The 115,343-nt window shown below is 54.3% G+C and carries 110 protein-coding genes and 1 pseudogene (2 of these 111 only partly in view); 58 read left to right on the forward strand and 53 right to left on the reverse strand.

The features are described from left to right. The 11 genes in view from paaK to paaA are tightly spaced (at most 26 nt apart) and all read right to left on the reverse strand, a layout consistent with a single transcriptional unit that may run on beyond the window. Positions 1-641, reverse strand: the beginning of a protein-coding gene (gene paaK / locus DSD31_RS14120; RefSeq protein WP_004861319.1) for a phenylacetate--CoA ligase PaaK. Its footprint begins 676 nt before the window's first position; only the first 641 of its 1,317 coding nucleotides appear in the window; the start codon lies at positions 639-641; the stop codon falls past the left edge of the window. A gap of 26 nt (positions 642-667) precedes the next feature. Next, positions 668-1,873 carry a 3-oxoadipyl-CoA thiolase gene (gene pcaF / locus DSD31_RS14125; RefSeq protein WP_064357113.1) on the reverse strand — a complete coding sequence of 402 codons (1,206 nt, stop codon included), beginning with the start codon at positions 1,871-1,873 and terminating at the stop codon, positions 668-670. Beyond that, complete coding sequence (gene paaI, locus DSD31_RS14130) at positions 1,873-2,295, reverse strand: hydroxyphenylacetyl-CoA thioesterase PaaI (RefSeq protein WP_004861316.1); 423 nt, start codon at positions 2,293-2,295, stop codon at positions 1,873-1,875. The genes pcaF and paaI overlap by 1 nt, the downstream gene beginning before the upstream one ends. Then, a complete protein-coding gene (gene paaH, locus DSD31_RS14135; RefSeq protein ID WP_015584466.1) occupies positions 2,285-3,727 on the reverse strand; it encodes a 3-hydroxyacyl-CoA dehydrogenase PaaH in 1,443 nt (480 codons plus the stop codon). Before paaH ends, paaI begins: the two co-directional genes overlap by 11 nt. Positions 3,728-3,730: 3 nt before the next feature. Next, on the reverse strand, positions 3,731-4,519 hold the full coding sequence (gene paaG, locus DSD31_RS14140) for a 2-(1,2-epoxy-1,2-dihydrophenyl)acetyl-CoA isomerase PaaG (RefSeq protein ID WP_004861311.1): 789 nt from the start codon (positions 4,517-4,519) through the stop codon (positions 3,731-3,733). 2 nt (positions 4,520-4,521) lie between these two features. After that, the gene (gene paaF, locus DSD31_RS14145) at positions 4,522-5,289 is read right to left on the reverse strand and encodes a 2,3-dehydroadipyl-CoA hydratase PaaF (protein ID WP_004861307.1); all 768 of its coding nucleotides are present in this window, start codon (positions 5,287-5,289) and stop codon (positions 4,522-4,524) included. Next, positions 5,286-6,356 (reverse strand): 1,2-phenylacetyl-CoA epoxidase subunit PaaE, encoded by a 1,071-nt coding sequence (gene paaE, locus DSD31_RS14150; protein ID WP_113991117.1) that lies wholly within the window; start codon positions 6,354-6,356, stop codon positions 5,286-5,288. The genes paaF and paaE overlap by 4 nt, the downstream gene beginning before the upstream one ends. A gap of 7 nt (positions 6,357-6,363) precedes the next feature. Next, positions 6,364-6,861 (reverse strand): 1,2-phenylacetyl-CoA epoxidase subunit PaaD, encoded by a 498-nt coding sequence (paaD, locus tag DSD31_RS14155; protein ID WP_004861301.1) that lies wholly within the window; start codon positions 6,859-6,861, stop codon positions 6,364-6,366. A gap of 12 nt (positions 6,862-6,873) precedes the next feature. Continuing rightward, positions 6,874-7,629 carry a 1,2-phenylacetyl-CoA epoxidase subunit PaaC gene (gene paaC / locus DSD31_RS14160; protein WP_032717349.1) on the reverse strand — a complete coding sequence of 252 codons (756 nt, stop codon included), beginning with the start codon at positions 7,627-7,629 and terminating at the stop codon, positions 6,874-6,876. Positions 7,630-7,636: 7 nt separating this feature from the next. Continuing rightward, entirely contained in the window at positions 7,637-7,924 is a 288-nt protein-coding gene (gene paaB, locus DSD31_RS14165; protein ID WP_004861295.1) for a 1,2-phenylacetyl-CoA epoxidase subunit PaaB, read from the reverse strand. Between the two features lie 11 nt (positions 7,925-7,935). After that, entirely contained in the window at positions 7,936-8,865 is a 930-nt protein-coding gene (gene paaA, locus DSD31_RS14170; protein ID WP_004861291.1) for a 1,2-phenylacetyl-CoA epoxidase subunit PaaA, read from the reverse strand. A gap of 286 nt (positions 8,866-9,151) precedes the next feature. Between paaA and paaZ the strand changes: the two genes are divergently transcribed. Both paaZ and tynA read left to right on the forward strand, forming a co-directional pair. Next, entirely contained in the window at positions 9,152-11,197 is a 2,046-nt protein-coding gene (gene paaZ, locus DSD31_RS14175) for a phenylacetic acid degradation bifunctional protein PaaZ (protein WP_113991118.1), read from the forward strand. A gap of 325 nt (positions 11,198-11,522) precedes the next feature. Continuing rightward, complete coding sequence (gene tynA, locus DSD31_RS14180) at positions 11,523-13,790, forward strand: primary-amine oxidase (protein ID WP_004861284.1); 2,268 nt, start codon at positions 11,523-11,525, stop codon at positions 13,788-13,790. Between the two features lie 48 nt (positions 13,791-13,838). Here tynA and DSD31_RS14185 read toward each other — a convergent pair whose 3' ends face one another. From DSD31_RS14185 to DSD31_RS14200, 4 genes are all read right to left on the reverse strand, one after another. Then, the gene (locus DSD31_RS14185; protein ID WP_113991119.1) at positions 13,839-14,792 is read right to left on the reverse strand and encodes a zinc-dependent alcohol dehydrogenase family protein; all 954 of its coding nucleotides are present in this window, start codon (positions 14,790-14,792) and stop codon (positions 13,839-13,841) included. A 61-nt stretch (positions 14,793-14,853) separates the two neighbouring features. Beyond that, positions 14,854-15,744 (reverse strand): oxidoreductase, encoded by an 891-nt coding sequence (locus DSD31_RS14190; protein ID WP_015584471.1) that lies wholly within the window; start codon positions 15,742-15,744, stop codon positions 14,854-14,856. 136 nt (positions 15,745-15,880) lie between these two features. After that, a complete protein-coding gene (locus DSD31_RS14195; protein WP_227538641.1) occupies positions 15,881-17,398 on the reverse strand; it encodes a DUF2235 domain-containing protein in 1,518 nt (505 codons plus the stop codon). Positions 17,399-17,722: 324 nt separating this feature from the next. Next, on the reverse strand, positions 17,723-19,222 hold the full coding sequence (locus DSD31_RS14200) for an aldehyde dehydrogenase family protein (RefSeq protein ID WP_004861276.1): 1,500 nt from the start codon (positions 19,220-19,222) through the stop codon (positions 17,723-17,725). A 234-nt stretch (positions 19,223-19,456) separates the two neighbouring features. Here DSD31_RS14200 and feaR point away from each other — a divergent pair, with 234 nt between their 5' ends. From feaR to DSD31_RS14215, 3 genes are all read left to right on the forward strand, one after another. Continuing rightward, positions 19,457-20,365 carry a transcriptional regulator FeaR gene (gene feaR, locus DSD31_RS14205; RefSeq protein WP_004861269.1) on the forward strand — a complete coding sequence of 303 codons (909 nt, stop codon included), beginning with the start codon at positions 19,457-19,459 and terminating at the stop codon, positions 20,363-20,365. 1,036 nt (positions 20,366-21,401) lie between these two features. Beyond that, positions 21,402-22,847 carry a sugar porter family MFS transporter gene (locus tag DSD31_RS14210; protein WP_032717562.1) on the forward strand — a complete coding sequence of 482 codons (1,446 nt, stop codon included), beginning with the start codon at positions 21,402-21,404 and terminating at the stop codon, positions 22,845-22,847. Beyond that, entirely contained in the window at positions 22,837-23,271 is a 435-nt protein-coding gene (locus DSD31_RS14215; RefSeq protein WP_113991120.1) for a PTS sugar transporter subunit IIA, read from the forward strand. Before DSD31_RS14210 ends, DSD31_RS14215 begins: the two co-directional genes overlap by 11 nt. 91 nt (positions 23,272-23,362) lie before the next feature. Here DSD31_RS14215 and DSD31_RS14220 read toward each other — a convergent pair whose 3' ends face one another. Genes DSD31_RS14220 through DSD31_RS14230 form a run of 3 tightly spaced genes read right to left on the reverse strand, consistent with a single transcriptional unit; the run spans position 23,363 to position 26,515 of the window. Beyond that, complete coding sequence (locus DSD31_RS14220; protein ID WP_004861259.1) at positions 23,363-23,686, reverse strand: YdbL family probable chaperone protein; 324 nt, start codon at positions 23,684-23,686, stop codon at positions 23,363-23,365. A 7-nt stretch (positions 23,687-23,693) separates the two neighbouring features. Continuing rightward, on the reverse strand, positions 23,694-23,879 hold the full coding sequence (locus tag DSD31_RS14225) for a YnbE family lipoprotein (RefSeq protein ID WP_113991121.1): 186 nt from the start codon (positions 23,877-23,879) through the stop codon (positions 23,694-23,696). Further along, positions 23,876-26,515, reverse strand: a complete 2,640-nt coding sequence (locus DSD31_RS14230; RefSeq protein WP_032724707.1) for a YdbH family protein — start codon at positions 26,513-26,515, stop codon at positions 23,876-23,878. The genes DSD31_RS14225 and DSD31_RS14230 overlap by 4 nt, the downstream gene beginning before the upstream one ends. 415 nt (positions 26,516-26,930) lie before the next feature. Here DSD31_RS14230 and DSD31_RS14235 point away from each other — a divergent pair, with 415 nt between their 5' ends. From DSD31_RS14235 to hslJ, 3 genes are all read left to right on the forward strand, one after another. Further along, a complete protein-coding gene (locus DSD31_RS14235; protein WP_004861248.1) occupies positions 26,931-27,431 on the forward strand; it encodes a DedA family protein in 501 nt (166 codons plus the stop codon). A gap of 145 nt (positions 27,432-27,576) precedes the next feature. Continuing rightward, positions 27,577-28,566 carry a 2-hydroxyacid dehydrogenase gene (locus DSD31_RS14240; protein ID WP_004861243.1) on the forward strand — a complete coding sequence of 330 codons (990 nt, stop codon included), beginning with the start codon at positions 27,577-27,579 and terminating at the stop codon, positions 28,564-28,566. A gap of 125 nt (positions 28,567-28,691) precedes the next feature. Beyond that, a complete protein-coding gene (gene hslJ / locus DSD31_RS14245; protein WP_004861241.1) occupies positions 28,692-29,114 on the forward strand; it encodes a heat shock protein HslJ in 423 nt (140 codons plus the stop codon). On the opposite strand, the gene DSD31_RS14250 is transcribed toward hslJ, so the two are convergent. Further along, a complete protein-coding gene (locus DSD31_RS14250) occupies positions 29,111-29,377 on the reverse strand; it encodes a putative hemolysin (protein ID WP_004861238.1) in 267 nt (88 codons plus the stop codon). The two genes, hslJ and DSD31_RS14250, sit on opposite strands and share 4 nt — an antisense overlap. 1,374 nt (positions 29,378-30,751) lie before the next feature. Here DSD31_RS14250 and nifJ point away from each other — a divergent pair. From nifJ to ttcA, 4 genes are all read left to right on the forward strand, one after another. Further along, positions 30,752-34,279: a pyruvate:ferredoxin (flavodoxin) oxidoreductase gene (gene nifJ / locus DSD31_RS14255; RefSeq protein WP_086816728.1), complete on the forward strand. Its 3,528-nt coding sequence runs from the start codon at positions 30,752-30,754 to the stop codon at positions 34,277-34,279. A gap of 794 nt (positions 34,280-35,073) precedes the next feature. After that, a complete protein-coding gene (locus tag DSD31_RS14260) occupies positions 35,074-35,292 on the forward strand; it encodes a KTSC domain-containing protein (RefSeq protein ID WP_004861230.1) in 219 nt (72 codons plus the stop codon). Between the two features lie 73 nt (positions 35,293-35,365). Continuing rightward, positions 35,366-35,800: a universal stress protein UspF gene (uspF, locus tag DSD31_RS14265; RefSeq protein ID WP_004861228.1), complete on the forward strand. Its 435-nt coding sequence runs from the start codon at positions 35,366-35,368 to the stop codon at positions 35,798-35,800. Between the two features lie 194 nt (positions 35,801-35,994). After that, positions 35,995-36,930 carry a tRNA 2-thiocytidine(32) synthetase TtcA gene (gene ttcA / locus DSD31_RS14270; protein ID WP_004861225.1) on the forward strand — a complete coding sequence of 312 codons (936 nt, stop codon included), beginning with the start codon at positions 35,995-35,997 and terminating at the stop codon, positions 36,928-36,930. 44 nt (positions 36,931-36,974) lie between these two features. Here the strand turns inward: ttcA and dbpA are convergent, their stop codons facing one another. From dbpA to zntB, 3 genes are all read right to left on the reverse strand, one after another. After that, positions 36,975-38,348: an ATP-dependent RNA helicase DbpA gene (gene dbpA, locus DSD31_RS14275; RefSeq protein ID WP_004861223.1), complete on the reverse strand. Its 1,374-nt coding sequence runs from the start codon at positions 38,346-38,348 to the stop codon at positions 36,975-36,977. A gap of 14 nt (positions 38,349-38,362) precedes the next feature. Continuing rightward, positions 38,363-38,548, reverse strand: coding sequence for a proline-rich small protein YnaL (ynaL, locus tag DSD31_RS26585; RefSeq protein WP_071824622.1), 186 nt, complete (start codon positions 38,546-38,548; stop codon positions 38,363-38,365). Positions 38,549-38,827: 279 nt separating this feature from the next. Next, the gene (gene zntB, locus DSD31_RS14285; protein WP_004861213.1) at positions 38,828-39,811 is read right to left on the reverse strand and encodes a zinc transporter ZntB; all 984 of its coding nucleotides are present in this window, start codon (positions 39,809-39,811) and stop codon (positions 38,828-38,830) included. Between the two features lie 612 nt (positions 39,812-40,423). Here zntB and DSD31_RS14290 point away from each other — a divergent pair. The 4 genes from DSD31_RS14290 (at position 40,424) to DSD31_RS14305 (ending at position 44,179) form a co-directional block, all read left to right on the forward strand. Continuing rightward, the gene (locus DSD31_RS14290; RefSeq protein WP_004861208.1) at positions 40,424-41,170 is read left to right on the forward strand and encodes a DeoR/GlpR family DNA-binding transcription regulator; all 747 of its coding nucleotides are present in this window, start codon (positions 40,424-40,426) and stop codon (positions 41,168-41,170) included. Positions 41,171-41,183: 13 nt separating this feature from the next. Next, the gene (locus DSD31_RS14295) at positions 41,184-42,266 is read left to right on the forward strand and encodes an oxidoreductase (RefSeq protein ID WP_113991122.1); all 1,083 of its coding nucleotides are present in this window, start codon (positions 41,184-41,186) and stop codon (positions 42,264-42,266) included. Positions 42,267-42,672: 406 nt separating this feature from the next. Then, positions 42,673-43,362: a helix-turn-helix transcriptional regulator gene (locus tag DSD31_RS14300; RefSeq protein WP_113991123.1), complete on the forward strand. Its 690-nt coding sequence runs from the start codon at positions 42,673-42,675 to the stop codon at positions 43,360-43,362. Between the two features lie 70 nt (positions 43,363-43,432). Then, entirely contained in the window at positions 43,433-44,179 is a 747-nt protein-coding gene (locus DSD31_RS14305) for an SDR family NAD(P)-dependent oxidoreductase (protein WP_004861200.1), read from the forward strand. Positions 44,180-44,548: 369 nt separating this feature from the next. On the opposite strand, the gene DSD31_RS14310 is transcribed toward DSD31_RS14305, so the two are convergent. Next, a complete protein-coding gene (locus DSD31_RS14310; protein WP_054828862.1) occupies positions 44,549-45,394 on the reverse strand; it encodes an oxidoreductase in 846 nt (281 codons plus the stop codon). Between the two features lie 106 nt (positions 45,395-45,500). Here DSD31_RS14310 and DSD31_RS14315 point away from each other — a divergent pair, with 106 nt between their 5' ends. Beyond that, on the forward strand, positions 45,501-46,421 hold the full coding sequence (locus tag DSD31_RS14315; protein ID WP_004861194.1) for an AraC family transcriptional regulator: 921 nt from the start codon (positions 45,501-45,503) through the stop codon (positions 46,419-46,421). A 6-nt stretch (positions 46,422-46,427) separates the two neighbouring features. Here the strand turns inward: DSD31_RS14315 and DSD31_RS14320 are convergent, their stop codons facing one another. Further along, entirely contained in the window at positions 46,428-46,805 is a 378-nt protein-coding gene (locus DSD31_RS14320; protein WP_048024344.1) for a RidA family protein, read from the reverse strand. A 476-nt stretch (positions 46,806-47,281) separates the two neighbouring features. Here DSD31_RS14320 and DSD31_RS14325 point away from each other — a divergent pair, with 476 nt between their 5' ends. From DSD31_RS14325 to DSD31_RS26640, 5 genes are all read left to right on the forward strand, one after another. Next, complete coding sequence (locus tag DSD31_RS14325; RefSeq protein WP_015584482.1) at positions 47,282-47,728, forward strand: DUF3290 domain-containing protein; 447 nt, start codon at positions 47,282-47,284, stop codon at positions 47,726-47,728. A gap of 9 nt (positions 47,729-47,737) precedes the next feature. Beyond that, positions 47,738-48,373, forward strand: a complete 636-nt coding sequence (locus tag DSD31_RS14330; RefSeq protein WP_113991124.1) for a DUF421 domain-containing protein — start codon at positions 47,738-47,740, stop codon at positions 48,371-48,373. Between the two features lie 190 nt (positions 48,374-48,563). Continuing rightward, positions 48,564-48,737: a dihydrofolate reductase family protein gene (locus DSD31_RS14335; RefSeq protein WP_227499896.1), complete on the forward strand. Its 174-nt coding sequence runs from the start codon at positions 48,564-48,566 to the stop codon at positions 48,735-48,737. 359 nt (positions 48,738-49,096) lie between these two features. Continuing rightward, positions 49,097-50,041 (forward strand): alpha/beta fold hydrolase, encoded by a 945-nt coding sequence (locus tag DSD31_RS14340; protein ID WP_015584484.1) that lies wholly within the window; start codon positions 49,097-49,099, stop codon positions 50,039-50,041. A 308-nt stretch (positions 50,042-50,349) separates the two neighbouring features. Next, positions 50,350-50,415, forward strand: a complete 66-nt coding sequence (locus tag DSD31_RS26640) for a hypothetical protein (protein ID WP_350340429.1) — start codon at positions 50,350-50,352, stop codon at positions 50,413-50,415. Between the two features lie 355 nt (positions 50,416-50,770). Here DSD31_RS26640 and DSD31_RS14350 read toward each other — a convergent pair whose 3' ends face one another. From DSD31_RS14350 to DSD31_RS14360, 3 genes are all read right to left on the reverse strand, one after another. Next, complete coding sequence (locus DSD31_RS14350; protein WP_054828860.1) at positions 50,771-51,310, reverse strand: ester cyclase; 540 nt, start codon at positions 51,308-51,310, stop codon at positions 50,771-50,773. Between the two features lie 76 nt (positions 51,311-51,386). After that, a complete protein-coding gene (locus DSD31_RS14355) occupies positions 51,387-52,106 on the reverse strand; it encodes an SDR family oxidoreductase (protein ID WP_113991125.1) in 720 nt (239 codons plus the stop codon). A 4-nt stretch (positions 52,107-52,110) separates the two neighbouring features. Further along, a complete protein-coding gene (locus DSD31_RS14360; protein WP_113991126.1) occupies positions 52,111-53,220 on the reverse strand; it encodes an alkene reductase in 1,110 nt (369 codons plus the stop codon). A 99-nt stretch (positions 53,221-53,319) separates the two neighbouring features. Here DSD31_RS14360 and DSD31_RS14365 point away from each other — a divergent pair, with 99 nt between their 5' ends. After that, positions 53,320-54,231 carry a LysR family transcriptional regulator gene (locus tag DSD31_RS14365; protein WP_015584488.1) on the forward strand — a complete coding sequence of 304 codons (912 nt, stop codon included), beginning with the start codon at positions 53,320-53,322 and terminating at the stop codon, positions 54,229-54,231. 166 nt (positions 54,232-54,397) lie between these two features. On the opposite strand, the gene DSD31_RS14370 is transcribed toward DSD31_RS14365, so the two are convergent. Next, positions 54,398-55,315, reverse strand: a complete 918-nt coding sequence (locus tag DSD31_RS14370; RefSeq protein ID WP_032717337.1) for a LysR family transcriptional regulator — start codon at positions 55,313-55,315, stop codon at positions 54,398-54,400. Positions 55,316-55,418: 103 nt separating this feature from the next. Here DSD31_RS14370 and DSD31_RS14375 point away from each other — a divergent pair, with 103 nt between their 5' ends. From DSD31_RS14375 to DSD31_RS14400, 6 genes are all read left to right on the forward strand, one after another. Further along, the gene (locus tag DSD31_RS14375) at positions 55,419-56,627 is read left to right on the forward strand and encodes an MFS transporter (protein WP_048757104.1); all 1,209 of its coding nucleotides are present in this window, start codon (positions 55,419-55,421) and stop codon (positions 56,625-56,627) included. Positions 56,628-56,871: 244 nt separating this feature from the next. Continuing rightward, on the forward strand, positions 56,872-57,429 hold the full coding sequence (locus DSD31_RS14380; RefSeq protein ID WP_032717335.1) for a winged helix-turn-helix transcriptional regulator: 558 nt from the start codon (positions 56,872-56,874) through the stop codon (positions 57,427-57,429). After that, positions 57,413-58,456 carry an HlyD family secretion protein gene (locus tag DSD31_RS14385; RefSeq protein WP_113991127.1) on the forward strand — a complete coding sequence of 348 codons (1,044 nt, stop codon included), beginning with the start codon at positions 57,413-57,415 and terminating at the stop codon, positions 58,454-58,456. Before DSD31_RS14380 ends, DSD31_RS14385 begins: the two co-directional genes overlap by 17 nt. Continuing rightward, on the forward strand, positions 58,453-60,015 hold the full coding sequence (locus DSD31_RS14390; RefSeq protein WP_015584493.1) for a DHA2 family efflux MFS transporter permease subunit: 1,563 nt from the start codon (positions 58,453-58,455) through the stop codon (positions 60,013-60,015). The genes DSD31_RS14385 and DSD31_RS14390 overlap by 4 nt, the downstream gene beginning before the upstream one ends. Positions 60,016-60,034: 19 nt before the next feature. Next, the gene (gene fabF, locus DSD31_RS14395) at positions 60,035-61,309 is read left to right on the forward strand and encodes a beta-ketoacyl-ACP synthase II (RefSeq protein ID WP_113991128.1); all 1,275 of its coding nucleotides are present in this window, start codon (positions 60,035-60,037) and stop codon (positions 61,307-61,309) included. A 371-nt stretch (positions 61,310-61,680) separates the two neighbouring features. Further along, positions 61,681-62,631, forward strand: coding sequence for an AraC family transcriptional regulator (locus tag DSD31_RS14400; protein ID WP_015584495.1), 951 nt, complete (start codon positions 61,681-61,683; stop codon positions 62,629-62,631). 46 nt (positions 62,632-62,677) lie between these two features. Here the strand turns inward: DSD31_RS14400 and DSD31_RS14405 are convergent, their stop codons facing one another. Together DSD31_RS14405 and DSD31_RS14410 are read right to left on the reverse strand one after the other, a co-directional pair. Further along, positions 62,678-63,733 carry an NAD(P)-dependent alcohol dehydrogenase gene (locus tag DSD31_RS14405; RefSeq protein WP_113991129.1) on the reverse strand — a complete coding sequence of 352 codons (1,056 nt, stop codon included), beginning with the start codon at positions 63,731-63,733 and terminating at the stop codon, positions 62,678-62,680. A 473-nt stretch (positions 63,734-64,206) separates the two neighbouring features. Next, on the reverse strand, positions 64,207-65,613 hold the full coding sequence (locus DSD31_RS14410; RefSeq protein WP_227538642.1) for an aminotransferase-like domain-containing protein: 1,407 nt from the start codon (positions 65,611-65,613) through the stop codon (positions 64,207-64,209). 25 nt (positions 65,614-65,638) lie between these two features. Between DSD31_RS14410 and DSD31_RS14415 the strand changes: the two genes are divergently transcribed. After that, positions 65,639-66,607: a threonine dehydratase gene (locus DSD31_RS14415; RefSeq protein ID WP_100662977.1), complete on the forward strand. Its 969-nt coding sequence runs from the start codon at positions 65,639-65,641 to the stop codon at positions 66,605-66,607. Positions 66,608-66,774: 167 nt separating this feature from the next. Here the strand turns inward: DSD31_RS14415 and tsaA are convergent, their stop codons facing one another. The 4 genes from tsaA to DSD31_RS14435 form a co-directional block, all read right to left on the reverse strand. Beyond that, the gene (gene tsaA, locus DSD31_RS14420) at positions 66,775-67,245 is read right to left on the reverse strand and encodes a tRNA (N6-threonylcarbamoyladenosine(37)-N6)-methyltransferase TrmO (RefSeq protein ID WP_113991130.1); all 471 of its coding nucleotides are present in this window, start codon (positions 67,243-67,245) and stop codon (positions 66,775-66,777) included. 345 nt (positions 67,246-67,590) lie between these two features. Further along, positions 67,591-68,466, reverse strand: a complete 876-nt coding sequence (locus DSD31_RS14425) for a DUF1932 domain-containing protein (RefSeq protein WP_015584500.1) — start codon at positions 68,464-68,466, stop codon at positions 67,591-67,593. Between the two features lie 4 nt (positions 68,467-68,470). Beyond that, positions 68,471-69,742, reverse strand: a complete 1,272-nt coding sequence (locus tag DSD31_RS14430; RefSeq protein WP_075808619.1) for an MFS transporter — start codon at positions 69,740-69,742, stop codon at positions 68,471-68,473. A gap of 432 nt (positions 69,743-70,174) precedes the next feature. Beyond that, positions 70,175-71,224 (reverse strand): alpha/beta hydrolase, encoded by a 1,050-nt coding sequence (locus tag DSD31_RS14435; protein WP_113991131.1) that lies wholly within the window; start codon positions 71,222-71,224, stop codon positions 70,175-70,177. A gap of 250 nt (positions 71,225-71,474) precedes the next feature. Between DSD31_RS14435 and DSD31_RS26470 the strand changes: the two genes are divergently transcribed. The 9 genes from DSD31_RS26470 to DSD31_RS14480 all read left to right on the forward strand — a co-directional run bounded on the left by DSD31_RS26470 (position 71,475) and on the right by DSD31_RS14480 (position 78,418). After that, complete coding sequence (locus DSD31_RS26470; protein WP_227538643.1) at positions 71,475-71,756, forward strand: hypothetical protein; 282 nt, start codon at positions 71,475-71,477, stop codon at positions 71,754-71,756. Continuing rightward, positions 71,741-72,421 (forward strand): heavy metal response regulator transcription factor, encoded by a 681-nt coding sequence (locus DSD31_RS14445; protein ID WP_015584504.1) that lies wholly within the window; start codon positions 71,741-71,743, stop codon positions 72,419-72,421. Before DSD31_RS26470 ends, DSD31_RS14445 begins: the two co-directional genes overlap by 16 nt. Positions 72,422-72,436: 15 nt before the next feature. Further along, positions 72,437-73,906, forward strand: a complete 1,470-nt coding sequence (locus DSD31_RS14450; RefSeq protein ID WP_015584505.1) for a heavy metal sensor histidine kinase — start codon at positions 72,437-72,439, stop codon at positions 73,904-73,906. Positions 73,907-73,970: 64 nt separating this feature from the next. Further along, positions 73,971-74,627 carry a flavodoxin gene (locus DSD31_RS14455; protein WP_015584506.1) on the forward strand — a complete coding sequence of 219 codons (657 nt, stop codon included), beginning with the start codon at positions 73,971-73,973 and terminating at the stop codon, positions 74,625-74,627. Positions 74,628-74,636: 9 nt separating this feature from the next. Then, a complete protein-coding gene (locus DSD31_RS14460; protein ID WP_015584507.1) occupies positions 74,637-75,326 on the forward strand; it encodes a DUF4405 domain-containing protein in 690 nt (229 codons plus the stop codon). Positions 75,327-75,433: 107 nt separating this feature from the next. Continuing rightward, a complete protein-coding gene (locus DSD31_RS14465; RefSeq protein WP_015584508.1) occupies positions 75,434-75,913 on the forward strand; it encodes a (R)-mandelonitrile lyase in 480 nt (159 codons plus the stop codon). After that, entirely contained in the window at positions 75,891-76,652 is a 762-nt protein-coding gene (locus DSD31_RS14470) for a carboxymuconolactone decarboxylase family protein (protein ID WP_048024368.1), read from the forward strand. The genes DSD31_RS14465 and DSD31_RS14470 overlap by 23 nt, the downstream gene beginning before the upstream one ends. Before the next feature lie 9 nt (positions 76,653-76,661). After that, a complete protein-coding gene (locus DSD31_RS14475) occupies positions 76,662-77,246 on the forward strand; it encodes a flavodoxin (RefSeq protein ID WP_113991132.1) in 585 nt (194 codons plus the stop codon). 107 nt (positions 77,247-77,353) lie between these two features. Further along, the gene (locus tag DSD31_RS14480; RefSeq protein WP_113991133.1) at positions 77,354-78,418 is read left to right on the forward strand and encodes an alpha/beta hydrolase; all 1,065 of its coding nucleotides are present in this window, start codon (positions 77,354-77,356) and stop codon (positions 78,416-78,418) included. Between the two features lie 188 nt (positions 78,419-78,606). Here the strand turns inward: DSD31_RS14480 and DSD31_RS14485 are convergent, their stop codons facing one another. The 4 genes from DSD31_RS14485 to DSD31_RS14500 all read right to left on the reverse strand — a co-directional run bounded on the left by DSD31_RS14485 (position 78,607) and on the right by DSD31_RS14500 (position 82,783). Further along, on the reverse strand, positions 78,607-79,434 hold the full coding sequence (locus tag DSD31_RS14485; protein ID WP_113991134.1) for an aminoglycoside phosphotransferase family protein: 828 nt from the start codon (positions 79,432-79,434) through the stop codon (positions 78,607-78,609). 244 nt (positions 79,435-79,678) lie between these two features. Continuing rightward, positions 79,679-80,542 carry an efflux RND transporter periplasmic adaptor subunit gene (locus DSD31_RS14490; protein ID WP_064357121.1) on the reverse strand — a complete coding sequence of 288 codons (864 nt, stop codon included), beginning with the start codon at positions 80,540-80,542 and terminating at the stop codon, positions 79,679-79,681. Beyond that, positions 80,539-80,754 (reverse strand): DUF1656 domain-containing protein, encoded by a 216-nt coding sequence (locus tag DSD31_RS14495; protein WP_113991135.1) that lies wholly within the window; start codon positions 80,752-80,754, stop codon positions 80,539-80,541. Before DSD31_RS14495 ends, DSD31_RS14490 begins: the two co-directional genes overlap by 4 nt. Continuing rightward, on the reverse strand, positions 80,744-82,783 hold the full coding sequence (locus tag DSD31_RS14500) for an FUSC family protein (RefSeq protein WP_044023537.1): 2,040 nt from the start codon (positions 82,781-82,783) through the stop codon (positions 80,744-80,746). The genes DSD31_RS14495 and DSD31_RS14500 overlap by 11 nt, the downstream gene beginning before the upstream one ends. A gap of 77 nt (positions 82,784-82,860) precedes the next feature. On the opposite strand from DSD31_RS14500, the gene DSD31_RS14505 reads away from it, so the two are divergent. Further along, positions 82,861-83,655, forward strand: coding sequence for an AraC family transcriptional regulator (locus DSD31_RS14505; protein ID WP_015584515.1), 795 nt, complete (start codon positions 82,861-82,863; stop codon positions 83,653-83,655). A 295-nt stretch (positions 83,656-83,950) separates the two neighbouring features. On the opposite strand, the gene DSD31_RS14510 is transcribed toward DSD31_RS14505, so the two are convergent. From DSD31_RS14510 to DSD31_RS14520, 3 genes are all read right to left on the reverse strand, one after another. After that, a complete protein-coding gene (locus tag DSD31_RS14510) occupies positions 83,951-84,487 on the reverse strand; it encodes a dihydrofolate reductase family protein (protein ID WP_015584516.1) in 537 nt (178 codons plus the stop codon). Positions 84,488-84,879: 392 nt separating this feature from the next. Further along, entirely contained in the window at positions 84,880-86,022 is a 1,143-nt protein-coding gene (locus DSD31_RS14515) for a phytanoyl-CoA dioxygenase family protein (protein WP_097357644.1), read from the reverse strand. A 7-nt stretch (positions 86,023-86,029) separates the two neighbouring features. Beyond that, positions 86,030-86,860, reverse strand: coding sequence for an SDR family oxidoreductase (locus DSD31_RS14520; protein WP_064357123.1), 831 nt, complete (start codon positions 86,858-86,860; stop codon positions 86,030-86,032). Positions 86,861-86,973: 113 nt separating this feature from the next. Here DSD31_RS14520 and DSD31_RS14525 point away from each other — a divergent pair, with 113 nt between their 5' ends. Next, positions 86,974-87,987 carry a LacI family DNA-binding transcriptional regulator gene (locus tag DSD31_RS14525; RefSeq protein ID WP_032717319.1) on the forward strand — a complete coding sequence of 338 codons (1,014 nt, stop codon included), beginning with the start codon at positions 86,974-86,976 and terminating at the stop codon, positions 87,985-87,987. A gap of 410 nt (positions 87,988-88,397) precedes the next feature. Further along, entirely contained in the window at positions 88,398-88,931 is a 534-nt protein-coding gene (locus tag DSD31_RS14530) for a glyoxalase superfamily protein (protein ID WP_032717318.1), read from the forward strand. 309 nt (positions 88,932-89,240) lie between these two features. On the opposite strand, the gene DSD31_RS14535 is transcribed toward DSD31_RS14530, so the two are convergent. Further along, a complete protein-coding gene (locus DSD31_RS14535) occupies positions 89,241-89,990 on the reverse strand; it encodes an SDR family NAD(P)-dependent oxidoreductase (protein WP_015584521.1) in 750 nt (249 codons plus the stop codon). A 147-nt stretch (positions 89,991-90,137) separates the two neighbouring features. On the opposite strand from DSD31_RS14535, the gene DSD31_RS14540 reads away from it, so the two are divergent. Then, the gene (locus DSD31_RS14540) at positions 90,138-91,049 is read left to right on the forward strand and encodes a LysR family transcriptional regulator (protein WP_015584522.1); all 912 of its coding nucleotides are present in this window, start codon (positions 90,138-90,140) and stop codon (positions 91,047-91,049) included. A gap of 240 nt (positions 91,050-91,289) precedes the next feature. Here the strand turns inward: DSD31_RS14540 and DSD31_RS14545 are convergent, their stop codons facing one another. After that, positions 91,290-92,183 (reverse strand): dihydrodipicolinate synthase family protein, encoded by an 894-nt coding sequence (locus DSD31_RS14545; protein ID WP_015584523.1) that lies wholly within the window; start codon positions 92,181-92,183, stop codon positions 91,290-91,292. A 20-nt stretch (positions 92,184-92,203) separates the two neighbouring features. Beyond that, on the reverse strand, positions 92,204-92,899 hold the full coding sequence (locus DSD31_RS14550; protein WP_113991136.1) for a B3/B4 domain-containing protein: 696 nt from the start codon (positions 92,897-92,899) through the stop codon (positions 92,204-92,206). 43 nt (positions 92,900-92,942) lie between these two features. Between DSD31_RS14550 and DSD31_RS14555 the strand changes: the two genes are divergently transcribed. The 4 genes from DSD31_RS14555 to DSD31_RS14570 all read left to right on the forward strand — a co-directional run bounded on the left by DSD31_RS14555 (position 92,943) and on the right by DSD31_RS14570 (position 96,118). After that, positions 92,943-93,545: a helix-turn-helix domain-containing protein gene (locus tag DSD31_RS14555; RefSeq protein ID WP_015584525.1), complete on the forward strand. Its 603-nt coding sequence runs from the start codon at positions 92,943-92,945 to the stop codon at positions 93,543-93,545. A gap of 62 nt (positions 93,546-93,607) precedes the next feature. Continuing rightward, entirely contained in the window at positions 93,608-94,069 is a 462-nt protein-coding gene (locus DSD31_RS14560; protein ID WP_032717317.1) for a GNAT family N-acetyltransferase, read from the forward strand. Between the two features lie 180 nt (positions 94,070-94,249). Continuing rightward, positions 94,250-95,101, forward strand: coding sequence for an aldo/keto reductase (locus DSD31_RS14565; RefSeq protein ID WP_015584527.1), 852 nt, complete (start codon positions 94,250-94,252; stop codon positions 95,099-95,101). 27 nt (positions 95,102-95,128) lie between these two features. Next, positions 95,129-96,118, forward strand: coding sequence for an aldo/keto reductase (locus DSD31_RS14570; RefSeq protein ID WP_064357125.1), 990 nt, complete (start codon positions 95,129-95,131; stop codon positions 96,116-96,118). A 39-nt stretch (positions 96,119-96,157) separates the two neighbouring features. Here DSD31_RS14570 and DSD31_RS14575 read toward each other — a convergent pair whose 3' ends face one another. After that, positions 96,158-97,051 carry a LysR family transcriptional regulator gene (locus tag DSD31_RS14575; protein ID WP_015584529.1) on the reverse strand — a complete coding sequence of 298 codons (894 nt, stop codon included), beginning with the start codon at positions 97,049-97,051 and terminating at the stop codon, positions 96,158-96,160. Positions 97,052-97,199: 148 nt separating this feature from the next. Between DSD31_RS14575 and DSD31_RS14580 the strand changes: the two genes are divergently transcribed. From DSD31_RS14580 to DSD31_RS14600, 5 genes and pseudogenes are all read left to right on the forward strand, one after another. After that, positions 97,200-97,982 carry an SDR family oxidoreductase gene (locus DSD31_RS14580; protein ID WP_032717314.1) on the forward strand — a complete coding sequence of 261 codons (783 nt, stop codon included), beginning with the start codon at positions 97,200-97,202 and terminating at the stop codon, positions 97,980-97,982. Between the two features lie 125 nt (positions 97,983-98,107). Beyond that, positions 98,108-98,359, forward strand: a complete 252-nt coding sequence (locus tag DSD31_RS14585) for a YdgH/BhsA/McbA family protein (RefSeq protein WP_015584531.1) — start codon at positions 98,108-98,110, stop codon at positions 98,357-98,359. A 56-nt stretch (positions 98,360-98,415) separates the two neighbouring features. Continuing rightward, on the forward strand, positions 98,416-98,751 hold the full coding sequence (locus DSD31_RS14590) for a helix-turn-helix domain-containing protein (protein ID WP_015584532.1): 336 nt from the start codon (positions 98,416-98,418) through the stop codon (positions 98,749-98,751). Between the two features lie 260 nt (positions 98,752-99,011). Further along, a pseudogene (locus DSD31_RS14595) lies at positions 99,012-99,230 on the forward strand (LysR family transcriptional regulator); the annotation flags it as partial. A 194-nt stretch (positions 99,231-99,424) separates the two neighbouring features. Further along, positions 99,425-99,736, forward strand: a complete 312-nt coding sequence (locus DSD31_RS14600; RefSeq protein WP_015584544.1) for a hypothetical protein — start codon at positions 99,425-99,427, stop codon at positions 99,734-99,736. Positions 99,737-99,849: 113 nt separating this feature from the next. On the opposite strand, the gene DSD31_RS14605 is transcribed toward DSD31_RS14600, so the two are convergent. Continuing rightward, the gene (locus DSD31_RS14605) at positions 99,850-101,115 is read right to left on the reverse strand and encodes a Y-family DNA polymerase (RefSeq protein ID WP_113991137.1); all 1,266 of its coding nucleotides are present in this window, start codon (positions 101,113-101,115) and stop codon (positions 99,850-99,852) included. A gap of 2 nt (positions 101,116-101,117) precedes the next feature. Beyond that, positions 101,118-101,537 carry a translesion error-prone DNA polymerase V autoproteolytic subunit gene (locus DSD31_RS14610; RefSeq protein ID WP_015584546.1) on the reverse strand — a complete coding sequence of 140 codons (420 nt, stop codon included), beginning with the start codon at positions 101,535-101,537 and terminating at the stop codon, positions 101,118-101,120. Positions 101,538-101,954: 417 nt separating this feature from the next. Between DSD31_RS14610 and DSD31_RS14615 the strand changes: the two genes are divergently transcribed. The 4 genes from DSD31_RS14615 (at position 101,955) to DSD31_RS14625 (ending at position 105,288) form a co-directional block, all read left to right on the forward strand. Continuing rightward, positions 101,955-102,149: a hypothetical protein gene (locus tag DSD31_RS14615; protein ID WP_015584548.1), complete on the forward strand. Its 195-nt coding sequence runs from the start codon at positions 101,955-101,957 to the stop codon at positions 102,147-102,149. A gap of 516 nt (positions 102,150-102,665) precedes the next feature. After that, positions 102,666-102,785: a small membrane protein gene (locus tag DSD31_RS26205; RefSeq protein WP_137056547.1), complete on the forward strand. Its 120-nt coding sequence runs from the start codon at positions 102,666-102,668 to the stop codon at positions 102,783-102,785. Positions 102,786-103,409: 624 nt separating this feature from the next. Then, the gene (locus tag DSD31_RS14620) at positions 103,410-103,814 is read left to right on the forward strand and encodes a DUF1398 domain-containing protein (protein ID WP_113991138.1); all 405 of its coding nucleotides are present in this window, start codon (positions 103,410-103,412) and stop codon (positions 103,812-103,814) included. A gap of 859 nt (positions 103,815-104,673) precedes the next feature. Continuing rightward, complete coding sequence (locus tag DSD31_RS14625) at positions 104,674-105,288, forward strand: helix-turn-helix transcriptional regulator (protein ID WP_048757143.1); 615 nt, start codon at positions 104,674-104,676, stop codon at positions 105,286-105,288. 564 nt (positions 105,289-105,852) lie between these two features. Here the strand turns inward: DSD31_RS14625 and DSD31_RS14630 are convergent. After that, the gene (locus tag DSD31_RS14630; protein WP_004861189.1) at positions 105,853-107,472 is read right to left on the reverse strand and encodes a peptide ABC transporter substrate-binding protein; all 1,620 of its coding nucleotides are present in this window, start codon (positions 107,470-107,472) and stop codon (positions 105,853-105,855) included. Positions 107,473-107,660: 188 nt separating this feature from the next. Between DSD31_RS14630 and mpaA the strand changes: the two genes are divergently transcribed. Next, positions 107,661-108,374, forward strand: a complete 714-nt coding sequence (gene mpaA / locus DSD31_RS14635) for a murein tripeptide amidase MpaA (RefSeq protein WP_015584551.1) — start codon at positions 107,661-107,663, stop codon at positions 108,372-108,374. Here mpaA and ycjG read toward each other — a convergent pair. Continuing rightward, positions 108,365-109,330 carry an L-Ala-D/L-Glu epimerase gene (ycjG, locus tag DSD31_RS14640; protein ID WP_004861183.1) on the reverse strand — a complete coding sequence of 322 codons (966 nt, stop codon included), beginning with the start codon at positions 109,328-109,330 and terminating at the stop codon, positions 108,365-108,367. The genes mpaA and ycjG overlap by 10 nt on opposite strands. A 103-nt stretch (positions 109,331-109,433) precedes the next feature. Between ycjG and tpx the strand changes: the two genes are divergently transcribed. Next, entirely contained in the window at positions 109,434-109,940 is a 507-nt protein-coding gene (gene tpx, locus DSD31_RS14645; RefSeq protein WP_004861181.1) for a thiol peroxidase, read from the forward strand. A 77-nt stretch (positions 109,941-110,017) separates the two neighbouring features. Here the strand turns inward: tpx and DSD31_RS14650 are convergent, their stop codons facing one another. The 4 genes from DSD31_RS14650 to DSD31_RS14665 all read right to left on the reverse strand — a co-directional run. Beyond that, complete coding sequence (locus DSD31_RS14650) at positions 110,018-111,073, reverse strand: AbrB family transcriptional regulator (protein ID WP_004861179.1); 1,056 nt, start codon at positions 111,071-111,073, stop codon at positions 110,018-110,020. Positions 111,074-111,186: 113 nt separating this feature from the next. Continuing rightward, complete coding sequence (gene tyrR, locus DSD31_RS14655) at positions 111,187-112,728, reverse strand: transcriptional regulator TyrR (protein WP_004861176.1); 1,542 nt, start codon at positions 112,726-112,728, stop codon at positions 111,187-111,189. 197 nt (positions 112,729-112,925) lie between these two features. Then, the gene (locus tag DSD31_RS14660) at positions 112,926-113,987 is read right to left on the reverse strand and encodes a YcjF family protein (RefSeq protein ID WP_004861173.1); all 1,062 of its coding nucleotides are present in this window, start codon (positions 113,985-113,987) and stop codon (positions 112,926-112,928) included. Next, positions 113,984-115,343: the 3' portion of a YcjX family GTP-binding protein gene (locus tag DSD31_RS14665; RefSeq protein WP_004861170.1), read on the reverse strand. The gene runs 38 nt beyond the window's last position; 1,360 of the gene's 1,398 nt are visible here — the last part of the coding sequence; its start codon lies beyond the right edge, outside the window — the gene reads right to left on this strand; its stop codon occupies positions 113,984-113,986. Before DSD31_RS14665 ends, DSD31_RS14660 begins: the two co-directional genes overlap by 4 nt.

Raw genomic sequence — 115,343 nt, forward strand, 5'->3', positions numbered from 1 at the left:
CCGAAGACGCCGACCCGCAGCGAGCAGCCGCTGGCGTCGCCGCCCATCTGGCGTTCCAGCTCTTCAATCAGATTCAGGCAGTAGGACGGTGTCACCATGATCATGTCCGGCTGAAAATCGCGGATCAGCTGCGCCTGCTTTTCCGTCTGGCCGCCGGACATCGGGATCACCGTGGCCCCCAGGCGCTCTGCGCCGTAGTGGGCGCCGAGACCGCCGGTGAACAGCCCGTAGCCGTAGGCGACATGAATTTTATCTTTTGCCGTACCGCCGGCGGCGCGCAGCGAACGGGCAACGATGTTGGCCCAGGTGTCGATATCATTTTGCGTATAGCCCACCACCGTCGGTTTGCCGGTGGTACCGGAAGAGGCATGAATACGCACAATTTGTTCCATCGGTACCGCAAAGGTATCAAACGGATAGTTATCGCGCAGATCCTGTTTGGTGGTACACGGGAACTTGCTCAGGTCGCTCAGTTCGCGAAAATCGTCAGGATGGACGCCCGCCGCATCAAATTTACGCCGGTACATCGGCACATTGTCATAGGCATGTTTCAGCGTCCATTTCAGGCGCTGGGTTTGCAAAGCGTGTAATTCGTCACGAGAAGCAGTTTCAATCGGATCTAATTTTGTATTAGTTATCATTTTAGGGTACTCGCAGGTAAAGTCGCTCACACTCGCTCAAGGATCATGGCAATGCCCTGACCCACGCCAATACACATCGTACACAGCGCATAGCGCCCGTTCCGTCGCTGCAGCTCCAGGCTGGCGCTCAATGCCAGCCGCGCGCCGCTCATGCCCAATGGATGACCTAAGGCGATAGCCCCGCCGTTGGGGTTAACATGCTCAGCATCGTCCGCCAGACCCAGCTGCCTGAGGACGCCCAGGGCCTGTGCAGCAAAGGCTTCGTTCAGTTCGATAACATCCATATCGTTAATATTCAGTCCGGCGCGCTCCAGCACTTTGCGTACCGCCGGCACCGGCCCCAGCCCCATAAACTTTGGCTCCACGCCCGCGGTCGCCATCGCCACAATTCGTGCGCGTGGGGTTAACCCCTGCGCCCGCGCCTGCTGTTCGCTGGCGATAATCAGCGCAGCGGCGCCATCGTTCACCCCGGAGGCGTTTCCGGCGGTGACCACGCCGCCTTTGCGAAAGGGCGTTTTTAATCCCGCCAGCTGTTCAAGGGTGGTCTCGGCACGCGGGTGTTCATCCTCGCGAACCGCGCTCACCGCCCCTTTCTTGCCAATAATCTGTACCGGCACGATTTCCTGCGCCAGAATCCCCGCCCGCTGCGCTTTCGCCGTCAGCTGCTGGCTGCGAAAAGCGAAGGCATCCTGATCGGCCCGGCTGATATTTAACAACTCAGCTACATTCTCTGCCGTTTCCGGCATACTGTCAGTGCCAAATTGCTGCTGCATGAGCGGGTTCACAAAACGCCAGCCGATGGTGGTATCAAACAGCTCGGCCTGACGCTGGAACGGCGCGCTGGCTTTGCCCATCACAAACGGCGCCCGCGACATCGATTCCACGCCGCCGGCAATCATCAGATCCGCATCCCCGGCTTTGATGGCGCGTGCGGCAAAGCCGACCGCATCCAGGCCGGAACCACACAGCCGGTTGATGGTGGTGCCGGAGACGCTCTGCGGGTAGCCCGCCAACAGCGTCGCCATATGCGCCACGTTGCGGTTATCTTCCCCGGCCTGGTTCGCGCAGCCGAAAATCACATCATCGATAGCCGATGGATCGAGACCCGGATTACGGCTCAGCAACTCTCGCAGCGGAATGGCGGCTAAATCATCGGCGCGGACGCTGGCCAGCGCCCCGCCGTAACGACCAATCGGCGTACGAATCCCATCACAGATAAAGGCGTCACGCATCAGACTTCTCCCGTAATTGTGCCGCCGATGCGGTGCGATTTGCCGCGAAACAGGGCCACAATCTTTTGTTGTTGATTAACGATTTCAATGTCGTAGACGCCGGTCAGTTTCCCCTGCTGCTTCACCCGTGCCGTGGCGACCAGCCGGTCGCCGGCAAAGGCCGGACGCAGGAAGTCGATACTGGCGGCAGAAGCCACCGCCGCCAGCCCCTGGCTGTTACAGGCATAGGCAAATGCGGTGTCGGCCAGCGAAAACAGTTGCCCGCCGTGACAGGTCTGATGGCCGTTAAGCATGGCTGACGAGACGGTCATGCTCATCTGCGCATAGCCGTCATCCATTTCAATAATCTCGATGCCCAGGGTTCTGGCGCAGGTATCTTTTTCGTACATCGCGCGCGCGTTGCGCCAGGCCTCATTGCTCATTACGCTTCTCCACAAGCGCCTTCTGGCGCAGTAAGGAACCGGGGCGATAACGCTCTTCGCCATAGTGCTGTTGCAGGTTCTCCAGCAGGCGCAGCACGCGCTGCCAGCCCAGAGATTCGCCCCACGCCAGCGGGCCATGCGGATAGTTGACGCCCAGGCGCATCGCGGTATCGATATCTTCCGGGCTGGCGACCCCTTTTTGCACCGCGTCGAGGGCTTCATTAATCAACATGGCGAGGGTACGCCAGACCAGCAGACCAGGATAATCGGCAATCAGCAGCACTTTCTTGCCCTGCTGCTGGAAATAGCGCACCGCTTTGTCGGTCGCCGACGCCGGGTTCGTCGCCGCCGTTGCCAGAACCACGGTGTCACCCGCGCAATAGTCATACACCACTACCGGACAGCCATACCGCACGCTCAGCGCCTGGGCGGTTTCACCTTCCGTTTCCAGCAGTCGCACATCGTCCAGCGCGATCGCCACCCTTCCGGTGACACTGTCACCTGTCGTGCAGACGGTTTTGGCCCCGCGAGTCTCAGCCACGGCGGCCAGCGCCGGCACCGATGCGCTCTCAATGGGCCAGCGATAGACGCCCTGTCCACTCTTCTTGCCTAAACGCCCGGCCAGCGCCAGCTCCTGCTGCACCAGCGACGGCAGAAAACGGCGGTCCTGCCAGAACGCGTTAAAGACCGAACAGGTCACGGCGAAGTTGACGTCCTGACCAATCAGGTCGGTCAACGCCAGCGGCCCCATCGGGAAACCGCCGCCGTCGCGCAGCGCGGCATCAATCACCGCCGGGGGAGCCACCTGCTCCTCCAGCGCCCGCCACGCTTCGGCATAGAACGGCCGCGCCACGCGGTTAACGATAAACCCCGGCGTCGAACGGCAGCGTACCGGCTGTTTTCCCCATGCCGTCACGCACCGGCACAGCTGTTCAACCACTTCCGGCGATGTCGCCAGGCCGCTCACCACCTCGACCAGTTTCATCACCGGCGCGGGGTTAAAGAAGTGCAGCCCGGCCACCCGCTCAGGGTGCCTGACATCGGCGGCAATGGCGGTAATCGAGATCGATGAGGTATTGCTGGTCAGCAGCGTTGACGGGGAGCAGATCGCCGCCAGCTGGTTGAAAAGCGCTTTTTTGACATCCGGGCGCTCTGACGCCGCTTCAATCACCAGCCAGGCGTCGGACAGCGCGGCTAACTCGGTGACCGGCACAAGGCGGGCGACAAGCGCATCCGCCTGATCCGCCGTCAGCTTGCCGCGCGCCACGCGGGCGGCCAGACGCTGACGAATACCTTCCACGGCGCGGGTCAGCGCCTCGGCGGCGATATCGTAGAGCAGAACCGGATGTCCGGCCGCAGCGGCCACTTCCGCAATGCCGGCCCCCATGGTGCCCGCGCCGATCACGGCGACGGTTTGCAGTGTTTGGCTCATGGTCTATTTCCCGCTGAACTGTGGAGGACGCTTCGCCAGGAAGGCACTGACACCTTCCCGATAGTCATCGCTGCGTCCGGCCAGACGCTGATAATCGCGCTCAAGATCCAGCTGCGCATCGAGGCCGTTGGTCTCCGAGGCCTGGAGCGCTTTTTTGATAAGCCCCAGACCGAAGGTCGGCTGCGTCGCCAGATGGCGGGCCAGCTGACGACTGGTATCGGCCAGTTCGGCGTCCTCCACCAGTTGCCAGATCATCCCCCACTGAGCGGCCTGTTCGGCGCTGAGCTTCTCACCCAGCAGCGCCAGCCCCATTGCCCGGGCGCGCCCGGCCACCCGCGGCAGGAACCAGCTACCGCCGCAGTCTGGGACCAGCCCCAGCTTGCTGAAGGCCATCACAAAATTCGCCGACCGCGCGGCGAGGACAATATCGCAGCCCAGCGCGAGGGTGGCGCCCGCGCCAGCCGCCACGCCGTTCACCGCGGCAATGACCGGCTTCGGCAGCGCCGCCAGACGGCGCACCAGCGGGTTATAGAAACGCTCAACGGACAGGCCCAGATCCGGCGCCGGGCCGCTGGGGTCGACGTTTCGATCATTTAAATCCTGGCCGGCGCAAAAACCGCGGCCGGCACCGGTAATCAGCAGACAGCGCACGTTCTCATCGCGCTCGGCCTGAGTCAGACAGGCCGCCAGCTGCTGATGCATAAGGTCGTTAAAGCTATTAAGACGATCCGGGCGGTTAAGGGTAATCGTCATCACACCCTGTTCTACTTCGCTGAGAATAAAAGCGTCCACGATTAGCGTCCTTTAAATTCCGGGGTTCGTTTTTGTAAGAAGGCGGCAATACCTTCGCGGCGATCGTCGGTGGCGCTCAGCAGCGTAAACAGCTGGCGTTCCTGTTGAAGACCGGCCTGAAGGCTCACTTCCTGCGCCTGGCGCAGCGACTGTTTCGCCGCACGCAGCGCCAGCGGCGAATGGCCGGCGATGGTCGCCGCCAGCTTCAGGGCATATTCGTCGGTCAACAGCGCCGGGGCGATCTCGCTCACCAGACCGGCCTGTTGCGCCCGCTGCGCATCAATACTTTCACCGCTCAGCACCATCCGGCTGGCCAGCGCTTTCCCTACGCAGCGGATCAGACGCTGGGTGCCTCCGGCGCCGGGCATAATACCGAGAGTGATTTCCGGCAGGCCGAAGCGCGCGTTATCGCCCGCCACCACCAGGTCGCAGAGCAGCGCCAGCTCGCAGCCCGCGCCAAGGGCGTAGCCGTTGACAGCGGCGATCAGCGGCTTCGGAAAAGCATCAATCCGCGCCCACAGACGTGGGCGAATATCATCCATCGTGGCAGGCAGGTCTTTTTCCGCCATTTCGTTCAGGTCGGCGCCGGCGGCAAAGAAACGGCGGTTGCCGCCGATCACGCAGGCACGGATATCCGGGTCAGACGCCGCCGCGTCCAGGGCGTCGGCAATCTGCGTCAGCAGCGCGTTATTCAAGGCATTTCGCGCCTGCGGGCGATTGAGGGTCAGCAGCAGGACCCGCTGGTGACGGGTTATCAGCAGATCGCTCATGCCATTCCCCTTGCGTCAAAGTCCACCACCACATCGCCGCTGGTCGGCAGCGCCTGGCAGCTCAGGACATATCCGGCAGCCAGTTCGTCCGCTTCCAGGCTGTAGTTGGCCGCCATCGCCACTTCACCGCGCAGCACTTTACATTTGCAGGTGGCGCAGACGCCGCCTTTACAGGCGAAGGGCAAATCCGCCCCCTGGCGCAGCGCCGCATCCAGAATGCTGTCATCTTCCGCGGTGAGGGCAATCTGCCGATCGCGGCCGTCCTGACGAATCGTGACGGTGCGGCCTTCAGCCTGCACGCCGGTGGCGCGTTTAACGCTGCTTCCGGGCGTATTAAAGCGCTCGAGATGAATCCGGTTTTCCGCCATCCCCAGCTCGCGCAGCGCCGTTTCGGCTTCATCCATCATCACCGCCGGACCGCAAATAAAGGCCTCGTCGAAGCGGCTGAAATCGAGCAGCCTGACGGAGAGCGCGTGCAGTTTTTCGCCATCAATGCGCCCCTGCAGCAAATCGCTGTCCATCGACTCCTGGCTGAACAGATGCACCACCTGCAGCCGCTGCGGGTAGCGGTCTTTTAAATCCGCCAGCGCCTGACGGAACATCATGCTGCTGCTGCTGCGGTTGCCATAAATCAGGGTGAAGCGACTATTCGCTTCGGTGGCCAGCGTGGCGCCAATAATCGCCATCATCGGCGTGATACCGGATCCGGCGGCAATCGCCAGATAGTCAGCCTCGCGCCCGGCCTGCGGCTGGTAGCCGAAGTGCCCCTGCGGCACCATCACGTCCAGCACCATCCCCTTGCAGATATCGCTCTGCGCATAGCGGGAGAAACGCCCGCCGTCGATGGCTTTGACCGCCACGCTGATTTCTGCCGGCGAGCGGCTGCGACAGATGGAGTAGCAGCGGCGAAGCTCTTCCCCGCCGAGGCGGGCTTTCACGGTCAGGTGCTGGCCCGGGCGGAAGGCATACTCCGCCTGTAGCGCGTCGGGAATCGCAAAGGTAATGGTTACCGCATCGCGGGTTTCCGGCTCCACTTTCGCGACGGTAAGCGAATGAAACGTCGTCATGGCAACCTCAAATACATTTAAAGTAATCAAAGGGTTCACGGCAGCTGTCGCAGCGATAAAGCGCTTTACAGGCCGTCGAACCGAATTCACTGATCGGCGTGGTGTGAACGCTGCCGCAGCGCGGGCATACCACCTCCTGCGGAAGACCGGCATGGCAGGCGTGCCCCTGCGGCGGGCTGATGCCGTACTGGCGCAGACGCTCGCGGGCATCCTGGTTCATCCAGTCGGTGGTCCACGGCGGGTCAAGCTGCAGGACAACATGCACCGGCGTATAGCCGTGGCGAGCCATCGTCGCGCGAATCTCCCCCAGCAGATGCTCGGTCGCCGGGCAGCCCGAGTAGGTCGGCGTAAAGCCAATCACCCAGCCTTCGCCATGCGGCGCCACGCTGCGCACCATGCCAAGATCGGTAATGGTCAGCACCGGCACTTCCGGATCGGGGATCTCACTTAACAGCGCCCAGATAGCATGGACTTCTGCGGGTGCGATATCGGCGAGACGTTGCATAGCCACCTCCTGTTACCACTGCTGACCGGGATAAGCGCGTTGCAGATACTGCATTTCCGCCAGCAACGGCCCGAGATGTTCACTGTGCAGTCCCTGTTTACCGCCGTGGCGAAACGCCGCCTCTTGCGGGATCTGCAGCCCGGCGTCAAGCAGCGCGGTGTGAACCGTACTCTGCCACTCCGCCTGCAGGTCGCGGGGGTCAACGGCGATACCCTGCTCGACAAGGGCAAGCTCCAGCGCGTCGGCGAGGAACAGCTCCCCGGTAAAGCGCCACAGACCATCGACCGCCTGCTGCATTTTCTGCGCCGACACCTCGGTGCCGTTGCCCAGACGCTCCAGCCAGCCGCGGCTGAAGCGCAGGTGGTAGCGCACTTCTTTAAGCCCCTTGGCGGCGATGGCGGCAATTTGCGCATCACGACTGTTAACCAGCCGGGTAAACAGCGCCACGTGCCAGGCATCGATAAAGAACTGACGGGCGATGGTGTCGGCAAAGTTGCCGTTCGGCTGTTCCACCAGCAGGAGATTGCCGTACTGACGTTCATCCCGACCGTAGGCCAGGGTATCTTCATCGCCGCTCCCCGCCAGCTCAGCCGCATAGCTGAGGAAGTTGCGCGCCTGGCCCAGCAGATCGAGGCCGATATTGGCCAGCGCGAGGTCAATTTCCAGCTCCGGGGCATGGCCGCACCACGCGCCTAAGCGCTGGGCCAGCACCAGGCCGTTATCGCCGAGACGTAGCGCATAGGTTGCAACGGGATTCAGGTTGTTCATCGTTGCCTCACATATGTTCCATGCCGTCAGGCACGCTGTAGAAAGTCGGATGGCGATAGACTTTGCTCTCCGCCGGATCAAAAAACTCGCCGCGTTCTTCCGGCTGGGATGCGACGATCTGGCTGGCTTTCACCACCCACAGGGAGCAGCCTTCGCTGCGACGGGTGTAGACATCGCGGGCATTTTCTAACGCCATCTGGTCATCGGCGGCATGCAGACTGCCGACGTGACGATGGGATAACCCCTGCTTGCTGCGAACAAATACTTCATATAACGGCCAGTAAACGTTGCTCATCATGCTTCTCCTTATGCCGCGTCGCGGGCGTGTTGTTTTTGCGCATGCGCCAGCGCGGCTTCCCGCACCCATGCCCCCTCTTCCCAGGCTTTACGCTTGGCGGCCAGGCGTTCGTGGTTACAAATGCCGCGCCCGTTAATCACTTCATTCAGTTCCTGCCAGTTGATTGCGCCAAAACGGTAGTGCCCGGTCGTTTCATCCAGCTGCAAATCGGCGTCCGGCACGGTCATGCCGAGGATCGCGACCTGCGGTACGGTGTTATCGACAAAGCGCTGACGCAGTTCGTCGTTGGAGTGCAGTTTGATTTTCCACGCCATACTGCGCGCGCTGTTCGGCGAGTTATCGTCGCTCGGGCCAAACATCATCAGGGCCGGCCACCAGAAGCGGTTAATCGCATCCTGCAACATCTGACGCTGGGCTTCGCTGCCTTCGGCCAGCGCCATGCAGGCTTCGAACCCCTGACGCTGGTGAAAGCTCTCCTCTTTGCAGATTTTGACCATCGCCCGGGCATAGGGGCCGTAAGATGTGCGGCACAGCGCCACCTGGTTGACGATAGCGGCGCCGTCGACCAGCCAGCCGATCACGCCGATATCAGCCCAGCTCAGCGTCGGGTAGTTAAAGATCGAGGAGTATTTCATCTGCCCGTCGAGCATCTTCTGATACAGATCTTCCCGGGCGCAGCCGAGCGTCTCCGCCGCGCTATACAGATACAGGCCGTGTCCGGCCTCATCCTGTACCTTCGCCAGCAGAATTGCCTTCCGGCGCAGCGTCGGCGCGCGGGTAATCCAGTTGCCTTCCGGCAGCATGCCGACAATTTCCGAGTGCGCGTGCTGGCCAATCTGACGGATCAGCGTCTTGCGGTAGGCATCCGGCATCCAGTCCTGCGGTTCGATGGCCGTATCCTGCGCGATACGCTGGTCAAAGCGTTGTTCTTCTGTCACGTCATCACCTTTATGATTCCAATAAATTCAACAAATGCGTATTTGTGAATCACTTTGTTTTATAAAAGTTACACTCAGGTTAAATAAAACCACAAATTTTGTTTGTGTTTTTTGTGATGATGACTACAAAAAATCGCCTGTCGACCGCGACAACACAGGCCATCCGCGGCGAGACACGACGCGCCCACGATCACAATGTTAATAAATTATTAAATAGTCGCTTGCATTTCATGATTCATAAAATAACTATTTATAAAGATTTCACGTAACATATTGGAGATTCGCCATGCAGCAGTTAGCCAGCTATTTATCCGGCGTCTGGCAGAGCGGACGGGGTCGCGCCCGCCCGATTCGCCACGCCATCAGCGGTGAGACATTATGGGAAGTCACCAGCGAAGGGCTGGATATGGCACAGGCGCGCCGTTTTGCCATCGACCGCGGCGCTAAGGCGTTACAGGCCATGACCTTTATCGAACGCAGCGCGATGCTGAAAGCGGTAGCGAAACACCTGCTGGCAGAAAAAGATGCGTTTTATGCAATTTCAGCGCAAACCGGGGCGACCCGCGCCGATAGCTGGGTCGATATTGAAGGTGGGATCGGCACGCTGTTCACCTACGCCAGCCTCGGCAGTCGCGAGCTGCCGGACGATACGCTGTGGCCGGAAGATGAACTGATCCCGTTGTCGAAACAGGGAGGCTTTGCCGCCCGCCACGTTCTGACTTCAAAATCCGGCGTCGCGGTGCATATCAACGCCTTTAACTTCCCCTGCTGGGGCATGCTGGAAAAGCTGGCGCCAACCTGGCTTGCCGGCATGCCGGCCATTATCAAGCCGGCCACCGCCACCGCCCAGCTGACTCAGGCGATGGTCAAATCCATCGTCGAGAGCGGGCTGGTACCGGACGGGGCCATCAGCCTGATTTGCGGCGGCGCGGGCGATCTGCTCGATCATCTGGATAGCCAGGATGTGGTGACCTTTACCGGCTCCGCCCATACCGGCCAGCAGCTACGCGTTCACCCTAACCTGGTGGCGAAATCGATCCCCTTCACCATGGAGGCCGATTCGCTGAACTGCTGCGTACTCGGAGAGGACATCACTCCCGAACAGCCGGAATTTGCCCTGTTTATCCGCGAAGTGGTGCGCGAGATGACGACCAAAGCCGGGCAGAAATGTACCGCTATCCGCCGCATCATCGTTCCGCAGGCCCAGGTTCATGCGGTCAGCGAAGCGCTGATTGCCCGTCTGCAAAAAGTGACCGTCGGCGACCCGGCGCAAGAAGGGGTAAAAATGGGCGCGCTGGTCAGCGAGGATCAGCGCCAGGATGTACAGGACAACGTCAACGCGCTGATTCAGGCCGGATGCGAGGTTCTGCTCGGCGGCCAGGCCGATCTTAACGCCGCCGGCGCCTTCTTTCCGCCGACGCTGCTGTTCTGCCCGCAGCCGGATGAAACACCGGCGGTGCATGCCATCGAAGCCTTCGGTCCGGTTGCCACCCTGATGCCGTATCAGCATCGCGAGCACGCGCTGTCGCTGGCGCGCGCCGGTGAAGGGAGTCTGGTCGGCACGCTGGTAACCGCCAGCGGCGAGCTGGCGCGTGAATTTATCCTCGGCGCCGCTCGTTCACATGGCCGTATTCAGATCCTCAACCAGACCTCTTCCGTCGAGTCCACCGGTCACGGATCGCCGCTGCCGCAGCTGGTGCATGGCGGGCCGGGTCGGGCCGGCGGCGGCGAAGAACTCGGCGGTTTACGCGCGGTAAAACACTATATGCAGCGCACCGCGATTCAGGGCAGCCCGACGATGCTGGCCGCCATCGGTCAGCAGTGGGTGCGCGGCGCCGAAGTCAGCGAGGACCGCATTCATCCGTTCCGTAAATATTTTGAAGAGATCCTGCCTGGCGATAGCCTGCTGACGCCGCGCCGCACGCTGACCGAAGCGGATATCGTCAATTTTGCCTGCCTCAGCGGCGATCACTTCTATGCCCACATGGACAAGATTGCCGCCGCGGACTCCATTTTCGGCGAGCGCGTGGTCCACGGTTACTTCCTGATCTCCGCGGCAGCCGGGCTGTTTGTCGATGCCGGCGTCGGGCCGGTCATCGCTAACTATGGCATGGAAAACCTGCGCTTTATCGAACCGGTGAAGCCGGGCGATACCATTCAGGTTCGCCTGACCTGCAAACGTAAAACGGTGAAGCGCCAGCGTAGCGCCGAGGAGAAAGCCACCGGGGTGGTGGAGTGGGCGGTAGAGATATTCAACCAGCACCAGCAGCCGGTGGCGCTCTATTCCATCCTGACGCTGGTGGCCCGTCAGCACGGCGACTTTGCGGATTAACCAATGCCTGTCCGTCCCCTGCCGCGCCGGCTAACGCCGGACGTGCAGGGTCGGTTTCCGATGCCTCTGCGGAGGCATTTTTTGTGCCCCGCCCGGCCTGTTCCGGGCATAACTGGCAAATCTGACAAACAACCTGGCAAGAGCAAACAAACGCCAACCGGCCAACCGCTGGTAGGTTAAAGCGAGTAAAGCCGGCATTTCGCAGCGGCAAGCGACAACACAACTCGCCGGAATCATTGGCGTTGCAGACAGTCAGCAGGGACGCGTGGTCACCGTAGATGCAACCCAAAGCATGACGGGAATATAAATATAAGATGAGGTCACAATGGCAAATAACTCAATTCGTTCCCCGCGTAAAACAGCCTTAGCTCTGGCCGTTGCGCTGTTTTGTGCCTGGCAATCACCGGTGTTCGCGCACGGCGACGAAGCGCATATGGTCCCGATGGATAAAACGCTGCAGGCGTTTGGCGCCGACGTGCAGTGGGATGATTATGCCCAGATGTTTACCCTGATGAAGGATGGCGCCTACGTCAAAGTGAAGCCCGGCGCCAAAACGGCCATCGTCAACGGCAAGTCGCTGGATTTACAGGTTCCGGTGGTGATGAAAGACGGTAAGGCGTGGGTCTCCGATACCTTTATCAACGATGTCTTCCAGTCCGGTCTTGATCAGACCTTCCAGGTCGAGAAACGCCCGCATCCGCTCAACTCGTTATCCGCGGCAGAAATCAGCGAAGCGGTGACGATTGTCAAAGCCTCGCCGCAATTCCGCCCCAACACCCGTTTTACCGAAATCTCGCTGCACGAGCCGGATAAAGCGGCGGTGTGGGCCTTCGCGCTTAAAGGAACAGCGGTTGATGCGCCGCGCACCGCTGACGTGGTGATGCTCGATGGCAAACACGTCATCGAAAGCGTGGTGGATTTACAGAATAAGAAAATCATCTCCTGGCAGCCAATTAAAGACGCCCACGGCATGGTCCTGCTGGATGATTTCGTCAGCGTGCAGAACATTATTAACGCCAGTGACGAATTCGCCGCAGTACTCAAAAAACACGGCATCACCGACACCAAAAAAGTCATCACCACGCCGCTGACCGTCGGTTACTTTGACGGCAAAGATGGTCTGAAACAGGATTCACGCCTGCTGAAAGTGGTGAGCTATCTGGATACCGGCGACGGCAACTACTGGGCGCACCCGATCGAAAACCTGGTCGCGGTGGTGGATCTTGAGCAGAAGAAAATCATCAAAATTGAAGAAGGTCCGGTGATCCCGGTGCCGATGGAGTCGCGCCCTTATGATGGCCGCGACCGCGTAGCTGCCGCCGTTAAACCGCTGGATATCACCGAGCCGGAAGGCAAAAACTACACCATTACCGGCGACACGATTCACTGGCAGAACTGGGATTTCCACCTGCGGCTGAACTCCCGCGTCGGGCCGATTCTCTCCACCGTGACCTACAACGACAACGGACAGAAACGTCAGGTGATGTATGAAGGCTCGCTGGGCGGAATGATCGTGCCATATGGTGACCCGGACGTGGGCTGGTACTTCAAAGCCTATCTCGACTCCGGCGACTACGGCATGGGTACCCTGACCTCGCCAATCGTCCGCGGTAAAGATGCGCCGGCGAACTCGGTACTGCTGGATGAAACCATTGCTGATTATACCGGTGCGCCAACCACTATTCCGCACGCGATTGCGATCTTCGAGCGCTATGCCGGCCCGGAATATAAACATCAGGAGATGGGACAACCGAACGTCAGCACCGAGCGCCGCGAGCTGGTGGTGCGCTGGATCAGTACCGTCGGCAACTACGACTATATCTTTGACTGGGTGTTCCACGAGAACGGCACCATCGGCATTGATGCCGGCGCCACCGGAATCGAAGCGGTCAAAGGCGTCATGGCGAAGACCATGCACGATCCGAGCGCTAAAGAGGATACCCGTTACGGGACGCTGATCGACCATAACATCGTCGGCACCACGCACCAGCATATCTACAACTTCCGTCTTGACCTTGACGTTGATGGTGAGAACAACACGCTGGTGGCCATGGACCCGGAAGTGAAGCCCAATACCGCCGGCGGCCCGCGCACCAGCTCCATGCAGATTAACCAGTACACCATCGACAGCGAACAAAAAGCGGCGCAGAAGTTCGATCCGGGTACTATTCGCCTGCTGAGCAATACCACCAAAGAGAACCGGATGGGTAATCCGGTATCGTATCAAATTATCCCGTACGCGGGCGGAACCCACCCGGTGGCGACCGGTGCCAAATTCGCGCCGGATGAGTGGATTTATCACCGTCTGAGCTTTATGGATAAACAGCTGTGGGTTACCCGCTATCACCCGCAGGAGCGTTATCCGGAAGGGAAATACCCGAACCGGTCGATCCATGATACCGGCCTTGGCGCCTATGCGAAGGATAACGAGTCGCTGACCAACCACGATGACGTGGTCTGGATAACCACCGGCACCACCCACGTGGCGCGCGCGGAGGAGTGGCCGATTATGCCGACCGAATGGGCGCATGCGCTGTTGAAACCGTGGAACTTCTTTGACGAAACCCCGACGCTGGGCGAAAAGAAAAAGTAGGTTCTCCCCACAATGACGGCACGGATGCCGTCTGCACGCCGCTTCCGGCTAATCTTCAGCGGTAAAATCGAGCAGCATTTTAGCGTGACCGCCTCCCTGAGCGCTGGCGCTTATCGCCTCTTGCCAGCGGCTCACGGGAATCACCTCCACCGCCGGCAACGACGTTGCCGGCAGTCGCGACCAGATCTCACGAAATGCCGCCTGCCACGTGGCAGTTGACAGATCCGCCAGCGCCTCGCGCAGATGGAATTTATACACCTGGGGGGTCGTTCGGGTCTGACTCAACGCCTGCCCGGACAATAACCCGTAGGACACCAGCGCCGCATGCTCCGGCAGCACCGACAGCATCGCATTCGCCAGGCCGCCGCCGACGGCATCAAATACCCGATCGGCGTTCTGACTCACCTGCTCCAGCATCAACCGGTCGGTCTCCAGGACAGGATAAACGCCCTGCTGCGCCAGACGGTGAATATGCCGCTCCGAACGGATCACCCCGCTCACTGAACGCGCCCCTTTTTGCAGCGCCCACTGCGCCAGCAGGCTGGCGCAGGAGGAGCCCGCCGCGGTCAGGACGATATTCTGGCCCGCCACCGGCCAGCGCCTGAGCATCAGCAGCGCGGTCAACGGATTAATATAGGCCCGGGCGGCCAGGCGATCGTCAATCTCATCAGGGACCGGTACCAGCCAACGTTCGGCGATATCCAGATGGCTCTGCCAGGTGCCTTCTCCGCGCAGAGGCAGCACCCGCTGGCCGGGCACCACGCAGGCGCCGGATGGCGCGTCAACCACCACGCCAACCCCTTCATAACCCGCCGTCGCCGGAAGCCGGGTACGGTGGCGATAGGCGCCGGTAACAGGAATAAGATCGGAAGGGTTGATCGGAGCGTAGCGCATTTTGACACGTACGGCTCCCGCCGCCAGCGGCGGTAAAGGCTCGCGGCGCAGGGCCAGCGCCGATGATGGCGGCCCATAGTGGTCATAGCAAAGCGCATGTTTCAGCATATTCGGCGTTCAGGACAGTAAAAGCGAGATAATAGCAGAGTTGGGCCGCCGTTTTATTCCGTCAGCCCGGTCCGTCGCTGGCGGCCGCCAGCAGCGGAACGATAAGATCGCTCAGCGGCGTCGGAATGCCGTGCCGACGTCCGCGGCGCTGTATCACGCCGTTACGAATCTCCCATTCCAGCGGCCGCCCGTTTTCACGGTCAATCTGAATCGAGGTACTGAGATCGGGTGGCGCGCGATGAAATCCGTCGATAATTTCCTGCGCTACGCTGTCGCTCAGCCTTGCGCCTTCCGCGCGCGCGACAAGCAGGCCTTCACGTAAATAGGCCAGCGCGATGTCGCTGATATCGCCACGGGCGAACATACCGGCCCGACGTCCCGTCAGCACCATCAGGCCAGCCACCGCATTTTGCAGCAGCTTGCGCCAGGCTACGGTGGTGAAATCAGCGGCAAGATCGACGGCGCAGCGGGTCCCTTGCAGCGTTTGCTGTACCAGCCGGGCCTGCGGCAGATCCGGCAAGGTCAGCCGGGGCGTCGCGCGCAGCCAGACGGAGGCATCGGGTTGGCGCTGCGCCGGAAACCACACCACCGCAGGTAGCACCGTCGCCCCCGCAACGCGGTCGGCAAACTGCGCCTGCTGTTCGACGCCGTTCTGCAATACGCACACCACCGTTTTTTCATCGCACAACGCGGTCAACCACGCGGAAATAGCGGGGTTCTGGGTCGCCTTGACCGCAACGAAAACCAGCGAAAATGGCCGCGCAATGGCCGCCGGGTCGGTCAGCACCGGTCCGGGAAGCGTAATCTCTCCGCCATCGAATCTGAGCAACAGCTGTGCATGAGACGTACGCCCGCATACCACCGGCGTACGCCCCACTTCATGCAGCGCCGCGGCTATCGTGGTCCCAATCGCGCCTGGCCCAATAAGGGCAACGGCAGGCTCCTCCGACATCATATCCGCCTCCTGATGATAAGCTCCGCCACGATGGCGGGAAGGCATTAACAGTAGCGATAAATATGGTGATTCAGCAAGTCCTGTTCACGGCTAACGATGGGCACGGCGCCCGGCGGCGCTTAGCGGGAAATCGTCAGGGAGACGCTGCCGCGATTGTTATCATACATTTGCCACGCATCGTTGGCGTAGGCGTAAAAATAGCCGCTTTTAGCCGGTGTGAACCGACATCCGCTGCCGATATAACAACGATCTCATGCCGCGACTCAGGGGCGTCGGTCGCAGGATCTGCCTGATTGGCAACCACGCCAATCAGCGCAAACCACGGCGCCGTGCCGACGCGTCTGCTCAGCCAAAAGTCCACATCCTGGTTTTTGGTTCCCCCTTTCCACAACGCTTCCAGTTTGTCGGAAACGGAGGCCATAATCTGCGCGGCCTCGCCGGGATAAAACTTACCGTCATCGGTCCCGCCCGCATCGCAGGGCACCGAGCCATCCACCCATTTTCCCGTGGCCATAAAGCGATACTCCACTCCCGCCTCCAGCCAGATCCCCGTGGCATTCCAGCGCTCACGCGCAAAAACGTCAAAGGTCGCCGGGTGTTCTGCCGTCACATCGGTGAGCGGTCGGTAGCGACCGTGGAGAAGCATCGGCTGACTTTGCCGCTGTATCACGCTGGCATCGACATCGGGACTTCCGGCGACAATCCGCGGTACGCTGCGCGGGCAGGTATGCAGCAGTTTAAAAATGCCGGTGACCGAATCATGCAGCAGTCCATGAGGATCGGGAGCCAGCTGGGCGTCGATACCCGGCAGCAGCGTAAGTCCCAGTCCGGCTGCCTCTGTCATCATCCATTGCAGAGTAATGTCCGATAATCCGCACTGTGCGTAGCCGCCGCCGACATCAGCATGCACGCCGGCAAACCAACGCTGTTTCACCTTCGGGTTATCCGCCACATTGTCCCATAGCGTGGGAATGAAGCTTTGTCGCTGCTCGTCCAGCGCCAGCGCATGGCGGGCATGTTCAACAATCGGGCTGAGTGACGTATCGTGGAAGGCATACTTTTTAGGGTCATCGAGCAGATTGGCTAACGCCATATCATCGGGAATACCCAGCGCCCCCACCGTTTCCCAGACGCCAATAAAATAGACAGGGATGCTCTCCCTGGTCGGATGTCCCGTCGCCACCGAATAAAAAGGTCTACCCACGCTGGCCACGATAGCCGGCGCGCTGCCTGCAGGCTGGCGGTAATAGCTGAAGAGATCGTTGATATCCTCCCAGACTTTATCGTCGCCGGTTCCTGCCTGGCTGGCATTCAATAATCCGCAGCGCGAAATCATCCCGCCAAGACTCCTGACGGTATAAGCTCCGCGGCTAAAGCCAAACAACCATATTTTATCGCCGGGCTGATAGCGGGTCGCCAGCCAGTAATAGGCGCTGATAATATTCTTATCAAGACCTTCGCCGATGCCACCGCCAATATAGCGATCGACCACTCCGCCTTCGGTACCGACGCCGGAGTGGTAATAGACTCGCTGCTGCGTATTTTCCGCTACGGCATTCCTGAGTTTGACCACATTGGTCGGCGCGGGTTTTCCATCATCAAGCTGTTGGGGCGTATTCCAGGTACCGTCGCAAAACACCAGTAAGTTCATAGGAACCTCATCGCAGGCTGCGTGAAAAGCGGTCAGGATTGACAAAGTAAAAATAGCAGACGGCAATCACCTCAGGAGAGCAATCGTCAAACGTGACTGCCGTCGCCGGTGCAGAGACTGGCAGGTAGTCGTCGGCATAGAGGGAGATAATTTTGATTTCTGGGCTGCCCGCGAGGAGACATCGCCAGGCATGATACCGATACCCTTTTTCGGACTCTTTACGAGAAACCGCGGCTGACTCAGACATATAGCAAAGAAGAAAGAGAAGTGGGAGAGCGCCCGGCCCGGTGTTCGAACTCCGGGCGTCAGGCGCTGAGGCGAGAGTTAATAGCGCACGCACACCGATTTCGTTTCGCACCAGTCGTCCAGCCAGTCCGGGCCGAAGTCGCGCCCGGTTCCGGACTGCTTCATACCGCCAAACGGCAGGTTGGCATCGATAAGCGTATGGCTGTTGACCCATACCGTCCCGGCCTGCAGACGCTCGGTGTAGCTCAGAGCCTGTGTCAAATCGCCGGTCCAGACGCTGGCGGTCAGACCAAAATCACTGTCGTTAGCAAGGCGCAGCGCCTCTTCACCATCGGCGACGCGTACCAGATTGACCACCGGTCCAAAGACCTCTTCCCGGCTCAGACGCAGCCCGGCATCCGGGTTGATCACCAGCGTTGGCGCAATGTAATAGCCCTGCGAATCCGGCCCGACCTGCCCGGAGATCAGCTCGGCATTTTGCTTACGCGCCTCATCGAGATAAGCCGCCACTTTCTCGCAGTGCCCTTTTGACACCACCGGGTTAATCTGCGTCGTTTCCAGCATCCCCGGTCCCACCTGCAGCGATTTCACCGCCTGTTCAAAACCGCTCACCAGGTTATCGAACAGCGGGGCTTCAATATAGATGCGTGAGCTGGCGGCGCAGACCTGCCCCTGATTGAGGAAACTGCCGGTCATCAGCCCTTCGATTACCCACTCCGGATTGGCGTCTTTCAGCACGATCGCCGGGTTTTTTCCCCCCAGCTCCAGCGTCACGCGGGTCAGACGGTCGGCGGCCACCCTGGCGATATGCTTACCGGTTGCGGTGGAGCCGGTAAAGCTGACCTTCGCCACCTGCGGATGAGAGGTTAACGCCGAGCCGCATCCGGCGCCGCTGCCGGTCACGACGTTAAATACTCCGTCCGGGATCCCAGCCTCGGTGGCCAACTCGGCAACGCGCAGCAGCGTCAGCGGCGTGGTCTCCGATGGTTTGATGACGATAGAGCATCCTGCCGCCAGCGCCGGCATCACTTTCCACATCCCGATCATCAGCGGAAAATTCCACGGCACGATACCGGCGACAACGCCCACCGGCTCTTTGCGCGTCCACGCCTGGTAGCGTGCGCCCTGCGGGAACGGAATCGACACATCAAGCGTGCGCCCGCTGATTTTGGTGGTCAGCCCGGCGGTGTAACGCATCCAGTTCAGCGTACAGCCCACTTCAAATGCGCGAGAAATCTGGATGGATTTCCCCTGCTCCAGCGTCTCCAGCTGCGCCAGTTCTTCGCCGTGCTGCTCGACCAGATCGGCAAAACGCAGCAGGATACGTTCGCGGTCGGCCGGCGTGCGCCCAGCCCAGCTGCGGGCGACGAAGGCGCGCCACGCCGACATTACCGCGCGATCGACATCGGCCGCGTTAGCATCCGCGGTACTGGCGATGGCCTGCCCGGTTGCCGGGTTCCAGACGGTAAGACGCTGTTCGCTCTGCGACGCCTGCTGGGTACCGTCGATATATAAGCCATGCTGGCGGTCTAAAAACTGTTGAACGCTGGCAAGCAGCGCTACCTGTGCTGTGGACATATCGCTTCCTTATTGCTCACGGATCGTGAATTCAGTCTACGACGCGGCTGACGTTCGCGCTTTTTTCTCTGTGACATTCGTTTGTGCCGCTGTGACAGCCGCCGCAATTCAACATATTGCGGACGCAGAAATGTGCCTCAGGTAATAGTTCTTTCATATACTCCGCGCCTCGCTCTTGTATGCCACTGTGTAAATGCAACAATGCAAAAACATTATGTTTACATGAGACAGACTATGGCGACGGCGGAGCACGGACAGGACTACCAGCGCTGGTTGGCGAAAATCAATCAGGTCTGCGGCCATTTTGCCGCTCGTCCGTTGGAAGGTCGCTTTCACGGGGAGATTGACGCCAGCTATGCCGGCACGCTGAAAGTCAGCACCGTCACCGCCAGCGGCGTCAATCTGTTCCGCACCCGCAACGAAATTAAGCGCAGCAATGACGACTGGTTTTATACCGTCTTCCAGCTCTCCGGCCAGGCGGCCATCGAGCAGGACGATCGCCAGGTGGTCCTCGACGCCGGTGACATCACCCTGATTGACGCATCTCGCCCCTGCTCTATTTTCTGGCAGCAGACTTCGCGCCAGGCCTCCCTGCTACTGCCCCGACAGCTGCTGGAGCAACAGCTGCGCGGCAGTGAAATAAGCATTGCCACGCGGCTGGAAAAATCGCTGCCGATGGTCCAGCTCAGTCAGCGGCTGCTGCAGGAGAGCATGTGTAGCCCGGAGCTGTCGGAAAGTGAGAGTGCCGCGGCGCTGGAGGCCATCGTCTGCCTGCTGCGTCCGATGCTGCATCATCACGACCCCCGACCGTCGCGTAGGGAGAAGCAGTTTCAGAAGATTATGGATTTAATTGATGAGTCCATTCAGGCGGAACATCTGCGTCCGGAGTGGCTGGCCAGCGAGACCGGTATGTCGGTTCGGAGTCTGTACCGGTTGTTTGCCGACAAGGGGCTGGTGGTCGCACAATATATTAAGAACCGGCGTCTCGATCTCTGCGCGCAGGCATTGCACAATGCCCGTGATGACGAAAAGCTGGCGGGAATTGGCTATAGCTGGGGATTCAGCGACCACAGCCACTTCTCGACCGCTTTCAAACAGCGTTTTGGCGTATCGCCCGGGGAATACCGCAAGCGCTGCCGCTGATTTTTATACGGCAATGGGCCGCAGACTTCCGGCCTCCCCCCCCGCCGCTGTCCGGCTGCCGCTTCCAGTCGCAGCGCCTCCTGTTGCCACCGCCGCTTGTTGATTCCTCTGTCCGTTACCGGGTGCCGCGCCTGACGTCCGCTTTGTTCCCCCGCAGGCCTCGTCCCGCGCATTTCGCCCCTGTTCCCGCCCGATCCGGGTCTGGCCGTGAAAAAAACAAAAGCGTATAAAAAATATAAAATGGAATTTTAATTTCATTAATAACTGCATGGATTTAAAAGCGTGACTCGTATCAAAAATTTAACTTTTAATTCAATAGCTTATTTTTGACAGCCCCATAAAACCCATCAAATATTATCTTTTAAAATCAATTAGATAAAAAAATTATCTTTTCTCATAAAGAGAAATTTGTTTCGCTTCAAACAAAATGAAATGAAATGAAATTTTCAAATTGTGATCTATTTGTGATTTTATTTCATTGGCAGGTGTCATATTACCCTTCGATAGAACGCAATCTGTCCACTCTCGGCGGTACGCAAACCCGCAAGCACGGAGGAGACCATGAAGGACACAGAAAGAAGATTGAACACGTCGGACGGCAGGGAGCGTTGTCATGTCATCGATTACCTATCGGTCACGACGGTTTTTCCACTGAAAGGAACGCCGGTGACAAAGCACAACGAGGCGTCAGCAAGACACCTTGCACCGCAGGTTGGCTTTCATCGCTTCAAGAGCGAGGGCCAGACGCGGTACCGGATTCGCACAGTCTGTTCTGTGCACAAGCGCTGTCGGGTAACCGTGTGAATGTCGACAGCAAGCATCGCAGATGCCACACACAATCCAGAGACACTGATAACACACCGTCAATCAAAAACACGCCTCATCGCCCGTTGCTCCTCAGCATATGGCGATGAAGACGAATAATCGCACCGCCCATCTCGTTTCCCTCCGCCATCGTTCGACAGGATAAAACTGTAGCCGCGAGCGAAGAGAAACAGAATGACCGGTGCTGTTAATGAAAATAAAAGGTATGAAAATGTCAGCTATCATGAAACTGAACGTACAGCAAAGAAAGCGGCTTCACCAAATAACGCTAGTGGCAACATTTGGCGGCCTGCTATTCGGCTATGACACCGGGGTTATTAATGGTGCATTTTCTTCACTGAAGCAATATATGAGCCTGACGCCGACAACGGAAGGTCTGGTCATGAGCGTATTGCTGGTGGGCGCCGCTATTGGCAGCGTTTTTGGTGGAACCCTCGCCGATTATTTTGGCAGACGCAAATATCTGCTCTGCCTGTCCTTTATTTTCCTTGTCGGGGCATTAATGTCAGCCCTCGCCCCGGATATCACCGTCTTGCTGCTATCCCGTTTTCTGCTGGGATATGCCGTCGGTGGCGCTTCCGTCACGGCACCGACGTTCATTTCTGAAGTTGCCCCCACGGAAATGCGCGGTAAACTCACGGGGCTGAATGAGGTCGCCATTGTTATCGGGCAGCTTGCCGCATTCGCCATCAACGCCGTAATTGGTATTATCTGGGGCCACCTTCCCGACGTCTGGCGATATATGTTGATGGTGCAGGCCATCCCGGCTATCTGTTTATTTGTCGGAATGTTGCGTTCTCCGGAAAGCCCGCGCTGGCTGGTGAGCAAAAACCGTCATCAGGAAGCGCTGGAAGTATTAAAGCAGATCCGCTCGCCGGAACGCGCGGCGCAAGAATTTGCCGATATTTCGACCCTCATCAAAGTTGAAGCCGATCGCAAATTCAGTACGCAAAACGCGTTTTTGACCATTCTCAGCACGCCGTGGATTTTTAAATTACTGCTGGTGGGCATCATTTGGGCCGCGTTGCAGCAGACCACCGGGGTCAATGTCATTATGTACTATGGCACCGAAATCCTGAGTACGGCCGGCTTCTCAGAAAGAACCTCCTTAATATGCAACGTGCTCAACGGGGTCTTCTCGGTGGGGGGAATGCTGGTTGGGGTCTTCTTCCTCGTTGATCGCTTTAAACGCAAAACCATCATTATTTATGGCTTTGCCATTATGGCGACGCTGCACCTGATCATTGCCGGCGTCGATTACACGCTGGTTGGCGATATCAAAGCGACGGCGATCTGGCTGCTCGGCGCGTTGTTTGTCGGGGTCATGCAGGGGACAATGGGCTTTATTACCTGGGTGGTGTTGGCCGAACTGTTCCCGCTGAAATTCCGCGGCCTGTCGATGGGGATTTCAGTGTTTTTCATGTGGATCATGAATGCCGTTGTCAGCTACCTGTTTCCGCTGCTCCAGGCCAAACTCGGCCTTGGTCCGGTATTCCTGATTTTCGCGGCCATCAACTATATCGCGATTATCTTTGTGGTCACGGCGCTTCCGGAAACCTCGAACAAATCGCTGGAACAATTAGAAGAAGAGTTATCGTCTAATAAATATGATGCGCGGGTGAATAACGGCGCGGAGGTCGCTCACAATGATCGCTAATATTACGCAAGAGAACCTTCACCTTGGCTACAAGGCGAAAAATAAGGCCGAAGTGTTGACCCTGCTCGGTGAGGAATTTAAAAAGAAAGGCTACGTCAGCGAAAACTGCACCGTTTTTCTTGATGAAAGGGAACGTCAGGTGTCCACTTTTTTAGGCAATGGCATTACGCTTCCGCACCTGCCGAAATCCGCGACCAATATCATTCTGAAAACCGGAATAGAAATATTTCAGTTCCCGGACGGCGTCATCTGGGACAGAAGCAACGTCATGTTTATCGCCATTGGCGTGATTGCCAAAGAGAAAGAGCATATTGATGTTCTGAAGGACATCGCTTCTATTTTCAGCGATGAAATCATTGCAAATGCGCTGTCATTGATCTCCAGTAAACAGGACTTTTTGACGATTTTAAAACAACACCGCTAACCCTGACGCTTAATCGCCGTCAGGCCCCGCCGCCGCTGATGAAAGGGAGTCTCATCAGCGGCCGTTCCTGCCAGGCAAAAGCGCCGGCGCGTTATTTCCGCAGCCATTGACCATTCAGTCCCTGAACATACTCCCCCGGCTGTGCCCGCGAGACCAGTTTTTGTCCGGCCATTTTCGCCACCTCATCCACCGGCAGGTTATTATCATCCGCCAGCTGCTGATAGCTTTCACTTCTGGCCGCGTTGATCTGTTTGACCAGCGCCAGCGTTTCCTTATCCTGACGCAGCGGCGCCAGATAGCCATTCAGCGTTTCGCCGACCCGCCCTTGCTCCCGAGCCTCCCCCAGCGTCAGCGCCAGCGCCGATGAGCTGAGAAGGCCAAGCGCCAACGCCGCCGTTAACAGTCGTTTTCTCATCGCCACCTCAGAATAGATCGCTACGCGACTTCAGTAACTCTTCAACATCCTTATCCACTTTGATATGAATCTCATGCTCAATTTTGACATTCATATTGATGGTGATCGGCTCTTTTGACGCCGCGATTTCAATTCGTGGCGTACAGCCCGCCAGCAGCATCGTCATCAGCACCGACGTTAGCAATTTCATCATTGTTGTTCCTTACACTTTTTACTGTCCGTACAGCTGCGCACGGGGAGCACCGCATTTTGCTCAAACCATGCCTGTAAATTGTCGCCAAAACGTAAACTGCGCCACAGGTCAAAAATATTCTCTTGATGAGAATAGTTTAAATGCACCGTATTACTCTGCTCCCCGACGCGGCTGGTTCCACTGATGGTCGCCTTCAGCGTCAGCATGCCCAGATTATCGAGATCGATGCGCGTCCATGAACGGGAGATCTCCATATAGCGCAGCCAGTTAATCGCCGCACCGGCGGAAATATTGTCATTGACCATCGCATCCGCCATATCCTTATCAAGACGTAAGGTCATCGGCCCCGGGTTACCCAGCCAGCCGTCTTTAATGATCCATTTGTCATTGTTCAGCCACAGCGGCAGCGCGCCGTTAAATGCGCCGGACATGGCAAATTGCTTGATATTTATCGCGCTTACCAGTTCGCTGCTGGAAATTTGCTGCAGACGCAGTAGCGCCGGGTCGTGCTGCGGCATACGCAGCTGCTGCATGGTCACCTTACCCCCGAGAACATCCACGCTGACGTTGCTCAACTGCAGCGGTTCGCGCTCGCTCCACGGCCAGGAGCCCTGCAGATCCGCCGAGAGGTTTTTCGCCGTCACCTGGTTGACGACTTCGCCAATACGCAGCGACACCGGTCGGCGGGTTCCCAGTTGCCAGGTCCCCTGACTAAAGCGGAAAGGCAGAACAAAATCTACGCCATTAATCTGATTGTCAGGCATCCAGGCGCTGCCGCCTTTTAAGACGCCGTGGCCGCCGGCTTCAAATCCCTGATCTGCCGCCGCGGAGAAGGCTACCTGCGCATACAGCATTCCTTCACGCAGATTCATTTTCCAGTCTGGCGGCACCAGCGGCTGAAACACGGTTAACGACTGTTTTGGCCACCAGGCCTGGCCCCGCAGACGTTCGCCATCCCAACGCCCGGTGACCCGCACGGGACCTATCTTATTGGCGTGGAGCGCCCCGCTAAACTGAAACCAGGTGGGATCCCGCCCGTCGATCTTGAACTTTAACGTGGAGGGGGGAAGTTCGCTGCCGCTGCTAAAGCTGGTTTTACCCGCGTCCAGCGATAGCGCGCCGGTCAGTTTGGGGTGCTGTTCGCCGCGCAGCCAGTGCACCGGTTCATCCAGGGTTAACCGCGGCGTGCTGACCAGCATCGTGCCGTACTGCAGCTTATCGAAGCCCGTCGACAGGCTGTTCAGCACAATCGAATTGTCTATCCACGCCCCCGCCCCTTTGACGTCCCACTTGGCCTGCATCGGCGTGAAGCGGCCCTCGCCCCAGTAACGCCACTGCCAGCGGCCGCTGTCGGGCATAAAGTTGTCGGCCTGACCGTCAAGGTGCAGCGAAAAGTCGCCCATCTGCTGTTCGTGCGCGCGCAGAATAGCCTGCAGACGGCCGTCCACGCCCTGCTGAGTCACCTTCACCCCGGCCAGCGGCAGACGAACTTCGTCAATGTTGAGCGAATCAATGACCCGCCCGCGGGAACGCAGCAGCGCGCCGGGATGGAACGCCAGCGACGGCGCGGTCAGCGGGCCAGTCAGGTTCGCCGGCAGCACGGCATAGACAATCAGGTCGCCGAGCTTGGCCTCGCCGGTTAACCGCAACGGCATGTCGCTGTTGTCCATGCTCAGTTTGCCAGGGCCAATCGTCAGTACCGCGTTCCCCTTCCCGGCTTCCCCGTGGGTGAGAACGTTGAGACGACCGCTGACCCGCATCTGCTCGGTGCCCTGTTGCCAGTTGCCAACCGACAAGGCCACGCGGCCGCTCAGCGGATATCCGGCATACTCGGTGCTCCAGCGACCATCGCTGATGGCAATACGTTCCGGGGTGATTTCCCAGGGTAAATCGAGCATCGGCTGCACATCGCCGCGCGGCGTAACCAGCAGCTGCCCACGGTTTTTCTGCCACTCCAGCTCCGCATCAACCAATCCTGCCGTCTGCGGGAATTCGAGCGTGGCGAGCAGATGACCGTCTACCGGCAAACCGTCCGGCACCAGCGGCATATGAAACTCGCCGACCAGCTTCACCGGCGCCTGTCCTTCAACCAGCTGCGCGGAAAAGTCGCTCACCGTCAGCGCCTGCCCGCGCAGGCGCGCCTGCAGCGTCATCTCTTTACCGCTGTAGCCGATATCCTGCTGCTGCGGCGTCAATGACATGACCAGCCGACCCTGCCACTTTTCCCACGGCGAGAGACGCAGGTTCTCAATCGTCAACCAGCTATAGGGAAGCATGGACTGCCATTCCGCCAGGGTACGCGGGGCGCCGGATGCCGGTTCACTTTCCGGCAGTTTGCTCAGGCAGGCGCTATTGATATCAAGTTCGTCAACCTGCAGCCGCCAGCGGCTGGGATGTGAGAGTCGGGCATTGGTTATGCGGGCCAGTTCGCAATCGCCGACCAGATAGCGTAAATCGGGAATACGCAGCGCAGAACGCGTCAGGCGCGGACTGTCGTGCAGCGAAATGCGGGTTCCCTCTGGCAGCCAGATCCCGGCCAGCGTAGGTACCCAATGGGTAAGCGTCGACAACAAGGCCAGCGGTAGCAGAATAAGTGCTAACAATAGCGCGATGGCGGCTTTATATTTACCCTTCATGGGCAGTTAATATCCTGATTAAACAAAAGTAAAAGCCGAAAGTAGCGCGTATTGTGGCACGTTCGACCAGTGAGTTAAAGTTTCTATCCCGCTTAAGAGCCTATCTCATCCGGGCTATTTTGCTTGTCATTTTGCCCCGGGCAGAGCTCACAACGCGCGATTCGTGCACGCCCTTCAGCGCGGCCCGCAGGGTAAGCGAAGCGATGCAAATCGCCAGCAACTTCCTGTACGCTCCGTTTTCTCCGCGCTGTCCGCGTGCAAACGGCCTGCGCCGATAGCCCAGCCGGGATAGATTCTAAGAATAGTTGCTGCGACATCATCGTTATGGTGAATTGTTGCCATCCGCTTATTTAACCGCCATTTAGCCAGCGCCTGTCACACTCGCGGGAATCGATCTAACAAGTGGGCGGATCCCGTGGAGTTTTTTGTTTCGCTTATTGAGTATGCCCAGCGCCACTATTCATTCCTGCTGCTGCTGGTCTTCCTGCTGACGTTCAGCAAATCCTGTGCCCTGATTTCCCTGCTGGTGCCGGGCACATCCGGGCTGCTGCTGCTCGGCCCGCTCGCCTCCGGCAGCCTGAATCACTTCTTATTTATGTGGCTCAGCGCCAGCCTGGGGGCAATCGGTGGATTCTGGATCTCCTGGTGGCTGGGGCGGCACTATCAGCATCGTCTGCTACGACTTCGCTGGCTGCGCGGCGATCGGCTGGCTCGTAGCCTGACCTTTCTCCATCGCCACGGCGAATGGGCGGTGTTTTTCGGGCGTTTTCTCTCGCCGCTTCGCGCCACCCTCCCCCTGGCCAGCGGCGTCAGCGGCACGCCGTTCTGGCGTTTTCAACTGGCCAATGTCAGCTCGGGACTTCTCTGGCCGCTGCTTCTGCTGGCTCCCGGTGCCTTCAGCTTCAGTTTTTGGTAAAATACATTGTGTTTTAAAGAGATACCTCAACTCAGTGATATGCTCTAGAATTATTAGATACCCGCCAGGCCAAACTAATTTTTAATATTTGTACGATTATTTTAAATATGCTACCGTGACGGTATAATCACTGGAGAAAAGTCTTATGAAAATCGCTGTGTATAGTACGAAGCAGTACGATAAAAAGTACCTTCAGCATGTTAATGATACATATGGCTTTGAACTCGAATTTTTCGACTTCCTGTTAACCGAAAAAACCGCGAAAACGGCCAACGGTTGTGAAGCCGTGTGCATTTTTGTCAACGATGACGGAAGCCGTCCGGTACTGGAAGAGCTGAAAGCGCATGGCGTGAAGTACATCGCCCTGCGCTGCGCCGGGTTTAACAACGTCGATCTGGATGCGGCAAAAGAGCTGGGTCTGCGCGTTGTCCGCGTTCCCGCCTATTCGCCGGAGGCCGTGGCTGAACATGCCATCGGCATGATGATGTCGTTGAACCGCCGTATCCACCGCGCCTACCAGCGTACCCGCGATGCTAACTTCTCGCTGGAAGGTTTAACCGGCTTTACCATGCACGGTAAAACCGCCGGGGTGATCGGGACGGGCAAAATCGGCGTCGCCACGCTGCGTATTCTGAAAGGGTTTGGCATGCGCCTGCTGGCGTTCGATCCCTATCCAAGCGCCGCGGCGCTGGATCTTGGCGTCGAGTATGTTGATTTGCCGACGCTGTATGCGCAGTCCGACGTGATCTCCCTGCACTGTCCGCTGACGGAAGAGAACTACCATCTGCTGAATCATGCGGCGTTTGAGCAAATGAAAGACGGCGTGATGGTGATCAATACCAGCCGCGGGGCGCTGATTGATTCTCAGGCGGCGATCGATGCGCTGAAACACCAGAAAATCGGGGCGCTGGGCATGGACGTGTATGAGAATGAACGCGATCTGTTCTTCGAAGATAAGTCCAATGACGTGATTCAGGATGACGTCTTCCGTCGCCTTTCTGCCTGTCATAACGTGTTGTTCACCGGGCACCAGGCTTTCCTGACCGCCGAGGCGCTGATCAGCATTTCACAAACGACCCTCGATAACCTGCGCCAGGTCGATGCTGGCGAAACCTGCCCGAACGCGCTGGTCTGATCGTCCTTTCCCTTTTGTGCCCTCCTTCCACGGGGGGCACTTTCAGATAACCCCCACAGAAATTGCCTGCAGTAAAGTTAAACTGTGCGTATTTAATAGATGTGATAAATGTTTTTGGAGGAAAAATGAACAAGTTTGCTGCACTGCTGGCGGCAGGAATGCTGTTATCTGGCTGTGTCTACAACAGCAAAGTTTCCACCGGCGCGGAGCAACTTCAGCACCATCGTTTCGTCCTGACCAGCGTGAATGGCCAGGCGCTGGCGGCGGGAGCCAAACCGCTGGAGCTGAGTTTTGGCGAAGATATGTATGTTTCAGGAAACATGTGCAACCGCTTTAGCGGTAAAGGCAAAATCAGCGGCGGCGAGCTGAAGGTCAAAACGCTGGCGATGACCCGTATGCTGTGCACCGATTCTCAGCTGAATACGCTGGATAATACGCTGAGCAAAATGCTGCGCGATGGCGCACAGGTTGACCTGACGGAAAATCAGCTGACGCTGGCCACTGCCGATCAGACTCTGGTCTATAAACTCGCCGACCTGGTCAACTAGTAGTTACCGCAGCTTCCACCCGCTAACGCCTGTTCGCTGCAGCGCTTGCCGTTGGGTAACGCGCACATGCCGATCGCCGAACCATCAAGCTGTCGTGCCACGGACAATGAGCCGCCAATCATCGCGCAGTTCGCCTGCCCTGAGCTGCTCATCGCGGCACGCATTCCCGGCGACACGTGTGCCGCGGTTGCCTGCTGAACAGGTTCGCTACTACAGGCCGACAATAATAACGCGGCACACCCTACTAAAAACGCTGCTCGCATCGTCTCTCCCCTCAGAAACTTCCCAAAATAAACAAACCCAAGAATAATAGGCAGCGCAGCGCCTGACGTCGAGAGGCGAAATACGTATTTATGCGCCCCATTAACATTTCTTAGCAAATTTTCCGCCGATCGTTGATCTTGTCAGGGAAAATGACGGGCATGCTGTGGGTCATCCATCCCCGCGATGCACGCCGCTGGCCGCGGTCCTCCAGGCGGGCTGTGGCTATCGCCGTCAAAACGGCTGTACTTGTGATGAGAAAAGAGCGTTTGCTCTCGCGACCAGGATGCCGCCGCCCATAACGATAAAACCCCGCCAGATGGCAGGGTTGTCATGACGCCCTTCTCCCGCCCCTTCTCTACGGAGCTCGGATCGTGCCAGGAAGGTTATCCCGCTCAGCTATTTATCCACCAGCCGGCGACATCATAGCGTTAATGCTATTATCAAATTGCAAGCCAACGACCAGGTCACCTTTTTTCATTAAAGTTCGGCATTTTTAGATATACCCTGAAATATAATCTCAACCAGCCAATGGTCCTTAAAATTAAAATCCCCAGGCAGACCGCCTCCTGATTTTTATACAGGAGGCAAAATCTAATAAAAATATCAATCAGATCTCAGGGGGGAATTTTTACTGCACAACGTTAAGCCCGCTTTTTTCCACTCTTTTTTACGGCAACCGCTGTCTTTATGCTCTGACCAAAGTGGATCAAACCGATCTTTTTGCAGGTCCTGTGATTCAGGCGTCCGTGACCATCGCTTTGTACAAAGGGTTTTTCGGGTAGATTTTTGCATAAAAACTCTCCAGGTTGACTTTTGCTAACCATTCCGTAGTTAATCCAGCAATGTTGAGCTGATATTAACACCCGCAAAAGAGAGTTTATTTCAACCTTTGTTTATCTTTGTAAAGGCAGAATGTAAAAATCACAAATAGCGGAGTTCTCACATTCGCAGTCCGCTAACATCCGCCTACAATATGTCCCATCATTGCCAATGTTAATCGTGAATGGCTATTCCACAACGTCAGGATTAGAAAATCGGGTATCGCGAATTCGCAGATAAATAATGCCCCCTGATTCAGACCCACAGGCAGATTGATACGTCAACGGCGATATCTTCGACAGCACGGCTCTCACCACGGGGAAACCTGCCCGTTACGCCGCCTGTCAACATAAATACATAATAATCATAAAGATAGATGCTAAGCCTTCGGTATCTTTTGCCCTTCCGGGGAAGAATTCGTGGATCAATTTGTGCACTCGAAAGCCTCACAACTTCAAGGGTATAGATAATGCCCTTATACTAGCCACTATAATTACAAGACCTGTAGCCGTTTGTCAGGTCTCTTCTTTTGCGCAATGTTAGGGTGTCTTCTTATGATTACTATCGACGGTAATGGCGCGGCCGCTTCAGTCGCGTTTCGCACAAGTGAGGTTATCGCCATCTACCCGATTACGCCCAGTTCAACGATGGCGGAACAGGCGGATGCCTGGGCGGGTAACGGGCTTAAAAACGTGTGGGGAGACGTACCTCGCGTCGTCGAAATGCAGTCGGAAGCCGGGGCCATCGGTGCTGTACACGGCGCGCTGCAAACCGGGGCGCTCTCGACCTCCTTTACCTCATCGCAGGGTTTACTGCTGATGATCCCCACGCTGTACAAACTGGCCGGTCAGCTGATGCCGTTTGTCCTGCACGTTGCCGCTCGTACCGTCGCCACCCACGCACTCTCGATCTTCGGCGACCATTCCGACGTCATGGCCGTACGCCAGACCGGCTGCGCCATGCTGTGCGCCAGCAGCGTCCAGGAAGCCCAGGACTTTGCGCTGATTTCCCATATCGCCACGCTTAAGAGCCGGGTGCCGTTTATCCATTTCTTCGACGGCTTCCGCACTTCGCATGAAATCAATAAAATCGCCCCGCTTGCGGATGACACCATTCGCAACCTGCTGCCTCAGGACGAGATTGACGCGCACCGTCTGCGCGCGCTGAATCCGGAACATCCGGTGATCCGCGGCACTTCGGCGAACCCGGATACTTATTTCCAGTCCCGCGAAGCCACGAACCCCTGGTACGACGCGGTCTATGACCACGTTGAAACGGCGATGAACGATTTCGCCGCCGCGACCGGGCGTCAGTACAAACCGTTCGAGTTTTATGGCCATCCGCAGGCAGAACGGGTGATTGTGATTATGGGCTCGGCGATCGGCACCTGTGAAGAGGTCGTTGACGAACTGCTGAGCCGTGGCGAAAAAGTCGGTGTCCTGAAAGTTCGCCTCTATCGCCCCTTCTCAGCCGCCCATCTGCTGGAGGCACTGCCGGAAAGCACCCGCGCTATCGCCGTTCTGGATCGCACCAAAGAACCGGGCGCCCATGCCGAGCCGCTGTACCTGGATATCATGACCGCGCTGGCGGAAGCCTTTAACCGCGGCGAACGTGAAACTCTGCCCCGCACCATCGGCGGCCGCTACGGCCTTTCATCGAAAGAGTTCGGCCCGGAGTGCGTGCTGGCTATCTTCAATGAATTGCGCGAAGCCCGGCCCAAACCGCGATTCACCGTCGGCATTTATGATGATGTGACCAATCTCTCCCTGCCGCTCGGGGAGAACACCCTGCCGTCAGAAGCCAAACTGGAGGCGCTGTTCTACGGCCTCGGCAGCGATGGCAGCGTATCGGCCACTAAAAACAATATCAAAATTATCGGTAACTCCACGCCGTGGTTCTCGCAGGGCTATTTTGTCTATGACTCGAAAAAAGCCGGCGGGTTGACCGTTTCGCATTTACGCGTCAGTGAGAAACCGATTCGCTCCTCCTATTTGATCTCGCAGGCCGATTTCGTTGGCTGCCATCAGCTACAGTTTATCGACAAATATCAAATGGTTGAGCGGTTAAAACCCGGCGGGATTTTCTTGCTCAATACACCTTATGGTGTGGATGACGTCTGGTCGCGCCTGCCGCAGGAAGTGCAGGCAACGCTGAATCAGAAAAAAGCGCGCTTTTATATCGTCAACGCTGCGAAAATTGCCCGAGAATGCAGCCTTGGCGCGCGTATCAATACCGTCATGCAGATGGCATTCTTCCACTTAACGCAAATTCTGCCGGGCGACAGCGCGCTGGCCGAACTGCAGGGCGCCATTGCGAAAAGCTACAGCAGCAAAGGCCAGGATCTGGTTGAGCGCAACTGGCAGGCGCTGGCGCTGGCGCGCGAATCGTTGGCCGAAGTGCCGTTGCGCCCGGTCGATGCCTCCAGCCCGAACCGTCCGCCGGTGGTCTCCGATGCCGCGCCGGATTTTGTGAAAACCGTCACCGCCGCGATGCTGGCCGGGCTCGGCGATGCGCTACCGGTCTCCGCGCTGCCGCCGGATGGCACCTGGCCAATGGGCACCACGCGCTGGGAAAAACGCAATATCGCCGAAGAGATCCCCATCTGGAAGGAGGAGCTGTGCACCCAGTGTAACCACTGCGTCGCCGCCTGCCCGCATTCAGCGATTCGCGCCAAAGTGGTCCCTCCGCAGGCCATGGAGGCGGCCCCGGCCAGTCTGCACTCCCTGGACGTCAAATCGCGCGATATGCGCGGGCAGAAATATGTCCTGCAGGTGGCGCCGGAAGATTGCACCGGCTGTAACCTGTGCGTGGAAGTGTGTCCGGCAAAAGACCGGCAGAATCCTGAAATCAAGGCCATCAACATGATGTCGCGCCTTGAGCATGTGGAAGAAGAGAAAGTGAACTACGACTTCTTCCTCAACCTGCCGGAAATCGACCGCAGCACTCTGGAGCGGATTGATATCCGCACCTCGCAACTGATCAGCCCGCTGTTTGAATATTCCGGGGCCTGTTCCGGCTGCGGCGAAACGCCGTATATCAAACTGCTGACCCAGCTGTACGGGGATCGGATGCTGATCGCTAACGCCACCGGCTGCTCGTCGATTTACGGCGGTAATCTGCCATCCACACCGTATACCACCGACGCCAACGGCCGTGGCCCGGCGTGGGCAAACTCGCTGTTCGAAGACAACGCCGAATTTGGCCTCGGCTTCCGCTTAACCGTCGACCAGCACCGTCAGCGCGTCATGCGCCTGCTGTCAACGTTTGCTGATAAACTGCCGCCAGCGTTGTATGAGGCGCTGCAGGCCGACGCCACCCCGGAGGTGCGCCGCGAACAGGTGGCCGAGCTACGCCAGGTTCTGGCTAATGAAGCCGGTGCGAAGGAGCTCTTAACCGATGCCGATGCGCTGGTTGAGAAATCCATCTGGCTTATCGGCGGCGATGGCTGGGCCTATGACATTGGCTTCGGCGGTCTCGACCACGTCCTGAGCCTGACCGAAAACGTCAACATTCTGGTTCTCGATACCCAGTGTTATTCCAATACCGGCGGCCAGGCATCGAAGGCGACTCCGCTCGGCGCGGTCACCAAATTTGGTGAGCATGGCAAGCGCAAGGCGCGTAAGGACCTCGGCGTCAGCATGATGATGTACGGACATGTTTACGTCGCGCAAATTTCGCTGGGGGCGCAGCTGAATCAGACGGTGAAAGCGATTCAGGAAGCGGAGGCCTACCCTGGCCCGTCGCTGATTATCGCCTACAGCCCCTGCGAAGAGCACGGTTACGATCTGGCGCTCAGCCACGATCAGATGCGTCAGCTGACCGCTACCGGCTTCTGGCCGCTGTACCGCTTCGACCCTCGTCGTGCGGATGAAGGCAAACTGCCGCTGGCGCTGGACTCTCGCCCACCGTCAGACGCGCTGGCCGAAACGCTGCTTAACGAGCAACGTTTCCGTCGCCTCAATTCTCAGCAGCCCGAAGTGGCGGAGCAGCTGTGGAAGGATGCGGCGGCGGATTTGCAAAAACGCTATGACTTCCTGGCCCAGATGGCCGGCAAAGCGGAGAAACCGGCAACCGAGAGTTAACCCGCTCTGTTTTTAAGCCTCAGCATAAAAAAAGCCCGAATATTCATTCGGGCTTGTCATTTTTATCGTCAAAATAATATCGTGCGTGAATATGTGACGAACATAATAAAGAAGCTGGCGACAATAGAAGGCAATAACGCACGGATAATAAGCGAATAATCCCGTTCTGTATAATTTTTATTTTGTATATATTCAGTTTATACATTCACCAAACCATTATCATAACAGGTGTATTTTTTAGCCTACAGGTTCTATTACCGCTCAGATCATTTTTCACCCTTACACCTCTTTGTTATTTATAACACCCTCAGCGCCACTCTAAATTTAAAATAAAAACACTTCAGAAACATCCAATTGAAGTCATCATTATGTATAACGCTTATCAAATACGTTATTCATCGCCTGCAGATTTATAAAGGAATCAACATAATATTGGCCTGATATTTAAAACACATTATATCCGGCATGAGCAATGACCATAAAAAGTCTCGTTCCATATGCGGGTATTGCGACGATGTACGACTTCAAGCGAAATACTTTGCCGGTGTTTATTCTATAGCCAGTCTATAGGGCACAGATGACAACGCCTTATCGCATAACGCTCCTCTGGCGCCTGCATCGTCGCACCGGTGCCACTGTATCCGCGGTGATGCAAAGTCCCGCCCACAGCAACGCTGTTTTATCGCGTCGTGCCGGGAACATCAATCAAATCAAAACAATATCCCTGGTGTATTAAAACCGTTACCCGATAAATGATATATTGCCGGTAAAGCCTGCCGTAAAGGACGCCAGCCATGGATCATCAACCCGTAAAATCATCCCGAATCGCCTCCATCGCCTATGACGAAGCCTCTGGCATCCTCGAAATCCGGTTTCACGACGCCACCACGCTCCGCTATGAGAAGGTGCCCGAACGCATCTATCGCCTTTTTTTGCAGGTGGTCTCCAAGGGACGTTTTTATGATGGCGTCATCAAAGGGAAATTTACCGAACACCGGGGTAGCTCACGCTAAAATGTGACCCGTCATGGTACATCATGCCGCCAAATGGCGTACACTTTAAGCGGTTACTTAAACAGGAGGTTTTATGGCCAGAATAATTCTTGTACCTATTGATATATCTGAAAAAGAATTAACTCAACGCGTTGTCTGTCACGTTGAGGCGGAAGCGCGTATTGACGATGCCGAAGTACACTTTCTGACCGTGATTCCATCCCTTCCCTACTACGCCTCGCTGGGGATGGCCTATACCACCGAACTACCGCCGATGGATGAGTTTAAAGCGGAATCGGAAACGCGTCTGAAAGAGTTCGTCGCTCAGTTCGCCATTCCTGAAGACCGGGTGCATTTCCATGTTAAGGAAGGTTCGCCGAAGGATAACATTCTGGAGCTGGCGAAAACGCTGCCGGCCGATCTGGTGATTATCGCCTCTCACCGCCCGGACATAACGACCTATCTGCTCGGCTCCAACGCCGCGGCCGTCGTTCGTCATGCCGACTGTTCCGTACTGGTTGTGCGTTAACCCCTTCAGCCCGCCCTCACGGCGGGCTTTTTATCTCAACATCTGTCAGGTTAAACTACCGGAAATGTGCTGACATCCCCACCGCGAATCCGTACCATACACGCCACAGACTTAGACTGACGTCATTAATTGCGACCACCCGCCGTGCCGTGGGCAGAGTGCGTGTGCCACACCATGAATTGAGCTATTATTAAATGCTGCAAAATCAAGAAATTAGCAAAAAAGAAAAGTACAACCTCGATAAATTGCAAAAGCGCCTGCGCCGTAACGTCGGCGAAGCCATTGCCGATTTCAACATGATCGAAGACGGCGACCGGATTATGGTTTGCCTGTCCGGCGGTAAAGATAGCTACACCATGCTGGAAATCCTGCGCAGCCTGCAGAAAAGCGCGCCGATTTCATTCTCGCTGGTCGCGGTCAACCTCGATCAGAAGCAGCCGGGTTTTCCCGCCCACATTCTGCCGGAATATCTGGAGCAGCTTGGCGTCGAGTACAAAATTGTCGAAGAAAACACCTACGGGATCGTCAAAGAGAAGATTCCTGAAGGCAAAACCACCTGCTCGCTCTGTTCGCGTCTGCGTCGCGGTATCCTGTACCGTACCGCCAGTGAACTGGGCGCGACTAAGATTGCCCTCGGCCATCACCGCGACGATATTTTACAGACGCTGTTCCTGAACATGTTCTACGGCGGCAAAATGAAAGGCATGCCGCCGAAGCTGATGAGCGATGACGGTAAACACATCGTGATTCGCCCGCTGGCATACTGCCGTGAAAAAGACATTGAGCGTTTTTCGCAGGCGAAAGGTTTCCCGATCATTCCGTGCAACCTGTGCGGTTCGCAGCCTAACCTGCAGCGCCAGGTGATCGCCGATATGCTGCGCGACTGGGATAAGCGCTATCCTGGCCGGATAGAAACCATGTTCAGCGCCATGCAGAACGTGGTGCCGTCGCATCTGAGCGACATTAACCTGTTTGACTTTAAAGGGATTAACCACAACTCAGAAGTGGTTGATGGCGGCGATCTGGCGTTTGACCGGGAAGAGATTCCGCTGCAGCCTGCCGGCTGGCAGCCGGAAGACGATGCCGCGCAGCTGGATGAACTGCGCCTGAACGTGGTCGAAGTGAAGTAACCCACCGGCGTCTCAGAGTCACCTCTGAGACGCCTTGTCATCGCTTATTTCAGCAGGCGAACGCGGCAGTTTTTGCCTTTAATCTTACCGTTCTGCAGCTGCTTATAGGCCTTCTGCGCCACGCTCTGGCGAATGGCCACATAGACATGCGCAGGATGGACGTTAATCTTGCCGATGTCGGCGCCGTCAAAGCCCATATCGCCGGTCAACGCGCCGAGCACATCGCCGGCGCGCATTTTCGCTTTCTTCCCGCCATCGATACACAGCGTCGCCATCTCTGCGTGAAGCGGTTTGATATTGCCGTTGGTCGGCGCGCTCACCCAGTTCAGCTTCAGCTGCAGCATCTCTGCCAGGATATTGGCGCGCTGCGCCTCTTCCGGCGCGCAGAGGCTGATAGCCAGACCGCTCTCACCCGCGCGGGCGGTACGCCCGATACGGTGCACGTGAACTTCCGGATCCCAGGCCAGCTCATAGTTAACCACCAGCTCCAGCGATTTAATATCGAGGCCGCGCGCGGCAACGTCGGTGGCGACCAGCACACGAGAACTCCCGTTGGCAAATCGCACCAGCGTCTGATCGCGATCGCGTTGTTCAAGATCGCCGTGCAGCGACAGCGCGCTCTGCCCCGCGGCATTCAGCGAATCGCAAACCGCCTGACAATCTTTTTTGGTGTTGCAAAACACCACGCAAGAGGCCGGCTGATGCTGGCTGAGCAGCGTTTGCAGCAGCGGGATTTTTCCGCGCTGGGAGGTTTCGAAAAACTGCTGCTCGATTGCCGGCAGCGCGTCGACGGAATCGGTCTCAATGGTCAACGGATGGTTTTGTACCCGCCCGCTGATCGCCGCGATCGCTTCCGGCCAGGTGGCGGAGAACAGCAGCGTCTGACGTTCGGCCGGGGCAAAGCGGATCACCTCATCGATGGCCTCGCTGAAGCCCATATCCAGCATCCGATCGGCTTCATCCATCACCAGCGTCTGCAGCGCATCCAGCGACACGGTGCCCTTTTGCAGGTGATCTAACAAACGGCCCGGTGTGGCGACGATGATATGCGGCGCATGCTGCAGCGAATCGCGCTGCGCGCCGAAAGGCTGCCCGCCGCAAAGGGTCAAAATTTTAATATTCGGTAAAAAGCGCGCCAGACGACGCAGCTCACCCGCGACCTGATCGGCCAGTTCGCGGGTCGGGCACAGTACCAGAGATTGTGTCTGGAACAGGGTAGCATCAACATGTTGAAGCAGCCCCAGACCAAATGCCGCTGTTTTACCGCTACCGGTTTTGGCCTGCACGCGCACATCTTTACCCGCCAGAATCGCGGGCAAGGCGGCGGCCTGCACAGGGGTCATCGTGAGATAACCCAGCTCATTGAGATTGGCGAGCTGGGCAGCGGGTAAAACGTTCAGTGTTGAAAAAGCGGTCACAATTTTTTCTCGAATTAACAGGCACACAAAGGGCAGGCGCGTATCCTCGCAGATCTGCGCCTGCGATGCGACAATTTAATCGGCTCATCGTCCGGCGGCGGGTCGGGCAGCGGATGCGGGCGCGGCCGGGGATCGGGCACCGGTATGGGATCGTTAGGTTCTGGCGAGACAGGAATCGATGTCAGGGGCTGATAGCGCATGGTGGTTCTCCCGGGAATGAGCGGGTATACCCATTAAGCGTAGAAGCTGCTAACCAGAGAGCAAAAAAAAGCCGACTTAATCAAGTCGGCGTCGTACGAATCAATTGTGCTATGCAGTAATTCAAAAAAGGAAGTAAGACAATATGGAGCGCAACGCCCATCGCTTGACGTTGCATTCACCTGCGAGAGAGATATTGCCCCGAATGGGTAGACGGTTTATTGATTTCGCTCAAACATTCCCGGATTTTCACGCGATGGACGGCGATGAAAAGCGATTATTTACAGCCATTTACTACGATGTAACCACCATGTAACACCGCCAATGAGAACGACTAACATTATGCAGAAGATAGAAAAGCCTAAATGCCACTCATTGCCGGGGATCCCGCCCAGGTTGACGCCAAACAGACCGGTCAAAAAGGTGCTGGGCAGAAACACCATCGCCATCAGCGACATGGTATAGGTACGACGCGACAGCGCCTCCTGCATAATCTGAGCAATCTCATCGCTCATAATCGCCGTCCGGGAAATACAGCTGTCAATCTCATCGAGGCCCCGCCCCAGCCGGTCGGCGATATCCTGCATTCTGCGGCGGTGATCGTCATTCATCCACGGCAGACGCTCGCTGGCAAGGCGGGAGTAGACATCGCGCTGCGGAGACATATAGCGGCGCATCACGATCAGCTGTTTGCGCAGCAGCGCCAGAAAACCACGCGGCGGCACCTGCTGATCCAGCAGGTTATCTTCGAGGTCGATAATCCGGTCATGCAGCTGCTCGATAAATTCGCTGGCGTGATCGGTCAGCGCATCGCAAATATCCACCAGCCAGCCGCCGCAGTCCACCGGCCCGGTTCCCTCGCGCAGATCGCCGAGCACATCATCCAGCGCCAGCACCCGACGCTGACGGGTAGAGACGATTAAGCGCTCGTCCATATACAGGCGCATCGCCACCAGCTGGTCAGGCCGCTCATCGGTACTGCCGTTAATGCAGCGCAGCGTAATTAACGTTCCGTCCCCCACCCGGGTGACCCGGGGACGGGTACTTTCCCCGGCTAAGGCATCGCGGACGCTGTTGGGCAACAGCGGAGTGGATGCCAGCCATTCGGCGCTATCGGCGTGGGTATAGTTCAGATGCAACCAACAGGGATGCTCCTTATCGATAGCGTCACTGTCAGTCAGCGGCTTCACGCCGCCCTGCCCGTCGAATTGCCAGGCAAAAACCGCATCCGGCACGTTCAATTCCGATCCCTTAATGGCGTCCACCAGACCTCCGTCAGTCAGTTCTTATTTTTGCTAGTCTAGCCTGACACATCGGTTAATCAAGGGGTAAAGTCAGCAGGGTGCTGAATTCGCTGATGAAAAGCGGACGAGGATAAGCATAAAAAAAGAACCCGCCGACGGCGGGTTATGAGTGCGTTTCATAAGAATATGTCCAGCCCGCTGAATGAACCACCGCCAGAATGAATACCGGCGGGACGGCAGGCTAGCAGGAGCCGTTCATTTTTTCTCTTCTGCGTACTGACGAGCGTTATCGTGCAAATTGGTACACATGTTTTTATCTCCTTCATTGTTATGAGCAGGAGTAAGAGTAGACCGGAGTTGCCGTTTTGCAAACCCGCCCCTTAAAAAAGTCTCGCCCCGCCCCGACGCCCTGATGAAGCGCCGTCGCGGATATATTGACCGGTAACGATGAGCGGTTGGGGGGCCTGCAGAACGTTGCGCCATACCGCCCGATACCTCCTCCGTAGAGCGGGCGGCCACCCTTTCCTCGCCCCATCGCTGCTCCACTCCAGAAGGTGATGCAAGGACGATTTCTTTTCCTGCGAAATGCTGTATTATGCGAGTTATTGCAGCATTTTGCAGGATTTCATCACCATGCATAAAACCGCCAGACAAAAGTACCTGGTCGACCTTATTAGTGAAAACGGGCAAGTCAGTATCAGTGACCTGGTTGAAAAGCTGCAGGTTTCTGCAGACACCCTGCGCCGCGATCTGGCCGATCTTGAAAAGCAGGGGCTGGCGCAGAAGAACCACGGCGGCGCAATCGCGCTCGACATTTCCGCAATGAATCGCCAGGGCCGAAATGCCCTGCTGCCGCAGACTAAACAGCGTTTAGGCCGCCTGGTCGCCAGCAAAATACCCGCCGGTTCGACCCTCTTTTTAGATGCCGGCAGTACCGTTCTGGCCGTCGCGACCCAGATTCAAGGCCCGATGACGGTTATCACCACCTCATTAGATATTGCCTCGCATTTCAGCACCCGCCCGGATATCCAGCTGATCATGCTGGGGGGAACATGGGATGTGCAGCAGCGGCTGTTTGCCGGCAGCGCCACCCTGGCATTGCTGGCGCGCTATCGTGCCGATATCGCTATCCTCGGCGCCTGCGCCATCCATGCGCAACTCGGTTTAAGCGCCAGCCAGGAGGCCGATGCTGAAATCAAACGCGCCATGCTGGCGGCAAGCACCGAGCACTGGCTGGTCGCCGATCATATGAAGTTGAACCACTGCGAGCCGCATCTGGTGGCCGAATTAACAGACATACATCAGTTATTTTTAGACAAGCCCTGGGAAGAGCTCGGGGATACTAGCGCGCTGCAGGTCAACATTGCTGACGCTCAATAACGTGGAGAGGGTAATGAATAAAGTCATCGCTCGTGAAGGTAAAAACATTAATATTGCGCTGATCGGCTATGGGTTCGTCGGCAAAACGTTTCACGCCCCGCTGATTCAGTCGGTGGAAGGCCTCACGCTGGCGGTCGTTGCGTCCGGCGATGAAGAGAAGGTGAAGCGCGATCTGCCGGATGTCACCGTCATCGGCTCGCCAGAACAGGCCATTCAACACCCGGATATTGACCTGGTGGTGATCGCCTCCCCCAACGCCACGCACGCCCCGTTAGCCAAACTGGCGCTGAATGCCGGGAAACATGTGGTAGTGGATAAGCCCTTTACGCTGGATATGCAGGAAGCCCGCGAGCTGATTGCGCTGGCGGAAGAGAAGCAGCTGCTGCTTTCGGTCTTCCATAACCGCCGCTGGGACAGCGATTTCCTCGGCATTAAACAGGTTATCGAACAAGGACTTATCGGCAATGTTAAGCACTTTGAGTCGCATTTTGACCGTTTCCGCCCGGAAGTTCGCGTGCGCTGGAGAGAACAAAATGTCCCCGGCAGCGGATTATGGTTCGATTTGGGGCCGCACCTGATCGATCAGGCGCTACAGCTGTTCGGCCTGCCGCAGTCGGTGCAGGGCAATATCGCCACCCTGCGCCAGGGCGCGGAGATTAATGACTGGGCGCATGTGGTCTTAAACTACGCGCAGCATAAGGTGATTTTGCACTGCAGCATGCTGGTGGCCGGTGGCGTATCGCGCTTTACCGTCCACGGAGATAAAGGCAGCGTGGTGAAACAGAAAGCCGATCGCCAGGAAGGCCAGCTGCTGGCCGGGGTGGTTCCCGGCAGCGAAAGCTGGGGGCATGACGACGACAGCCTCGTGGTGTTTGATGCCAGCTCGCAGTCGCGCGAGATCCCTACTCCGCAGGGCGACCAGCGCCAGTACTATATTAACGTGCGCGATGCGTTAACCGGCAAGATCGAGAACCCGGTCCAGCCGCTGCAGGCGCTGGCGGTAATGGCGGTATTAGAAGCGGCGGTACAGTCGGCGGAATCAGGTACGGTGCAAAGCGTTGCGCTGACCGCGGATGAGCTGGCGGCATTGCAATAATCAGGGGGCTCCCATGACCTGCGGTTTCCACAGGTCATGCCCCGCCGCACGTGGCTGGTCGCGGTACTCACCGTGCCAGCCCATTCAGCCGATCGCGCAGATTGTCCGCCGTTCAGCGACGTTGATACCAGGCGGATATCCTCGCCCGCAGCCAGGTATGGTTTTCGGCTACATTCTTATCGGTTGGCTCCGGCTGACGGCGCGCCCTGAAACCAGCGGTACCTTTTCAGGTAGTTATGCCCTCGCCTGCAGCGCTTAATATTATTAAATAAAATAATGACGAATATAGCGCTGTATTAATCAAAGGGAACTGTTCAACTTAAGCGTGTACGCTTACTTTGTACTAAGATGCTTATCCAACAGATGCGTTAAGATATCGTCTCAGGATCAGGATGGATTGATCAGCATGACCAGAACAGAAAGGCTTCTCGAATTACTACAGATATTAAGGGCGCAAAGATACCCGATCACCGCATCCACTCTCTCGATAAGATTAGGAGTAAGTGTACGCTCCCTTTACAGAGATATAAAAACGCTACAACATCAAGGCGTGTGCATTGAAGGCGGTGCTGGAATTGGTTATATCGTTAAGTCTGACTTTCATTTGCCACCCTTAAACCTTTCTCATGAAGAAATCAATGCTATTACGCTTGGGTTAAATTGGGTATCTCATAATACGGATTATGATTTCAAGAATACCGCAAGGAATGCCCTTGCCAAAATACATGCCGTCATTCCTGGTGAATTAAAAAATCTTATTGAGAGTCAATCCTATCTGATCGGTCCTTCAGAAAATAATGAACTGTTTTTTGAACATATCCGCAATGCTATTAAAAAGCGAAAGAAAATCGAAATAAAGTATTGTGACAAGAAAGACACTTACTCTTCTCGAGTCATATGGCCCATCGGATTGGTATATATGGAGTCATGCTGGCTTTTGGTGGCCTGGTGTGAGATGAGAAATGATTTTCGTCATTTTAGAACTGATAAAATTAAAGAGCTGGCACAGCTGGATTCTACATATAGTGAAAGCAGAACGGTTTTATTGAAAAAATGGAGATTCAAAGAAGGGATCTGCGAGGAGAAAGAGTACTGACAAAAACTGTCACAGCTAATTTGTATACTCACCCCGATGAAAGACTCCATTCTACTTCATAGGGGGAATTATGAATTTCCAGAATAAAGTTGCTGTCATAACAGGAAGTACTGCAGGTATCGGTGAGGCAGTTGCAGAGCAATTACACAAATATGGCGCGAAGGTCGTTATTGTATCCCGTTCCTCAGCGCAGGCTAAACAAAAAGCGAAACGATTAACTTCACAGGGACCACAAGCGCTGGGGATCGGCTGTGATGTCTCACAACCGGAACAAGTACAGAAAATGATCGCTCAGGTTATCCAACAGTTCGGCAGACTTGATTATGCTGTAAATAATGCAGGCTTAACCGGTGAACATGGTAAAAACATAACAGAGCAAACGGTTGAAAACTGGGATAAGGTTATTGCCACCTCCTTGAGCGGCGTTTTTTACTGTCTGAAATATGAAATACCTGAGATGATGAAATTTGGTGGTTCTATCGTTAATTTATCTGCAGTAAATGGCCTGGTTGGCATTCCTGGATTAGCACCTTACACCGTGGCTAAACACGGTATAATCGGTTTAACCCAAACCGCAGCGTTAGAGTTTGCAAGCCAGGACATTCGAATCAACGCAGTCGCTCCGGGCTATGTCCAAACCCCACGAATGACTGAATTTCCTGAAAATATCGTACGTAGTTTCGCAAATAGCCACCCTATGAAAAGGATGGCAACAATGCAAGAAATAGCAGACTTCATATTGTTTTTGCTTTCAGACAAATCAGCGTTCTGTACCGGAGGCGTTTATCCAATCGATGGTGGTTATTTAGCCGAGTAACATCCCGCGAAAATTCTTTTAAACTGTAAGAGTTGCTTTAACAAAGTGGCAGGCTCAATGAGAGCGTGCAAATATACAGTTAACGCTTCCGCTGTAGGGCTATTGATAACAATATTTCCCGTATGGATTAACAGGAGTACAGATGTTCGACTCTCCAGGGGTTCATACATCATGCCATTAACAACGTCCGCTCCTGGCACTTAGCACTCTGGCCAGTGGCGCCAGGGTGGCGTTAAGTTAGAGGAGACGTTGACTTCACCGCACGTCCGCAAAGTCAACATCACTCATGTGCAGGGCATCAGCACGATGCCCGATACAAAATGGCCGTATGGGCAACCGGCCATTATGGGTTATCCAATGCACTCCCGTCTAAGCCGGTAAGTCGCTATCCGTTGAACGTGTTAGTGTTTCCCATTGCTCGATTTCCTTATCTAATGCAGCGAGTTTTTGCCGCACTAAACTCAATGCATCGCTGCCCAACAATAAATGCGTGGGTGGGTTCTGGCTCTCAATGATTGTCAGTATGGCGCGGGCAGCCATCACGGGATCGCCGGGTTGCTTGCCGCTTTTTTCCATACGCGCCTGCCGAATGGGTTCGAAAAGAGCATCATAGTCCGGGATGCTACGCGCGCTGCGTACCATTGAACGCCCGGCCCAGTCGGTGCGAAACGACCCTGGCGCCACGGCGGTCACGTGTATATTGAACGGGATAAGCTCTTTGCTTAACGTTTCTGATATGCCTTCCAGCGCAAATTTGCTGCCACAGTAATAGCTGATGCCGGGCAGAGTAATAAAACTGCCCATTGAGGTGATATTAATAATATGGCCACGACGGCGCTGGCGCATGCCCGCTAGCACGGCTTTCATCATTGCCACTGCGCCAAACACATTCACCTCAAACTGGTGGCGCATCTCTGCGAGCGAGGCTTCTTCCATGATGCCTTCATGGCCGTAACCGGCATTGTTCACCAGCACATCAACCGGACCGACGGTCGATTCAACCTCCGCTACCACCTCAGCAATACGCCCGGCGTCCGTAACATCCAGCAAGCGGCCGAAAGCCCGCTGTGCATCAAGGGCCTCGAAAGCCTGCTTTGCGTGGTGATTACGCACGGTCCCGATAACCCGATGACCTGCGGTGAGTGCTTCCTGCGCCAGCGCACGACCAAAGCCGCTGCTGACGCCAGTGATTAAAATCGTTTTTACCGATGTCATAAAAAAGAACTCCCATGAACAGTGAAGGTTGCATGGTATTCTCTGTACTGTCCTATTTTTAGGCCGAATCTTCTCTTTTTATTGCCTGATTTTATGAGGTGCCGTGATGTCCGGGATGATTAGCATGATGAAAACACTGGCCGCGCAGGAGGGGTACAACCTGACCGCGCTGCCTGATGTGCGAATCTTGCGTGCCGACCGGCCGCTTGCCAGAACACCTGTGCTGTACGATCCGGGGATCGTGATTGTCTGCCAGGGCAGCAAACGCGGCTATTTCGGCCAGCAGACCTATTTATATGATGAGCAGCACTACCTGGCGGTTTCGGTGCCGGTGCCGTTTGTGATGGAAACCGACGCCTCGGCAGAACATCCGTTGCTGGCGATTTATATGCATCTGAATTTTCAGCTTGCCGCTGAACTGATGTTACAGATTGAACAGCATGGTGCCCCGCATCCCCCCGCCGTGCCGCAAAGCATGATGTCGAGTCCGATGGATGACGCGGTAAAAACAGCAGTGCTGCGTTTGCTAGAAGTTCTGAACAATCCGCTTGAGGCGGCGATCCTTGGCCCTGCGCGGGTGCGTGAGCTCTATTTCCGGGTTCTGACAGGCGAGCAAGGCAACGCAATGCGCGCCGCGCTGGCCTTGCAAGGGCAATTCGGCAAAATCGGTAAAGTGCTACAGCGCATCCATGCTCTCTACGCTGAGCCGTTCACGCTGACGCAGCTGGCGCTGGAAGCAGGAATGAGTGTGCCGACGTTTCATAGCCATTTCAAAGCGATAACCCGGATGCCGCCGATGCAGTATGTGAAATCGGTCCGCCTGCACCAGGCGCGCATGTTGATGGTGCGCCAGCAGATCACCGCCAGCGCCGCGAGTTACGCCGTAGGCTATGAAAGCCCGTCGCAGTTTAATCGCGAGTTCAAACGCCTGTTTGGCCTGCCACCGGCGGAGGAGATAAAACGTATGCAGCGTAATTTCGCCGTTCCGCCAGCCCAGCAAGCCTCGGTATTTATTTCATCGCATTAAGCTTAATCAGAGGGCAAATAGCGTTTCAATTTCAATCTTGAGATCGGGTGCAAAGAGACGGCTGACTTCCACCAGCGAACTGGCAGGCAAGTGATCGCCGTAATAGCGGTAGAGTACCTCGCGCAGCGCGTTGATCTCGTCAAAAGAGGTAATGAAAATAGTCACTTTAATGAGAGACGAGAAATCAGTACCCTCTGCGGTGACGATTTTACAAATCTGACTGAATATCTCCTCAGCCTGTTCAACGATGCCTGATTGCTGTGCGGGTGTGCCAAATGCGGTAAGCCCCGAGATATAGAGCGTATCGCCATGTCTCACGGAGTGAACGTAGGGGGCCTTTACCTCACCTAACTCAGGATAATTTTTGCGAATCAGCCTGTTCATAATGGGTTCCTTAATGGGACCAGACAGAAATCAATCTTATCATTGTCTTGTTACGGCTCAATATTCATCAGCATAGCGAACACTGCTTACTCCGTTTGCTCAGTTTTGGCCATTCAGTTAGTCTTGAAAAATTCAACCTCACTTAGCCTCATTGTAAGTATCCCACCCAGGCGAACCATGCACTTTTAGTATCTAACCTAACGTGTCGTAATGTCCGAGATATCCTCTTGTGGTGCAAAGCACTCTTCGCCAACGGTCAGTGGCCGCTGTGAGCGAAAAACAGAAGTTCTGAATGTTTACTTACATCGAGGTGCCTTGGGTCATCGTAAGCAGATCACTGCAGTTGACTAAAAGGATAATGACAAATCTCAGCTGATAACTGATAATTATTAGCTGTTAAGTAACACCAGAACGGATAATGGCTATGTGTTACTATAATAAAAATGGGGTCTTGAGGGGTTAGGGATTATACATATATGAGATTTTATAGCATAGATTATCTACAAACGCAGTCTAGCATCAATGATTATTTAAAATACATCGTTATATTTAGTACTTTATTTATCCTGATCGTTGTTTTTAGTCTGTACATGCGCCATCGTTTGCAAACTAAATATCGTGACTTAACAATCATAGCCTTCTTATTTTTGCTCTTCATTTCCGGTGTGCAATATGCTGATTATACTGATAGTAAAAATATACATTCCCAATCATCACAAATGGTTAATTTTGTCAGGTCCTTATCACAAAAAAAAGATGTGGATGTGAATGCTATATTTTCCAGTTCAGTACAACTCTCTGATGGCATTATCGTTAAAGTTAACGATCTTTTTTATCGCGTCAACTTAAGTCCGGATCAAAAAACATACAATTTAGTAGAGGTTTCGTTAGTAAACCCAGAAATAGAAATCATAAAAAACTGAGGTGTAGAAATGATAATTTATTTACCTATCATTATAAAGTTGGGGCTGGGGATACTGTGTTTAATTGTTCAAATAAATCTTATGGGAAAAGGGAATCTGGCCCCCTCATCCGCAATGGACCAGGTTCAAAACTATGTGCTGGGGGGGATTATAGGAGGCGTAATTTACAACGAATCTATAACAGTACTCCAGTTTGTCCTGGTCCTAATCATATGGACTTTCTTGGTCTTTTCTCTTAAATTTTTTAAAGAAAACAATCGGTTAGTTAAAAGAATTATTGATGGAAAACCTATTACTTTAGTACACAATGGCAGCATTAATGTCAAGGAGTGTTTACGGAATGGTGTTTCTGCAAATGATTTAATGTTCAAATTAAGAGCAAATGGCATTTATGAAATAGAACAACTAAAACGCGTGGTTCTCGAACAAAATGGGCAATTAACCATCATACAAAATGGCGATGAAAATATACGCTACCCTATTATAGTGGACGGTTTAGCCAACCATGATCTGCTAGAAATCCTTAATAAAGACAATGAATGGTTAGAACATGAAGTTACAAAGAAAGGCTTTAATAAAATTAGTGAAGTATATTTAGGTGAGTACTTATCGGGTAGGATTAATTTATACGGATATGAAAAATAACATCCAAAATTAATGCCCATTTATCAAGAGGCAGCCATTTTAGGTGTGCCTCTGTCTGAGAACACTGAAATCAACGTTCGATCCTGGCACAGGGCTGCTGTTGCAGCTCTGACAACCTTAGACTTCAATCGACTCAGAGATCTCTAACGCATCATCTACTTCAATGCCCAGATCACGCACTCACTCGCTAATGGCGGAAAACCTTATTGATGAGTATTGGCTATTCGTCAATCCGATTCTGCTGGGCCAAGGCATTCCCTTGTTCCAAAATATAAAAGACAGAACCTCACTCATGCTGGTGAAGAGTAACGTTTTGCCGTCGGGCGTAGTATGTCTGCAATACGAGGTGAAACGAAATCAATAATGCCAGGTTCCGATAGTTCAGCAACAGGAATAAAACTCCGAGCGGCTGCATTTCTGCGAAAGTGTCGCCAATCGATGTTTTGCGGTATGTGTCTACCCTGATTGACAATAGCACCTAAGGGGCCGCAACATCCGCTCCTGGCATGAAGCGGACGAACTGACTGAGCGGAAGGTCTGCTTTGAGCGAGGAGCGGACATCAGACCTGTACGGCTGCATAATTTATCTGTTTCTGCGCGCAGCGATCTTTATCTGATACCTTCCCTCATCGACCGGGGTCAACCCTAAATATGGTGGTAGTGCCCCCTACCTTCATCGCGTTAGTCTGTCTGCGTTATAAAACTCCAAAAACGAAGATCTTTATGGAAATTATTTTAATGCATCATGGAAAGCCGTCTTTTACAGGTTCTATTCGTGCGATGCTCGGAGGGGCTTTATTATTGGCGTCTGTCTTCATCCCGATGACCAAAGCTCAATCTCTGCCCATATCATCAGAACATCCGAACTTGCAGCTTATTTCCGTTCAAACGCAAGGCTCAGGAACGGATGTCATATTGATTCCAGGGCTGGCGTCGTCTCGCGCAATCTGGACCGATTTAGTATCAGGTTTACAGTTGAGCCACCGCGTTCACATTTTAGAGCTAGCGGGCTTTGCGAGTACGCCTGCTATTTCCAACCGGGACGGTAAAATTATCGCTCCAGTAGTTGACGCCATCGCTGAATACATCCGCACCCAACACATCAAAGCTCCGGCGATCATTGGCCATTCACTTGGCGGGGAGATTGCATTGATGTTAGGTGCGCGGCATCCTGACCTGGTTGGTCGCTTAATGATTGTCGATGCTTTGCCGTTCTATACGTTAATGATTGATCCTGCGGCGACCAGCGAAACAGCGTCCCAACGTGCTATTGCGACAAGGGACTGGATACTGGCGCAATCGCCGGAAGAATTTCTAGCGTTTCAGAAAACATCCATAGCCCGTTTAGCCAGGACCGAGGCGGTGAGGCCTGCTCTGGTGGCTGCCGGGCTCAGTTCCGATCGCAGAACCATTGCAGATGCTGTGTATGAATTGATGATTACCGATTTGCGCCCCGAACTTGGCCGCATTAGAGCACCGATTGAGATCGTTTATGCGTATGACGCCTTATTCGGGGTGCCTGCATCCGGCGTGGATGAAATGTACCGTCGAGCCTATACCAATACGCCCGATATCCATTTCACACGAATCGATGATAGTTTTCACTTTATCATGCTTGATCAGCCAGAACGGTTTTCCAGCGCGGTTCAGTCATTCTTAAATAAATAAGGCATGCTTGCACATCAAGTCGACGTTGCTGCAGCAGCCGTAAAGCAGTGATGTCCGCTTCTGGCACGAAGCGGACGAACTGACTGAGCGGAAGGTCCACTGTGAGCGAGGAACGAGGCTAACTTATACCTTCGTGACCTAAGACATCGGAAGCAGGGCAATCACATTATTCAGGAATCATTCGTCTCTGCGGCATGAACGCTATTTACCAGAGGAGAGTCGAGACTCGATAGATTATCTGGGCCTGTTTCCTGGACTGATGTTTAAGTGAGGAAGCAGAACGTGAACCTCTGCCAGCCTACTCCCGGTTGCTGATTGCCCGCTTAGTCAGTCACGACGAAACCAGTGAACATGCACAAAAAGAGATAGCCTGAGAAGCCAATAGCAGCGGGCGTCAAATTGACGAAATCGCGTTCTTTCTGCATAAATGGCGCAACGAGTCGTGCCTGCTGAGACCCTTTTAAAAAACCAGCGTGTGGTTACCTCCCTCCTGATTAATAGCCACCCGCTGCGGTACCAGCGGACAGAGATGCCAAAGGCGGACAAGAAAGAGCGCTGAACGCGGATTGTCTCTAATCCCGGTGGCATTTCTCTTTGTAGATTACGCGCGACCTCACACCTTTTCGTTTTCGCCTGCCGCTCCAGACAGGCTTGAGGATAAATGCTGATGTTGATGCCCGTCTCTCGGCATACTGCCTGGCAATACGCCCTCTTCCCTAAGCCGTCATTTTATGACCCACCCAGTTGTTTCATCAGGGTCAGGTTATCTTCAAGATGCCAGTTCGCGATGATTTTATTATTCCTGACCTGATAGATATCCGTCGCGATAAAATCAACCTGCTGGCCCTTACCTTTCAGTTTGCCGAAGGTTCCGGTGAAATGTCCGCGGAAATGAAGGTGCGATACGACTCGATCGCCTGCAACGATCATCTGCTCAATCTCGCAACTCAGATCCGGGACGGCGGTACGGAAGGCACGGGAAGCCAGAAGTGCGCCTTCCGGTCCCTGTTTGCGGCCCTCAGGCGGCGTCTTATCGACAAAATTATCGGCCAGCGCCTCACGGGCCAGGGCTTCATCACCTGTATTCCAGAATGTTGCGTAACGTCTCGCGACGGTTTCAAGCGCGGCCTCGCGGGCGGATAACAGGCTATTTTCCGCAATCAATTGATGGGGTTTCACCAGCGCAGGTGGTGCAGAAAAGGCAGCGCTGGCCACGGGTAGCAGCATAAGCGCCGCCAGCCGGGTAGGATAAATCGTCAACTTTTGCATAAAAGGTCCTTTGTGTTGCCTCAAAGAAACAGGTAACCCGGGCGTATTTCAGCCGCTTGCGGGTAAAATGTGAGGATTAGTTAATCAGCGCGCCGCCTTCGATATCCAGCAGGGATCCGGTGACAAAGGGATTGTCCATCACGAACAGATAGCCTTTTGCGATATCCTCTGCCCGCCCGAAAGCTTTTGCCGGTAGAGTTTCAGCGGCAGACGCAAGCCATTTTTCGCGGGCAGCAGGATCCATACCGGCGTAAGCCTCGGTATCTGTCAGCCCCGGGCTCACCGCGTTTACCCGCAGCGGAGAAAGCTCCTTCGCCAGAACCTTAACGGCGGACTCCAGGGCCGCGTTCATGGTGGTTTTGACGATAGCGCCCGCGACAGTGCGGCGGGAAACAAAGCCGCTGGTCAGCGTCAGAGTGCCGCGGGCACTACTATTTTTACTCAGATGCCTGGCGACATGGATACTGCCCCAGAATTTGCTGTCGAAAGCCAGCCGGGCCTCGTTCAGATCCAGTGAAGTGAGCGCCCCGCCGGGCGCATGCGATCCCGCCGTCACAATAATGTTATCGACCTCTCCGAGCGTCTGGCTAAGCTGGATCACCTCCTCCTCTTTGCTGATATCAAGGACGACAGTATCCACAGATGCACTTTCCTGACTCAGTAACTGTCTGGCCCGCGCCAGCTTTTCTCCGTCCCGTCCGGCAAGGATCAGGCTTTCTCCCTGTTCAGCCAGAGCGCCAGCCACAGCAAAGCCAATGCCGGAACTCCCGCCGATGATTAATGTTTTTTTCGCCATCACTTTACGCCTCGTCGATTTTGTAGAACGGATAATCGGTATAGCCTGCGCTGCTGCCGCCAAAAAGCGTGGCGGGATTGCTTACCGTCGCTAATGGAAGGCTATTCCTGAGCCGGTACGGCAGGTCAGGGTTGGCAATGAACGGGCGGCCAAAGGCAAACAGGTCGGCCAGCCCCGCCTTAAGGAGCTTGTCCACTTTGTCCTGGGTATAATTGCCGGCGACAATAAGCGTGCCGCTGAAGGTGGCGCGTAATCGTTGACGAAATTCAGCAGGTACCTGCGGGGCATCGTCCCAGTCAGCCTCTGCCAGATGGATATAAGCGATACCTTTCTTTTCACACCATGCAGCCAGCGCGAGGATCGCTTCAATCACCTGCGGGTCGTTCATTCCGCGCTGGGTGATGAATGGGGAAAGGCGTATGCCCGTGCGCGTAGTGCCGATGGCGTCGCTGATAGCCTCCAGCACCTCCTGCGCAAAACGGATCCGGTTAGCCAGGCTACCGCCATACTCATCGGTACGTTTGTTCGATGTCCGGCGAAGAAACTGATCGATCAGATAACCATTACCACCGTGCACCTCAATACCATCAAAACCGGCGTTAATCGCATTTAGTGCGGCCTGCCGGTAATCAGCAATAATCTGCTGAATATTGGCAGGCTCAAGTGCCCGCGGCTCCGGACAATCGACCATATGCCCTTCCCCCTGCTCATCAACAACCCAGACCTGGGCATCGGGCGCGAGCGCAGACGGCGCGACAGGTTTGCCATCTTCCTGGAAACCCGCATATGACATGCGCCCCACATGCCAGAGCTGGGAAAAGATAATTCCCCCCGCACGGTGAACGGCTTCTGTGCTCAACCGCCATCCTTCAACCTGTTCTGCGGAGTGCAGACCTGGTGTCCAGGAGTATCCCTGCCCCTGAGGTGAAATCTGCGTGGCTTCTGTAATGATCAACCCCGCGCTGGCGCGCTGCTGGTAGTACGCCGCCATAAGTGCTGAGGGCACGTTTCCCGGCTGTAACGCCCGTGCCCGGGTCATTGGCGCCATCACAATCCGGTTTTTCAGGCTGAGCGCCTTCAGGTAGTAGCTATCAAAAAGCGTACGATTTTCCATTTTCTGTCCCCGTAATGAATTGTTGAAAATACTTTACGGGGTGAGCGATATTTTGATAATGGCATTAAAATATGATTGTCTTTTCAGGATTACTGAATAATGGGAAAGCTTGAAGATATGGCACTGCTGGTTGCCGTGGTGGAGGCCGGCGGGCTTTCAGCCGCCGGTCGCCATATGGGACTCTCGCCGGCCACCATGACCGCCAGGCTGAAGGCGATTGAAGAGCGTTATCAGACCCGTCTGTTCCACCGCTCCACTCGCGCCATTACCATGACGCGTGCCGGTGAGGAGTTCTACCACGCTGCGCTGCGCGTACTGGATGAAATGAACCATGCTGAGTCGCTACTTACGCAAAAAGAAGGGGTGCTCAGCGGTAATATCCGTATTTCGGCCCCCTCCGATTTTGGCCGACAGTATCTCAGCCCGGCGCTGCTCGATTTTTCCCGGCTGCATCCGGCAGTGAAAACCTCGGTATACCTGGGCGAAAGTGTCAAAGATCTGGTCGCCAATCGTCTGGACATGAGCATTCGTTTCGGAAACCTGCCAGACAGCAGCCTGGTCGTCAGAAATATCCGCCCGAATCATCGGGTTCTGGTCGCCTCGGCCAACTATCTTCGGGCGGCAGGCACTCCGGGCGCCATTGAGGATTTACACCACCACCGATGCCTGGCGCTGGAGCTGCGCGGAATGGTCATGAACGAATGGCGTTTTGAGCACGACGGTCAACAGAGCACATTACGCTTTACCCCAGCCATGGTATGCGACGATGGCGCGCTACTCCGCCAGTGGGTGCTGGCTGATGCGGGTATCGCCAGCAAATCATGGTGGGATGTCAAGCGAGATGTGGAACAAGGCAGGCTACAACTGCTGTTTGCTGAAAGTTTTATTGGGTTTAGCCGCTTTGATAAAAAAAATGTCGGGCTGCAATTTGTCTATCCGCAGCGACGGCTGCAGCCGCTACCGGTTACCGCTTTCACCCGGTTCTTCATTGACTGGCTGGAAAATGAATAGAAATCGATGACCTGTTCCCCGTTTTTTCACTCACCGTTACGTGACCTGGCTCGACGCGCAGAGGAAACCAGGCCATAAAATTCACGGTGAGCGAAAAAACAGACGCTCTGGGTTAAGTAGAGATTCATTATCCCACCGGGACTCTCTGTCGCGATTCCATACCGCCTTACGTTGCTAAAGATGTATTGCTCAACTTCTGATGCATAAAATCAATGAGCGCTCTTGTTTTAGCCGGCAAGTAACGCCGATCGGAATAAAGTGCGAACAACTGCAATGGGGCTGGCGATTGTTCAAACTCAATCTCGATTAACCGTCCATCGCTAATATAGGGTTGGCAGGCTTGTTTCGACAGGATGGCAAAACCAACGCCGGCTACCGCAGCGCGCCCTGCCATCTCTCCGCTGTTTACCCGATAATGCCCATTCACCTTAATTGTCTCAAATCCCCCCTTCATAGTGACAAACTGCCAGGGGGCACCTTTCAGGGCGCTTACCGTTGTAATGCAGGGTAATTCTTCAAACTGCCGGATATGAGAAGGGGTGCCGTAGCGCTGAATGACGGAGGGCGCGGCAACAATGGTGCAAGGAATAGTCACCAGATGCCGGGCTATATAGTCACTGTCATCCATCTGACCACGGGTAATAATGATAGCTAAATCCAGATCATCTCTCAGGGATTCGAGACCTGACAAATTAGTCACACAGCTGATCTCCAGATCCGGATACTGACAGGCGAAATCGGCAATAACAGAACCCAGCAATGCAGGACCGATCTCATTGGGAATACAGATGCGTAATGGCCCCTTGAGCTGCATTTGCCGCAACGTTAATTCTGTCTCAGTTTGCTCAAGCGCCTCCAGTAATGGCTTCGCTCGGGTATAGAGTAGGTGCCCCGCCTGGGTGAGTTTCATATGTCGGGTGCTGCGCTCAATGAGCTGAAGATTCAGTTTTTCTTCTAACTGAGAAATGCAACGACTCACGTTTGATGTCGGCATTGCAAGAACTTTCGCTGCCCCCACGAAACTTTCTCTTTCAACTACCGCGATGAATACTTTCAGGGCATTAAAATCAAGAGCTGAACGCATCAACTATCCCACATTTGATAATAATAAGTGCCATTTTTACCATCTAATGAACATCATTGATAGTGGTTAAACTCGGATATCTTTCATCCATAGGTTGCTTATTATGCCACTGGTCACACAGACGTTTAATCATAAAACCCTCATGCGGATAGCCATTGTTATGGCTTTTGTCCAGTTCACTAATGCGTTGGAATATATGGCGTTAACGCCTGTTTTTGCTTTTATGGCCGACGGATTTTCGGTTCCTGTATCATTTTCTGGCTATGTCTCCGGTATGTATACGCTGGGTGCGGTACTTTCTGGAATCATGGCCTTTTATTGGATTGACCTGTTTAATAAAAAACAGTTCTTGTTCAAGAATATGGTGCTGCTGGGAGCGCTAACATTTTTGTCCACACTCACGACTCATTTTGGCACTCTTCTGGCACTACGATTTTGCGCAGGATTGGTGGGGGGGACGACAATGGGCGTGGGTATGAGTATTTTGATAAATTATGCCCCGGCAAACTTACGTGGAAAAATGCTGGCAACGGTCATTGCATCATTTTCGCTGGTCAGTATCGTCGGCATGCCAGCTATATTATTTTTGTGCACGCACTATGGTTGGCATACTGCGCTATGGTTAATCAGTTCACTTTGTCTGTTATCTTTACCGTTGATAGTATTTATTATCCCCAAGGATACGCTCTCGCCGGGCGTGCAGAGGAAGCTATCTATTGATTCTCCAACCTTACTTTTCGCCTCTTGTACTGCTCTGGTACAATTTAGTCCAATGCTGATCATTCCCATTCTGACCCCATTAATGACGCAGTATATGGGCGCCCAACAAAACCTATTACCTTTATTATTTTTAAGCGGCGGGATAGCTGGTTATCTGACGACAAAAATAACAGGCATGCTGACATCGCGTTTATCTGCTCTGCTGTTGGCGATAATTTCAACGCTACTCTTTGTAGCAAGCTTGCTGATTCCCGCGATGGGTTATCATAATGTATTTCTATTTATAACCTTATTTCTTGGGGCTTCATACAGCCGGCTGGTTTGCGCTTCATCGGTTGTAGTCCCGTTTCCGGAGGATAAACAACGAGCCAGTTTTACTTCCCTACAGACAGCCATGATGTACCTGATAACAACTCTCGCGTTCTTTCTGTCTTCCTTATTACTCCCTGACCAGGAAATAACCACGCAAAATCTAAACACGCTGTTGGTTGTTAGTGCATTAGCCGCATCTGTATTTCCCGTCCTGGTCATAATACTTCAAAAGAAACTGGCTACACGTACTATCCCGTCTGACCCCCTCATCATTGATTAGCATAACGTCCGCTCCTGCCGCAGAGCGGACCGTCAGATTCTGCTCCGTCACTCCCTTACCCATTCCGGCCCGCTGCACCACCGCTTTGCGCTAAGCCGTGTCACCCCGTAGTGGTATCGCGCGCGTCAACCTTAACGCCGGCGCCATGAATCTGCTGAGAGAGATCGTTTTTTAAGTAACTTGCATTTTGATAGTTACTATGTCAATTTGCTCTCGAAAGCCATCTCTCTATCCAGGCCAACCCATGAAAAATGAACCGCTTTGCCACGCTCCCTGCCCCATCGCCCGTAGCCTTGGTCGCATCGGTGACAGCTGGAGCATAATGATCCTGCGCGACGCCTTCGCGGGCTTTACCCGCTTTGACGAGTTTCAGAAAAGCAGCAACGTCGCGCCCAATATTCTTTCACGCCGCCTGAAGGCGCTGGTAGACGACGGCCTGCTGGAGAAGGTTTGCTACAGCAGTACACCGCCGCGCTACGAATACCACCTCACGCAAAGCGGCCGCGATTTTCGCATGGTACTGCTGGCGCTGGCGGAATGGGGTAACCGCCACTTCTCACCCGAAGGCCGTCAGATGCAATTGGTGGAAAGTGAAACCCAGCGACCGGTGGAGCCGATGCTGGTCGATAAAGCGACCGGCGAAGAGATTATTCCGGGTAAATACACCATGGTGCCGGGACCCGCAGCCTCGCCGATGATGAAATATCGTCACCAATATCTGCTGCGCAAACGCGAGGGCGATAGCGGCCAAAAGTTTCAACCCGAACCCTACAGAGATGCCAGCCATGAATCCGGCCAGTAAGAGAAGAGCCCTCGTCCTGGCGACACTCGCCGTCGCCGCGCTGGCAGCAGCGAGCTACGGCGCTTACTGGTGGCATAGCGGGCGCTTTATGCAGACAACCGATGATGCCTATGTTGGCGGCGACATTAGCGCCATCTCCAGCAAAATCTCCGGTTATATCCAGCAGCTGGCGGTGCAGGACAATATGGCGGTGAAAAAAGGCGATCTGCTGATTCGCATTGACGACCGCGATTACCGCGCCGCCCTGGCAAAAGCCGCCGGAGAAGTGGCGGCGCAACAGGCCGCGCTGGCCGATGTCATTGCCACCCGGCAGCTACAGCAGGCGACCATTGCCGGCTCTGCGGCCTCGTTACAGGCCGCCACGGCGGCGGCCGAAAAATTGGCTAACGACAACCGGCGCTATCACGCCCTGGCCGCGTCGAGCGCGATTTCCGCACAAATTCGCGATAACGCCTCCGCCGATTACCGCCGGGCGCACGCCGAGCAGGATAAAGCACAAGCGGATAAAACCGCGGCCGAACGCCAGCTGGCGGTGCTGGATGCCCGCCAGCAACAAACGCTGGCCGCCCTGGCACAGGCCCAGGCTAACCTCGAGATAGCCACGCTGAACCTCAGCTATACCGAAATTCGCGCACCGTTCGATGGGGTAATTGGCAACCGCCGCGCGTGGTCCGGTTCATTCGTCAGCAGCGGCACGCAGCTGCTGTCCCTGGTTCCCGCGCACGACCTGTGGATTGACGCCAACTTCAAGGAAAACCAGTTGGCGCATATGCGGGCCGGCCAGCCGGTGACCATCGTGGCCGATGTGCTGCCGGACCATACCTTTAAGGGCCATGTTGCCAGTCTGGCGCCGGCGACCGGCTCACGCTTCAGCATTCTTCCTGCGGAGAACGCGACGGGGAATTTCACTAAAATCGTTCAGCGCGTGCCGGTCCGCATTGCGCTGGAAGGAGAAGGAGCAAAACTTGACGTCCTGCGCCCAGGGCTATCGGTGATCGTCACCGTGAACGAAAAGAGCCGCCGATGAGCACCGCTCAGGCGCTGCCCGCTCCGCAGGGTCTGTCGATGCCGATGACGAAGAAGATCTTCGCTTTCGCCAGCATGTGCGTGGGGATGTTTATCGCGCTCATCGATATCCAGATCGTGTCCGCCTCGCTGCGGGATATCGGCGGTGGCCTCTCAGCGGGCGACGATGAAACCGTGTGGGTACAAACCAGCTACCTGATTGCCGAGATCATTATTATCCCGCTTTCCGGCTGGCTGGCACGGGTTATGTCAACGCGCTGGCTGTTTGCCGCTTCCGCGGCGGGCTTCACGCTGATGAGTCTGCTGTGCGGCTGGGCGTGGAACATCCAGAGCATGATCGCCTTTCGCGCCCTGCAGGGACTGGCCGGCGGGTCGATGATCCCGCTGGTTTTCACTACCGCCTTCGCCTTTTTCCAGGGAAAACAGCGGGTCATTGCCGCCGCGACGATCGGCGGCCTGGCCTCCCTGGCTCCCACGCTTGGCCCGACGGTGGGCGGCTGGATCACCGAAAACTTCAGCTGGCACTGGCTGTTTTTTATTAACGTGGTTCCGGGGATTTACATCGCGGTTGCCGTACCGCTGCTGGTGAAAGTGGATACCGCTGACCCCTCGCTGCTGCGCGGCGCGGACTACTTCAGTATTCTGCTGCTGGCGTTGTCTCTCGGTTGCCTGGAATATACCCTGGAAGAAGGCCCGCGCTGGGGCTGGTTTGACGACGCCACCCTGACGACGACCGCCTGGATCGCCCTGCTGTGCGGCGTGGCGTTTATTATCCGCACCCTGCGCCATCCGCAGCCGGTCATGGATCTCCGGGCCCTGCAGGACCGAACCTTTAGCCTCGGCTGTTATTTCTCGTTTATGGCCGGCGTCGGCATCTTCGCCACCATCTATTTAACCCCGCTGTACCTCGGTAGCGTGCGCGGTTTCAGCGCCCTGGAGATTGGCCTGGCGGTATTTTCCACCGGCCTGTTCCAGGTGATGTCGATCCCGTTTTATTCGTGGCTCGCCAACCGCGTCGACCTGCGCTGGCTGCTGATGGCCGGGCTGGTCGGCTTTGCGGTCTCGATGTACAGCTTTGTGCCGATAACCCACGACTGGGGCGCCGACCAGCTGCTGCTACCGCAGGCTTTTCGCGGGCTGGCGCAGCAGTTTGCCGTCGCGCCTACCGTGACCCTGACGCTGGGCAGCCTGCCTCCCGCACGCCTTAAGCTGGCCTCCGGGCTGTTTAATTTAATGCGCAACCTCGGCGGCGCCATCGGCATCGCCCTGTGCGGTACGGTGCTTAACGACAGGACCAATTTGCATTACAGCCGCCTGGCGGATCATCTGAATAACGCCAACCTGGCAATGAGCGATTTTGTTCAACGCAGCGCGGCAAACTTTGTCGCTCAGGGGATCTCACCGGATGCCGCTCATACGGCTGCGCTAAAGAATCTTTCCGCTCTGACGCTGCGGGAGGCGCGAACACAGGCATTTTCCGATGCTTTTTACCTCATCATGATCGGTTTTTTGATTGCTGCGCTGCTGGTTCCATTGATGAACAAGCCGCCGGCACACTGATATTACAGGAGAGTTGATTATGAGCGTTTCAGCTAAACGCATTGTCGTGACCGGGATGGGGATTGTCAGCCCTCTGGGCTGCGGCGTACAGCACGTCTGGCAGTCGCTGCTGGCAGGCAGGTCAGGTATTACAAAGCTTAGCGAGCAGCTGGTCGAAGACATTCCCTGCAAAGTGGCCGGGCAGGTTCCGTCCATCGAACGCGATCCGCTGCACGGCTTCGATCCGCTGGCAACCATCCCGGCCAGGGAACGTAAAAAGATGGATCGCTTTATCGAGTTTGCGCTGGTCGCCGCACGTGAGGCGCTGACGCAGGCCGGGTGGTCGCCGGCATCACCGGCAGAACAAGATCGTACCGCAACGGTCATTGCCACCGGGATCGGCGGCTTTGGCGAGATCGCCAATGCGGTACATACAACGGATGATCGCGGGCCGCGTCGCCTGTCTCCGTTCACCATCCCCTCTTTTCTTGCCAACCTGGCCGCCGGGCATGTGTCTATCGCCCACGGTTTCCGTGGCCCCATCGGCGCGCCGGTCACCGCCTGCGCGGCAGGCGCGCAGGCCATTGGCGATGCTGCACGGATGATCCGCAGCGGCGAGGCGGATATCGCCCTTTGCGGCGGCGCAGAAGCGGCAATTCATCGCGTCAGCCTTGCCGGATTTGCCGCAGCCAGGGCGCTCTCCAGCGCGTCCAATGAGCAGCCGGAAGCGGCCTCCCGCCCTTTCGACCGCGACCGCGATGGTTTTGTGATGGGAGAAGGCGCCGGGCTTATCGTGATTGAGTCGCTGGAACACGCCCTGGCGCGCGGCGCCACCCCGCTGGCGGAGCTGGTGGGCTATGGCACCAGCGCAGATGCTTATCACCTGACCGCAGGTCCGGAAGACGGGAACGGCGCGCGCCGGGCCATGGAAATGGCCATTCGTCAGGCGGGGGTGACAGCAGAAGAGATTAACCATATCAACGCCCACGCCACCTCGACTCAGGTAGGAGACAAAGGCGAACTGGCGGCGATTAAAAGCCTGTTTGCTACCCATCCCGTCGCCATTACGTCGACGAAATCAGCAACCGGCCATCTGTTAGGCGCAGCCGGCGGGATTGAGGCCATCTTCACCATTCAGGCGCTGCGTGACCAGATAGTGCCGCCGACGCTGAACCTGCATCACCCCGATGAAGACGCGGAAGGCCTGAACCTGGTGGCGCTGGTGGCCCGCCCGCAGAAAATGCGGTATGCGCTGTCGAACGGGTTTGGCTTTGGCGGCGTCAACGCCAGCCTGCTGCTGAAACGCTGGGAATAATTGTTCAGCTCCCCCTCTGGCAAAGGCCGGAGGGGAGTTTCAGCGCCTGGATACTCTCGGTTTATTTCCGCTGGTTGATGCATGAGTTTTCCCCGCGTTCAGGTTCAGCCACCATCCCCCCAACCATCAGAGTAACAAGCGCCAGATATCATCTCATCCGTCTGCTTGCTGTCGGGCTAACCGGGATCTTCGCCGGCATGGCGCTGATGATGGGTCAGCGCGGTTTAACCTTTAGTGTGAATCGCAGCGCGGGGAACACCGTCCGTTTGCGCAGCCTGTCGGTACATAATATCGTGGGTGCCGACGCGGCCGATCGTTTATCTGCCCTGTAGCCAGGTAAAGCCTACATCACTCAGTTGAGGAGCCAGACCATGCCTGATAACCATCCGGACTCACAGCATAGACGCTGGCAACAGGAAATGGCGTCGCGACGTGGTGAGATCAGAGAGAAAATCAGAGCCTATACCGGACGGCGGGAAAATATTCTTTGCCCCTTTCCCGGTATGAGCGTTGTCGAACTACACCGCCCGATGCCGCCCTGTGCCTGTCTCTACCAGCCCAGCGTGTCGCTGATTATTCAGGGGGAGAAGCGCGTCAGTCTGGGCGAAAAAACCTATGCTTATAATGAATCCCACTTTCTTCTGACCGCCGTCAATTTGCCGACCGTCGCCGAAGTGATGCAAGCCAGCGCTGAACAACCGTTTATCTCGCTGCTGCTGCAGCTGGACTTATCTCTCGCCCGGGAAGTGATGATCGACATGAAACAGTACGGAAATGAGGCGGAATACAGCGATGAGGGAATGTCCCTGGGGCCGGCCGACGGCCCGCTGCTTGATGCGCTGCTACGCTATCTGAACGCCAACGAACATCCGCAGGATAAAGGCTACATGGGTAACCTCATTCAGCGCGAAATACTGTATCGTATTCTCACCAGCCCGGCGGGCAGGACCCTGAGGGAAACCGTGTTGACCGGCTCCAGCGGGCAACGGATATCCGTGGCCCTGGACTGGCTACGCGATAACTATGCGCAGCCGTTAAAAGTCGAAGCGCTGGCGCGGATTGCCGGTATGGGCGTCTCCACGCTGCACCACCATTTTCGCCGCATGACGAACATGAGTCCGCTGCAGTACCAGAAGCAGCTACGGCTTCTTGAAGCCAGACGGTTGTTATTGTCGCAAGATGCGGATGCCTCGACGGCAGCGATAAGCGTGGGGTATGAAAGCGTCAGCCAGTTCCACCGTGAGTACAAGCGTCAGTTTGGTATCACGCCGATCGGCGATAAAGCCCTGTCGCTGGCGGCCGGGACCGGGCGCCCCTACTAAAGCTCAGCAAAGGCTGACAGCGGTTCACCGATGTCAGCCGTCCTCATCAGGCCAACAGCGAGGCCATATCAATCACGAAACGGTACTTCACCTCTCCCCGTTCCATGCGTTCAAACGCCTGGTTAATCTGCTGGATCGGGATGATCTCGCACTCCGGGTAAACCCCTTTCTGCGCGCAGAAATTCAGCATTTCCTGGGTTTGCGCAATGCCGCCGGAAGGTGAGCCGGTAATGCGGCGGCGGCCCAGGATGAGCGGTAAGGTGCTGAAACCGTCCATATCGCCCAGATTGCCGACAATCACCAGCGCCCCTTCAATATCCAGCAACTGCACGTACGCAGAGAGATCGTGCCGGGTGGGAATCGTATCAATGATCACGTCAAACGAGGAGCCTGCCCGCTGCATATCCTCTGCTGAGGTCGACAGTAAAACATGTTTCGCCCCCAGCTCATGCGCCTCCTGAGCTTTTGCCGCGCTCCGGGTAATCACGGTGACCGTAGCGCCCAGCGCCTCTGCCAGACGTACGGCAAGATGCCCCAGGCCACCGATGCCAATCACCCCTACGCGTGAGCCCGGTCCCACATTCCAGGTTCGCAGCGGGGAGTAAACGGTAATACCGGCACACAGGAGCGGCGCGGCGCGGGAAGGATCGAGCTCTTCCGGCAGATTTAAGACAAACTCTTCACGTACCACGATATGCTTCGCATAGCCGCCATAGGTGATCTCGCCCGAAATGCGATCGCGGCCATTGTAGGTCACCGTCGGAAATTCGCGACACATCTGCTCTTCATGGCGGCGGCACTGATCGCACTCCTGGCAGCTGTCGACTATCGTCCCGACGGCCACCATCTGCCCAACCTGATAGCGGCTAACTTCACTGCCAACCTCACTTACCCGGCCAATAATTTCGTGCCCGGGAACGCAGGGATAAACGGTCGCCCCCCACTCTTTCCAGTCATCCCGGGTTTGATGCAGATCGCTGTGGCACACCCCGGACCACAGGATCTCAATCGCCACATCGTTACGACGCAAAGCGCGTCGTTCAAAGCTGAAGGGAACCAGCGGAGTGGTGGCATTAAGTGCGGCATAACCCATCGTTTTCATAGCTGCTCCAGTTGTGCATTAACCTTGCTGAACTGTAGCGGCCAGATGGGCAACCCGGTGAGCCCGATCCTGCCTGATTACTGCCTATTACTCTTGAGCCGTAAATATCGGCACGCGGGAAAATATCGCCGGGTATGCTCCGAGAGGATATGCAGCGACCTGGGTTGAGTATTACCGTTGGACGGCGCGCATGGCGCTTCACGCAAAATATGTGTAGTGGTCAACTAAAACTGGCCACCACTTTAGCGTTCTTCCAGTATCGTTTTCTGATTCGTTAGATGATAGCCCACCGTTATATTCATGCAGCCTGAGCGCGCTGTAATACCCAACGATATCGTGGAAAGACCAACATCCATAGCCTTAGCTGGGTCAGGAACGGTGTAATTTTGATCGACAGGCAACTGAGCGGATTCACGTTTGAATTCAGGACTTTTTCATTGCAGCACCTCTACAGCTTACATTTTTTGATTCGGTTAAACCGCCAATAAAGTGGCAATAGTTTCCAAAGCGCTTTTTAATTGAACCTGATTTTTAGCGGCTGTTAAACTGATTCGAATTGCATTCAACGGGGCCTGTCGTACCGCAAAAACATCGGCCGATACAACATTAATTCCCGCCTGAGAACAGAGTTGGACCAGTTCAGGTGTTTCGAAAGGGGCTGTAAGCCAAACATGTGGGCTTGGGCAGGTCGCATTCAGCATATATTGTCCTACAAGCTTACGCGCCAGGTGCCAGCGTTGTGCAACTTCTCTGCGTTGCCAGTTTAATCTTTTTTCAGCCGTGCCATCCTCAATCCACCGATTCGCTATCATCAGATTTAGCGAAGATACCGCCCAATGCGTTAGCTGAGCATCCGGATCTATCTTGCTTAACAGGGGGACTGGCGCTGCGATATATCCCAGTCGCAAGCCCGCAGCCACCGTTTTCGAAAAACTGCTGATAAGAATGGTTCGCTCCGGTAATAAAACACTCAGCGGTGGCTGTTTAATCAATCCGCCATAGACATCGTCTTCAATCATTATGAGTTGATATTTATTGATAATATCAGCAACCTCACCACGCCGCCGATGTCCCATAACCGTGCCCGTAGGATTCTGCAGAGAAGGGGTTAAAATAACCACTCTTGCACCTGTGGTACGAATCATTCGATCAAACTCATCCGGAATTATGCCCTGTTCATCTGACATAATTCCGTGCAACGGTAAATGTAGTTGCCGCGATGCAGCCTTGATCCCGGGTGCAGTGAGCTCTTCTACCAGAATCGACTCTCCCCTCTGACAAAGAGAAAGCAAAACCGTCATCAGACCTTGCTGCGCTCCGGCACATAATTTTATGTTTTCAGGTAAATAACTTACCTTACGTAATTTAAGCCATTCAGTAGCCCGAATTTTTCCTGATTGAATGGCATCCGGCGTTAAATAGCTTTGCACATCGCCCCACTCAGCTGACATCGTGAGCTCCATGAGCGTTGAAGCCAGGTCGCGATTATCTTGATCGATAGCAGGAAGGTTTGTTGAAAGATCGATACGCTCTTTTAACGGTAGTGGGTTCTTTATCAAAAAAAGTGATGCCTCCTTGCTCCCTGGAAGCACATAAGTCCCGCGTCCCACTTCACCGCTAACCAGATGTCGCCGGGCGGCTTCCCTATAGGCCTGCATGGTCGTACTCGGATTCAGGTTTAACTTCCAGGCCAACTGTCTCTGCGGCGGTAAACGCTCCCCCACTTTGAGTTCACCTTTTTCAATCGCCTCGGCAATAGCTTCCACCAGGAGAATATATTTAGGTTGATTTGTCTCTTTTAATGTTGGGACCCACATTATTGCCTGCCATACAATATAATTATTTACCCATACAATATCGGTTGCTACGCTCTGGAGCAAGACTTACAACCAGAGAGTGTCAACTATGTTTAATATAGATGAACTACGCGCCTCAGCCAGCGCGGTATACCATGTTATGCCAGCTACGCCACAATATACATGGCCTTTATTGAGTAAACGTTTAAATTGCGAAGTATGGGTTAAACATGAAAATCATACACCAACCGGCGCTTTTAAAATAAGAGGCGGGATCATTTTTATTAACTGTTTATTAAAACGGGAACCTAATATTAACGGTATCATTACCGCAACACGAGGGAACCACGGACAAAGCCTGGCTCTGGCGGCGACAAAAGCGGGATTGCCCTGCTACCTGGTTGTACCAAAGGGTAATTCCCGTGAAAAAAATGCCGCCATGCAGGCGCTGGGCGGACAAATCATCGAATACGGTGTTGATTTTGATGAAGCGCGCGCTAAAGCCGCTGAGATAGCGCAACAAAGGGGGCTTTACTTTGTTCCCGCATTTCATAAAGACCTTATCCTTGGCGTTGCAACCTACGCGCTGGAACTCTTTAATGCCGTGGCTGAGTTGGATACCGTTTATGTACCTGTCGGAATGGGTTCAGGCATCTGTGGTTTAATACAAACCCGGGATTTGCTTGGTCTAAAGACAAAAATAGTAGGTATTGTCTCTGACCAGGCTGACGCATTCGCACAAAGCTTTGAACAAGGGAAAATTATCACGACGCTAAGCGCCGATACCATGGCCGATGGCCTTGCCTGTCGTATACCTCTGGCTGAATCATTTGCCATGATTCAGCGCGGTGCAGAGCGCATTATCAGGGTCACCGATGATGAAGTTTGCCATGCCATTCGCATCTATCATGAAGATACGCATAATATGGCTGAAGGAGCAGGAGCCGCTGGCCTCGCGGGATTAATAAAAGAACGCCGATTACAGAAAAACAAAAAAGTGGCCGTAATACTGAGCGGATCCAATATTGATCGCCCCCTCTATGCCAGTATTTTGCAGCAGCAGATCCCCACCCCATAGAGGCAGGGATAAGCCCTCGTTCATTCACTATACCTACATGAGCCATCTTGTCAGCTAACCCTGACTTACCCAATATAGGCTGTTTACTGATACAAAATATTCCGGGTAAAACTTTCAGGATCGCTCATGGAAGAGACTTGCAAGTAAAATCTAATTTTGTGGCTTTATCAATAATTAAAAACTGAAGACCAGTCAAAATCAGCAGACTTTTCTAAAGAACTGGGCCAGTTAGATAAATACTCAGGGGTTATTGGATTTTCCACACGATCTAAACTGGGAATGTAAGGTTTAATATCGATAACTGGACTACCATTTTCCGCATCAATCCAGGATACAATGAGCAATCCGGCGTTTAAATCAACATGCAATACCTCTGTTGTTGTAATCGCTATGGGATTCGGTCTTTGCGGCGAGCGAGTGGCAAATACGCCCATTTCATCTTCAGTATAAGGCGTTGATGTAATAATAGTCTGGCGAGACGATTTATCATCGCAACCATCACACCACCATAATAGATTGACATGACTATGCCCTTCTATTCCTTTTAATCCATCCCGGTAAGGAGGATACAGGATAACATTTACTTTATCATCCATTAAAGTAATTATACCTATTGCGTGCAGATTAATTTCTTGCATATACAATTCCTTAGCGTCAATATTTCCACCATTTTATATTCACAGTAGCCGTCGACGACAAAAACCATCCTGAATTAACTATTAAGTCGATGCAACAGAAAAATCATACTTTAAAGGTAAATGTTATTCATCGAGTGAAACGGGCTGTTCCGTAACTTATCGCGCCTCCGTTTCTGACGCCGGGGTCAAGCTCAAAAGATGCGTGGAACTAAAGCCGGGATGCTTACAGCGCCAATGATGTGATCAGAATACGGTGTGTGATCTGTCATGCTGTGACGGATAAAACGATACAAATATGGCTCACGCGCCCAAACGAGTCGAAACCACAAAAAGTGGGCTTAGCAATTACACTATCTTGCCAGATGTGACCCGATAGTTAGTATTCAATAACAACTCCATGAATTGAGGTGAGGTTTCAGCCCCAGACCAGCAATCGCTGGAGCCAAGACTACGGAATGTTACCCCGGCAGCCAATGCAATCTTGTTCGGTAACCGGCTGTCACTCAACATCTGCGCCAACGCCTCCATCTCTTCTGCCCTACGCGTGATATGGTGCGGATAGGTTGGAACCAGCTTTCGTAAATCAGACAATGTGCTTCCCAGATGATACTCAAGCAGCTCGAACAGAGGATCGGTAACATCAAAAGCATTGGCAGTATTAGCCGTTTCAAACAAGGCAGCAGTAACAGCCTTGTTGAAACCTGCAAAAACCATTTTGAAAATTGATGCCTGGACGATTTCATCGCCAAGTCGAATCACCGGCAATATACCTTTAAATAATTTTTCTATCGGCATTGTGTCTGGACCACTGACATAAATTCGTCCTTCTTCGCCCAAATGTGAGGCGCGCCCGATAATACAAGCATTGCAAAAAGGCAATGAAGCCTGGTCGAAAACCCTGCTCAAGTACTCTGCATCCGCAGGGGTCTTTGCATTCAGATCGATAAATACGGGCATAGCATTCTTTTCTCGGCAGGCACGAATTGCTTGATGTGCCACCTCGACGACAGCCGATGGGGGGACCAGCGACAAAATCAGGTCACTTTCAACAACAGCATCGGCCATGCTGTCGCGCATGCCTATCCCGATCTCCCGTGCCGATTTTTGGGTTTTCTCGCTACGGCAACCCATCGGACTGATCGTTTCATGGCCAGCCGCCCGCAGCAATGCAGCAAAAGCCCTGCCCATTTGGCCCGGATAGAGAATAGCGATCGTCGACATGATATTACCTCCTGTATAGATTTAAGGATTTGGTGTTATTCGTGGGGGTAATACAGGCACCCAGAAGAGCCAGACCACCGAAAACGGCAATCGCCGCGTAAATCTCGAAGGCAAATATATAGCTACCCGTGATATCGAACAGCAGCGCTGCCAATAACGGTCCACCGATACCTGAGATCATGACTAAGGGCGTAACGACCCCCATAATAACGCCTTGATTCTTGCGCCCGAATAACGAAGCGAGAAGAAACGGCATCATCATGATCAGCCCTCCTGCAGATAAACCGCTCAAGACACCATAGCCTAACTGCAGTTGCCAAATATTCCCCGCGGTGATGAAGAGGATGAGACCTATTGCCTGAAATACAGAGAGGCTGAGAACAACCCATTTCGCTGAAACTTGCTCTACAATGAAACCCGTTAATAATTTACCCAGGATCGCAAAAGCGCCATAGGTCAAGATCACACTACCTGCCTCGGCGGTTGTAAAGCCAAGCGATTCTGCCGCCGGAACCTTATGTAACAAGACGCCTTTCAAGACAAAATCGCTGAGATTCCAGCCGACGATAAGACACCAGAAACCAGGCGAGCGAATGGCTTCTGTCAATGTAAGATCAGGACGCTCCCCCCCGCTTTTTTCTTGAGCAAATGCGCTACCCTGCTCTTCGCCGAGCGGCAGAAGGTTCATATCCGCTGGCTCGCGACGTAGAACAAAGATAGCCAGTGGCACCAGAAAGAGAATGGGCAGAAAACCAAGCAAGAACCAGGTAGAGCGCCAGTCGGAAATAGACAACAGCCAAATGATAACGGGTGACAGCAATATGCCGCCGAGGTTGGCGCCAGATGATACCAGACCGGTCGCACGCCCGCGCTGCGTCGTAAACCATTTGGCAATCAGAGGAAACACTAATGCGTTAGACAGGCCCGCAACTCCGATACCGCCGATTACGCCAAAAATAAGCGCGAACTGCCAGAAAGTTTGTGTGAAAGAGACCACACTGAGGGAGAAGCCAACAAGAATAGCGCCAACCACTATAATAATTCCGGGCCCCCGTCGATCAACCAACCAGCCGACAAGAGGGGCGATAGCGCCTGCGATCAGCTCTCTGAATGCGATGACCCCTGTAATTTGAGTATTGGACCATCCAAGCTCTTCCCGGGCCGGATTTATAATGAAACCCATGGTCTGGAAACCGATTCCGGCACGGATAGACGATATAGCCAAACAGGCAAAAGCAACATACCAGGCATAGTGAACACGCGTTAATCTACACATACACAACATGAACCTTATAAGTTGAATTTCGGCTGGGTCACGAGTGTAGCGATTGATACTACCGCGAGTCCCCTGGCCCCGATCCCTTGTTTGTGCTAGCGACGCCCGTTTTCACCTCTATGGGTATCAATAAAAGTAACCATGAAAAATACCAACGATGGCTTAGAAAATCGTTTTATTCTGTGAGTCCTTCACTTTGTATATTGTTACGAAAAAATCCATCTATAAATAAGGTAATAAATGTAGTTAACAATAAAAAACCCTAAACACTATGATGAAAGTGTGAAGATAACGTAAAGTAATACTGTTGTAAGTATCCCGCAGAAGGCAAAACGCCAGCGCCAAAACTCGATCTCCTGTAGTAACACACTGAATTTGGCCACAAGCAGAGGATATACCCCAGCCTGTGCGGCCGGGGGCATCGGAGGCGAACTAAATATGCTTATTGAAGAAGACGTCTAACTTTTGCATGGCCTGGTCAACGTATTTAGGAACCCAATATGTTTCGATATGAGTAGCGCCATTGATCAGGAACAGTTCTTTATCCTGCGTACCGGTCGCTTTCGCGAACGCATCTTCAGTCATATAGAGCGTATCCGCTTTTGAACCGGCAATCATCAGCAGCGGTTTATTGATGAGATTGATATGGTCCGTCACGTCAAAGCTCATCAAATCCAACAGGCTGCTGGTGGTGTATTTAAACGTTGAGTTCGGGTGGGCATGGGTTTTCCAGTAGTACTCGTAGCCCTGTCGATAGAGGGCAAAAGGTAATTTAGCGATCTGTTCATCCGTCAGATTTGCATCGCCGGAGTAAAGCACTTCGCCTCCGGCAGCTTCCTGAGCACGGGCGTCAGAAGCCTGCTGAAGCCGCTGCTGGATAGTATCCAGCTGTGAATTCTGAAAACCATTGCGGCGTACAAGCCCTGAATTAAACATGCTGATGGTTGCAATCGATTTGAATCGTTTATCCGTCTCGGCGGCAGCCAGTGAATACCCGCCACCTCCGCAAATACCCAGCAGACCCAGGCGGGCGGTATCGACCCCAGGATATTGGCTGATGTAATCCGCCATACCGTGGATATCCTCAATACGATTTGCCGGTTTATCCACGCTACGAGGCATCCCGCCGCTAGCGCCCTGATAAGCCGCGTCGGCGGTAATCGTGATGTACCCCTGCTCAGCGAGACGTTGGGCATACAAACCCGCGACCTGCTCTTTTACGCCGCCATTAGGGTGTGCGACCACCACCGCAGGGTATTTTTGGGCGGGATCGTAGTGAGCTGGCGTATAGACATTCGCAGCAATCTGGATGCCGTGCAGATCGTATTTCACCGGATGAATGTTGACCTTACCTTTGATATTTTCAGTAATGGCACCGTCATAAACGAGGGTGAACGGATTTTTCTTGTAATCAGCCGCCTTGACTGAGGTCACTCCGGCGACAGCCGTCAGCAGCATGGCGCTTATAAGCATCAATTTCATGGTCTCTCCCGATGAGTATCAGCCTGGTTATCCAGGCTCGCGGAATTCAATTTGCAGCCTCAGGTTAGGGAGAAAGGGCTGTCAGCAGCGTGACCGAGGAATAACATTTTTGTCAGGAAGCGGACCGGGATGAGAACCTGTTCCTGACAGCGCTGTCAGGTAAGCGTCAGCTTTATGTTGGCTATCAAGGCGCAGAATGGTCTCGGTTAGATGAGATTCATGTTCAATTTTCCGAGCAAAGGAGCGATCGATGAAACGCCAAAACGCCTCAACACGACCAGAGCGACGTAAGCGATTAGTCGCCAGGGCGAGCATTGCCGCCACCTTGCTGATTCCCCATGTATCGGCAACAAATAAAGACCCTATGCGACAAAATAGAGCGGCGGCCGGCGTATCGCTGACCGCGCTTACCCGCTCACTGGCAACCCTGACTATCCAGGGTCAACGTCTGCCGGATGCCGGACAGATCTATTCAGATTTTGAAGCACCGTTGAAAAGCTTAGAGGAAGTTCCGTTATGCGCCTGTTGTTAGTCGAAGATGAAGAAAAAACGTCGACCTATCTCAGCCGTGCGCTGGGTGAGTCCGGATTTACGGTCGATATCTCTGCCGATGGCGCTGAGGGCCTTCATTACGCGCTGGAGTTTGACTACGACGCCATCATCCTGGATGTGATGCTGCCGGGGATGGATGGCTACCGGGTACTCGAGGGGGTACGAGCCGTCAAACAGACGCCGGTGCTGATGCTCTCTGCACGGGGATCGGTCGACGAACGGGTCAAAGGACTTCGCCTTGGCGCTGATGATTATCTCCCCAAGCCCTTTTCACTTATTGAGCTGGTGGCGCGTATTCAGGCCCTGGTGCGGCGCCGCTCTGTGGACGGTGCAGACATCACCCAGCTGCACATTCACGATCTGCATCTCGACTTACTGGCTCGCCGGGTATTTCGCGCCGGAACGCGACTGGAACTGACCGCAAAAGAGTTTTCCCTGCTGAGCCTTCTCTCCCGCCATCAGGGAGAAATTCTGTCCAAGATGATGATTGCTGAGCAGGTATGGGACATGAATTTTGACAGCGATGCCAACGTGGTTGAAGTCGCCATTAAACGTCTGCGCGCCAAAGTGGATGCCCCGTTCGACATCAAGCTACTTCATACCGTTCGTGGTATGGGGTACGTCCTTGAAGTCCGCGCTGAATAAATGAAGGGGATAAGCATGCTTAAGCGCTCCATCTCAGTCCACCTGGCGCTGATGTTCGCCCTATCCGCGCTGCTGATCGTGTCCGTTATCGGTATCCTGCTAAGAAGCTCTCTGCATGACTCTCTGCAAAAGCAGATGCACAACGAGCTGTTATTCCGGGAATCATTGATGAGTCCATGGATCACCGCGCGGACCTCGGCTGACGGCTGGTCGACGCTTACCAGTAAATTTACCCTGTTAACCAATTCTGAAGGTGAGCGCGTTCGCTACTGGATAGTGAGCGACGATCCGCGCTTTAGTATAGGGGGAACGCCGCCGCTGGGAGTCCAGTGGTCTGCTTTACGGGAGGGGTTTAATCAAGTGCCCGGCGCAGCGGAAGGGGCATGTTCACTGTTCCTGTTAGTGAAAACCATCCCCGCCAACGGTGAAAGGCCTGAGCTGCGCTACGTGGTTGCCATCGACTCCACGCCGTATATGGGCACACTGAATGCCTTCACGCGTACGCTGCTGATTATTGCCGCGCTGGGCGTAGCGATCGTCGCCCTGCTGGGATACGTCGTTTCAAGGATTGGTCTGCGTCCGGTGGGAATGCTCAGTAAACAGGCACAACATCTCGCCCCGGTGGACCATGGCCAACGCCTGGATACCCGCGCATTGCCCGAAGAACTACAGCAGTTAGCCTCATCGTTTAACGGCGTATTAGCGCGTCAGGAGGTCGCCTGGCGACAGCTTGAAAGCTTTAACGCCGATGTTGCCCATGAGCTCCGCACACCGCTGACCAACCTGATTGGTCAGACGCAGCTGGGTCTCTCGCGCCGACGCTCGCCTGATGAACTGGAAGAGTTGCTGGGTTCAAATCTCGAGGAGCTGGAGCGTATGACGTCAATTGTGAACGACATGCTGTTCCTGTCCCACGCTCACGCAGGTGAACATGCTTCCCAGCTTACCCGGGTCTCCCTGCGAGAAGAAACCCTGAAAACCGCGGAGTATGTTGAGCCCTCCTTTGCTGAAAAACAGCTTTCTCTGGATGTTGAGGGTGATGTCAGCGCGCACATCGACCGGCGGCTGTTCCACCGCTCACTGGCCAATTTACTGGAAAACAGCGCCCGGCATTCGCCATCGAACAGTGCGGTCACCGTGCGACTCAGCGAAAAGGATAATCAAGCCTGTGTTGAAGTTTCAAACCCAGGCGATCCGATAGCACCGGAGCACTTACATCGGCTTTTTGAACGGTTTTATCGTGTCGACACCTCCCGAGCCAGGAGTGATACCCATCATGGGCTGGGGCTGTCGATCGTGCGTGCCGTCGCCATTATGCACCGGGGAGATGTCTTTGCCCGTAGTGAAGGTGGCATCAATACATTTGGACTGACGTTTGCTAAACAACCCGACGCTATCCGAACAGAGAGACTGATTTCAGAGACAACATCGGGACGTCCGCACGCTAAGCCCTCTGACGAAATTGTCAGAGGGCCGTCAGTCTGATGTCAGGTTGCCTGCGCCAGAATCACCGCTAAGACTAACCACTGCTGATGGAAGGAATGAAACAGTGAGAATAAACAAGGTATTTAGCGGGTTTCTGGCGATAATTTTCACGGGGCTTCTGGGACAGCCCGCGTCCGCATCAGAGAATTCATCTGCTCAGTCCCGCACGCTGATTATCTACTTTTCACAACCCGAGGAGATGAAACCTGATGCCGTGGATGGTTTTTCCGGGGCCAGCGTATTACAAAAAAATGCCCCAGAGACCGGCAGCACGCAGTTTATTGCGCAGCTGGTGCAGAAACAGACTCACGGCGATTTGTTTCGCATTGAAACAACCACCGCCTACCCTCGCCAGCATGACGCGCTGTTACGCGTTGCCGAAAAGGAGCAGCAAACTAAAGCCAGGCCCGCGCTAAAAGCGCCGCTCCCCGCACTCAGCGAGTACGACACCATTTACGTCGGCTACCCCATCTGGTGGTACACCATGCCCATGGTGATATATAGCCTTTTTGAGCAAAATGATTTTGCCGGTAAAACGGTCATTCCCTTTACCACCCATGGAGGCAGCCGGTTAGCCGACTCCCTGCGAGAAATTGCCCGCATGCAGCCCCAGGCCAAATTAGTCACTCGCGCGCTCTCGATCTCACGCAACGATATTGCAGATCCTGACGTACCCACGCAAGTTGAGCAATGGGTCAAACAAGTCCAGCCACCGCGTTAAGCCATCGACATGAAGAAAATTTATATTTTCCAGGTCATGCAGGATACGCTCATGACGTTACTTCTGCTGGTGCTGATGGGGTTTCACCTTCAGGGTGAAATCATTCATGAATGGGCGGGTATTATTTTTACGCTGCTCATCATTTTGCATTTATATCTTAACAGGCGGCGCTTGTGGTTATTGTCGATGAAAATTCCGTTATCGATGCGGATAGTTAACAGAGCCATTAATGTGGTGACATTCGTTGTTATTCTGACCGCGATTGTCTCTGGCATGATGCTGTCCCGACATATCCTTCTGGACCTGCCGTTCCACAACCCGGCAAGCTGGGTCAGAAAAATACACATGACGTCGGTCCACTGGGGAATGCTCATTCTGGCACTGCATATTGGGCTGCACTGGAAAATGCTGGCAACGTTTTTCTGCCGGATCCTGAACATCTCCGACGACTCACGCTTTGCCAATGTCATTATGCCGGGGATTTTTTCGATTATTGCGTTACTGGGGTTGTACTGGCTTCTGAATCAGAACTATCTCGACTATTTGCTGATGAAGGTGGATTTCTCCTTTTTCGACTACGACGAATCTACCCTTCTGTTTTATTTGCGCTACCTGGCCATTATTGTTTTATTTGCATTAATGACACGGTTTTTGCTTTGGTGCTTTATTTTCAGGAAGTATAAAGCGGTGTCACCCTAATAGAGCTTAACTGACATCATTGTCAGGGGGGCGTCAGCCTGACGACATGCCACCCTTATTACAATCATTGCAGACCATCCCCCTCATCGTAGATAAGGACGCTTTGCATGATCGGACATTTACGTTACCTCGGGCTGTTACTGCCCCTCTTCACTTTTTCATCCTCGGCAGCGGCACAACATTCCGCTGTCCATATCGCCCCCGCCGGGAGCCAGATCGCGGTGTATGGGCCAGCGGAGAACTTTACCGGTCGCGTTCGGGTCGATCCCCTGTTCAAGGCGGATAACGACATCCGGGTTTCCGCGGCTTATGTCACCTTTGAACCAGGTGCCCGCTCCGCCTGGCATACGCATCCGGCAGGTCAGCGGCTGATCGTGACCTCTGGCGTCGGGCTCACCCAGCAAGAAGGCCAGCCGGTGCAGGTCATCCGCACTGGCGATGTTGTCTCTTGTCCGGCGGGCGTCAAACACTGGCACGGAGCTGCCCCCGGCAGTGCAATGACGCATCTGGCGATAACCGGGATTGTGGATGGCAAAAGCGTTAACTGGATGGAGAAAGTGACAGATGAACAATACCACGCCCATTAAGGCATTAACGGCAGCGCTACTGCTGACCTTTGGTTTTGCTCTCACCGCAAATGCTGCCCCCGTCAATACAGGAGCCTCAGAAATGAACCAGCAACAAACCGTTTCAGATACGCTGTCAGCTCGCCAGCAGGCCATCCCGTTGATCGCGGCATCGATGGCCAGCAGTCAGATGGAGAAGCTGAATACGGCCCTGAATCAGGGACTTGACGCTGGGCTCACGGTAAACGAAGCCAAAGAGATTCTCGTCCAGCTTTATGCCTATACGGGCTTCCCCCGTAGCCTGAATGCGCTCAGTGAACTGATGAAGGTCGTCGACGCACGCAAACAACGTGGTATTGAAGACGTTGAGGGCAAAGAATCGGTCGCCACCATCCCAGTCGGGGATGAACTTCGCCGGGTCGGTACCGCAAACCAGACCAAAATCTCAGGCGCTCCCGTCCAGGGGCCGCTGTTTGATTTTGCGCCGGTCATTAATCAATTTCTGCAAACGCATCTGTTCGGCGATATTTTCGCCCGCGATAACCTCGACTGGCAGAGCCGCGAGCTGGCAACGGTTGGCGCATTAGCGGCCACTCCGGGCGTCGAAGCCCAGCTGTTATCGCATACGCGAGCCAGCATGCGGGTCGGCCTGACGGCAGCGCAGCTGCGCCAGCTGGCGCAGGTCCTGCGCGAATATGGCGAAAATGATGCGGCTATGCGAGCTGAAAAGGCGCTGCAACAGGCGCTCGCCAACCATTAGGAGTTGATTATGGAGCATGATCCCACCCGCAGAATGTTGCTTACCGCGCTTGCCGGGCTGACGCTGGTGAACGTCTCGCGGTCATCAGCAGCCACCGGAAATGCAAATGTACAGGGTAAAAGTCGAATTCTGGTGGCGTACTTTTCCCGCAGCGGTAACACACGGGTGATTGCCGGCGTCATTCATCGCAGCCTGAACACCGATCTGTTGGCAATCGAACCGGCAACGCCATATCCGGAAGACTATTTCCAGACCGTTGAACAAGCAAAACATGAGCGTGAGCGGGGAGTCAAACCCGCCTTAAAAAATAGCGTCGCAGATATCTCACGCTATGAGACTGTGTACGTAGGCTTTCCCATCTGGGGGACCAGCGTCCCCCCCGTCGTGCAAACGTTTCTCAGCAGCCATAACCTTGCGGGGAAATTACTCATCCCCTTCATTACTCACGGCGGCTACGGTAAAGGAGACAGCGACGACATCCTTGCCAGTCTGGCGCCCACCGCGCGCCGGGAAAAACCGCTGGTCATTGAATGCGACCAGGAGCGCAGAACCACAGAAACGGTCAACCGCTGGTTAGAAACCATCCGCGGCTAATCGTCCGCATTCATGAAGCTGCCAAATAAGGGCAATCAAGGCTGCTAAATAATTAACGCAGACAACTCAGATATGATTGAACGGTAAACATAACAGAGGATGTAATCTTGAAGACGATTTTAAAAACGCTGGCCATCTGCGTCATGGCGGGTGGCCTGGTGGCTCAGTCGGTATATGCCGATCCATTGGTCATTCAGGAACAAGGAAGCTTTTCTGCCGGTGGCACCCTCGTCACTGCCCCGGGAACCTTCGACGCGAAAAAACCGCTGGATTCTGCTGGTCAAACTTATCATGGCGATCATGCGTCCGTGTTCTACCAAATCCCGGTGAATCCGCATAAATACTCTATTGTCATGCTGCACGGTGCAGGTCAGTTTTCCCGTACCTGGGAAAGCACCCCGGATGGTCGTGAAGGGTTCCAGAACATCTTCCTGCGCCGCGGATTCTCAACCTGGCTTGTCGATCAACCGCGTCGGGGCAGCGCCGGGCGCACGACTGTAGAAGGTACGGTAAGGCCAAAACCGGATGAGCAGATGTGGTTTAATCAGTTCCGCGTCGGCGTGTGGCCGGAGTATTTTAAAGGCGTCCAGTTCTCACACGATAAAGAAGCCCTGAATCAGTATTTCCGTCAGATGACCCCCAATACCGGGCCGTTTGATATCAACGTTATCTCCGATGCGATGTCCGCTGTCGTGGATAAATCCGGCCCGGCGATCCTCTTCACCCACTCTCAGGGTGGCGGACCGGGCTGGTACACGGCGATGAAAAACGACAAGGTCAAAGCCATTGTTGCCTTCGAGCCTGGCAGCAGCTTTGTCTTCCCGGAGCAAGAACTCCCTGCCCCGATGCCAAGCGCATTCGACACGCTGAAGGGTGAGCCTGTGCCGCTGAAACAGTTTATGGCGCTGACTAAAATCCCGATTCTGATTATTTACGGCGATAACATCCCGGATAAACCCGTCGCCATGCCGGCACAGGACAGCTGGCGCGTTCGTCTGGCGATGGCTCGCGAGTGGCGTGACGCGGTGAACAAGCATGGCGGGGATGTCACGGTGACGCATCTGCCTGAGATAGGTATCAAAGGTAATACCCACTTCCCGTTCTCTGATTTAAATAATGTGCAGATTGCTGATTTGGTGAGTCAGTTCCTGAAGGAAAAAGATCTGCAGTAGAAAGAAGTTGTATTGGGCCTTTATTCATGAAGGCTCAATACAAACATCAGAATGAAAAATGGACGACTTTTGGCGGAAAGGTGTTGAACGTGGCGGTCAGCTTTGAGCGAGGAGCTGACTTGCAGATGGTAATTGCACAGCAAATGAGACGTGGGATGATGACTCCGATGCCCGGCGCTGCCTGCATCTCATCCGCCCAGTTCAGCAATAGCCAACTCAGCAATTTCAACCTGGACTGATATACGATCATTGCATTCGAGCGACCATATCGCTGAGAGCCCGCACCATGCAATTATCCACTGCAGAAGTCGCTCTCTGTTTATTCCCGCTATCTCAGTAACGATCGCAAGTCGCTGTTTAAAAATACTCGGTACTCTTGCAACATAATGCTCAGGATGACCAAGATCCGGATTGGTGAAAATATTAGCAAAGTCGAATCCTCGTTCGCCGAGTAGCCCTTTGGGATCGATGGCCAGCCAACCATATGATGCGAAATCCAGCACGTTATCGTGATGCAAGTCACCATGTAATACCACGACATCTTGCGCAGAGGAGAGCAGTTGCTGAGCGATCTCGGCGCAATGTGCCAGAATACCTCCATGCTCAAGGGCTGCGGGTTCTAGCGAAGAAAACCAGCGATGTAGCGGTGTAAGTTGTGGCCAGGGTTTATCTGACTTGCTGTGAAGCCTGTTCGCAGTTGCACACAAAATGCGACAGGCTTCCTTGTCTTGACCATTTTTGGACATCGTTGACAATGATGCAATTCCTGTAGCGCGAGCGAGCAGAATAGCCTCTTTTTCATAAGCCATAACCTGGGCTGCGCCGTTACCTTCCCACCATGCCATCAGTGCGTTTCCGGTTTGCTCATCCGCATCATCGGTCACTTTCAACATAGCTTTAATACCATGCGTTGCTGTTTTTACCGGGAGCAACGTTGATGTATGAGTGATAAATATCTCCCCATCCGGAATAAGTGACCAACGATTTAACCAAAAACTCAACTTATCTGTATCCATAGCGATTCCTTTAAAATCCTTATTACCACCGAGCGGACTGAGGCATACAACCGAACTATTTTAACCTATGACTCCAGATACTCCCTGAAATTGTCCCAGGGATGGAGAACGTCCGCATCTGGTACAAAGCAGGTATCCAGGCAATCTGCCGTATCAGAGTGAGTCGCTCACGCTATATTTATCGCTGCCTGAGTCGCGTAAACCGGTCTTGCGGAATGTCCGCCGTCAGGATGGAGACAAACTGTTAAGGCATAATGGAAACGCTGGCGGATAATCCTGCCACGAGTTCAATTCCCTCCGGTATCTTATCTAACTGGATACGTACAGGTACTCGCTGCGCCAGTCGCACCCAGCTGAAGGTGGGATTGACATCCGGCAGCCCAAGCCCGCCCGTCTGGTCATTACTATCATCGATCCCCCGGCCAATACTCTCCACATGCCCCGTGATGTGCGGGTCGAACCCCATCAGCGATATTTGTGCGGCGTTCCCGATTCGAATATGACGCAGTTTGGTCTCTTCAAAATAGCCCACCACCCAGAAACTGCGGGCATCGACAACGGCGACCTTTGTCTCTCCCACGGTGGCGTAGTCGCCCGGGCGAAGCCGAAGATGCGTGACGTAGCCGGCAACCGGAGCGCGCACGGTAGCATGAGATAAATTAAGCTGCGCCAGTTCCAGCGCCGCCAGCGCCCCCTGATAATTGGCCGCCGCAACGCGTGCTGCGCTGCCTGTTTGCTGGATGTCCTCGCCGGAGATGACCCCTTTGATTAGCGCACGTCGCCTGGCCGCATCCTGGCGCATCAGCATCTCATGACGTTTTGCTTCAACGTCGGCCTGCGCGCTGAGCACGGCCAGCTTCAGCCAGCGCGGGTCGATAGCATAAAGCACGTCTCCCTGGTTAACCCACTGATTATCGCGGACAGCCACGCTGCTCACCGGCCCGGAAACATCCGGCGCAATCTGCACCACATCTGCCCTAACCCGTCCATCGCGAGTCCAGGGCGTCTGCGCATACTGTTTCCAGAAAATAAACGCCACGAAAGTCGCCACCGCCACTGCGATTAACGTCAGCGCGTAACGACCCAGCAAAGAGAGTAAAGGTTTCATGCGAATAACCCCGGTGTGGTCAGGCCCTGCAAAAGCAGGACAAAGGTCAGAATATAGGTTGAGACATCAAGCAACGGGCGCAAGGGTAAACGCCGGTAAAGCCTGCTGAAAGAGAAAAGCGGCACGAGTAACAGCGTACAGACCAGAGCGATGAGCGCGGTCAGCAGTAGTCCGGGGATAAAAACACCCCCGATATTGATGTCATTTATCATGGGTGAGTTCCTTGTTCTGCGTCCGTAACGCGCAGTGCAGATCAACCAGCCTGTCGACAAACTGGCTTGATTGTTCATCTGTCGCGGGCAAGCAGAGAGCGGCCATTGCGGCAACGCGCTCGCGTAAGGCTTCGGTTTCCGTTGTGCGGGTAAGATGATAAAGCACCTCGTTGATATCACTGCCTGCGGGCGTATCGCCACGGCGCAGGCGCATCACACAGAGGCCAATGCGCAGAAAGTGTACCAGGCGTTCAAGCGCCCGTGCGGATGACTGCCCGCTGCGCGGCAAGCGTGGCAGCAACAGGGCTGCCCGGTCGATCATCAGATTGGTCCAGTGCGTTTCATCGCCTTTAAACACCCCGTTCACGCTGCGGCGAATATCGCGTTGGCAAAGTTTTAGCAGACGGTTTATCGCCGCGTCCGCCTGCACGGTTTGCAGCAGACTCATGCCGATAACCGCAAAGCCGGTCGCGAAAAACAGGGCGATAGCGGTGTTGACCGCGTCGGCGAAGTCGCCGCTGTAGTGTGCGCCCAGCTCGCACAGCACAGGCAGCGTCAGGGTGATCCCCATCGCCATAAAGGTCGTGGGCGGCCGCGCCTGCAGTGACCCGGCAAACAGATAGACTGGAGCAAGCACCGCCACCAGCACCGGGAAATCGCTGAGCGGAGGAAGCAGCGCGAAGCTATAGATAAGGCTTATCAATACGCCCCAGACGGAGCCGATAATGTATTTAACAATATGCGGGGCCGGCGTATCGAAACCGCCAAACAGCGTGCAGCAAACCCCAAGAATCGAGACCGCCGTGCCGCCATCGGGCCAGGCGGAGTAAATCCATAACAGACAGCCGCCCAGAATGATGACAAAAGCGCCCAGCGCCGTTCGGGCTGCACTCAGGGGATCGCGATGGAAAACATACCCTTTCGCCGCATGATCTTCCGCCTGCATGGGGGCGGGTCTGGCGTGGTGGATGGCATCCGAAAGACGCTCACACTGTTGCAGGAGGGTAATCAACTCAACAAGATAGCGTAACAAATTTACCCGCAGCGCATCCTCAAACGTCAGTGCCTGCGCAGCGTGCCGCTGTGCTAACTGCGCGCTGCGTTGTTGTAGCGCATCGGCTGAGTTTCTGCGTTTCCCGGTATCGTCGCAGGTCAGCCAGGCCTGAACATCATCCAGCAGCCTCTGCATATCGGCGGGCATCTCCGCGATCGCCTGTAACCGATCGCACAATTCGCCGTTCACAATGACTAACCGCGCCAGCCTGTCATGGAGCGCTTTCCTGGCCTGACGGACCGGAACCGAAAGGGCAAAATCATACGGAATATGGTGGCTGATGCCCTGCAGGAACTGTAGCGCCAGCGCCAGATGCAGAGGTTCTGACCGCGCGTTGGACTTGCCTGCAAGGGTGTCGGCAAGCCGCTGACGCGCGGCCTGCAGCGTCTGCGCTAATTTGCTGTTGAACAGCCCTGATATCCGGGTAGGCAAAATGTAGCGGTGAATCAGCGCGGCGCAGACGATGCCGATGGTGATCTCCTGAACCCGAATGATGGCAATGTTAAACACCGTGCCAGGGTCAGAGACGGCGGGAAAACCAATCAGGCTTGCGGTGTAGCCGGCCAGTACAAAAGCATAGGCGCGGGGCGTGCGTTCAAGCAGGGATAAATAGAGGCAGAAGATGATCCAACCTGTCAGAATCACGCTGCATAAAATCGGCATATTCACAAACGTGGGCACAATCAACACCGTGGCCCCCGCGCCGGCCACGGTCCCTGCCAGGCGATACAGGCTCCTGCTCAAGGACGCGCCCACCGAGGTTTGTGAAACGATATAGACGGTGATGATGGCCCATGAGGGTCGTTCAAGGCCAATCGCCAGGGCAATGTAATACGCGAGCATCGCTGCGGCAAAACTCCTGGCGGAATAGAGCAGCGCATGGGCGTCGCTCAGCAGTGCGGGAGAGGCTATACGGCCTGACCAACGGCTTATCGCGTGCAAAACGCGGCGGTGATGGAGAGTTAATTTGCTCATGCCGGGAATTATTCCCGCTTTGCGCCTGCCCTTAAATACTCTATTCTGTCAAAAAATACCTAAATGTTGCCAATAAGATGCCTTCCAGACTTGCCCATACCCTGTTTGATCCCGATAGCACGCCGAGCCCTGCCGTCGCACGGCATATTGATTTCGTTGATTATGCGGCAGAAGTGCCGGTTCATACCCACCGCAAGGGGCAACTGATTATTGCCCTGTATGGGGCAGTGATTTGTCGCGCGGAAAACGATATCTGGATAGTGCCGCCAGATTGCGCGGTGTGGATCCCCGGCGGGATCCCCCATAGCGCCAAAGCCACCTGGAATGCGCATCTCAACTATTTATTTATTGAACCCGGCGCCGCCGCACTGCCGGAGAAATGCTGCACGCTGGCGATTTCTCCGCTGATAAAAGCGTTAGTTGACCGCTTAACGAATGAGGACGTTGATTACGCAGCGCAGAGCCATGTCGGCAGGCTGACCAGAGTGACGCTCGATGAACTGGCCGCCATGCCGCAGCAGAAACTGAGTCTGCCGGTTTCGGCACACCCGAAGATCCGCGCCATGGCGGATGCGCTGGTCAGCCACCCTGAGGATCGCAGTACCTTTAAAACCTGGGCGAAACGGCTGGCGCTCAGCGAGCGTTCATTAGCACGCCTGATGCTGCGCGAAACCGGGCTGACCTTCGGGCGCTGGCGTCAGCAACTGCATTTGATTATTGCCCTTCGGGAGCTGGCAAGTGGAGTATCGGTGCAAAATGTCGCGGCTAATCTGGGGTATGAGTCGGTAAACGCGTTTATTACCATGTTCCGAAAAACGATGGGTAGCACTCCCGCGCACTATTTTGCCGGTCGAAGAACGACAGATGCCTGAATGACGCACAGAGTGGATACGAAGTAAGGTGTTAAATGTCCGCATCGGGGATAACGCAGTCACGGCAACGGCCAGGGACTGCTTTGAGCGAAGAGCAGAAGCTGACACCTTTGCCTAAACTGTTCCCACGACAGTAGACAAATCCAATCCTCAGGACGAGAACTGTTTGAAGGCCCGGGTTGTGTGGATCAGTTTTCTGATGCGCTACTTTTTCAGTGAACTGAAGCAAGAGTACCGCTGGCAGCAGCGCGGTACTCTTGTTTTAGCATAGGTCGCCTCTCTGTTTAGATGTAGCTTATGACGTCAGCCGATAGTGCGACTGTACCAGACCCGATGGGAAGCTGCGGCTTGATAACAGAGTCAAATCTATATCCCTACTCAGGGATCCGAACAACGGTTTTCCCGAACCGAGCAGGACAGGAACGGTCGTGATAACGATATCGGCGACCAGACCTTCGCGCAGGAACGACTGTATTACCTGCCCGCCATCTATATAGACGCGATGTGCGTTCTGCTCCGTCAGGTCAGCAAGCACCTCCCTTGGCGTACGGCATGAGAACTGTACTTTGGCCTTCAACGCCTCGGGCACGGAGGTACCGGTTAGCTGTCGCGAGAGAACCAGCACGGGTCGATCATAAGGCCATTCGTCAAAGGTCAGCGCCTTTTCATAGCTGCCTCGCCCCATAACGATCCAATCTTTGTCCGCAATGAATGCTGCATAGCCATGATCTTCTGTAGGGTCATCGCGCTGCACCAGCCAGTCGATATCGCCATCCTGTCGGGCGATATAACCATCAAGACTGACAGCGATAAAAACATGTGTGGTGACCATCAAGTGCTCCGTATTCAGGTTGCATATATCCCATTGAGTTTAGCGATGTTAACGATATTGATATGTGTTCTGTGGAAAAACATAGCATGAGAGCAGCAATATCCCCTTTGTGGATTAAGACAAAAAAATCGCGTGGTGTTGAATCCAGGATGGAATGAAAATCAATAACCTGCTCCCAATTAAGTAACATATCACAATGTTATCAACGGCCGCTGCTGGCACTTAACTGACCGCTGCCCAGGACTTTTTTGAACGAGGAGCAAAAGTAAGAACGTATTCGTCTGACTGGCTACACGGCAAACCAGCCCACAGCATTTGATAATCCAGGGAAACCTTGGCATGGCGCAATCCACACGTGAGCAAATTACGCCATGCCTGCCACATATGCGCTGCTAAGCTTTTCTCTTGCTCTCGTGATTTGCCAGTTGCCGAATAAACTCTTCAGCCGTACAACCTTGTTGTAACGCTTCAAGCAACAACTGCTGCTGTGTTTTTGGCACCAGGCCACCCAGCGGCGGATCGGTATCAAGATTGGTCGGGAAGGAATAGCCTTCAGCGCTTGCTGCCACAACTGCCTGTAACTGCTCATCGTTTAATGGTTTATCCAGCAAAACGGGATAGATTGCTTCCATGACTTTGACGTGATTCACTTTTTCCATTGTTTTGCCAAATGCGGATGAGACCTGCAGCAAATTAGCCGTACGCACATGGTCCTGCGTCACGTTATTCCCCGCGGCATGGAACAGCGCCGGATTGAAGAACAACCCGTCGCCTTTTTTCAGTGGCAACTGAATGGCATGCTGCTGGAAAAATTCAATAAAACGCGGATCGCGCCATGCCAGGTATCCTTCAGCATATTGTTGCGACCACGGTAAAAGCTGCGTCGGTCCTGACTCTACCGGCATATCGCTGTGCGCGACCGCCCCCTGAAGCGTCAGGTATTGCGACAGAATCTGCAGAGGCAGCGGGAAGCGGGCAACCACCTCATTAAGCTGGAATCCGAGATGGTAATCCCGATGCGGCTGTTGCGCTTTACCGCCAGGGCGGACCTGATTCACCTGGGCCGTGATTTCATAGCCGGGGCCAACCCAGGCTTCGCAAATCAGGGCCAGTAAAGGATTGCTGTAGTAGTCGACGAAGGCATCGGCATCACGCTCAGCGACTTTTTGTAGCGCGTTCCAGATACGTCCATTGCTACCGGCTTTGGCAAAGTGATCGCCACCGCCACCGTTTGCCGCTTCACTGACGAGGATATCGTCAAACACCTTATTGCTGCTGTCTATGGCTGAGACATCGCGGTACAAGCCCTGAACCACGAACACGCCTGGTCCGCCAGACAGTGCGTGATGCAGTTCGCCCAGCATGGTTTGACGATCGGCTCTGGCTGCTGCAAGCAGATCATCATGATGATAGATCGGTACGTTTTTATCGGCGGAACGCGCCAGCGGGAAATCGCCCTTACGCAAGGTTTGCGCGCATAGCGTGGCGAACTTATCGAGAGAAATATGGCTGTCATTTATATAGGGCGTATTCATTTTTACCTCACAGCGTCAGGGCATGTGGTGGCTGAAAACCGCCGTTGTCACCGCAACCGACCACGCTTTGATCGAAATCGATCACCGCGCCTGTCATCATTCCCGACTCCTCTGAAAGGAGAAATGCTACGCCACGCGCGACCTCGTCTGGCTTCAGCAATCGGCCAAAAGGCTGGGCCTGCTCAGCACTGGCAAGCCAGTTTTCTTCAGCATCATGATATTGCCGCTGGATGTCGTGTTCATGCGGCGTGTCCATCCAGCCAATGTTCAGGCCGTTTACTCTTATCCGGTTGCGCATAACGCTGAAGGCCACGTTTTTGGTCAGCGTGACCAGGGCGCCTTTCGATGCGGCGTAGGCGGTCAGGAAGCTCTGGCCGCCGTGGGAAGTCATGGTAATGATATTAACAATGCTGCCTTCTACGCCCCTGGCAATCATCAGTTTGATCGCCGCCTGCATCAGAAAAAAAGGCGCGCGAGTGTTGACCGCCATGATGGCGTCAAATAATTCCGGAGAGGTATCAAGGATGGTGCCACGGTCCGACATGCCTGCACAGTTCACCAGTCCATGCAGCGTGCCAAACGCCGATTCTGCGGCGCCCACCACTTTTTTGCAGGCTTCAGGCGAACTGATATCCGCCTCGACGAATATCACTTCACATCCGCCATGGCTAAGGGTTTCTGCTTGTTCACGTCCGGCTTTCACGTTACGTCCGCAAATGACGATGCCTCGCGCCCCACGCTCTACCAGCAGACGGGTAACCGCTGCGCCGAGCCCCTGGGTTCCGCCAGTAACGACGAACACTTTGTTGTTAAAACCACTGCCATTAACCATGTCCATTTGTTGTCCTTTCTTATTGAGGAGAGATCGGGTTTGTTCGCTTGCTTACCCTGACCTTAGCAGCTACATTCGATTAACAATATGTACACATAACCTCAGAAAGACCTCAGTTTATGGCAAGGTCATTTTCCATCAAACAAATCGCAGCCCAGTCTGGCGTGAGTAAAGCTACGGTCGACAGGGCGTTGCACCAGCGCGGCAGTGTGAGTCCCCGTACAGCCCGACGCATTGCGCAGGCAATCAGCGATCTGGAATTACAACAGCGCACCAGCCTTGCAAGCGGCCGCACGTTGCCGATCGACCTGGTGATGCACACGCCGGAACGCTTCAGTTCACTGACGGTCGCGGCGCTGCTCAGCCAAATTAAAACCTTTTCACCGTTTCGCCTGACGCTACGCTGCCACATTTTTGAAGAAGTCACGCCTGAGGAGTTGCAACGTGAACTGCGCCGCTGCGGCAATGACAGCTACGGCGTGTTGCTTAAAGCCAGCGATCATCCGTTGCTTGAAAGCGCTATTGCGGAACTGGCGGAGCTTAATGTTCCGGTGGTCACGCTGGTCACTGACCTGCCGCACAGCAGACGTATCCGTTACGTGGGAATGGATAATGCCGGAGCAGGGCGAACAGCAGCATGGCTCCTGTCGCGATGGCTTTTGAAAGAAGCGCAAACGGTCGCAGTCGTGCTCAGCAGTAAGGATTTTCGCGGAGAAGAACAGCGCATGGCAGGCTTTATCCAGGCGCTAAGCGATCGGGCACCGTATCTGAAGACCATCGCCGTCAGTGAAGGATATGGTATCGATACGCTGACTTTTACACAGATGCGTAAAGCGCTGGAACAGGATCCTTCAATCCAGTCTGTTTACAGCGTAGGCGGGGGAAACAGCGCTATTCTACGGGCTTTTGCAGCGATGCAACGAGAGATAAAAGTCTTTATTGGCCACGATCTGGATGAGGAAAACCGCAGTCTGCTGGCTGCTGAAAAAATGGATGCGGTGATTGATCATGACCTGTGTGAAGACGCACGGTCAGCATTTAGCGCCATCCTGCGATTCCATGGCTTTTTGCCGGAAACAGAGAATGAAATAGCGCCCTCGCGTGTCATTGTGGTCACACCTTACAATACTTGAATTAATCTGTTGTTTATAAAGGAATAAATTGTATTTAGTCGATCATGCCAGACCGTTTTAACGTCCCCCAGTGCCGATGAGATTTCGAGAGCGCTTAAATGTGTACGAGTGACAACGTGCATGACAGCTGTGAAGGTCTGCTTTGAGCGAAAATCAGACGCTGGGCTAATTGTGTTTGACGCCTGGTAGCTGCAAAATCGAGTTCGCTGAGGGGGTACCTATTCAAACCTGAACACTTGTGCGATTTGCCGGACCTGTATATTCTCATTTTAGGCCCGTGCTGCCTGCCGCTCGCTTCCTGTATGGAAATGGTGAAAGCATGTTTGTCCTCAACCTCAATGATTTAACCACTCTTGACGGTCGGGATTTGGTAATGCGGGCACCATGGTTTCCTGACGACAGGAGAAATTATGTTATCAATCGAGCAAGCCAAGCAAATGGCTGCGAAGTTAAAAAGCTCTCTCGAAATGCGCGGTCATAAAATTTCTTATTCCGCCGCACTCGAAACTGTTTCACAACAGCTGGGCTACAAGGACTGGAACACAGCATCGGCTGCGTTGCTCCCACCAGTTGTTCCTCAGCCTCAAATTCATTTCATCAAGACTATACCTATCTTACGAATGTTCGATGAGCGAAAAGCGCGAGAGTTCTATCTCGAGTTTCTGTCATTCAGCGTTGAATTTGAACACCGGTTCGAGCCCAACTTACCTTTGTATCTGGGCATTGCTCGAGATGGTTTGCAGTTGCACCTCTCTGAACATCACGGTGACGCCAGCCCGGGGGCAACGATATTTATACCTGTGCAGAATATCGAGTTGTTTAGAGACCAACTACACGCAAAACAATATGGCTATGGTCGCCCGGAAATAGTGAAGCAGGACTGGGGAGATATTCTGGAAGTCTACGACCCATTTGGAAACCGGCTCCGGTTCTGTCAAAGCTGATTTATTTTTCCCGATACGGAGGGTATTGCCATAGGCAATACCCCTTTTTCATACGCACGCAATGTCCGCTTCTGGCACACAGCAGCCGTTCTGACCGAAACTCGTCATTAGAAGGGAGTTATGCGCAAATTTTGTTGACGATGGTGAAGTGACTGGCAAACGGTCGCTATGTTTTGCGAGATGATAAAACCCATCAGGGATGGCTGGAGCCGTATTGTGCGCTGTCACACTGTGAAGTTAAAACCGCGTGACGCCAGCCGTCCATTGAAAACCCGTCACCTCGGGGGATTTGACGGTGTGATATCAGCTTTAAATCTGCGCCATACCGCCGTCAACAAACAGCTCTATGGCATTGATAAAACTGGCGGCATCAGACGCCAGAAACGCAACGGCTTTGCCGACTTCCGCTGGCTCACCAATCCGGCCCAACGGAACCTGCGCTGCCAGTGCATCAAACAGGCCCTGACGCTCTTCCTCGGCAACCAGCCCCCCTAATCCAGGGGTTTTGACCGGACCCGGACTCACGACATTCACCCGAATACCACGCCCCTGCAAGTCCAGCGCCCATGAGCGAGCAAAGTTTCTCACTGCGGCTTTACTGGCACTATACACGCTAAAGTTAGCCGTCCCTTTTACCGAAACGGTGGAAGCGGTGAGGATAATGGATGAACCGGCACCAAGCAGTGGCAGTGCTTTCTGGACGGTGAATAATACTCCGCGAACATTAGTCCCGAAAATCCGGTCAAAATGTTCTTCGGTTATGGCACCCAGCGCCAACATATCTCCGCCACCGGCGTTAGCAAACAAAATGTCCAGACGCCCCGACTCTTCTGCAATCTGCGCGTAAACCTTATCCAGATCGTCAAGACGGGAGACATCGGCCCGAATCCCCTTAGCAGACGTGCCGATCAACGCGATGGCCGCATCCAGTTCCTGCTGACGACGTCCGGTGATGTAGACTTTTGCCCCCTGCGCAGCCAGTTCCTGCGCACTGGCAAGACCGATTCCTGTGCTGCCGCCCGTGACCAGGGCAATTTTGTCTGAAAGTGGTTTACTCATTATTCATATCCTCGACGTTGTTTCGAATTGGCCGTCATTCAGCCTGTGAACACACTCTAGCCGCAGAGAAATTATTGATAAATTAGTAAAAATAGAAAACACTCTTTCTACAGGTGCATAATAAGATGTCACACGGAGAAACAGAACGTGGATCAGTTAATGGCTATGCGTGCGTTTACACGGGTAGTGGAAACCGGAAATTTTACGCGGGCAGCGGATTCACTGAATCTGCCGAATGCCACATTAAGTAAACTGGTTAAATCACTGGAGGCCCATCTCGGCGTGCGTCTTTTACATCGCACGACCCGGCGCGTCGTCACAACGCCAGAGGGTCAGGACTATTATGAAAAAGCCTCTCGGGTGCTAATTGATATTGAGGAGATAGACACTTCGTTTAGCGCCTCGCAGAGCAGACCTAAAGGGTATCTGCGTATTGATGTCGGCGGCTCTACCGCACGTGAAGTCCTGATCCCGGCGTTACCGGATTTTTTGCAGCGCTATCCGGAAATCAAAATCGATTTAGGCGTGTCCGATAGGCCGGTGGATCTTATTAGCGGAAATGTGGACTGTGTAATCCGTGGTGGCTCTCTCGATGACTCATCGTTGATCGCCCGTCATATTGGTGATGCCCCGATGGTGACCTGCGCTACGCCGGGATACCTGAAAGCCGCTGGCGTACCTGCGTATCCGGATGAATTAAGAAATGGACATAAGCTGGTGAGCTATTTGTCTCCGCTGACGGGCAGAGCCTTTCCTTTTCGCTTTATCGTAGAAGGTGAAATGCGGGAGATGAAGACGCAGCATCACATCGGGGTTAACGAAAGTAATGCGCATTTGGCTGCCGCCGTGGCCGGAATGGGAATTATTCAGACCTTTTGTTATGCGGCGAAAGATGAACTGAACAACGGCACACTTGTTGAGATCCTACAGGCATGGCGTCCCGCGAGTTATCCTTTTTATGTCGTCTATCCGCAGAACAGGCACATGACGCACCGGTTACGAGTGTTTATTGACTGGCTAACCGAGGTATTCCCAGCGGCACTGCGCGATTACCGATAAACATACCTCTGACGATCCAGATGGGTGCAAAAGATACACCAATTGCTCTTCTATTGTGCCCTTCTCTAATGCCCGCCCTCGGCGGTCATCCGCTATGAACGAACAACGGACCTTTGTCATTCTGTCGTAAAATTCGCCGCGCGATCGGGTTAAGCAATACCTCTTTCTGAGGGTTGTCATGAAAAGTCTTGCACATTTGGTTTTCTAAAGGACCAGCAGACTGCCGGTCCAATGGCGGGATTATTTCAGTTCCAGCGCTCTTATCACCCCGGCAATATCAGCAATATCACCCACCGACAGCGGCTGAAGTGGTCGAGGCAAACAATCCGTATCCGTCAGCCCAAGCACGCCTGCGGCTGCAGCAATAACCCGGAGACTTCCTCTATGTTTACGGAAAAGAGCCCACAGAGGCTCAAGGCGGGTTGTCAAGGTCGTGACGCGCTCACGATCGTTCGCCGCCGCGGCTTCCGTGATTTGTTTCGCCGTCACCGGGAACAAACCGCCGCACACGGAGTACCAGACTTCACAGCCGGCGTTTAATCCCAGCCCGGCATAAGCATCTCCACTAATACCGATTGTTACACCAGGACGCAGATGTTGACGTAACGCATCCACCCGCTCAGCCGCTGCAGCCGGGTTATCCGGGACGCCAGGGATCTTAACCGAATGGATACCCTCCAGCGAGGAGAGAAGGCCATGCAGTTCATCCGTAAAGGTAAAATGCGTGGTACCTGGATTATCATAGATGCACACCGGTACAGACACGTGCCGGGTAACGGTCTCAAAGAGTGCGAAGACTTCTTCGTCACGGAGCGACTGGTAGCTAACCGCCGGTAGCAGCAAGGCATCTGCGCCTGCGGCTTGCGCATCGTCTGACAGATGCAGGATGGCATCCGTGCTGACAGCACCCACACATACCATGACGGGGATCTCTCCGGCATGCTGTTTTGCCAGAGTCGCGATGCGCCGGCGTTGCTCTCGGGTCAGATACGCGTAGCTACCGGTTGACCCGAGGATACCCATAGAATCAACCCGAGCTTCTGTAAGGCGGGAAAGAATATGACTGAAACCCTTTTCGTCCACGCCGCTGGCGGTGATTGGTGTTATTGGGAACGCAGACAAACCGGTAAACATAGTGTTTCTCCTGAATGATATTACTGGCGTTGCTCTTCGATGAGAGCCACATCAAACCACAGACCTGGCATCATTTTTTCAAGACCATCAGTCAGCATTTTTCCGGCGTCGTGAAGCTTTTCCAGCGGCATCTGCGGCAGACTTTCCAGAATAAACCACATTTGTTGAGCTTCCGCGCTTAAGCGGGTTCGGATCCCCTGTCGCCAGTTCCAGCGGCGACAGGTTACGCCTGTGTCATCGCGCCAGATAATTTCGTTTTGTGAAGGATATTCAACGGCGGTTTCCCCCTCTTTTACCGTATCAAAAGGCTCAGTGCCTTCTGCCATAACCAGACGTGGCGACCCCTGATAGGCAGCAATGTTTTCGCCACCAACCGGAATGGCGTAGCGGAGACTCACGGCGTTATAAAGATCAACGATGGGATCGAGTGCTGGCATCGTACCGTCACGTAATACGCGCTTACGTAATGCATCGGCTGAACAAGGGGTGCGTTTGGGTTTGGCGCCAAACTGTTGAAAAACCTCAGCCCATGCGGCCAGATGAGATTCCGCCCATTCAGGCTCACCGGCCAGAACCGCTTCACTTGCTTCTCGCAACGCCGTTTCTCCAGTATCAGGGTTCAGCACCGGGGCAGCTTTTACGTAGATACTGAGTGCCCGAAAACCGGGAGCAATACGATAAATTTCAGGGGCAATTGACGGAGATACTGTAAACACGTGATAATCCTGTAACGACCAATTTATTCCATAATAATGACCGATGACCAAAAAAGTCAATTTAATGACCGACGCAAATTCTATAGTCAGCACCGTGAATGAAGCCGTATCTCAGCGGATCAAGCTATATCGTAAGCAAAAGAAAATATCACTCGATGAACTGTCCCGTCGGGCGGGCGTCAGCAAGGGGGCGCTGGTTGAGATTGAGGGGTGCCGGGCGAATCCCAGCATTGCCCTGCTATGCCGCCTGGCTGCCGCAATGGGAGTTTCGGTGGCTGACTTTGTGGATGTCAGTTCAAAACCAACGGTTCATCTCATTGCTGAAGATGAGATCCCAGAATTGTGGGAAGGTGAAAAAGGCGGGAGAGCAAGGTTGCTCGCAGGATCTGGTGGCCCTGATATGACAGAGCTCTGGATGTGGGAAATGCAGCCGGGGGAGAAGTTTGCTTCACCCGGGCACACGGAAGGGACGCTTGAATTGTTTTATGTTCAGACGGGCTCGCTGACACTTGGCGTACAGGACCACCTGTATCTGGTGAAGACCGGGTGTTCGGCAACGGCCAGAACGGACGTTCCTCATTTCTATGAAAACCGGGGGGAGAGCCCATTGATTTTCATCATGACAGTACATGAAAAAGCATCCTGAGTGTTTCCCGTTTAACCAGTAAGGCTTGTCTCATCACCAGTCAGTCCAGAAGGAAACGTTCAGTGAATAATCAGCATCTGAGTTTTACCAAAGATAATTTTACTGTCACAACCGATCCCGCTTTTTTTCAGCTGGAAGCCGTTCACGATTACCTCTCGCAATCGTCCTGGGCTCCGGGTATTGATGTCGAAACGGTCAGGTTATCCGTCCAGAACAGCCTTTGTTTTGCGCTTCTGGATGGAACAAGACAAATCGGCTTCGCCCGTCTGGTCACAGACTATGCCACTTTTGGTTATCTGTGCGACGTCTACGTGCTGAACGATTATCAGAAAAGTGGTCTTGGCCGGTGGCTGATTGAATGCTGTCACGCCCATCCGGTGCTGTCACGTCTGCGACGGATAATGCTGGTAACCGACAGTGCGCCCTGGCTATACCAGAAGTTGGGGTATAACCCGTTGAACCGGCAAGATTTTGTCTGGCAGATCAATCGACCAGACATTTATCGTAAACACGGGCAACAATAAGAATACGTAGCCGGCAATAGCTGAATGAACATTACGAGCGCCACTTTCAGCACAAAACCGATTGGCAAATCCTCTCAAAATTAATGAGCAAATCTAATAAACCCTAGCGAATTACCCCATCTAATCGAATAAATCCGTTTGCGTTATGCTTTTCCCACACAACAGCTGAAGGATAACGTCATGCAAACTGTAAAACTGAACAACGGTATTGAAATGCCCCTGCTGGGCTTTGGTGTGTTTCAGATGTCTGATGCCGCTGAATGCGAAAGAGCCGTTATTGATGCCATCGATACGGGATACCGCCTGATCGATACCGCCGCGTCTTACCAGAATGAAACCCAGGTCGGGAATGCGCTGAAACAGACCGGTATCGCACGTCACGAACTCTTTGTCACAACCAAACTGTGGCTGCAGGATACCCACTACGAAGGCGCTAAAGCACAGTTCGAACGTTCCCTGAATCGGCTGCAACTTGACTACGTTGACCTGTACCTGATTCATCAGCCTTACGGTGATGTCCATGGGGCCTGGCGGGCCATGGAGGAATTGCAACAGGCCGGCAAAATTCGCGCCATTGGCGTCAGCAACTTCCATCCTGACCGACTGGCCGACCTTATCGCCTTCAACCACGTTGTCCCGGCGGTAAACCAGATTGAAGTTAACCCCTTCAACCAGCAGCTGCAGGCCGTTCCATGGAATCAAAGCCGTGGCATTCAGCCGGAAGCCTGGGCACCGTTTGCAGAAGGTAAAAATGGCCTGTTCCAGCATCCGGTGTTAACGGCGATTGGTCAGAAGTACGGCAAAAGCGTGGGCCAGGTTGTACTGCGGTGGATCTTCCAGCGAGGCATCGTTTCACTGGCCAAATCGGTGCGAAAAGAGCGCATGGAAGAGAACATCAACATTCTCGATTTTGAACTCAGTGGTGAAGATATGCTGCAGATTGCCGCCCTCGACACCGCCACCAGCGCCTTCTTCTCTCACCGCGATCCGGCGATGGTGGAATGGCTGACCGGTCGCAAACTTGATGTTTAAGGCGCAATAAGAAGAGGTATTCATTCAATGCAAAAACGTTATCTGGGTCAATCCGGACTCGAAGTCTCCGCCCCTGGACTCGGTTGCATGGGCTTAAGCCACGGCTACGGCCCGGCGACCGATACCCGTCAGGCTATCGAGCTCATTCGCGCAGCGGTTGAACGTGGCGTCACGTTCTTTGATACCGCCGAAGTGTATGGCCCATATCTTAATGAAGAGGTTGTCGGTGAAGCCTTAAAACCGTTTCGCGATCGTGTGGTCATCGCCACCAAATTTGGTTTTACCTTCGGTGCGGACAACAAGCAGCAGATTTTAAACAGCCGCCCGGCGCATATCCGTGAAGCGGTTGAAGGATCATTACGCCGTCTTAAGACGGATGTCATTGATCTGCTGTATCAACACCGTGTCGACCCGGATGTCCCCATTGAAGATGTTGCGGGAACGGTGAAAGACCTGATAGCTGAAGGCAAAGTCAAACATTTCGGTCTGTCCGAAGCGGGCGCGCAAACTATCCGTCGTGCGCATGCGGTACAACCGGTCACGGCCCTGCAAAGTGAGTACTCCATGTGGTGGCGCGAGCCTGAGCAGGAGATCCTGCCGTTGCTGGAGGAACTGGGTATTGGTTTTGTGCCCTTTAGCCCATTAGGCAAAGGCTTCCTGACGGGATCGATTAAGCCAGGAACCACTTTCGGTAAGGATGATTACCGCAGTACCGTGCCGCGCTTCGCCGAACAAGCCATTGAAGCCAATGAAAAGCTGGTTTCGTTGTTGGGTGAACTGGCAGCCGACAAAGGCGTCACATCTGCGCAAATCGCACTGGCATGGCTGCTGGCACAAAAACCGTGGATTGTTCCCATCCCGGGCACCACCAAACTACACCGGCTGGAGGAAAACCTCGGCGCTGCCAACATCGTTCTTTCACCGGATGACTTGCGGCAGATAACCCTGGCGCTGGAAACGATTAAAATCGTCGGCGAGCGTTACTCTCCTGAGCACCAGGCTCGCGTAGGCCGTTAATCAATACCCGGACGGGTCCTCCGGCGAATGGCGGACCCGTTATTCCGCGTAGCGAAGGGCATCGATCATCAGCGCAAAAGCGGGCGGATGCTGCTTACGACTGGGGTAGTAAAGATAATATCCGGGGAAAGACGGACACCACTCCTGCAGAACCTGAATCAGCTCTCCTGACTTTATATATTCCTGCACCCTGTCTTCAGGTATACAGGCGAGGCCAAAACCGGATAACGCCGCATCAATCCTTTCCGCCTGCAGATTAAACGTTACCTGCCCTTCCACTCTGACCCGTAACGGTTTCCCTTCCCTCTCAAACTCCCAGTGGTAAAGCCCGCCGGCCGTCGGCAGGCGCATATTGATGCAGCGATGATTTTGTAGCTCGTGAGGCGTGTCAGGCACGGGGTTAGCGGCAAAATAGGACGGTGCACCCACCACAGCCATGCGCATATCCGGCCCAATCTTTACGGCGATCATGTCTTTATCCACGCTTTCGCCCAGGCGGATCCCGGCATCAAAACGCCCCTCAACAATATCGACAAAGCCGTTATCGACCACCAGCTCAAGATTAATTTCCGGATATTCCCTGAGGAAAGGTTTTAACTTCGGCCATACCAGACTTCGCGCGGCATGCTCCCCGGCGGATAAACGGATATTACCGGAGGCGGTGCCGTTCAGCTGCACAAGCGCTTCCAGCTCCTGCTCAAGATCGGCAATACGGGGTTCAAGACAGGCAATAATTCGCTCACCGGCTTCCGTAGGGGCAACGCTTCGGGTCGTACGGGTCAGAAGGCGGATATTTAGCCTTTCCTCCAGCGCTTTCATCGCATGACTGAGTGCGGACTGAGAAACACCCAGTTTGCCCGCTGCTTTGGTAAAACTCCGCTCTCTTGCGACCACAAGAAAGATTTGCAGTTCGTTGAAGTTTTCTTTCAGCATTGGCGATTTCCTTATAGAGGCATTCCCTTCGCAGCGCACTCATGAAGGGTGTTCATAGACACAATCATTTGTGCCCCATTACTGACAATAATGATAATTGATATTCTGGCCATATCGAAAATAAATCTGAATTATCAGAAGGTTTATCATGAAAATACTCGTTGCCGGAGCGACAGGAAGTATTGGTCTTCATGTCGTGAATACCGCTATTGAAATGGGCCATCACCCCGTGGCGCTGGTCAGAAATAAGCACAAAGTAAAATGGCTTCCTCGTGGAACGGATGTTTTTTACGGCGATGTTTCCATGCCCGAAACTCTCACCGATTTACCGAAAGATATTGCTGCGGTCATCTTCACGCTCGGTTCCGATGGCCAGGGTCGTATTGGTGCCAGAGCGATAGATTACGGCGGTGTGCGTAACATTTTGCGCATCTTCAAGGATACCCCTGTTCGTATCAGCTTAATGACCACGATTGGCGTGACTGAACGGCTCAGCACCTGGAATCAACGTACTGAGGTTCATGACTGGAAAAGACGAGCCGAACGTCTGGTCAGGGCGAGCGGCCATCCCTACACCATCGTCAGGCCCGGTTGGTTTGATTACAACAAGGATGATGAGCACAGAATCGTTATGCTGCAGGGCGATCGACGCCATACGGGAACGCCGGAAGATGGCGTGATATCCCGAGAGCAAATCGCCCGGGTTCTGGTCAGCGCCCTGAGCAACGATGCGGCAAAAAATAAAACGTTCGAGCTGGTGGCAGAACGAGGGGAAGCGCAGCAGGATCTCACCCCTCTGTTTGCAGCTCTGCGGACGGATCATCGCCAAAAAAATGATGGAATTCTGGATATGGACAATATGCCCCTCAGTGAAGAGCCTGAGTGCATTATTCACGAGCTGAACTGTATTCCAGCTAAGCTAAAAACCTGACAATTTTGTCATATCGCGGTCAGCCTGATGACAGCTTAGATCGGTATATTTAACTATCAAGACGGAGGGCCTTCCTCCTGACAGAAGTCCAGTTTCAACCCTATTATTTAAAAGAGGTATAGAATATGAAAGCACGACTTATTACGCTATTGTTCATGGGATTTATTGCTGTGAATGCCGCATCTGCAGCTCAGGAACTTAATCATGCAGATGGCAAAGAAAAAATAGGTGTGGTCTCAGCCAGCAATGCCCTTACGCTTGATGAGTTATCGACTGCGCTTTCTCGTAAGGCCGATGAGCAAGGTGCCACGTCATTCAAAATCCTGTCCGCGACCGGAAATAACAGGCTACACGGAGTGGCTGAAATCTATAAATGAATCATTAGCATCCTGTAAAGGATGTTTCATAAACCTTTTATTATGAGCATCGATTTATGTTCAGAACAGAAGACATCATCGATGAGATAACCCAATGGATTGATTCAAACTTACACAAACCGCTGAGGATTGAGGATGTTGCTGCGCGGGCAGGATATTCCAGGTGGCATCTTCAGCGGGTTTTTGTACAGGTAAAAGCAGTGAGCCTGGGGAAATATATCAGAGATAAGAAACTCAGTCTGGCGGCAAAAGATCTTATTGAGACAGATGAACCCGTGATCAGCATAGCCTATAAATATGGATTTGACTCACAGCAGACCTTTACACGCATTTTTTCTAAAAATTATAAACTGCCACCATTAAGGTATCGACACGCTAAAAGAATAAAATAATAACAACGGCTTGAACCACGCAAATTTTTTAATATCACGCAAACAGAAATTTATTCCAGCTGCAGGCCTTTTTACTCCAACAGCGTCTTGTTCTGAACGAGGCTCATAGCCTATGGTATACGGTTGTCACGCCCGGTGTCTGCGCCTTTAGCCATTGTACATCGGCAGGAAAACAGACCCGCAGCCGATCGCTATCTGAGCCACGTCGCCACATCATCTATCCACGCGAAACATGAGCTTTTAGGTATCTGACGTACCGTTATTTATTAGCCGGGCATGGGATCGGTGTTTTGCAATATCCAGTCTGCAAGAACGCCATTGAACAGGGGAGATTAATCCCCCTTTTAAGCCACTACCCGCTACCGCCTTTTAGTGCCTGGTTACTTCATCCACCGGCAGGCATGATGTCAAATGAAACGCGAATTTGTGCGTCGCTGCTAGAGGGTTATCTCAGAGATTCGCTGCCAGGGATGTTGTGAGGTTAATCACCTCCTCCCCTGGCCCACAGCAGACAGCGCCAGGAAACATGCCGTTTTACTGGCGCAAGGAGCGGACCTGCAGGAGAGACTCACGACTTAATCAGGATAAATATTGTGCGGATTGCGCCGCAAATTGCCCATCACGATCTCTTTAGATGGTAGGGTGATATTCTGTCGTTAAATGAGGGAAGCAAATGATTGTAAGGACCTGGCACGGTTGTGTCCCGCTTAAACACGCAGAAGGTTTTGCGAATCATCTTCAGCGGACAGGCGTGGAACACGCAAGGAGTATCGAGGGGAACAGAGGCGCCTTTGTGCGCAGGGAGACTCAGGGCGATCGGGAGCACTTCTTTCTGGCGACTTACTGGCAGGATTTACCGTCGGTGAAAGCATTTGCTGGAGAAAACTATCAGGTCGCAGTTACTTATCCAGATGACGAAGAATTTGAGCTCCTTTCCGACCCCTACGTCTTTCAGCATGTTGTAGAAGCTATTTCACCGCTTTAACGCCATTTCCGGGGCCCCCTTATCGGTCACCCGGAATGGTCGTAACCTTGCAAAAATTCTCCTTCTCAGCGTTCGCTTCTGGCACAAGCTGACAGGTAATGACCGGAGGAGTATCACTTAACCGTGAGCAGGTCGGCATAGCGCGTGGTATATCTCGGCGAAAGCATTTCCCGTTTCATCCGCCACTGCGGCTGGATACCCTGTCCGGCGAAATAAAGCGTTTCGCGCCCCTCTTTCGCATTCAGACGATCCAACACCTCCATCAGCTTCTGGCTGTTGTGTCGCGGCGCATTTTCATCGAACAGGTTAAGCTGCGCCACCCCCTGACTATAAAAGTCACCCAGCATAACCCCCCCTTTCTGATACCGCTGACCATCTTTCCAGATGGCATCCAGGCAGCGCATCGCCGCGCCGATAATATCCCGGCTGTCCTGGGTGGGGGTCAGCAGCTTTACCGATGCGCTGTTGCTGTAATACGGCTCGTTGTGCGCAAATGGCGAGGTTTTAACAAACGCGGAGATAAAGCGGCAATATTGATGCTCGCTACGCAGTTTCTCCGCAGCCCGTGTGGCATAGCTGCAAATAGCCTGCCGCATCTCCTCATATTCCACGATGTAGTGGCTGAAGGACCGGGAGCAGATAATCTCCTGTTTGATCGGAGCAAATTCTTCCAGTTCAAGACATGGCTCGCCGCGGAGTTCACGCACGGTTCTCTCCAGCACAACGTTGAAATGCTTTCTGATAAACCGAATATCGGTGTCTGCCAGCTGCAGGACGGTCCTGATGCCCAGCCCTTCCAGTTTTTTCTCAATCCGCCGACCTACGCCCCAGACGTCACCGACATTTAATGCCGCCATGAGCCTCCGCTGACGCGCAATATTTGACAGATCGACCACCCCTCCGGTCTGCCGTTGCCATTTTTTGGCCGCATAGTTCGCCAGTTTGGCCAGGGTTTTGGTCTGAGCGATCCCCACCCCAACCGTCAGATGCGTACGTTGCAAAACCGTGGCTCTGATTTCGCGCCCAAACTCCGTCAGATCGCGACAGTTGCGCACGCCGGTAAGGTCACAAAAAATCTCATCAATAGAGTATATTTCGCAGCGGGGAGACATCTCCTCGATCGTGGTCATCACCCGATTGGACATATCCGCATAGAGTTCATAGTTGCTACTGAAGCAAACCACCCGGTGACGCCTGAAGAGATCCTTCAGTTTGAAGTACGGTTCACCGGTTTTCACCAGCGATTGCGCTTCGGCAGAACGCGCAATAACGCATCCGTCGTTATTGGATAACACCACCACGGGCCGCCCCTTCAGGTCCGGGCGAAAAACGGTTTCACACGAGGCATAAAACGAATTCACATCGCACAGCGCAAACATGATCAGCTCACAGACTTCACGATGTAGGTCACCACCCCGAAAATATCCAGACGATCTTCGCGGCCAATCACAATCGGTGAATAGGCGCTGTTTTCAGGCTTAAGCATCGCAACGGGATGCAGTTGCAGGCGCTTAACGGTAAATTCGCCATCGACCGCGGCAATAACGATATGGCCATGCTCAGCCTTACGGGAGCTATCCACCACCAGCAAATCCCCTTCGCCAATTCCGGCGTCGATCATTGAATCGCCGGTGGATTTCACAAAATAGGTCGCGCTCGGGTGCTGAATCATCAGTTCATTCAGGTCAATACGCCGCTCGACATAATCCTGTGCCGGACTCGGAAAGCCGCATGGCACAAGATCGCTGAACAAAGGCAACGCCACGATCTGGCGTAGGTCGGCAGGTGTGAAAAACCGCATGATAATCACCATCAAAAATACTGTATACACATACAGTATTATCGATCGATGAAAGAAATCAAGGGCTGCCTGCGTGCTAACGGAGTACTGGCGGCGTATCCCTCTGATTTCATGACGACTCTTTGTGCTTATAAGGCAAGGCTCTGGTCTGCAGGGCAAGGCAGCGAGAAAAGGCGGACGATAAAGCAAAAGCTACGGTCACCGACCGGCACGATAAGAGATATCACTCGCCAGATGCCCACCACAAACACGAGCGCTGGCAGAAGAAGTGACCAGAAAATTGGCAAAGAGTAAGTCGCATCTCTGGAAATTTGCGCCGATTGGGAGGAGGATAGTCTCTGTGCAACCGACCGTTATGGGCCATCGCTATCCCCACCATACCGGCGATGTATCCGACATACTGAACTGGAGATTCTTATGTATTACACGTTAGGAGATACCACCCTCCACTTTTATCGCTATCAGTGCCGATTCTACGTCGCCCATTGGGACGGCGGTAATGTCATGAGCGATAAGTTCAAGCAGTTCATTGAGTTGATTACCGAAAAAACGGGTATTGATTCAAAGCGCGTCGAAGCCGTTGCGCGGGACTACTTCAATAACGTGGATTGACGCCGGTCGGAATCCGCACAGGTTTTTATTTCTCATTCGGGCACAGCAGTCCGGTGAGCGTTTATGGATGAACAGCCCGTCGTTACCCGCTCACGGAGGGCTGTCACGCGCGATCCGCGCGCGTATTGTGCTAAACAGGCCTCTTCAGCAGGTCTCTCGCGAGACCTGCTGCCTCATGTTTCACTAAAGCTCCCGCCACGCCGCCCGCTTGCTATTTCCAGTGAGTTATTAATCAGATATCGCCTGCTACCGGCCTCTTTTTCCTGCTTATCTGCCTCACAGGCCAACCGCAGCGTATCCGATGTTTTTGAGCGAAAAATCCATTATCAATAACCATATAATGCTACGCCATCGCGGCATGATTGGCACAAAATCTCGCACTAACGGCATAAACAGAATTAAAAAAACTTTTTTCACATTCCATTAAAATATTTAGTTAGGATTTTTCTTAATCCTGGAGTAGATTCGCTTTCATAAAAGCAAGAATATCCATGAACTTCTCGGGGACTAAACCACATGGCAAACTTATTCTTTTTAGTATTAGCTATAGTACTGCTTCTGGTTGCTGTTTTTTCTCTCGTTTCTTATATCAAGGACAGAAAAAAGCAGCAGTTTACGTTCAAAAAAAGGCGTTAATAACAAACCACCACTGGAGAGGCACGCATCGGTGAACTTTCTAAAATGAATTTATCTTAATGTTCGATAGTCTGACATGGCCCGTTTAACGCGAGATCGCGTCAAAAGGTTGACGTCGCTTTAAACGCACAGGTCATGAGTTTTAGCCATATTACGCATAAGCAAATCCAATTAATAATATTGCATTAATAAGATTTTAATTTCTCGTGGGTTACTCAAGATGGTGATTCGACGGCCTTATCAACATCGAAGGACGATTGATACTGACAGGTCGTGCCGCGAAATTAAAATGCTGTTTGCCCTCTCGGTGGTCTGCTGCTGGCCACCCGAGTTCATCCGCCGGTGTCATCCCTCCGCATCCTTCTCCCACAAATCGTCTGCGAACGTCAGGTCATCTCATACTCGGTGCCATCAGGACAATGGTTCCTCTCGCCAGCCATCGAAATCCGTTGATTCTCATCGCTATCCCGCAATAAAAAGTAACAATTAAGCCCCTACCCTGAATAATTTCGCTCGAGTAATATCACTCTGCCAAATAATTTGATTTGTTATATTACATAAATATTACAATCGTTAAATTTTATTGTTTTTTATTGTATTTAACCATTAAGGATGACGGGAAGGATGGAACTGCCAGACCTGCTAAGCCAGATCTTTGACCGTATACGGCGCGATTTGGATTTTTCTTTATTTTTATCAGCATTACAACAAAATAATGTCGCGTATTACATCTACTACCTTCCTACTGGAAATATTAAATTCGTAACAAATACAGATGCGGTTGTATCTATGAAAAGCAACCGGGATCTGTTGATCGTGAGTACCAAAATCAATCTTGCCAAAATAAAATTAGCGGCAAAAAAGCATTTCGCCGGGGAGTCCGGCTACGATGAGTTTTGCATCGCTCTGGCTGGCTCTGGCGTGTTCAAATGGGTCACCGATCTGAATGATAAAAAACGCCGCTACTGGTCGGTCGATAACATTCTTTTGTATGTCGACGATATCACCTGCCCGGAGAATGCGCTGTAGACGTTGAGTGAACTCCTGCACGCCCACAAAAATGCGATAACCGAATATATTTGCAGCCCCTGTCAGTACGCCTGCAGGGGTACAGTGAGCGGCCATTTTCCGCTTCAGTCCGCGAAATCATCGCCGCATACGCCACAGAACCAGGAGCGTCTTTGAGCTTCCCGCCCAACGGGAGAGGCTCTGTCGGGTTAAGGGAAAGGAGATGCCTTCCGGCGGCGGGATAGCAAAACAGCGCGGCCAAATCCACTCAGGTCGCTCTGACCTTACCGCAGCGTGGTCAGCCTGAAATGATGCGATTAATCTGTCGATTCTCTCTCCTTTATCATGAGAAAGAGCATGGTACTCGCGACACCATCTGGACGTCATAGAGCATCCCTTTTTTCCAGGGCCCGGCGCGATCAATTCTCCCCCGCTGCATCGAGCGGAGTGGGCTCCGACATATTTATCGCCGATGCTATTTCACACTCTGACATCATTGTTACCCGCAGTAATAACCTTCCGCACTGTCTTTACCCATATTGACTAAATAATACTATCGACGCATAAAGATCATGAAATACAGATAATTTACGCTGTGCTTTTATTTATTAAAACAGCGCTATCTCTCTCTTCAACGCCGCTGCGCCGACTAGCGGCAGCGATTTTCGTTTAAAATAAAACAAAACAAACTATTACAATGCGCTAATTCATTGTTAAATAGGATTTTTCTTAGCAAAGTAAGACTGTATCTCATTTTTGCCACAGCGCTTGCAAAGATAATGGTAGTGAAATATCTTAGCTGCAATGCATGAATAAAAGAAAATTTATAAAAAATATAACATTATCATATTTTTCCCTGACGATTAACTGTGAACACTAAATGACTAGAATCTTACTTAATATAAAAAATATTTACTTCCGCTTTGCCATAATGAAATTAATTGAAGATCTCATCATTGAGCATGAAAACATTACTTATGATTTCAACTACAATATAAAAAACATCAGCACTGCCGATATCATCTTTACAGAGATGGTGGTGGGCGAATTTTCTTTATGTCATGACACGCTGAATAACAGAAGCGACGCCGCCAGAATTTTCATCATTCACTCCCAAAAGGGCCCTGTGGTAAAAAATCCACTCCCCAACTGCATTAAAGGATCTGTATTTATCTACGAAAAAGATTTACCTGGCAATATCAAAAAGACCATGGCAAAAGCACTGGATGTCAGCAGCATAAAAACTACGAATGAATCAGCATCATGCGGCCTCAGGAGATGTCTTGACTGCCAGTGCAATTCGGTCACCGCGATACAGTTAAAGATTCTCTATGCCACCAGCATTGGATTAAATACTTCCGATATTGCCAATAAATTAAGCATGAACTATAAAACGGTGTTTTCACACAAACGGAATGTAATGACTAAATTTAATCTTGCCAACAAACAGGAACTGCAAAAATTTGCTAATCTGTTTGGCCAAAAAAAGAAGTAAATCAAACCGTTACCTGCCTCTGCATTAAGAAAGGTTGACTCAGAAATGCATCGGCCTTTTACATTATGTTAATAAGAATATACGGACCACAGGGTGATAATCAAAAGAAAACAGACGATAAAGATTAAAATAACAGCGACCATACAAAGTATTCCGTAACGGGCAACAATTAGACTGCGTTGACTTTATTATGCAACCATCGGATATTCAAGAACGCAGCATGATTTTCAGTCCACGGATTAAAAACGCAAGAAAAATCTTAAGTCACGATCGTCGATCGGTTTACCTTTTCGGCCACCGCACCTGCAGCGTATTCCTTAATGTCGGCTAAATAAAGTCGTAGTTTTTGGGGCGCGATCACCATATTCCCTGCGCTACGCTAAATGAGCCCTCCGTGCGCTGGCATTTATACTGCGGCCGCGACAAGGATAAAGACGGGCCTGCGCAAAAAGGAAGTTATCCCCCTCTGACATAACGTCAGAACGGACTATCGTAGCCAATAATATTGCCAAAAAATCAGGGCGCGGATAACCGCGCCCTGATGAAATGGTGCTGAGGTAAGCGTTATGGGTGCTTCTCGATATACATCGTACGGCTATAGGCAACATCTTCCGGGTTATTAATCGGATACCCTTTTAGCCACGGCTTAATCAGACGCCCGTTGGTATACTGATAGATCGGGGCAACAGGCGCTTTGCTCATGATGATTTTTTCCGCCGCATTGTAATCATCATTACGCGCTTTATCCGAGGTTTCCTGTGCCGCCTGGCTCAGAATCTTGTCATAGGCCGGGTCGTTGAAACGGGAAATATTCCCGCTGTGGGTCGAGGTCAGCAGCGACAGGAAAGTGGAAGGTTCGTTATAATCCCCTACCCACGAAGCGCGAATCACATCAAAGTTACCGGTGTTGCGGCTATCGATATAGGTTTTCCACTCCTGATTCTGCAGCTTCACATCCACGCCGAGATTTTTCTTCCACATCGAAGCAACCGCAATCGCGATTTTCTGGTGGTTTTCTGAAGTGTTATACAGCAGCGTCAGCTGCAGCGGACGACCGGGACCGTAGCCTGCCGCCTGCAATAGCGCTTTGGCCTGAGCGTTCAGCTCGGCCTGACTCATGCTTTCCATCTGCGACGGCTGCGGTACAAACCCGGCGGTCACGTCCGGCGTAAAATGCCAGGCCGGTTTTTCGCCGGTTCCCAGTACCTTCTCCGCCATCAGACGACGGTCGATAGTCATGCTCAGCGCCAGACGCACGCGCTCATCGGCGGTCGGACCTTTCTGAGTATTAAAGGCGTAGTAATAGGTTCCCAGCTGCGGCGGCGTATACACCTGGCCCGGAATATCCTTCAGCAATTTCTGATACAGATTCTTCGGGAAAGACTCGGTGATATCAATATCGCCGGCCAGATAGCGTTTCGTTGCCGAGGACTCCTGATTGATCGGAACAAACGTCACCTGCTGAATAACCGTTTTCGCATTATCCCAATAGTGGCTGTTCGGCACGACCACCAGTTTCTCGTTAACGACGCGATCTTTTAAAACGTAAGCGCCGTTGCCGATAAGATTGCCCGGACGCGTCCAGTTAGCACCGCTCTCTACGTTCGCTTTCTGTACCGGATAAAAGGCGAAGCTGGCCGTCAGATTACTGAACCACGGCAGCGGTTTATCCAGCTGCACGCGCAGGGTACGCGCATCAACGGCGGTGACGCCCAGCGTCTGCGGCGCCGCTTTACCATCGATAATATTTTGCGCGTTGCTGATCCCCGCCAGCGCGGCGAACCAGGCGAAAGGCGAGGTGGTTTTCGGGTCAACCAGACGCTGCCAGCTATAGACAAAGTCCTCTGCGGTCACCGGTGAGCCATCGGACCAGCGCGCGTTATCGCGCAGCGTAAACGTCCAGACGCGGTTATCATTACTCTGCCAGCGGGTCGCCACGCCTGGGATAATATTGCCTTTCGCGTCCTGGTTGACTAAACCTTCAAAAAGATCGCGAATCACCTGAATTTCCGGCAGACCAACGGCTTTGGCGGGATCTAATGATGCGGGTTCATCTTTAATATGCCGTACCAGCAGCTGCTTTTCGGCTAATACGGTTCCCTGGGGGACATCCGCTGCCCAGGCAAGAGAAGAAACGCTGGCTAACCACAGCGCGCCGCATGTCAATGTGACAGGATACTTCATGAGATCCCCTTTAAAATAAAAGAACCAGAGCTGGCAGAGCGATAATTATTTGTTTCATCACCTGAAATTGCAAACGGCTTGTGATAGAAAATTGACATGTCCACTGATTTAGCCGCCCCAGGAAACTATTTGATTCCGGGAGGCTTTTACACAACACTGCAGAAAATAACCTGCTAACAGGATGCCCTATGCCCGTTTCCCGTCCTCGCCCCCTGCGCGGCGCCTTTCCGCCCGGTACGCAGCGCTATGGTCAGTCACATCTTGGCGCGCCGCTGCTCTGGTTCCCCGCCCCGCTGGCGGACAGCCGCAGCGGCCTGATTCTTGCCGGTACCCACGGCGATGAAAACTCATCGATCGTGACGCTCTCCTGTGCGCTGCGTACCCTGAAACCGGAATTACGCCGCCATCACGTCGTGCTGGCGGTGAATCCCGATGGCTGTCAGCTGGGACTACGGGCCAACGCCCGCGGCGTCGATCTGAACCGCAACTTCCCCGCGGCAAACTGGAAAGAAGGGGAAACGGTGTATCGCTGGAATAGCGCGGCAGAACAGCGCGATGTGGTACTGCTGACCGGCGAAAAACCCGGTTCAGAACCGGAAACCCAGGCACTGTGCCAGCTGATCCATCAGATCCACCCGGCGTGGGTCGTCTCCTTCCACGATCCGCTGGCCTGCATTGAAGATCCCGGCCACAGCGAGCTGGGACAGTGGCTGGCCGACGCGTTTGCCCTGCCGCTGGTCGGCAGCGTCGGTTACGAAACCCCCGGCTCTTTTGGCAGCTGGTGTGCCGATATCGGCCTGCCCTGCATCACCGCCGAGTTTCCGCCCATCTCAGCCGACGAAGCGACGGAAAAGCATCTGTCGGCAATGATGGATCTACTGCGCTGGCACGCTCAGAGATGAAGCACCCCGGTGCTGAAATGCAGCGCCGGCTCAACATCTACCGCCAGCCAGGTCGGGCCATCCAGATCGGCGAAACGCGCCAGCGGCACCAGCGGGAGCGCCGCTGAAATGGCCCGCGACGTGCAGAGCATGCAGCCCAGCATACGTTCAAACCCCAGCTCCCCGGCCTCCTGCGCCAGAAACAGCGCTTCGGTCAAGCCACCGGTTTTATCCAGCTTAATATTCACCATCTCATAACGCCCGCGCAGCTGCGGCAGGCTATCGCGGGTGTGGCAGCTCTCGTCGGCACAGATGGGCAGCGGGTGAATAAAATTTTCCAGCGCGTCGTCGGCGTCCGCTGGAAGCGGCTGTTCGAGCATGGCCACACCGATGTCCGCCAGCAGCTGACAGCGCGCCGCCAGGCCATCGCTGGACCAGGATTCATTGGCATCCACTATCAGCGTCGCCTCTGGCACCACGTTGCGAATGGCAATCAGCCGTTCGCTGATCAGATGATTATCCAGTTTCACCTTCAGTAGCCGGGCCCCCTTCTCCCACAGCGCGGCGGCGCTGGCCGCCATCTGTTCAGGGGTTCCGATCACGACCGTCTGCGCCGTCACCACCCGATTGGGGAGTCCGATACCCAGCAGTTGAGGAATCGTTTTCCCGACGCGACGGGCCTGCAGATCCCACAGCGCACAATCTACGGCGTTGCGCGCGGCCCCTGCCGGCAGCAGATGCTGGAGCTGTTCGCGGGTCATGCCGCTTTCCAGCTGCTCGCCAATGGTGAGGATCTGCGCCATGACCGACGCGAGGCTCTCACCATAGCGCGGGTACGGCGTGCACTCTCCAACGCCTTTTACGCCGTCCTCTTCAATTTCCACCACCACCACCTTCGCCTCGCTGCGACTGCCGCGGGCAATCACAAAGGGCGTATGTAACGGCCAGGCTTCTTCGTACACTCGCAGGTTTCGCATTCCCAGGTTCCTCCAGGGGAAACATTAAATAGGATTTGCCGTGCCGATAACGGATGTCATACACTACCCGTGACGTTAACTATATGTAAACAGGAAGATAAACATGTCACAAACCGTGCATTTCCAGGGCAACCCCGTTTCTGTTCAGGGCACCATTCCGCAGGCTGGCGCTACCGCGCAGCCGTTTACGCTGGTCGCCAAAGATCTCTCTGACGTCGCGCTGAGCCAGTTCGCCGGCAAACGTAAAGTACTGAATATTTTCCCGAGCATCGATACCGGCGTTTGCGCGGCATCGGTTCGTAAATTTAACCAACTGGCCTCCGAGCTGGATAACACCGTTGTGCTGTGCATCTCTGCCGACCTGCCGTTCGCCCAGTCTCGCTTCTGCGGCGCGGAAGGCCTGAACAATGTCGTCACCCTGTCCACGCTGCGCGCTCCGCAGTTCCTGGCCGATTACGGTGTCGCCATTGCAGCCGGTCCGCTGGCCGGTCTGGCCGCGCGTGCGGTGGTCGTTATTGATGAAAATGACCAGGTTGTTTACAGCCAGCTGGTGAACGAAATCACCGAAGAGCCGGACTACGATGCGGCCCTGGCTTCGCTGAAAGGCTAAGACCACAAGCTATCCCGGAAAATGGCGTCACCGCCGGCCTTCCGGCTACGTTAAGCCTCCGTTCTGCGGAGGCTTGTTTATTTCTGCGGCGCATAGCGCGAAATCAAACGCGCAATCATCGGGCCGGTCAGCAAAATGGTAAACAGACGCAGCGTCTGCATCGCCATAATAAACGACATATCCGCCCGCGTACCTGCGGCAATAATCGCCACCGTATCCAGCCCGCCGGGGCTTGTCGCCAGATAAGCGGTCATAAAATCGAGCGGCAGCACCTGGGTCACCCCCAGCGCCAGCAGCGCACAAACCACAATCAGGCCGATAATGGAGGCGATAATCTGCGGCAGCGTTTTCAGGGCCAGCAGGAAGATCTCTTTATTAAACTTTAGTCCAACGCTCCAGCCAATGGCGGCATATGCCAGCGCCAGCAGCCATTCAGGCAGCTCAAGCATCCACCAGCCCTCTCCCTGCACCACCGCGCCCGCCAGCATCGGGAATAGCATCGCACCGGACGGGAAACGCATTCTCAGCCCCAGCCATCCCGCGACCATCGTCAGCAGCAGCGTCCACGGCAGCTGCCACGTCAATGGTGGAAACCAGACGATCTGCTGGGTCATCGCCTGCGCATCGCCGCCCAGGGCAAAACGCACCACCAGCGCCGCCGCGCCCGCGACAAACAGCACCCGCAGATACTGCATCAGGGCCACCAGCCGCACATCGGCGCCATACTCCTGCGCCATCACCACCATAGCCGACGCTCCGCCAGGCGAACTGCCCCACGCACCGGTCGCGCCGGGGAGCGCGCTATAGCGCACCAGCAGCCACCCCGTCAGCGCGCTGACGGCAAGCGTGGAGAAGAGGATAAGCAGCACCAGCGGCCAGTGCCCGATGAGGACGCTAAAAACAGAGGGGGTTAAGGTGCGGGCAATCATGCAGCCGATAATGGCCTGAGCGGCAATAAAAAACGGCCGCGGAACGCGAATGCTCGCCCCGCGCAGACTCAACGTTATCCCGGCGATCATCGGCCCCAGCAGCAATGCCGCAGGCAGGTGCAGCCCGAACAGAACCCCGGAGAGTCCGGCAGAGAGTCCCAGCAGTTTCATCCACTGAAGCAGATGACCCGGCGAAGTTGACATCCGTATTCCTGGAAAAAGATGAAGAAAACTGAGTATATACAGAAGCGGGCGAAAGGTTGAAGCCTCTATGGCGTCAGATTGTCACCGGCCGCCTGAGCCGCCGGTGACAGCGCCTACTCTTCGCCTTTCTTCTGGCTCAGACCGTATTCACGCAGCTTGTTGGCGATCGCGGTATGCGATACGCCGAGGCGCTTCGCCAGCTTACGGGTGCTCGGGAAGCTGCGATAAAGCTGGGTCAGCACCGAGCGTTCAAAGCGACGGGTAATATCATCCAGCGACCCTTCCATCGCCTCTTCGCCAACCGGTAGCGAGGCCACATCGTGATCCGGCAACAGAATATCCTGCGGACGCATCTCATAGCCTTCGAGCTGGGTCAGCGCGCGGTAAACTGCGTTCTTCAGCTGGCGAACGTTGCCAGGCCAGCTATAGCGGGTCAACACCGTGCTGAGGTCGGCGGAAAGCTTCGGTCGCGGGATCCCCTGTTCGTCGGCAAACCGGGAAACAAACAGCTCCGTCAGCGGAATGATATCCTGCGGACAGTCGCGCAGCGGCGGCAGGTAGAGGGTGAGCACGTTGAGGCGGTAGTAGAGATCCTCGCGGAATAATCCCTTCTGCACCAGCTCCACCAGATTTTTCTGCGTCGCGCAGATGACCCGCACGTCGACGTGAACTTCGTGATCTTCCCCGACGCGCCGGAAGGTGCCGTCATTAAGAAAACGCAGTAGCTTGGTCTGCATACGCGGCGACATTTCGCCGATTTCATCCAGCAGGACCGAACCGCCGTTCGCCTGCTCAAAGAAGCCTTTTTTGCCTTGAATAGCGTCGCCAAACAGCTCGCTTTCCACCGCATCTTCCGGGATGGAGCCACAGTTCAGCGCCAGATAGGGTTTGTTTGCCCGCGGGCTGGCCAGATGGCAGGCGTGGGCGAGTAAATCTTTGCCGGTTCCGGTATCGCCGACGATCAGCAGCGGCGCGCTGAGCATCGCCAGCTTACGAGCCTGTTCGACGACATGGCGCATTTTCGGGCCGACGGCGAGGATTTGACTGAAGGCACTGGTGTCCTGCGTCGTCATGGTTTGCAGCTGACGCCCCATACGAACGGTGGAACGCAGCATCGCCACCGCACCGGTCAGGACCCGTTCGCCGTGTTCGCCTTCAAGGTAGACCGGGGTGATTTCCAGCACGAAGTTCTGGCCGTTAACCACCACATGCTCGCTATGCGACTCCTGCGGGCTGCTCTCCAGCCAGCGCTGGACGTTAAAATCGGTAATTAACTGAGCGACCGGATGATTGCGCAGCCGCTCCGGGCTCTGCGCAAACAGCTGGCAGCTGGCGGGGTTCGCCAGTTCAACCTTGCCTTTGGTGTCCAGCGACAGCACCGGCTCCGGCATCGCCACCAGCAGCGCGCTGAGCGCCAGGTGTTCACGCTCCGACGGCATCCACGGCACGGTACGCACATCGGTGACGCCGGCAATCCGGCGGATTTCCGCCATCAGGCTGCTGAAGCTGGCAAACTCCAGCTCGGCAAAATTAAGATAAATTCGGCCAATGGGATCAATGTCGATGCCGCGCAGATCGATACCGCGGAGCACCAGCAAATCAAGCAATTCACGAGTCAGACCAAGACGATCTTCACAAAAGACTTCAAGACGCATGGGAGTATTCACCCTAAAAAGGCCAATGACGGATGAATAATAGGACAGTTATTTGCTGGCGTGAAGATAGCTGTCAACAATTATTGACAGCATGGCGGAAAAACGGCCGTTATGGCGTAAAGATATCCGTTCAAAGCCCCGGGCGCCGGGGGAGATGTCCTAAAACCGCCGGTCGCCCGGCGGTTATCAGAAGGCGATCAGGGCTGCGGACCGCTTTTACTTTTTTGCAGCGTCTCTTTCAGCTGACCAATCAGTTCACGACGGAAATCGCCCAGCCGCGGTTTGTCGTCAGCGATCCACGGTAGCGGGCGACACAGCTCCATGGCCTTAATCCCCAGACGTGCCGTAAGCAGTCCGGCGCCAATCCCCTGCGCCGCACGCGCTGAAAGTCTGGCTGCCAGGTCCTGCGACATCCAGTCCATGCCCACTTCCCGCACCAGTTCGCTGGCGCCGGCAAAGGCGATATTCAGCAGCACCAGGCGGAACAGACGCAGGCGGCTGTAATAACCCAGCTCAATGCCATACAGCGTGGCGATGCGGTTGATCAGGCGTAAATTACGCCAGGCGATAAAGGCCATATCCACCAGCGCCAGCGGGCTGACGGCGATCATCAGCGTGGACTCCGCCGCCGAACGGCTGATTTCCCGCCGCGCCTGGGCATCCAGCACCGGCTGCACCAGCTGCGCATACAGGCTGACCACTTCCCGATCGTTTTGCGTTTCATGAATCGCCGCATACCAACGCTGCAGCGCAGGATGCGCCTGATCAAGCCCGGCCTGCTGCGCCAGTTTCTCGCAAAACGCGCGCCCTTTTCCGACCGCGTGACTGTGCATCAAATCCCGCGCCTCGTCGCGCTCATGGGCCCGCTGGCGCAGACGCCACAGTCGCCGCCATTCGGTCGCGACCGACCCAACACCGGCGCCGACAATCAGCGCTCCCGCCGCACAGCCGCCGAGCGCAATCCAGTCCTGGGTTTGCCAGGCGGTCAGGGTCCACTGTACGCCCTGCGCCACAACGCTGACGCCAAAAATAGCCAGACCGGCGCTGACCATGCGGCGCCATAAACTACGTTTTGGCCGCAGAACCGATTCGACCACCGCTTCTGCCGCCCCTTCGTCTTCCTCCAGCGCATCCACTCGCGCCGGGGCAAATTTCGCCGCTTCCGCGCCGTCAAAGGCACGTGCCGATTTCAGCGCCTCCATTTTCTCCGCTTCCAGCGGACCGTCGAAGTCGATACGCGGTTTTAAGGGTTCGCTCATCGCAATTTATCTCCGATCAAAAATTCAAGCGCGGCATCCAGGCGGATATGCGGCAGCGGCTTATCGACGTCCATCACCTGCGGACGGAAATTCTCAAACTGAAACCCCTGCTGCTGCCAGAACGCCTGACCCGGCAACCGGGCCGGAACCTCTCCGGGGTAGACGGTCAGCGGCTGACCGTCGCTCAGGCGGTTGCCGCGCAGCGCGGGGATCTTCTCGCCGTTAACCTCAATCAACCCGCTCTGCGTCGCCTGAATCGATGCCAGTCCCAGACAATCCATACTGATGCCTTCGAACGCGGCATTCTGCCAGGCGTCCTGAATCAGCTGCTGCAGCAGAGAAACCATATTGCCGTGTTGATCGACGGTGACATGATCGGCTTTGGTCGCGGCAAACAGCAGCTTGTCGATCACCGGGGAAAACAGACGGCGGAACAGGGTTCGCTGACCGTAATGGAAGCTCTGCATCAGCTGAGTCAGCGCCAGGCGCATATCGTTGAAGGCCTGCGGGCCGCTGTTCAGCGGCTGCAGGCAGTCCACCAGCACGATCTGGCGGTCAAAACGCAGGAAGTGGTCTTTGTAAAAGCCCTTAACCACTTTTTCGCAGTAATATTTAAAGCGTTCGCGCAGCATTCCGGCGTTGCTGTGTTTATCCGCCTGGGCCAGCTTCGCTTCACCAATTGCGTCCACATCCGGCCAGGGGAAAAACTGCAGGGCCGGCGCCCCGGCCATATCTCCCGGCAGTACAAAGCGTCCCGGCTGAATAAAGTGCAGACCTTCTCGTTTACAGGCATGCAGATACTCCGTCCACGCGGCGGCAATCTCCGCCAGACGGTTTTCATCCGCCGGTGCCAGCGGATCCAGCCCGTCACAGAGCTGACGCCAGCGGGCTGACCACGCCTCACGCTGCCCTTGCAGCAGGCCGGTCATCTGCCGCGACCAGCTGAGGTAGTCCTGCGCCAGCATCGGTAAATCAAGCAGCCACTCGCCCGGATAATCGACAATCTCCAGGTACAGCGTGGAGGTCTCTTTAAAATGGCGGAACAGCGATTCGCTGGAGCGGTAACGCAGCGCCAGACGAATTTCGCTCACTCCGCGGGTCGGCGTCGGCCAGACCGGCGGCGAACCGTACAGCTGCGCCAGCCCTTCATCATAGGTAAAACGCGGAATGCCGAAATCACGTTGCGGAACCCGTTTGACGCCAAGCAGGCGCTCTTCTCTCACCGCGCTAAGCAGCGGCAGGCGCGCCCCGGAGTGAATATTCAGCAGTTGATTAACCAGCGCGGTGATAAAGGCGGTTTTACCGCTGCGGCTCAGCCCCGTAACCGCCAGACGCAAATGGCGGTCAACGCCGCGG

The sequence above is a fragment of the Klebsiella sp. X13 genome, from assembly GCF_003323835.1.
GTDB classification, from domain to species: Bacteria; Pseudomonadota; Gammaproteobacteria; order Enterobacterales; family Enterobacteriaceae; genus Klebsiella; species Klebsiella ornithinolytica.

Coding starts and splice junctions, on each gene's coding strand:
- pcaF (WP_064357113.1), bottom strand. CDS start 1,873: ATGCGTGACGCCTTTATCTGTGATGGGATTCGTACGCCGATTGGTCGT.
- paaI (WP_004861316.1), bottom strand. CDS start 2,295: ATGAGCAATGAGGCCTGGCGCAACGCGCGCGCGATGTACGAAAAAGAT.
- paaH (WP_015584466.1), bottom strand. CDS start 3,727: ATGAGCCAAACACTGCAAACCGTCGCCGTGATCGGCGCGGGCACCATG.
- paaF (WP_004861307.1), bottom strand. CDS start 5,289: ATGAGCGATCTGCTGATAACCCGTCACCAGCGGGTCCTGCTGCTGACC.
- paaE (WP_113991117.1), bottom strand. CDS start 6,356: ATGACGACGTTTCATTCGCTTACCGTCGCGAAAGTGGAGCCGGAAACC.
- paaD (WP_004861301.1), bottom strand. CDS start 6,861: ATGCAACGTCTCGCCGATATCGCACCCGCAGAAGTCCATGCTATCTGG.
- paaC (WP_032717349.1), bottom strand. CDS start 7,629: ATGAACAACCTGAATCCCGTTGCAACCTATGCGCTACGTCTCGGCGAT.
- paaB (WP_004861295.1), bottom strand. CDS start 7,924: ATGAGCAACGTTTACTGGCCGTTATATGAAGTATTTGTTCGCAGCAAG.
- paaZ (WP_113991118.1), top strand. CDS start 9,152: ATGCAGCAGTTAGCCAGCTATTTATCCGGCGTCTGGCAGAGCGGACGG.
- tynA (WP_004861284.1), top strand. CDS start 11,523: ATGGCAAATAACTCAATTCGTTCCCCGCGTAAAACAGCCTTAGCTCTG.
- DSD31_RS14185 (WP_113991119.1), bottom strand. CDS start 14,792: ATGCTGAAACATGCGCTTTGCTATGACCACTATGGGCCGCCATCATCG.
- DSD31_RS14190 (WP_015584471.1), bottom strand. CDS start 15,744: ATGTCGGAGGAGCCTGCCGTTGCCCTTATTGGGCCAGGCGCGATTGGG.
- DSD31_RS14195 (WP_227538641.1), bottom strand. CDS start 17,398: ATGAACTTACTGGTGTTTTGCGACGGTACCTGGAATACGCCCCAACAG.
- DSD31_RS14200 (WP_004861276.1), bottom strand. CDS start 19,222: ATGTCCACAGCACAGGTAGCGCTGCTTGCCAGCGTTCAACAGTTTTTA.
- feaR (WP_004861269.1), top strand. CDS start 19,457: ATGGCGACGGCGGAGCACGGACAGGACTACCAGCGCTGGTTGGCGAAA.
- DSD31_RS14210 (WP_032717562.1), top strand. CDS start 21,402: ATGTCAGCTATCATGAAACTGAACGTACAGCAAAGAAAGCGGCTTCAC.
- DSD31_RS14215 (WP_113991120.1), top strand. CDS start 22,837: ATGATCGCTAATATTACGCAAGAGAACCTTCACCTTGGCTACAAGGCG.
- DSD31_RS14220 (WP_004861259.1), bottom strand. CDS start 23,686: ATGAGAAAACGACTGTTAACGGCGGCGTTGGCGCTTGGCCTTCTCAGC.
- DSD31_RS14225 (WP_113991121.1), bottom strand. CDS start 23,879: ATGATGAAATTGCTAACGTCGGTGCTGATGACGATGCTGCTGGCGGGC.
- DSD31_RS14230 (WP_032724707.1), bottom strand. CDS start 26,515: ATGAAGGGTAAATATAAAGCCGCCATCGCGCTATTGTTAGCACTTATT.
- DSD31_RS14240 (WP_004861243.1), top strand. CDS start 27,577: ATGAAAATCGCTGTGTATAGTACGAAGCAGTACGATAAAAAGTACCTT.
- hslJ (WP_004861241.1), top strand. CDS start 28,692: ATGAACAAGTTTGCTGCACTGCTGGCGGCAGGAATGCTGTTATCTGGC.
- DSD31_RS14250 (WP_004861238.1), bottom strand. CDS start 29,377: ATGCGAGCAGCGTTTTTAGTAGGGTGTGCCGCGTTATTATTGTCGGCC.
- nifJ (WP_086816728.1), top strand. CDS start 30,752: ATGATTACTATCGACGGTAATGGCGCGGCCGCTTCAGTCGCGTTTCGC.
- DSD31_RS14260 (WP_004861230.1), top strand. CDS start 35,074: ATGGATCATCAACCCGTAAAATCATCCCGAATCGCCTCCATCGCCTAT.
- uspF (WP_004861228.1), top strand. CDS start 35,366: ATGGCCAGAATAATTCTTGTACCTATTGATATATCTGAAAAAGAATTA.
- ttcA (WP_004861225.1), top strand. CDS start 35,995: ATGCTGCAAAATCAAGAAATTAGCAAAAAAGAAAAGTACAACCTCGAT.
- ynaL (WP_071824622.1), bottom strand. CDS start 38,548: ATGCGCTATCAGCCCCTGACATCGATTCCTGTCTCGCCAGAACCTAAC.
- DSD31_RS14290 (WP_004861208.1), top strand. CDS start 40,424: ATGCATAAAACCGCCAGACAAAAGTACCTGGTCGACCTTATTAGTGAA.
- DSD31_RS14295 (WP_113991122.1), top strand. CDS start 41,184: ATGAATAAAGTCATCGCTCGTGAAGGTAAAAACATTAATATTGCGCTG.
- DSD31_RS14300 (WP_113991123.1), top strand. CDS start 42,673: ATGACCAGAACAGAAAGGCTTCTCGAATTACTACAGATATTAAGGGCG.
- DSD31_RS14305 (WP_004861200.1), top strand. CDS start 43,433: ATGAATTTCCAGAATAAAGTTGCTGTCATAACAGGAAGTACTGCAGGT.
- DSD31_RS14310 (WP_054828862.1), bottom strand. CDS start 45,394: ATGACATCGGTAAAAACGATTTTAATCACTGGCGTCAGCAGCGGCTTT.
- DSD31_RS14315 (WP_004861194.1), top strand. CDS start 45,501: ATGTCCGGGATGATTAGCATGATGAAAACACTGGCCGCGCAGGAGGGG.
- DSD31_RS14320 (WP_048024344.1), bottom strand. CDS start 46,805: ATGAACAGGCTGATTCGCAAAAATTATCCTGAGTTAGGTGAGGTAAAG.
- DSD31_RS14325 (WP_015584482.1), top strand. CDS start 47,282: ATGAGATTTTATAGCATAGATTATCTACAAACGCAGTCTAGCATCAAT.
- DSD31_RS14330 (WP_113991124.1), top strand. CDS start 47,738: ATGATAATTTATTTACCTATCATTATAAAGTTGGGGCTGGGGATACTG.
- DSD31_RS14335 (WP_227499896.1), top strand. CDS start 48,564: ATGGCGGAAAACCTTATTGATGAGTATTGGCTATTCGTCAATCCGATT.
- DSD31_RS14340 (WP_015584484.1), top strand. CDS start 49,097: ATGGAAATTATTTTAATGCATCATGGAAAGCCGTCTTTTACAGGTTCT.
- DSD31_RS14350 (WP_054828860.1), bottom strand. CDS start 51,310: ATGCAAAAGTTGACGATTTATCCTACCCGGCTGGCGGCGCTTATGCTG.
- DSD31_RS14355 (WP_113991125.1), bottom strand. CDS start 52,106: ATGGCGAAAAAAACATTAATCATCGGCGGGAGTTCCGGCATTGGCTTT.
- DSD31_RS14360 (WP_113991126.1), bottom strand. CDS start 53,220: ATGGAAAATCGTACGCTTTTTGATAGCTACTACCTGAAGGCGCTCAGC.
- DSD31_RS14365 (WP_015584488.1), top strand. CDS start 53,320: ATGGGAAAGCTTGAAGATATGGCACTGCTGGTTGCCGTGGTGGAGGCC.
- DSD31_RS14370 (WP_032717337.1), bottom strand. CDS start 55,315: ATGCGTTCAGCTCTTGATTTTAATGCCCTGAAAGTATTCATCGCGGTA.
- DSD31_RS14375 (WP_048757104.1), top strand. CDS start 55,419: ATGCCACTGGTCACACAGACGTTTAATCATAAAACCCTCATGCGGATA.
- DSD31_RS14380 (WP_032717335.1), top strand. CDS start 56,872: ATGAAAAATGAACCGCTTTGCCACGCTCCCTGCCCCATCGCCCGTAGC.
- DSD31_RS14385 (WP_113991127.1), top strand. CDS start 57,413: ATGAATCCGGCCAGTAAGAGAAGAGCCCTCGTCCTGGCGACACTCGCC.
- DSD31_RS14390 (WP_015584493.1), top strand. CDS start 58,453: ATGAGCACCGCTCAGGCGCTGCCCGCTCCGCAGGGTCTGTCGATGCCG.
- fabF (WP_113991128.1), top strand. CDS start 60,035: ATGAGCGTTTCAGCTAAACGCATTGTCGTGACCGGGATGGGGATTGTC.
- DSD31_RS14400 (WP_015584495.1), top strand. CDS start 61,681: ATGCCTGATAACCATCCGGACTCACAGCATAGACGCTGGCAACAGGAA.
- DSD31_RS14405 (WP_113991129.1), bottom strand. CDS start 63,733: ATGAAAACGATGGGTTATGCCGCACTTAATGCCACCACTCCGCTGGTT.
- DSD31_RS14415 (WP_100662977.1), top strand. CDS start 65,639: ATGTTTAATATAGATGAACTACGCGCCTCAGCCAGCGCGGTATACCAT.
- tsaA (WP_113991130.1), bottom strand. CDS start 67,245: ATGCAAGAAATTAATCTGCACGCAATAGGTATAATTACTTTAATGGAT.
- DSD31_RS14425 (WP_015584500.1), bottom strand. CDS start 68,466: ATGTCGACGATCGCTATTCTCTATCCGGGCCAAATGGGCAGGGCTTTT.
- DSD31_RS14430 (WP_075808619.1), bottom strand. CDS start 69,742: ATGTGTAGATTAACGCGTGTTCACTATGCCTGGTATGTTGCTTTTGCC.
- DSD31_RS14435 (WP_113991131.1), bottom strand. CDS start 71,224: ATGAAATTGATGCTTATAAGCGCCATGCTGCTGACGGCTGTCGCCGGA.
- DSD31_RS26470 (WP_227538643.1), top strand. CDS start 71,475: ATGAAACGCCAAAACGCCTCAACACGACCAGAGCGACGTAAGCGATTA.
- DSD31_RS14445 (WP_015584504.1), top strand. CDS start 71,741: ATGCGCCTGTTGTTAGTCGAAGATGAAGAAAAAACGTCGACCTATCTC.
- DSD31_RS14450 (WP_015584505.1), top strand. CDS start 72,437: ATGCTTAAGCGCTCCATCTCAGTCCACCTGGCGCTGATGTTCGCCCTA.
- DSD31_RS14460 (WP_015584507.1), top strand. CDS start 74,637: ATGAAGAAAATTTATATTTTCCAGGTCATGCAGGATACGCTCATGACG.
- DSD31_RS14465 (WP_015584508.1), top strand. CDS start 75,434: ATGATCGGACATTTACGTTACCTCGGGCTGTTACTGCCCCTCTTCACT.
- DSD31_RS14470 (WP_048024368.1), top strand. CDS start 75,891: ATGAACAATACCACGCCCATTAAGGCATTAACGGCAGCGCTACTGCTG.
- DSD31_RS14475 (WP_113991132.1), top strand. CDS start 76,662: ATGGAGCATGATCCCACCCGCAGAATGTTGCTTACCGCGCTTGCCGGG.
- DSD31_RS14485 (WP_113991134.1), bottom strand. CDS start 79,434: ATGGATACAGATAAGTTGAGTTTTTGGTTAAATCGTTGGTCACTTATT.
- DSD31_RS14490 (WP_064357121.1), bottom strand. CDS start 80,542: ATGAAACCTTTACTCTCTTTGCTGGGTCGTTACGCGCTGACGTTAATC.
- DSD31_RS14495 (WP_113991135.1), bottom strand. CDS start 80,754: ATGATAAATGACATCAATATCGGGGGTGTTTTTATCCCCGGACTACTG.
- DSD31_RS14500 (WP_044023537.1), bottom strand. CDS start 82,783: ATGAGCAAATTAACTCTCCATCACCGCCGCGTTTTGCACGCGATAAGC.
- DSD31_RS14505 (WP_015584515.1), top strand. CDS start 82,861: ATGCCTTCCAGACTTGCCCATACCCTGTTTGATCCCGATAGCACGCCG.
- DSD31_RS14510 (WP_015584516.1), bottom strand. CDS start 84,487: ATGGTCACCACACATGTTTTTATCGCTGTCAGTCTTGATGGTTATATC.
- DSD31_RS14515 (WP_097357644.1), bottom strand. CDS start 86,022: ATGAATACGCCCTATATAAATGACAGCCATATTTCTCTCGATAAGTTC.
- DSD31_RS14520 (WP_064357123.1), bottom strand. CDS start 86,860: ATGGACATGGTTAATGGCAGTGGTTTTAACAACAAAGTGTTCGTCGTT.
- DSD31_RS14525 (WP_032717319.1), top strand. CDS start 86,974: ATGGCAAGGTCATTTTCCATCAAACAAATCGCAGCCCAGTCTGGCGTG.
- DSD31_RS14530 (WP_032717318.1), top strand. CDS start 88,398: ATGTTATCAATCGAGCAAGCCAAGCAAATGGCTGCGAAGTTAAAAAGC.
- DSD31_RS14535 (WP_015584521.1), bottom strand. CDS start 89,990: ATGAGTAAACCACTTTCAGACAAAATTGCCCTGGTCACGGGCGGCAGC.
- DSD31_RS14545 (WP_015584523.1), bottom strand. CDS start 92,183: ATGTTTACCGGTTTGTCTGCGTTCCCAATAACACCAATCACCGCCAGC.
- DSD31_RS14555 (WP_015584525.1), top strand. CDS start 92,943: ATGACCAAAAAAGTCAATTTAATGACCGACGCAAATTCTATAGTCAGC.
- DSD31_RS14565 (WP_015584527.1), top strand. CDS start 94,250: ATGCAAACTGTAAAACTGAACAACGGTATTGAAATGCCCCTGCTGGGC.
- DSD31_RS14570 (WP_064357125.1), top strand. CDS start 95,129: ATGCAAAAACGTTATCTGGGTCAATCCGGACTCGAAGTCTCCGCCCCT.
- DSD31_RS14575 (WP_015584529.1), bottom strand. CDS start 97,051: ATGCTGAAAGAAAACTTCAACGAACTGCAAATCTTTCTTGTGGTCGCA.
- DSD31_RS14580 (WP_032717314.1), top strand. CDS start 97,200: ATGAAAATACTCGTTGCCGGAGCGACAGGAAGTATTGGTCTTCATGTC.
- DSD31_RS14585 (WP_015584531.1), top strand. CDS start 98,108: ATGAAAGCACGACTTATTACGCTATTGTTCATGGGATTTATTGCTGTG.
- DSD31_RS14590 (WP_015584532.1), top strand. CDS start 98,416: ATGTTCAGAACAGAAGACATCATCGATGAGATAACCCAATGGATTGAT.
- DSD31_RS14600 (WP_015584544.1), top strand. CDS start 99,425: ATGATTGTAAGGACCTGGCACGGTTGTGTCCCGCTTAAACACGCAGAA.
- DSD31_RS14605 (WP_113991137.1), bottom strand. CDS start 101,115: ATGTTTGCGCTGTGCGATGTGAATTCGTTTTATGCCTCGTGTGAAACC.
- DSD31_RS14610 (WP_015584546.1), bottom strand. CDS start 101,537: ATGCGGTTTTTCACACCTGCCGACCTACGCCAGATCGTGGCGTTGCCT.
- DSD31_RS14615 (WP_015584548.1), top strand. CDS start 101,955: ATGTATTACACGTTAGGAGATACCACCCTCCACTTTTATCGCTATCAG.
- DSD31_RS26205 (WP_137056547.1), top strand. CDS start 102,666: ATGGCAAACTTATTCTTTTTAGTATTAGCTATAGTACTGCTTCTGGTT.
- DSD31_RS14620 (WP_113991138.1), top strand. CDS start 103,410: ATGGAACTGCCAGACCTGCTAAGCCAGATCTTTGACCGTATACGGCGC.
- DSD31_RS14625 (WP_048757143.1), top strand. CDS start 104,674: ATGACTAGAATCTTACTTAATATAAAAAATATTTACTTCCGCTTTGCC.
- DSD31_RS14630 (WP_004861189.1), bottom strand. CDS start 107,472: ATGAAGTATCCTGTCACATTGACATGCGGCGCGCTGTGGTTAGCCAGC.
- mpaA (WP_015584551.1), top strand. CDS start 107,661: ATGCCCGTTTCCCGTCCTCGCCCCCTGCGCGGCGCCTTTCCGCCCGGT.
- ycjG (WP_004861183.1), bottom strand. CDS start 109,330: ATGCGAAACCTGCGAGTGTACGAAGAAGCCTGGCCGTTACATACGCCC.
- tpx (WP_004861181.1), top strand. CDS start 109,434: ATGTCACAAACCGTGCATTTCCAGGGCAACCCCGTTTCTGTTCAGGGC.
- DSD31_RS14650 (WP_004861179.1), bottom strand. CDS start 111,073: ATGTCAACTTCGCCGGGTCATCTGCTTCAGTGGATGAAACTGCTGGGA.
- tyrR (WP_004861176.1), bottom strand. CDS start 112,728: ATGCGTCTTGAAGTCTTTTGTGAAGATCGTCTTGGTCTGACTCGTGAA.
- DSD31_RS14660 (WP_004861173.1), bottom strand. CDS start 113,987: ATGAGCGAACCCTTAAAACCGCGTATCGACTTCGACGGTCCGCTGGAA.